We start from the raw sequence: 115,343 nt of genomic DNA, 5'->3' as shown, positions 1-115,343 counted from the left end.
CCTATTTTCGAATCTATTGTTATGGTTCCTTCCAATAAATCTACTCTTTCTTTCATGCCCAGCAAGCCGAATGATTTATTTTTCTTCTCTTTCGCTTCCTTCAGGTCAAACCCTTTGCCGTTATCTTTTATCATTAAAATCACAAAATCCTTTGTGACCTCAACTTTGACAGTAATTTCTTCAGATTCGGAATGCTTTAGCGCATTAGACACAGCTTCCTGTGCGAGCCTGAAGAGCGCCACTTCAAACTGGGGCGCAAGCCGCCTATCCTCTGTGTCACCGATACACTGAAAATGTATTTTGACATTACCGTTATATTCCTCTGTTGTATATAGATATTTTCTCAAAGTTGGAATCAGGCCTAGGTCATCAAGGGCCATCGGTCTTAAATCATATATAATCCTTCTCACTTCGTAAAGGGCATTCCGCACATTTTGACGGAGATTTTTAATTTCTTGGAAACCGTCCTCAGTGCCGCGGTCACGGAAAATCCGCTCGATTAATTCCGATCTCATCATCACATTTGCCAGCATTTGAGCGGGTCCGTCATGAATTTCTCTGGAGACCCTTTTTCTTTCTTCTTCCTGCGCCTCAATAATTCTTAAGCCAAAATCCTGTTTTGCCTGAGCATCAGCAAGAAGCATTCCGACTTCGCGCAAATCCTGATTCAGGTAATTAAGAACAACTGTAATTTGGCTTACTAATGATTCAGACCGTTCAATGATTTCCTGAAGGCCTAACAATCTGCGCTCTAAATCATCCCGGCGTTCGCGCAGCTGCTTCTCACGCTGCTGGATCATCGTCAATTCTACCTGCAGCTTATGGGCTTTTTCGTAAGCATTGCGAATTTCTTCTTCACTGAATCTATGAAAATTGCGGCTGACCTCCGATAAACGGTTTCTCGCATGACGGGTTTGCACTTCAAGTTTATCGCCAAGCTCGATGACTTCATAAACCTGCTGTTTAATTTGTTTCAGTTCTTCAACCAGCTGTTCATACTGCTGGCGTGACTGCTCCCCGATTTGAAAAACCTCATCCTTGCTCCCGTCAACGGTTTTCAGCATCTTCATCAAAATAGAATCCAGAACTTTGGAATCCATCTTTGTTTTATTCATAATTTCCCTCCGTCACGGCGTTGTTATATATTTTTATTATAAATGTAATTGATCTGCAATTTATGTCGAATTATAATGAAAGAATGCGTATATTCTAGAAAAAAACAATTTTATATACCTTCTATTCTTTATGATACCAAATTACGCACAAAAATTCTAAAGACTGTACGAATTTGTATAGGCAGTCTTTTATGCTTAGCAGGAGGGTCAGCAAGCATGCTGCACAGCTATTTTACTGTGAAAGAAACAGGAGAACACGAGATTGTTATAGAAAAATCGCGTTTTATCTGTCATTTAAGCCGTGCTTCTACCGAACAAGAGGCACAGGAATTTATACAGAAAATAAAGAAACAGCACTGGAATGCGACTCATAATTGCTCGGCTTACGTCATTGGCGAGAACGATCATATCCAAAAAGCCAATGATGATGGAGAACCAAGCGGTACAGCGGGAGTGCCGATGCTTGAGGTATTAAAAAAACGCGGCCTTAAGGATACTTGCGCCGTCGTTACACGATATTTCGGAGGCATTAAACTTGGGGCCGGCGGATTAATTCGCGCTTATGGAAAATCAGTGTCTGAAGGATTAAATCATATAGGTGTTGTAGAACGAAAGCTTATGCGCGTCATGCACACTTCCGCGGATTACACGTGGCTTGGCAAGATTGAAAATGAACTAAGAGAATCACAATTTCTGTTAAAGGAAATCCATTATGCCGAAAATGTTGAATTCGAAACATACGTCGAAGAAAAAGAAACAAACGCATTTTCTGGGTGGATGACAGAACTGACAAATGGAAAGAGTGATATTAAAGAGGGAGAGTTGACGTATCTTGAAAAAGCCGTCAATCACATAAAGGAGACTTAATAATGGCTGAACGCGTTAGAGTACGTGTGCGAAAAAAGAAAAAGAGCAAACGCACGAAAATTTTAAAAAGAATGATGTTATTGTTCGCCCTTGCAATATTGGTAGTCGTAGGGCTTGGAGGATATAAACTTTATAAAACCATTAGCGCTGCGGATGATTCATATGATGCTCTTTCCCGCGGAAATAAATCAAATCTTCGCAGCGAAGTTGTAGATATGAAGAAAAAACCGTTTTCTATTTTATTTATGGGAATAGAGGATTACGCGACCAAAGGACAAAAAGGGAGATCAGACTCTCTTATTGTCGTTACCCTGGATCCCAAAAATAAAACCATGAAAATGCTGAGTATTCCGCGTGATACACGAGTGCAATTAGCCAGTAACACAACCGGAAGCAAAACAAAGATTAATGCCGCTTACAGCAAAGGCGGAAAAGATGAGACAGTTGAAACTGTTGAAAACTTCTTGCAAATCCCGATCGATAAATATGTAACAGTCGATTTTGACGGCTTTAAAGATGTGATTAATGAAGTTGGCGGCATTGATGTAGATGTACCTTTCGATTTTGATGAAAAAAGTGATGTAAATGAAAGCAAACGGATTTACTTCAAAAAAGGCGAGATGCATTTAAACGGCGAAGAAGCCTTGGCGTATGCCCGTATGAGAAAACAGGATAAACGCGGAGACTTTGGCCGTAATGACAGACAGAAACAAATCTTAAATGCGCTGATTGACCAAATGTCAAGTGCAAGCAACATTGCTAAGATTGATAAAATCGCAGAAAAAGCAAGCGAAAACGTTGAAACCAATATTCGCATTACTGAAGGTTTAGCCCTGCAACAGATTTACAGCGGCTTTACCAGCAAGAAAATCGACACGTTGAGCATTACAGGATCTGATTTATATTTAGGGGCGAACAACACGTATTATTTTGAACCAGATGCCACAAATCTGGAGACTGTCCGAAAAACGCTCCAAGAGCATTTAGATTATTCTTCAGATACAAGCAGCACTCGCACAGATGAAAGCACAACAACTGATGATACAACGTATTCGAATGACAGCAGCACAAGCTCAAACAGTACAACGAATTCAACAACCGATTCATCATATTAAAAAAATGCCCGGTCCTATAAAGATCGGGCATTTTTGCGCAGAAAAAAACTCCAGCGTCTTCAGCCGGAGTTTTTAATTTCTCTTCACCAGCCGTTTATAAAATTTCGTAAACGGCTTAAATTTTTCATTCACGAGTCCTGTCACTTCTGCTATGATTTGCATAAAAATAATTAAAACGAAGATAATAAACAAAGAGAGCCAAATTGTGGCACTTTTAAGCACGATTGCACTGATGCTGAAAATGAATCCAATGAGATAAATCACAATGACCGACATCCGGTGTGATAGGCCAAAGGCCATCAGTCTGTGATGGATGTGGGACTTATCGGGTGCCGAAATCGGCTGTTTGTTTAAAATTCTTCTGACGATAGCAAATGTTGTGTCAAAAATCGGCACACCTAATATAATAACCGGGATAACGATACTGAACAATGTTACGCTTTTATACAGGCCTAATAATGAAAGAATCGAAATACAATACCCTAAAAAAAGTGATCCTGTATCACCCATAAAGATTTTGGCCGGATGAAAGTTATGGAACAAAAATCCAAGCGTACTGGCGATAACCACCAGTGATAGTGACAGAATAAGTACTTTTCCGCCGGATAGCGCCATAACAGCGATCGTTGACAGGCCGATAACAGAGAGACCGGCAGCAAGGCCATCCAATCCGTCAATTAGGTTAATCGCGTTTGTGATGCCGACAATCCATAATACTGTCAGCGGATAAGCCAGCCACCCTAACTCAAATCGTTCTGCTAAAAAAGGCACTGAGAAAAAGTCCATTTTTAAGCCGGTGCTTACAATCATAATGGCTACACCTAATTGAATCAAAAACTTAACTTTTGCACTTAATTGATATTTATCGTCAAGAATACCTAACACAATAATGATGAATGCTCCGACTGTAATAGCCGTCATTTTTGTTTCTGTGTAAATACCGGATGCAAGCACGCCTGCAACCACTCCGATAAATATGGCCAGCCCGCCCATCCGGGGCATGATTTTGTCATGTACTTTTCGATTGCTGGGCTGGTCAACTGCACCTATTTTAATCGCAATCCTTTTTACGATTGGGGTTATGATTAAAACTGTCAGCAGCGAGACAATAAACGCAACAACAATGCGAATCATGCGTTCGTCAAGCATAAAGAAGTCTCCTTTGGGATTAAATAAAGTCTTTATTTATATAGAGAACCGTTCCTTCCATTATACCTTCTCCCTAGTTATTATAACAAGCTTCATCAAAAAGAAACACGTATAATCAAAAAACGCGCATCCCAATTTATAGGACTACGCATGTTTTTGAATCCCTGTATATTTCATGATTTGTTTAAATAAGCAATTCCAATCTTTTTCGCGGGCGATGTTTCGGCGCATTTCTTTATACGTTTCGTCCCCGTGTTGGCCAAGCACTTTTTCGCACGCGGCGATAAAATCAAGCGGATGATCGCCTTCTACATATTCGTATACATACGGCTTCTGCATTTTTGAAGTCGATGGAAGATTACAGCCGACGACAGGCTTTCCAGCGGCTAAAAATTCAAATAGTTTTAACGGAAAAACGGCTTGATTATACGATGAGTTTTTATATGGCATGATGCCGATATCGATAAGCTCCATATATTGAGGAACTTCTTTTGGCTCCGCCGGACCGGTCCATATCACATTGGGAAGCCTCAGCAGCTCTTGAAACGAGACATCGCCATTAGTGGCATCAGGACCAACCCATAAAAATGTCCAATCAGGCTTTTGGAGCGCTGCTTCTTCAATCATTTTAAAATCGAGTTTAGGCTTAATTCCGCCGATAAAACCTAATACGATTCCTTCTCTTCCCTGCAATATGCTGCGATCGGGAGCCGCTTTATTTGCAGAAAACAGCTCATATTCCACACCGTTTTCGACAGTATGCACCTTTTCTCGTCCCGCAGTCAGTTTTTTGTCTACTTCTTGGTGGAGATAATCCGATGAACAGGTTATGGAATCTGCACGATGTATAATTCTCAGCTCTGCCGATTTAATGACTTTTCGCCGGAGTTCAGACAGAAGATTTGAACGTCCGCTGATCGGCGCCGCCCATAAGTCACTGCAATCATAAATCACTTGATCCCAAGAATACAGCGAAGACAGCAGCGGGAATCCGGGAAACGTATACCATAAACAGCAGCGTTCACCGTTTGCAGAAGCAGAAGTCAGCTTATCAAGTAATGGTGATAGCTTATGTCTGTAAAAAACATCTGTATATCGTCCGAAACGAAACATTTTTTTCTGGAGCAAGTCTTTAACAGCGAATTGCCTGATGCCTGAATGAACTTGCTGACATTCATTCCCTTGGGTTCGCGGAGCCGGACAAACCCAAATGACTTCCTTCGTTTCCTCCTGAGCAGCTAAAAATTCCGCCAGCCGGTGCCGCCTGTATCTCAATTGGTCTTTTCCCCATTCAGCAGTGGCAACGATGACATGAATGATTGCTTCTTTTGTTTCCACCTTCATCACCTTTTCTCTCTGTTTGCGGTTATAATCTTTTTTTCACCGCGTTTTTTGCATATTGAACAAAACACCATGTTGCTTTGATGAAATGAAGCCGTTCGATCTCTCTATAGACAAACCACGTTTTTTTCGCAGCCTTCCATTTGTTGCTGGATATCGAGTTATTGACAAGCCGATATTCAGCCAGGCATTCATTCATCCCATAAGCGGTAAACCCTTTTTTTAAAAGAGACAGCCATGTGGCCAAGTCCTGCCGCGTTCTGATATTCGGCATTTGGATCTGTCCCGTTTGTTCCCTGTCAATCATTACTGTCAAGCAGCCGATAATCGTATTTTTCAAGGCATCATCGTACGTCAGGCTTTCCGGGGCATCAATATATTTATCGAGCGGGGTTCCGTCCTGCGCCATTAAGCTGTAGCCTGTGAAAGAAAACGCACAGGAGCGCTCCATCATAAAATCAAGCTGCTTTTCGAGTTTGTCTTTTTTCCATGTGTCATCACTGTCCAAAAATGCTACAAATCGTCCTTGAGCACGCTCCAATGCTTTGTTGCGGGCAACCGCAGCTCCGCTATTCTCTTCCAGATACACCACATGAATTCTTTCATCTCTTTCTTCATACTGCTTCAAAATGCCGCGTGTCCCATCCGTTGAGCAATCATCCACGATAATCATTTCCCAATGGGAGTGGCTCTGATCTAACACTGAATGAATCGTGTCTTCAATATAGTCACGCGCATTATAAGAAGGTGTAATGACAGATACAAGAGGTTTCCAATTGGTCATGATCACATCTCCATCGGTATGATTTTAAAAGGACTCTCTAAAAAATTCAGGAATGACAACGAACATAAAGGCAAGTGTGAGGCCGATCATAACGCCAAGAACCGCTTTCTTTTTCGGGGACATTCCGCCGCCAGCCGCCTCACTTACGGTTTCAGAATCAGTGATACTGGCTGCTTTCAGATTAAGCTTTGTGTTTTGCAGCTCATACAAAAATCTTTCTTTATCCACTTTGGAATCCTCACTCACCGTCTCGCCTTCGAGCGCGTCTATACTGCGGCGGATGACGGCTTCTCTTTCTGCGTACAGTTTTTGATCGTTTTTGAGAAAGGTGGAGGAAATGGCGTTTAAGACGGATTCCGTTTTACCCTTATCCTCGTCGCTATAGCCCAAGGTCAGTAAAGATTTGGATTCCGCTTTGATGGTAAGCTTCTCCTTGATCTCAGCCAGATCTTCAGCCTTTTCATCAGGAAGGGCCTCCTTCAAAAAAGAGTCGCTCTTGAGCAAAAGGGGAATCTCCTCTATGTTGTTATAAATCGGATGATCATATCTCCCCACAGCTAAAGTGTCTTCAGCTGTATAGCGCTTTTGGTCAGCGATCTGGGACGGCAGGATATACCCCGCCGCACCTAATATAATTGGCACCGCTATGATCCAAATGATATTTTTTTTCATGCGACGGGCTATTTTTATCAATATATCGTTCATATAAGTCTCCCTGCTTTTTGTAGTCTGTTTATCTGTACACCGGTTCAGGCATCTGTCTGGATCGCCTTAACACATTCACAGCGGCGATGACGAGGGCCAGAAACACCCAATGAAAAAATAAATTTGAAACAGAGCTTGGGCTGATACTTGATGCCAAGAAACTGACCAGAGCAGTAATAAGCCCTTCTGTGATCAGTTTTGACTGCTTTTCTAATTTTCTTTCATAAAATTTATAAAGCACCCATATAAGGTAGGCATAAACGGCGAGATATCCCAGCATAATGAACAAGCCAAAGTTAGCAAGGATTTCAACAAGCCAGTTGTGCACCTCTGTCACATCGTCAGTATCATATAAAGCATAGTGCTCAAGATAATAGGATACATTCCCTGCTCCGACTCCGAATCCGTATGAATCAAGGAAAAAATGCCACGCGTTTTTCAGCAGATTGGCCCGGCCCACATTGGATGGAAGCCTGTCATGAAATGAATGCAGCGTCTGCGGAGCCATAAACAGCTCCCAAAACTTTGAATAAATCCGGCTGGCGAATAGAACTGCAAAAATGGCAACCCCTGCCGCTGACACCCATATGGCCATTTTCTTGAGAACAGGCGGCAAAACAATGAAAATGTAGACAGCAATGCCTGCAAAAATGCCGAGAAGGCTGGCCCTTGAACCGGTAGCAAAAATTAAATACAGCGCACAGAGCGAGAGCACAAGGCCAATCGCCTTGAGGTATCCATTCTTTATGTTTTTCATCATCGTGATGTAAAAAAAGAAACTGATCGATAAAAAGGTCGCAAAGTCATTTTGATTAAAAAAGACAGATGTCGGATAATGCTGCTTATATTCCGGTCCGCTGTACAGTGTTGAACTCGGGAGATGGTGATGGGTCATGTGATTGTAAAAACCGATGATCATCAGAAACACTGTCATGACAAGCCAAATCGAATAAACCATCATCAGCTGCTCCATTTTTTGCACGTACATGACAATGATGTAAATGAAGAAGATACCCATAGCCAATAAAGCCAAATATTTGATGCCGGCTGTCACCGACTTGGCCCACAGCAGAGAAACAAGGCCGTATATAAACCAAAAGGCGAAAAAGAGCAAGATCCCTTTCACTTGCAGTCCGTTCCATCTTTCAATATGTGTTCGATTCCGAATCATACCGATCACATGGAGGCATCCCGCTGAAAGGAGCAGAAGCCTGTAAAGGAACAAACTGAAAAAACCAAGATGAATGGCGAAAAATGCATTATTTAAAAAAGTGCAGGCGATCAAAATATAGATAACAGCCATAAAGAGCCGTTCTTTTGTTGTAAATGCGGTTGCAAGCGCTAGCGCAAACAGCCCGATTACCAATACCGCGAGCACGGCAGCCATCTGCATGAAACCTGTATGTGTGCGATTGGCTCCCAGCAATAGGATGATCCCAAATATAGCAGCGGCCAATAATGCAAGCATATGGACCGCTGAACGTTTGATACTCACATGTTTAACCCCTTTCCTGATGTTTCAGGAGCCGGCGGCCGAGCCTAAGCAGCCGACAGTTTCAACCCAAGTAACACTTTTTCTTTTTATAAATTGACACTCCCAAAGTCTTTAGCCAATTCCTCGAGCGGCAAGCCCGGAAAATACCTGTCAGAAGGTTCCGTTCCCCGAACAGCGGGACGGCCGATGGAGTGGTAAATGTATCCGGCTGCCTGCATCTCCTCAAGTGAGAATAAATTTCTCCCATCGATGATGATTGGCTGTTTTAAGATAGTTTTCACTTTTACAAGCTCCATTTCTTTTACTTCCGGCCAATCCGTTAAAACCAGGCATGCATCTGTGTCCTCAATCGCATCATACACATCTGTGTAATACTCGACCTGTTCGCCAAGGATTGCTGAAGCTTCAGGAATCGCAATCGGATCGTATGCTTTTACATGTGCGCCCAGCTGCTGCAGCATCGGGATAATATCTAGAGCAGGAGCGGATCTCACATCGTTTGTATTCGGCTTGAAGGCCAATCCGAGGACGGAAATGGTTCTTCCTTTGATGCTTCCCATAACAGTTAAGAGTTTATCTACAATATGAACGCGCTGCTTTTCGTTCGTTTCAATGACAGCTTCAATGAGCTTGAATGGATAGCCGGCCGATTTTGCGATTTGAAGCAGTGCGGTTGTATCCTTTGGAAAACACGAGCCGCCAAATCCAATACCTGCTTTTAGGAACTTCTTGCCGATACGGCTGTCAAGCCCTACGCCATCAGCAACTTTCGAAACATCTGCGCCGACTCGCTCACAAATGTTTGCGATATCGTTGATAAAGGAAATCTTTGTCGCCAGAAACGCATTTGCGGCGTATTTAATCATTTCTGCACTTTCTAAGTTTGTTTTAATGACAGGAGTGTAGAAAGGCTTGTGCAGATCCTCAATGATGGCAGCGGCTTTATGGCTTGTTGAGCCAATCACGGCACGCTCCATATTCATCGTGTCATGAATCGCTGAGCCCTCCCGAAGGAATTCAGGGTTAGATACAACATCAAAGGAGTATCTTCCTTTTGAAGCTTTTTGAACGATAGATTGAACCAGTTTTCCTGTTCCAACCGGGACTGTGCTTTTATTTACGATAACTTTATAGCCGTTCAGTTGCTCACCGATCGTTTTCGCCGCCGCTTTGACGTACGTTAGATCAGCTTCACCTGTTTTGGACATCGGGGTTCCGACTGCAATATAAATAATGTCAGATGCCCGAATGGCGGACGGGATATCGTTAGTAAAGGACAGACGCTGATCCAGCACATTTTTTTCAACTAAGTCTGCAAGCCCTGGCTCATAGATCGGGATTACCCCATTTTTCAGACTTCTAATTTTTGATTCATCGATATCACAGCAAGCAACTTTATTGCCGATCTCCGCAAAGCAAGTGCCTGATACGAGTCCTACATAACCTGTTCCAATGACAGCTATTCTTTTCACAGCGATCATCCCTCTCCTGTAAAATGATTGTCCTATTTATATTGGTCGCAGTTTCTTACGATTAAACGGACGTTTTCACGACCGTCTGATACTGATGATGCAAGGCCTTGGCATTTTTTCCGGCGTCAAATTGCGCCTGCACGATTTCATACAAATCATCTGCTATTTCCGGTTTCCACATTTGCTCATGTTCATACAGAGCGATCGCTTCCGCCAAGGCTTGAGCAGACCTCGGTTTAATCAGCAGATGCCGATGCTTACCGAATAACGATGCCACTCCGCCAACATCCGTACAGATGACAGGAACCCTTAGCGCGAGCGCCTCAATCACGACAGTCGGCATCCCCTCACTGTAAGAAGGAAGCACGAACATGTCTGCCGCAAGCAAATAGTCTCTCACCTTATGATTGGGCACTTGGCCTGTGACGATATGGCCCTTTTGCATCAACATGGACTTTGCAGGACCGTCCCCGACAAAGACTGCCTTAGGAGGTTGCTTCAATGACTCTATGGCGTCAGACAGTTCAAAAATGCCTTTCTCCCTGACGAGCCGGCCCACATAGACGGCCAGACGCTGATCGAGCGGGAGCCCGAGTTTTTTTCTGGTTTCTTCTTTTGTCTGCTCATTCTCCTGAAAGCGGCTGAGCTGTATGCCGATCGGCAGAACCGAGCTGTCCAAGCCGGAAAGCTTTTTGGTTTCTTCCTGAAGCTTGTGGCTGACTGCTAAAACAGCTGACGCGGAACCTACCGCACGATTGAAGGCTTTAAACGCCCCTTTGCTGTAATGCGGATAGACATTCACATCACTGCCGTGCAAGGTCAGGACATATGGAATTCGCTCTGACTCCGACACGACTGCCGCAGCCCCGCCCGATGGCATGGCAAAGTGCGCATGAATCAGATCCGGATGTAAGTCGCGCTGTTTCATCATTTTTAAAACGGCTGTTGCGATCCTCCGATGAGGCTGCGCCCACTTCAGCTGGCCGGGAACCGCTCGATAGAAAGGCCGGTAAACCGGTATCCCCTTCCTAATCTCATACTCCGGTCTGGTATCCTTTTTTCGATATGTCTTTTTCAACATGCGGACAGGCGCGGAATGAAAAGGCCGCGGGCATATCACGGTGATATCAAGCCCAAGTTTTTGCAGCTCTTGGACCTGTGTCTCATGAAACACACCCTCACCGGGTTTCAGACTGCTCGGATATACGCTTGTGATCCACAAAATCTTCATGACAAACGTCCTTTTCTTAGTAGTTTACTTTTCATTTGAGGGTACGCTTTTACCAAAAGAAAAAGATAGCACAGCGCCCCGGCCGCCACTGAAATGGCCAGCCGCATTTCTGCCTGCAGACTGAAGTGTTCCGTACCTAGGCTTACACCAAACGCGATGATAGCCATCACGACTGTGATCAGAAACGGCTTTATAATCGACTGGAAGTAGGCCGAAAGATTAAGCTTGATGACATATGCCAACAGCCAGCGGCCGATCAGGAAATTGAAAACACTGATGATGGCATATACCCATGCGACAGTCAGCAGACTTCCCGTCTGAACGGCTGCAAACAGTGACAATCCGTACAGCAGCAGCACACCGGAATCCCAATAAAATGCTAAGTCCGCTCTTCCTTTAGCAAGCAGCACAGATCCATTTGGATTCATGAGCACTCTTAGTATCCCGACAATGGCCAGAACATTGAGAACCGGTACAGCAGCGAGCCATTTTTCTCCGAAAACCGCTGCGATAAAGGCGTCTGACACAGACACGAGCCCGATTAACAGCGGAAACGAAACAATCGCCAGCATCTTTGTCATATTCAGAAAACCTTCTCTGATCACGCTGTTTTCATATTTGTTTTTTGCGAAAACAGGGAATGCCACCCGTGTCACAATCGGATTGATTTTCAATACCGGAATGGTGACAATCTGGTAAGCAAGGTTATAAATCCCCAACGCTTCAGCACCGATAAACCGTCCGATCAAAATCATATCGATATTCGCTCCCAGCCTGTTCACAAGACGGGATGAAAGCTGAAAAGCTCCAAAGGAAAAGAACGCCTTCATTCCCCTTAAGTCAAAAACAAAAGCGGGGTGCCATTTTTTTCGGTATACGACCCAATACAAAATCCCTTTAATGGACTGCAGCAGCACTTGAGAAATGACGTACGCTAAAATCGCGTCCATCATAAAAACCGCAATTGCTAAATATCCGAAGGACAATGCGTTTGAAAAAATCTCAATTTTGCTTAACGTATTAAAATGCAGCTGCTTTTGCAGCATATACTGGTACTGCTGTCCGATTGGCGCAATCAAAAACATAATCGCTAAAATCCGAATCAGAAACACCAGCTCTTCTCTTTGATAAAATCCCGCAATGGCGGGACTGCTCACATATAAAAGAACAAACAGCAAAACGCCGGTCATAATGTTAAGCCAATACAAGGTTGACAGCTGGCGCTCCGTTGCGTCATCCCTCTGAATTAACGCCGCGCCAAATCCCATATCAAGCACAATCTGGGCGAACACTATAACCGTTGTGATCATGCCGACGAGTCCAAATTCCGTTAAGGTCATCATATTTCCTAGCAGGGCAAACTGAACAATTTGTATGACTGTAATGCATATCGTCGAAATACTTGTCCACTTTGCGCCGCTTATGATCTGTTTTGTAATACTTGGCATCATATTCCCTACTTCGTTTTAAGCTCAGATTGATGGCAAATGCAGATGTTCAGTCTTATCTTGCACCATCACCTGTCCACACTACTTTACAAGTTTTTAACATAATTTTTAATTCTAAAGTGAAAGTCAGATTTCGAATGTAATATAAATCAAATATCAGTTTTTCCTTCGGCGTCATATCATAACCGCCATTCACCTGAGCCCAGCCGCTCAATCCCGGTTTAACAGCCAAACGCTGTGTAAAGTCTGGAATCTCATTCTGGAATTTTTCTGTAAACACTGGACGTTCCGGACGAGGGCCTATCATACTCATATCGCCTTTCAGCACATTAAATAGCTGAGGAAGCTCGTCAATTCTCGTTCTTCTGATAAAAGCTCCGATCCTTGTCACCCGCGGATCTTGCTTCTGCGCCCAAACAGCCCCAGACTTCTCGGCATCTATTTTCATGGAACGAAGCTTATAAAGCTTAAATCGTTTCCCGCCTTTCCCTACGCGTTCCTGCGTATAAATGGCAGGCCCCGGCGTCTCCAAACAAATCAGTATTGAAAATACCGCAATCATTGGCAGCGCAATCGCCAATCCAATGAGCGCAAACCAAATATCCATTACGCGCTTTACTGCTAAATAACGAGCCGCCTTTTCAGATAATGTAAAAGAATGTATTTGCTGAACTGAGAATTCACGACTCACATTCATGCTTTTCTCTGCACTCACTGACACACACCTCACGATTTGTTTGGGATGTTATGATGACCTATGCCAGTCAGTTTAGCAGACGGATGTTAATTGGATGTAAATGGTATGTTAAGAAGTGTGAATTTGTTATTTTTTCTGACAAATTTTTTTTCATATTCTTTTACTATTTTATATACAAGGACTATTTGTTTTAATCATATGATATGAAAAAGAGACAAATCTAGGATTAGATTTGTCTCTTTCGCTTATCTGTAATAAGATACAGTACCTTCGTAAATAGCTTGTGCAGCTTTATCTTTATAAATCGCTTTTTTCAATTTACTTGCATCCGATGCATTTGTGATAAAAGCAGTCTCAACTAAAACACTTGGCATTTTAGAATATTTAATGACATAAAAACCAGCTTGTTTCACTCCACGGTTTCTTGTTCCAAGATAAGTTGCAAGTTTAGGCTGAATTTCACCTGCCAGATGTTTACTTTCTGTTGATTGATATGTTGTATCGTAATACGTCTCACTTCCGTTAGGTGATGAACTTTCATTAGCATTCCCATGTATGCTGATAAATAAATCTGCTTGTACAGAAGCCGCCTTACTCACTCTCTCCTGTAAAGAATAAAAAGTATCATTCGATCTCGACATTACTGTAAGAGCTCCCGAAGCTTTTAGCTTTGTATTCACTCTTTTCGCTATATCAAGGTTAACCTCTTTCTCAAGAAGCCCATTGTCGACAGCGCCTGAATCTTGATCACCATGGCCTGGATCAATAAAAATCGTTTCACCTACAACAGGGTTCTTTAATTGATTAGCAACTTTTGTACTTATAGCAGGAGTGCTACCGATAACGGAAAAGTTAGACATGTTTTTACTGCCAATGACTTTCCGAGCTCCTGTAGACAAATTTTTACCATTTGTAAGGATAATAGCTTTTTTCTTCTTAGCTGCCAAAGTCGCTCCCGCAATGGAGTCAGGATAACTAAATCCATTGCTCACATATACATTACTAGTTGATAAATTAAGTTTTTGGACAACGTTTGCAGCTAGCTCATATCTGTTTGAACCGCTTATTCTTGCGGGAAAAGGCAGTTTATTATATACCCTACTACTTATACTTCCAGTACCGCCTATAACAACAGTACTTTTAATCTTCTTATCTTTTATCACAGACGTTGTCGCACTATTTATTGATGTTTTATTTGTAAAAAGAATCGGATAGCCGTTTTTTGCTGCATAAGGGATTACTGCCGGAGCATCTGCATAAAAGAAACCATTTACAATAACAGCTTTAGAAGTTGCATTCATCGCCCTTGCCACTCTTGCTGCCGTATCATAACGATTGCTTCCCGCAATACGTTTAACACTTATCCCTAAACTTTTAATCTGATTGGCAGTGTGAGAAGATACAGCGGGTGTTCCGCCTACAATAATTACACTTTTAGTCTGCATCTCTTTCAATCTTTTTTTCGTTTCATATGAAAGTTTATTAGTATTTGTGTAGAGCAATGGCGCATTCTTCTGATAAGCAAGAGGTGCTGCTGAAATCGCATCTGCATAGGAACTTCCACCGACAATTACAGCTGTACTTGCTTTTGAGTACATTTGCTTTGATATTTGGACAGCAGTGCCGTATCTATTGCTTCCTCCAACTCTTTTCACCGAGTTATCGGCCAGAGCCGTTGGTACAAAAAGAACGAGTCCCAAGAAACACATTATTAGGACTTTTATATAAGAACGCAATTGGTTTCCTCCTTAAATGGTTAAATACCTAAAATCAATAACTTATAAGATTTGTACCGTAATTTTGAAATTATTATATAAAGCTCTAACTTTTGTTTTTCATTATAGTAACCGTTTCTTTTTTACTGCTACTGAAAAGAATACAGTTTAAAAAGAATCGTTATATTTTTTTACTTAACTGATATCATGATATTTGAATTCAACGGAAGGTTCTTGAAACGACAGTCTATCTTAAAATTTATAATTTTCTCCGAAGGAAGTGATCATCCTACAATGTTTAGATATCTTCTCTAGTTAACACGTTTAATGTCTTTTAATAAAAGCTGACCTTCATTATTTTTTTCATATGAAATTCTGACTTTATCTCCGTTGTTAAAATGATCAATATCACTTGTTGGTGCTTCTGTGATATCAAGACTAACCGCCTCATTATCTACAGTTACTTCTATTGTGTGAGTGTCTGCTAAACCTACATAAATACCTTCTTTTGTTTCAATGTTACTGTCTGTCGATATATCTTCACCTTGACCCTTTTGACTATTAACCCCGCAACCCGAAAGAAGCACTATAAAGAACAGTAGAGCAATCAATTTTTTCATTTTTTTCATTTTTTTCACCTCATTATATATATCGACAATATATTTTATACTTTTGAGAAAAATTAAAAAAACAGTGAAACTTTTTTTTATAAAAAACGACTATTTTAGGATTTCACTCTTATATTAAATAGAGTTGTATTTAATGATATTTTAACTCATAATGAAAATAATTTAACAGACGAGGTGCAAAGGATGAGAAATAAACGAAGAAAAAAGAAAAAAACCTTATTGTTGACAATTATAACAATAATCGGACTGCTTGTGCTCGGAACAGGCGGCTATGCCTACTACTTATGGCATAAAGCTGCTTCAACTGTGGCAAGTATTCATGAAAGTATTGATAAATCTAAAAAAAGGGATAAAGAGGTCAACATCAATAAAAAAGATCCGTTTTCCGTCTTAATTATGGGCGTTGATGAACGCGACGGAGATGTAGGCCGTGCCGATACACTCATTTATATGACCGTTAACCCAAAAACGAATACAACTGACATGGTCAGCATTCCGCGAGACACATATACAAAAATTATCGGAAAAGGCACAATGGATAAAATCAACCATTCATACGCATACGGCGGTACGCAGATGACAGTTGATACGGTTGAAAACTTCCTCGATGTTCCGGTTGATTATTTCATAAAAGTGAACATGGAAAGCTTTAGAGACGTTGTTGACACACTTGGCGGCATAACAGTTAACAGCACATTCGCGTTCAGCTATGACGGTTATTCATTCGGAAAAGGTGAAATCACGCTGAACGGCAAAGAGGCGCTCGCCTATAGCCGGATGAGAAAAGAAGATCCAAGAGGCGATTTTGGCCGTCAGGACCGCCAGCGCCAAGTCATCCAAGGAATCATTAATAAAGGCGCGAATATTTCTTCCATTACGAAATTTGGAGATATGTTCAAAGTGGTTGAAGATAATGTGAAAACAAACTTGACCTTTGATGACATGTGGGATATCCAGTCCGACTACAAGGGCGCGCGTAAAAAAATTGAGCAGCACGAACTGAAAGGTCAAGGCACAAAAATCAACGGAATCTACTACTACCAAGCTGATGAAAGTGCCCTTTCCGATATCACAAAAGAGCTAAAGGAAAATCTGGATAATTAAAACAAAAAGAAGCTTCGCACAGTGTGCAAAGCTTCTTTTTTATTTGCCTATAAATGAATCCGGCTGCTCTTTCCGGTATCCGTAATGAAACAGCAATTCTTCCACAATCCGGCGGGAAGCCTCTCCATCGCCATACGGATTAGAAGCGTAGGACATTTTCTTGTACTCATCATCATCAGTTAACAGCTGTTTTGCCAGCTGATAAATGTTTTCTTCATCCGTCCCTGCAAGTTTCAGCGTTCCTGCTTCCACTCCTTCAGGGCGTTCCGTCGTATCGCGCAGCACAAGCACCGGTTTCCCGAGAGAAGGTGCTTCCTCCTGAACGCCGCCCGAATCTGTCAAAATGAAATGTGATTTTGCCGCAAAGTTATGGAAATCAATGACTTCTAAAGGGTCAATCAGATGTACTCTGTCAGAATCGCCAAAATGCTTCTGAGCCGCTTCCCGGACAACAGGATTCAGGTGCACAGGGTAAACGACTTGTACATCGTTAAATTCCTCAACAATTCTGCGGATAGCCTTGAACATGTTTTCCATTGGCTCGCCCAGATTTTCCCGGCGGTGCGCGGTCAGCAGAATCATTTTATCCTCGCCCGCCTGACTAAGGACAGGATGTGAATAGCCGTCCCTCACCGTTGTGCGGAGTGCGTCGATCGCTGTATTGCCCGTTACAAAAATCGCGTCTGCTTTTTTATTTTCTTTTAATAAATTCTCTTTCGCCCGGCCTGTCGGCGCAAAATGCAAATTAGCAATCGCCCCTGTCATCTGGCGGATGAGCTCTTCCGGAAACGGGGAATACTTATTCCCTGTACGAGCCCTGCTTCCACATGGCCGACAGCAATTTGATGATAAAAAGCGGCAAGGCTTCCGGCAAAGGTCGTTGTCGTATCACCATGGACAAGCACAATATCAGGCTTGATGTCTTTGAACAGTTCATCCAATTTCACAAGCGCGTTGGACGTAATCTCTGCCAGTGTCTGCCGCTCCTTCATGATGTTCAAATCGAAATCAGGCTTGATGTGAAACGCATCTAAAACCTGATCGAACATCTGTCTGTAGGAGTCTATTTCAGGATATTTTCTCAATTCAAGTACAAGCGGTGCCATCTTTATCGCTTCAGGCTGGTCCCGAAGACGGTCATGACTTTTAGTTTTTTCATATTTGTCACCTGATTTTCACTGTAGTAAATAAACTCTTACTACTTATTCTACATGAAAATGTAGTATTTTAAATCATTTCATTTTGATCCAAGTAAAATTATATATGTTTTTAATACTAAGGATAAACCTTGTTTAAAAATGGTTTATCCTATATCATAAAAATGTGTAAACACATAGTTATTAGGGTAAATAGAGAAGAGTTTAACCATAAATTATTTCGATCATAAGGAAGGTGCCTTTAAATGAAAAAAGTACGTAAAGCCATAATCCCTGCCGCAGGTCTCGGAACGAGATTCTTGCCGGCTACGAAAGCAATGCCGAAAGAAATGCTTCCTATCGTTGATAAGCCTACCATTCAATACATAATTGAAGAAGCTGTTGAAGCTGGTATTGAGGATATTATTATCGTAACAGGGAAAAGCAAGCGAGCGATTGAGGATCATTTTGATTACTCTCCTGAGCTTGAAAGAAACTTAGAAGAAAAAGGAAAGATTGAACTCCTTGAAAAAGTAAAAAAAGCTACTAATCTGGCTGATATCCACTATATCCGCCAAAAAGAGCCTAAAGGACTCGGACACGCTGTATGGTGCGCGCGCAACTTTATCGGCGATGAGCCGTTTGCGGTCCTGCTCGGAGACGATATTGTTCAGGCAGAAACACCAGGATTGCGTCAGTTAATGGATGAATACGATAAGACACTTTCTTCTATTATCGGTGTTCAGCAGGTGCCTGAAGAAGAAACACACCGCTACGGCATTATCGACCCGCTGACAAGCGAAGGCCGCCGTTATCAGGTGAAAAACTTCGTTGAGAAGCCGCCTAAAGGCACAGCACCTTCTAACCTTGCCATCTTAGGCCGTTACGTATTCACACCTGAGATTTTCATGTACTTAGAAGAGCAGCAAGTTGGTGCCGGCGGAGAAATCCAGCTGACAGACGCCATTCAAAAACTGAATGAAATTCAAAGAGTGTTTGCTTACGATTTTGAAGGCAAGCGTTATGATGTTGGTGAAAAGCTTGGCTTTATCACAACAACTCTTGAGTTTGCGATGCAGGATAAAGAGCTTCGCGATCAACTCGTTCCATTTATGGAAGGTTTACTAAACAAAGAAGAAATCTAAGCAAAAAGGCTATTGGACATTCATCCAATAGCCTTTTTTTATTTCGACATCAGTGTCAGCGTACGCTCTTCGTTATCAACTGCAAAAACCTGGGCATCTGTATTCACAAGAAAACGATTTTTGCTGCTGTCATACAATACATCACTGTCGCTTAAAGATAGTGACGCCGGAGTAATAGGAGAAATGTTGTGAAAGATAAGCTCAGAGGCTCTATCATTCTCAAGCACGTAACTGATTTTTTCATAATCAAAATCCAGCGTTTTTCTGCCGTCAGCTGTATCTCCTTCAGTATACCCATTCAATTTCGATTGGATGCTGCTACTGCTGTCTCCCAGGAATTTCAGAAAGTATTCATAGGAAGAAGCTGCATTTTGCGGGACATAAGGTGTAAAGGCAGCAGCCCGCAACTCAGCGTGTTTCACGTTTGTTGTCACAGCGCTCTTTTTCACAAAATAAGACTGCCCGTCAAACTTGATTTTCGCTGCTTGTTTGCCTTTTGAAGCTACCGTTACCTCGGTACCGAATGGCAATGTGACGCCGGTCTTCTGCTTTAAATCCAAATCTTTATACACGGACGCTTTTTCATCTGCGATAAACCCTTGCTTATTGACTGCTGTTAAGCGTTCCTCTGTCTTGCCCTTTGCATCGCCATAATGGTTCTTCACTTCGTTTTGCGGAATAGCGCCAAACGAAGCAATAGTACGAAGCGGGGTGTTAAAGAACATGGTTCCCGCAATAAAGACTGTCAGGATAGACAAAATAGCAATTTGAACTGCATTAGCCAATGATTTCGGCTTTTTCTTCTTTTGGCGAAAACGGGCAAACGCTTCGGGATTTTCTTTTTTTCGCTCTTCTGTCTGCTCTTTTTTATATGTTTCTTTTTCTTTTTTCGAAAGTTTATTAAACCAGTCAATAAACGCTTTATACTCTTCTACAACCGTTTTTGTCTCATCAAACATACGAAGCTCGCCGTAGTGCATCCATGCGACACGGTCACACATCTTTTCAATCTGGCCGGTGGAGTGGCTGACAAAGAAAATGGTTTTTCCTTGTTTTTTAAACTCATTGATTCTGTCTACACACTTCTTATAAAACGTTTGATCCCCTACCGAGAGTGCTTCATCGATTATTAAAATGTCGGGGTCCATATGCACGGAAATCGCAAACCCGAGACGCGATTTCATACCGCTGGAATAGTTTTTAACCGGCTGATTAATAAAATCGCCAATCTCGGCAAATTCCACGATACTGTCATACATGTCATCGATCTCTTTATTGGTTAACCCCATCATCAAACACTTGAGCCGGACATTATCCCGGCCCGTTAATTGGTTATTTAAACCGGCTGCAATCGCAATTAGCGACGGCTGACCGTTCATTTCGATTTCACCGCTGGTCGGAGGAATAATTTTAGCCAGCAGATTGGACATGGTCGATTTTCCCGACCCGTTTATCCCTACAAAGCCGATTGTTTCTCCCTCATACACGTCAAAGGAGACATTCCGCACAGCAAAAAAACCATTATCCTTAGCTGGAAAAAACAATCCTTTAATCTTGTCCGATTGTTTTTGATACAAATGATACTGCTTTGAAACATTTCGAAACGAAACTTTTAGTTTCATCGTACAATCTCCTTACGTATTAAAGAAAGTCAACAAACTTGTCTCTGAATTTCATATGCAGGATAGAACCCACTGTCAGTAAAAGCAACGTGATTAACCAAAAATACAACGTGTATTTCATGTCTTGGTAAAACCATTGGCCGTCTAAAAAGCTGTTCCGGAAACCTTCAATAATGTAGAATAGCGGATTAAGCTTTAAAATAGGGACTAATTCGGGATGACTATGACCGAGTCTCTCATTAACATCCCAAAATATTGGTAGCAAGAAAAACAATAATCTAATTACGGCCTGCAACAAAAATTGATAATCCCTAATCAGTACACTGATCGTTGAATTAAACAAACTAAAAGAAAACATAAAAGCAATCATACAAATAAAGTAATAAATATATTGTAACCAATGTAAACTCGGAAAAATACCATTTACCAGTAGTGCAATAATGTAAATCAGCATCATGATAATAAAACTAAATAAATTAGACGCAATAGCCACTGATGGTAAAGAACTAATCGGAAAGTTCATTTTAGACACCATATTAATGCGCCTAAATACACTGTTTGAACCATCAAGTATGGTAGGACTGATAAAAAACCATGGGATTAATCCTGCCAGCATCCAAAGAATAAAGGGCACTTCGCCCACTCCAGTTGTAATGGGACCACCTTTTCTAATCCCTATGCCAAATACAAACCAGTACGCTAGCATTTGGATAAGCGGATTTAAAAACTGCCATAAGACTCCTAGATAATTCATTTGGTATTTAGATTTGGTTTCATAAGCCGCCAATCTTAAAATTAAAGGAAATGACGTTATTTGCTCTCTGAGTATTCGCAACAAATCATTCATTTTTTATCTTCCTTAGACTTAGTTGTTTTTTGGGGAATCTTTCTGTTTTAGATATTGAAAGCACCGCTGATTATTGTAACAGATCCTGCGTTTTTTTTCACTTCTCAACAAGTATCTAAAAAGCTGCCGAAGTATCGACAGCTATTCATGCTACAAAATAACGGAAATTATTTAGCTTTAAATACAGTAGCAACAACCTTTTCCGATGAACGTCCTGACTCTAAATAGCAGAATTTCTCATAAAAAGGATCAAAAGAAACTGGAAGCTTATAGTTTGGTGATGAGATTTTCTTTATAGCCTCAATCGTTTCTTCAGTTGTTTTTACTAATGGACCAGGAGCTTCTTTTTCAAAGTCAAAATAGAAACCACGCAACTTATCTCGGTAAGTTTCAATATCAGGTACAAAGAAAAGCATTGGACGTTTTAGATTTGCGTAATCAAAGAATACTGAAGAATAATCAGTAATTAACATATCAGAAAGCATATATAATTCTCGAATATCTTCATAAGCAGAAAAATCAAACGCAAATCCTTCAAACGGACCTAAATCAAAATTCTCAGCTACCAAATAGTGCATTCTCAAAATCACGATATATTCATTACCTAGCTCCTGTCTAAGCTGATGTAAATCTAAATCGAGATCGAACTTATAACGCCCTTTTGCATAGAATTGATCATCTCTCCATGTAGGAGCATATAGAATGACCTTTTTATCAATAGGGATATTTAATCTTCGCTTAATCAATAATATTGTTTCTTCATTGTTATCATTATGAAGAAAATCATTTCTAGGATATCCGGACTCGATCATTGTTTTGTTAAATTGAAACGCGCGTGCAAAGATTTCAGATGAATATCCATTTGGCGAAATCAAGTAATCCCAATTAGAAGCTTCCTTGATAAAATTCCTTTTGTATTTTTTTGTGTTTGTACCAGGCATATGAACTTCTTCCATATCCATTGCAAGTCTTTTTAACGGCGTGCCATGCCATGTTTGTAAATATGTTGTGTGTTTAGGTTTTGGAATCCATAATGGAAGCCTGCTGTTAACAACCCAGTACTCAGCTCTTGCCATAGCGAATAGCCATTTTATTGAGAGCCGACTAATATAAGGAATTCCCTTTTCATCAAATGGTGTTGAATATTGTTTATTTACACTCCAGTACATTTTATACTCAGGGTGGTTTTCCCTCATATACTCATAAATCGCTCTTGGATTACAGCTGTATTGTTTTCCGTTAAAACTTTCAAAAATGACTGTTTTACTTTTAACTGGCATTCTGCTAGCCATCATGAATAATGATTTGTATGTTTTCGTGATAACCTTGTTTCTCATTTTTGAGATTTTTTTAAATTTTGATAAAAATTGCTTTTTCTTTCCTTTAACAAAATATTTAATTCTTGTATGAAGACTATAGTCATTTACTCTAATACCTAGGGTCTGTTTTTTCTTTCTCTTAAAGACTTCATAACGAACCGGTGCCTTATTAGATTTTATAACACTTACTAAGCCTTTTAATTTGTTTTTTCGATCTCCTAGAACAAGAGCGGTGCTGTTAAACTGAATATCTGTTCTGTCTTTGTCTGTACATATATATTCCATGAAAAGACGGTAAACATAACGTTTTTCATTTGAGAAAGGAATTTCTTCCAGAGGCACTTTCACTTCAAACTCATACAATTCCGGGACAAATCCGTCTGTCCTCATGTTTTCAAGCCCAAGTGTTTTTCTATTAAGCTGGACTGGAAACTTTTCTTCAATAGGTGTTTCTCCGGCCTTTTTTAAAATAAGATTCAAGTCTTTTATCCGGTATTGATTTTCGGAACTTAGGTAACCCGCATAGCCTGTTATGCTTATTTCTTCAGAATTAATTCCAATTTGATTAAACCTTATGATTTTGGCCTCTCTTTTCACTTTAATAGAAAAATTGCCTTTATCAGTTTTGTATGGTAAAATTAAAAGTTCTGTAGTTTGATCAACATGAAAGGCGCGCTCCATTGAATCCACTTCAGAAGAAAGACGCATCAATAGTGGTTCATGCCCCGCAGCTTCATATTTTTTTCGGAATTCAATATAAAAATCATATGTTTGTCCCATTTCAAGAGTCATAGGAAAAACATGAATGTTCACATCAGCTTTATACTCAAATGATCCAGTGTTTTGAAGCGAAAATTCAGACTCTGTTCCTGAACGTCTCTCTTTCAGCTTTAAAAATAGCTGATGATCCTCTAAAAATTGTTGTTCTGAATCAATTGAGATCAACATTTCAAGATTTCCCAAATTGTTTTTCAAGCTCTTCAAAATACAATTAATCACAGTGTTTTCAATCATTGCTTTATTCTGCTCCTCTGTATAAAAGCTCTTTCCTTTTTTGCTTCCTTTTATTAGTGTCAACTACTAAGACATTCCCAGCAAAATATTAACTCTCTTTTATTTCCGTGACCCTCCAAGAGAAATTCCCTTTAACTGTTGTATAAGGCTCTACTCTATATCCATTATCAGTAACTATATTGCATTCTGACAACTTTGTTTCTTCACTCGAAAGTCTGCGCATTGTTTTAATATGGCCATTTGCATTGAAAAGAATATAAAAATCAATGACTTGAGTTTTATTAGCTGCTATCTTTTCAATATTTACATCTTTTTTCAGATCAATTACAAAGAACTGATCATTTTGTAAGTTTGTTGAAAAAATTTCAGCCTTATTCTTTCTGTCCAAGCCCACTAAGCTTACTTCAATACAATCCGCATGATCAAAATTCTCAATGTCAATTTCTATTTTGCTTTTATCAGAATTCTCGTTATAAGAACTAATAGATGGATCTTTTTTCCCAATCTTTTTAGAGAGCTTCTCTCTCTCTACCCGCACCTCAATCATCTGATTAAGAGCAAAAGCCCAATTTTCAATATAGTTGGGTTTTGAATATTTTTCAGCCATTTTAAAGGCTTGTTCTGAAAATTTCCGGTGAGTACTTTCATCTTTCATTAAAGAGATAATGGCTTGTCCCAATTTCTCTATATTATATTGTTCAATGACATATCCGTTTACTCCATCAGTCACTAAACTCCTTGCTCCGTAATCATAATCATACGTTACAACTGGACACCCGTTGCTCAGCGCCTCCATATTTGAAAGACCGAAGCCTTCAAAGTGAGAAGTTGAAATGGTTAGCCAAGCTTTTTGAAACTCTGAGTCAGGATTATCTGTATAACCTTTCAGAAAGACATTTTTTTGCAGTTTGGTATCTTCAATCTCTTTTTTTATTTTTTCAAAATCTTCGCCTGATCCGAATATATCAAGTTTTGCTTCAGGAATTTCTTTTACGACAAGACTAAAAGCCTTTACTGCATGTATCAAATTCTTCATAGATGCAAGTCTTGAAATAATTACAGCTTTGTATTTTTCACTCGGCACATTCAATACATCGGGATTAAGCGGTTTATCAATTGTATGCGGAGTAAAGAAAAACGTCTCTTGTTCCCCTGAAATTAATTTAAAATCTTCTATTTGTTCCTCAGTTATAAAAAAGACAGCATCCAAATTATACATCTGACTAAAAACTTCTTTATAACGTCCCTTAATTTGATATTTATTGTTACCGTAATGTTTATTATGAATGATTGCTCCATAATACGAAGAAGGGGATTTTTTCACTTTAAAAACATGTTTGTCTTGCGGTCTGCTGTCTACTAAGAACAACTTAGGTTTATCATTTTCGTTTTGCAGATGTTCTATCCAATATTGACGCAGTTCAGATTCATCTTTTACTTTTATCTCACCCTCAAGGGAGTACCAAATAGTATGAGATAATTGAACATCTTTTTCTTCATTGTTCCATACATAGAGTTTGTCTAAATATACTTGATTTTTTTCATTAATATATTCCTGCAGATACATCTTATTTAACTGCACATCATAATGAGTAACAAGAACTAAATTTCCGTTCTTCGTATATTCCTCTCTCTTTGTATGTTGATTTTTATCGTTCCAATAGTCGACATAACGGATAGTCTCCTTATCTCCATAGTAAACTACAGAAATTTCATTTTTCTTCTTACCAAACAATCTTGTCACAATTTTTGCAAATTTCCCCATTCCAGCTTGCTTTTTTACCTGATCAAAGCCTATCCATTCGTCGTATGATCTTTTGCCATTTGTTCTTTCACTTAAAAAATCCTCAAATAGATTAATAACACTTGTGAATTTTTTATCAATCTTACCATTGCTGTATAATTCGTCAATCTTCGAGGACAACTCTAGATCAAAACGAAACGTTAAAAAAAATGTATTCTGGTTACACTCTTCCCCAAATAATTTAGAACGCAATAGTAATGATTTTGTCAGACCGCCATAATTACTTGGCAGACCACCAGAGATAAAATAATAATTCATATCAGGAATTTGTTTTATATTAGATTCACTCACAGCATGTAAAGACAATATCTTACTTCCTTTCGGCATTTAGAATATATGATCATTGAATCTAAATCCACCCGGATACATTAGCCACAAAAACCAATGTAAGCATCAAAAAGTACTTCTTATTTCAATAAGAAGTACTTTTATTAGATAATAAACATTGATATCAGGATCCTAAATTATAAACCAGCGATTTCCTCTTTGATCTTTGTTGTAGAGATGCCTTCAGTTCTCGGAAGGTAAACAACCTCACACTGATCTTTGAGAAAGTCAAATTTACCTTCCCAGTCATCCCCCATAACAAAAACATCAATATTATGATCAATAATATCTTGTTTTTTTTGTTCCCAATTTTTCTCAGGGATTACTTCATCCACATATCGAATAGTTTCTAAAATTAATTTACGGTGTTCATAACTGTGATAAGCCTTTTTTTGCTTTTGTAAATTGAATTCATCCGTTGAAATAGCAACAACTAAATAATCGCCAAGCTGTTTTGCACGCTCAAGCAATTTAATGTGACCCCAATGCAATAAATCAAAAGTTCCGTATGTGATGACTTTTTTCATTTAAGAAACGCTCCTTCCTAATGTTAAACACTATTAAAAACACTACTGTCGTTAGCGATTGAATTCTCAAAACCCTGCAATTGTATTCCTTATATCGACATATTTCTCGTATGTCTTCACTGATCATCAATTATAGCATACCGCCTAAAAAAGGTTAAGTACTCACGCGGAGAAAAACATTCCAAAATATGTAATGACATTCAAACTCCATTAGCATCAAGGATTGTTATTCATTCGTTCATTCAATTGTAAAATTGGAAACATATTTAAATTTAATGTAAAGAGAATGTTAATCCTTTGTTGATGATTTATGTTAAAATATAAGCTAGGCTGATTTTAAGTTTAAATCTTTTAATCTATATAAATATAATCTTCTCAGGAAGGAGGAGCCAGACATGCAAACAGAGACAATTCATCATATTCCTTATGTTAACAGCAACTTAACATCATTCATCAATTACCTAGAGAAAGATTATATTGATCAGAAGATGGGTGCTGTTATTTCCACCGTAAACCCTGAAATTGCTTATGCAGCAATTAAAGATCCAGACTACTTTGGTGTACTCTCTTCTTCAGACTTCATTTTGCCTGATGGTATCGGTGTAGTCATGATGTCACGTTTGACTAACAACAGGCTTCAGTCTCGAATCGCAGGTTACGATGTTTTTAAAGAACTTCTCGGTTTAGCTGACAAAAAGAAAAAACGTATATTTCTGTACGGAGCAAAGAAAGATGTTTTAAAAGGTGTTGTATCCAAAATCTCTTCTGAATACCCAAACATTCAAATCGCAGGTTATTCAGACGGTTATGTTCATGATCGCACTATAGTCGCAAAACAAATTGCAAAAGCAAATCCAGATATGGTATTCGTAGCTTTAGGGTATCCTCATCAAGAGAAATTCATTCATAACTATAGACACTTGTTCCCTAAAGCTGTATCTATAGGTTTGGGAGGAAGCTTCGATGTATTTAGCGGCAATGTCAAACGGGCCCCTTCCTGGATGATACGTTTAAATTTAGAATGGTTTTATCGTTTGATTTTGAATCCATGGCGATGGAAGAGAATGCTTAGCATACCACAGTATGCTCTAGCAGTTTTAAAAGAAGAAAAAAGCAAAAAAACCTTTTATCCAAAGCATGAAAAAGATCATACAAAACATATATAAATCGGAAATTTTTATATAAATGGATTGATGAAAATGAAAATAAGATCACTTTTGGCGAATTGCTATATGTACTTTTTATCGGTAATCGCCTTTTTTCTCCAATGGGTGAAACCTAAAAACAATGTAACCCTCCTTATCTCATTTGAAGCAAACGCAAGAGCAATTTTGGAGGAATATGAACAAGGTCAATACTCATATAACCTTAACATCCTATATACTCAGCAGGCATCCTCTATCGCCGAGAGATTCCCTAATGTAAAATCATATTTATTACTGGAGAAAAAACCCACTCACCTCATTAAAGCTATATACCTGATGTTTAACAGCAAAATAGTCATAACAGATAATTATTTTCTATTGACAAGTGTGTTAAATAATCGAGAGCAAACCAAATGTATACAAGTATGGCATGCAAATGGATCACTTAAAAAATTTGGTTTAGAAGACATTACAAACATGCAACGGACTAAAACTGATATTAAAAGATTCAAAAAAGTATACAGCTCGTTTGATTATTTAACTGTTGGCTCAGAAGAAATGGCAAATATCTTCAAAAAATCATTCGGAATTGAGAATCATCAACTATTAAAAATAGGTGTGCCTTTAACAGACCCTTATTACAGGGAATATAAAAAGGACATTTCAGAAACTCTAAAAGCACAAAACAAAAAAATAATTTTGTATGCACCAACGTTTAGAGATTATGATATGTACTCAATTCAATTGCCTTTTACAGAAAAACAATTAATTCATGAGTTAAAAGAAGAATATGTTTTATTTGTTAAACTCCATCCTGCAATTCAAAACAATATCACTAATAAATTTTCTAGTGATTATATTAAAGATGTTTCTAATTATGCCTTATATGATTTACTCATGGCTGCAGACATATTAGTCACTGACTATTCTTCTGTTCCATTTGAATTTTCTATTTTAAATAAACCCATTCTTTTCTATACTTATGATTTACCACTTTATCAAGAGAAACGTGGATTGATCGATAATTACCTTTCTATAATACCTGGGAGAGCCTGTTATGACAGTAAATCATTAATTAATGAAATAAAAAACTCATTTAATAATTGTAAGATAAAAACTTTTTCTAATAACTGGAATAAGTACTCCAAAGGGTATTCAAGTGAAAATTTGTTAAAATTCATAGAAAATTTAACAAGCTAAGTAGTAAATACACTTGTTCAAAAAGGAACAAGTGTTCTTTTTTACCTTGACAACCGAACATACGTTTGCTTTAATGTATTTAGTTGCTGATTGCAACAAATAAAATAGAGGTGGTAGATTTATGAGAAAAAAAGAACTGTTTGATTTCACCAGCATCACTCCAAAATTATTTACTGAACTTCGTGTAGCAGACAAAACTGTACTTCAATCATTCAACTTCGATGAGAAAAACCATCAAATTTATACAACCCAAGTGGCAACTGGAATGGGAAAAGACAACACCCAAAGCTATCGCATAACTCGTCTATCTTTTGAAGGTTTACAGTTAGACAGCATGCTGCTAAAACATGGAGGTCACGGAACAAATATTGGCATCGAAAACCGTAATGGTACTATTTATATTTGGTCACTATACGATAGACCAAATGAAACAGGCAAAAGTGATTTAGTTTGTTTCCCTTACAAAGCAGGTGCGACTTTAGATGAAAATTCTAAAGAACTTCAGCGATTCACAAATCTTCCTTTAAATTATAGGGTCACACCTGCTCTTGATTTGAAGAATAGACAGTTAGCACTTAGACAGTACAATACAGATAATAATAAACAGTGGGTAACAATCTTTGATCTGGACGATGCAATAGCGAATAAAAACAATCCTCTTTATACTATTGATATTCCTGACCAACTGCATTATTTACAGGGCTTCTTTTTAGATGACGGTTATTTGTATTGGTATACAGGTGATACAAATAGCAAAGGCTATCCAAATCTCATTACTGTATTCGATTCGGCTAATAAAATAGTGTTACAAAAAGAAATTACTGTTGGCAAAGACTTGTCCACTAGATATGAGAATAATTTCCGTGAACCGGAAGGCATCTGTATGTACACTAATCCTGAAACAGGAGCAAAATCATTAATGGTGGGTATTACAAGCGGGAAAGAAGGAAGTCGTATAAGCAGAATTTATGCATATCATTCCTACGAAAACTTTATGAATCATGTACCAATTCTTCGATCCCCTTTATTAAAAACAGTGGGTCACCAAGATACACCTCCAGAAAGATTTCAACCATATATTCAAACCTTCATTTTAGAGTATAATGCGTCAAACAAAAAATGGATGGTTCCGACTTCAGGTTATTTACCATCTTACACATCAAATTTAGTTCGGAATATTACAATCAACACAGAAGAAAACTTGCAAATTACATTAAATGAACGTTATATTAGTTTACTGCATCAATCGATTGAAGGAGATTTCCGATTAAAACAAAAGGATATCCGTATGGGATCTTGGTATTTTGCTGGCGGAGAAAAATCAAATGTACTTGAAATAGGTTTTATTAAAGGAAGTACAAAAATCAGACCTGATGATGCAGCCATCTCAAATGCTTCAAGGATGAGTATTTTTATGATTGTTGCAGACAAGATTGAGATGTGATATGCAAATAGGCTGAAGCTATTAAATAGCTTCAGCCTATTAATATGATTATAGCAACTTTCTATTTTACTGGTATTCCGGAACATCAAAGTAAAGCGTATAACCGTCCAGCAATGAATACAGGCTGTACATGCGGTTTACTTGTTTGTACGCCCAGCCGATGTCGGTTGCGTATTGGTGTGCCGCTGTGGCTGACCATCTCATTTTGTATAGTGTGTCCTGGTTGTAGGCTGTGTTGTGAATATATGAAGAGCCTATGAATTTGGCCCCGCCGATAATGGCCGCTTCTGGTGTGAACCAGCCCTGCTCGTACGCATACTTGGCACCGTAGTAATTCGGATTTCTGTCGTATGCGCCTATTCCGTACATGTTATATACAGTTTTTCCGTTATAGGTTAAGCCGTTGGCTAAATCGGATGTTCCGTTTCCTGTTTCAAGAAGAGCGTGTGAGATTAAATAGAGCTCGTTGATGCCGTATTGTTTGGCGGCATCGATAAATGCCTTTGCTTTCCCTGTCAGAACGCCTTTGCCCGCAAGCACTTTCTGATTGACTTCAGTGATGCTGAGCCCGGCTGCCTGTGACAGCTTGAGAAATTGGAAATAGTATTTGCTGTCTCTGGAAAATTTATTCGGATCCACGTATTGAACCACTTCATCACTGCTTGCGTTTCGCCATCCCAAATTGATTTTGGCCCAGCCGTTTGTCTGGCCGATGATTTTCACCTTATCGCCTTTTTTAAATTGGCCGATTACGTTCGTCGGGATGACTGCCGGCGTTGACCGGATATTCAGTACGTCAGCTGTGACTGTTGAAGTTGCTGTATGAATATAAGTGAGCGATACGTAAGCCGCCCCGTCTGTTTGCGGGCTTACTGTCATTTGTTTTTGGACCATATCACGAAGCGAGAGATTGTAATTTGTTTTCATGATTTGCGGCCCGTTTTTGATTTTTACGATAGATGATGTCCATCCGTATAATTCTTTCAGCTTCGCTGCTGCCGCAGCAGCTGCATCGTTACCTGTGAACTGTTCGTTTAAGCTGATTTTATAAAGGCGATTGATCTTGGTTGTGTAACTCGGGCTTAAGCTTTGGGCTTTCAGATAGGTTACCCCATTGTTCAATGCTATTTTGCTGCTGATCTGGGCTGTTACGATTTTGTATTGTGTATATGCCGTCTTGCCTGTTTTTGCTGTTGTGCCGGCGGCATTATTTTGTTTGAAAAACGCTAAAACACGGTCAATATCTTCTTGGCTGATGATGGCTTCAGTTATCATTTGATAGCTGCTCGCTGTGGTCTGACCGGTTTTCTGGCTTGTTGCTGATATGTGATTCGATTGAAAGAATGTAAGTGCTTGATTGGCTTTGGCTGTACCAAGCAGAGATTCAGTTGTGATTGTAAACGTGTTAGCGATTTGTTTTTTGACTGTTTTCGCAGAAGCACTCAGCTGATGTTTTTTTAATATGTTCAAGCCCTTTGTCACTTTTGCTTGATCTGATGTTTTTTCTGAGATGAGCTGATATTGGTTTTCTGCTGTTGTTCCAGTTGCTTTTTTCGCTGCCTTTACTTTTTTCTGAACAAAAAAGGCTGCGGCTTTGTTTGCCTGCTTCTCGCCTAAAATTTTTGCTGTCGTTATTTGATAGGCTGTAGATGTTGTCGTTTTTTTGATGCTGGATGATGTACAGCGCCACTTTTTCTTTTTAAAGAAGGTGTCCACTTTTTGCAGCTGCTGTTTCGTTAAACCCTTCATATTCACAATATATGATGTGCTTTTGCCAACCTTTTGATAACTGCCGGATACGCCGGTGTTTTTCTTGATTTGGCTGATGGCGTCCTTGACTGTATTCAGCCCTTTGAAATAAGCTGATTGGACATTGTATGTCTCAGCAGTTGTTTTTTGATTGATTGGCTTGTAGCTTCCTGTAATACCGGTGGTTTGTTTCAATTGAGTTAATAGATTCTTGGCATTCGCTTCGCCTGATACGGCGGCTGTAGTGAATGTATAATAGGCTTGTCCTTTCACCGTTTCTTTTAATGAAGCCTTAAGCCCCGATTCCTTTTGGAAGGCATTTTTGATCTGCTCTGCTTTGCTGTCTCCAACGATTGCGCCTGACTGAATGGTTGTGACAGACACAGTATGTGAGACGGGCTGATACGAGCTTTTAATTCCCGTTTGCTTAGCCAGGCTCTGGATAAGCGCCTTCACTTTTGTCTCATCAGGGATTTCTGATGTTATGACGTTCACATAGGGCTGGGCTGTTCCGGATGCTTTTACAGTGCCAGAAACTCCCGTCTCTTGTTTAAGCTTGGCCAGCAATGTGTTTGCCTGCTTTTCACCCGAAATGGCGCCTGAGGTGATGGTGACATACGGCTGCTTGCTTCCGACAGGACTTGACTTGCCTGAAATCGCTGTCTGTTTGGCGAGTCCGCTCAGTATTGCTTTCGCTTCTGCTTCGCTATGAATGCCAGCAGCGGAAATTTGGTAAGTCGTTGTAGTGCCTGCAGCTTGATAAGAAGCATCCCAGCCAGTGTCTTTTTCCAGCTTGGCGGCTGCCTGTGCGGCTTGGCTTTCTGTACTGAACGTTTTAGCCGGTTCTATCTCATATATCGAGTAGTCCTTATAGGCTGCAGCCTGTGCGGCAGAACCGGATATGGAAAAAAAGGCAAGGGACGCGGCGGACAGAAGCATCGGTGCGATTAATCTCTTTTTCATTCCTTCTCCTCTTTCATATTCAATGAGTATATAAAACTAGTTTATTTATCGGCACGCGTACACTTCATTTACAGGTGAATCCCTTCCATTTTTTCATAAAAAAAACTTAATCTCGAAGTGAGATTAAGTTTACATATGAGACACGATCAGTGTACAGGTTCCTTTAATCGTAAAATCGGGCATTTGAGCGGGCAAGATCAAGTGATTGCCTTTTTTGAGCGGACATGTTTTGTCTTCATACATCAGTGAACCGCTTCCTTCAATCACGCTGCAAAGCAAGAAGGCTTCATCCTGAGACAGCTCAGCCTCGCCATTTATGTCCCATTTATATACCGAAAAATATTCCCCTTGGACAAACGTTTTAATGGTAATTCCTTTTCTTGATTCGGTCGATTCATCTATATACCCGTCCACATGAGGAACTGTGGCCGCATTGACCGCTTTGGCAAAATGAAGCTCTCTCGGACTCCCGTTGTGATCAAGCCGGTCATAGTCGTACACCCGGTATGTGGCATCTGAATTTTGCTGTGTTTCTAACACCAGTGCCCCTTTACACAATGCGTGCAGCGTTCCGCTCGGCACATAATAGAAATCACCAGGTTTAATTTTGATTCTTCGCAGCAGGCCTTCCCAGTCACCGCTGTTGATCATTGTGACAAGTTCTGTTTTTGAGCGGGCCGTATGCCCATAAATAATCTCCGCGTTTTCTTTACAGTCAATGATGTACCAGCATTCCGTCTTGCCGAGTTCTCCCTCTTCGTTTTCTCCGGCATAATAATCATCAGGGTGAACTTTTATCGACATATCTTCCTTCACGTCCAGAAGTTTTGTCAGAAGCGGAAATCGGTCCCCCTCCACGCCGCCGAATATTTCACGGTGCTCTTCCCAAAGCTCGATCAATGTCTTTCCTCTATACGGGCCATTCGCTACAGTGCTCGGTCCTTTTGGATGACCGGAAATGGCCCAGCATTCCCCCGTCGTTTCGGAAGGAATACCGTATCCAAATATATCTCGTAAAGCGGTGCCGCCCCAGATTTTTTCTTCAAAAACAGGCGTTAGAAAAATCGGTGATTGCGTCATGATCCGTACCCCTCCCCTGTAAATAGCTGATCATTATTTTCCCGGTGCGCCCCCCTTACAAACGCCCGTATAAGCTGTCTTATTCCTAAGACAACATATGTATAAAGCATCATCTTTTGACAACCCCTTTAAGAAAACGCTTCCTTTATATTATATCACGTCGAAAAGAAGCGTTGTTTCAGCCTTTTCCTTGAGAAGAATAATTCTCCTTTTTTGATACAAATTAATAAAAACCGTCAATCTGTTTACGAAGGAGAAAAACTATGCACATCGACTCTGATCTCCAGAACAACTTAGATGCACTGAAAAAAAAATGGGGACAAAACGACGATATGATGTTTTATTCATTTGCTTTTGGAGACAGCAGACGGAAGGCGTGTTTACTGTATATTGACGGTCTGACAGAGAATAAAATGCTGGCGCAATACGTCATTTCTCCTTTACAAAGAGAGGCGTTAGCCCATAAGGAAGGCTCGATTGAAGACCTATCCGCCTTTTTTTTCGGTTTTCACCATAGCGTTGTCTCTGAAATGAAAGAAATAGAACAGCTCGTTTTTACAGGGCATGCCGTTTTGCTCGCTGATGGCTATCGCGGAGGATTAGCTTTTGACACGAAAACATTAAAAACACGCAGTCTTGAAGAGCCCTCCTCCGAAATCGTGGAACGCGGTGCCAAAATAGGATTTATTGAAAAGCTGCGGACAAACACAGCGCTTTTGCGTGAACGGACAAGTGATCCTAACCTCGTCATAAAGGAAATGATACTCGGAAAAAGGACGAAAAAGAAAATCGCTGTCGCTTATATTCAAGATATTGCTCCTGATTATGTCGTCAAGGAAGTGTTTAAAAGGCTGAACTCAGTCAAAATCGATGATCTGCCGGAATCGGGCACACTTGAACAGCTGATTGAAGATGAACCGTTTTCGATCTTTCCCACAATATTAAGCACTGAACGGCCTGATCGGACAGAAGCTTCTCTATTAGAAGGACGGGTAGCCATATTGGTAGATGGCACCCCGTTCGCTTTGATTGTGCCGGCTACGGTTGATGAATTCATTCATTCGCCCGATGATTACAGCCAGCGCTGGATTCCGATGTCACTTATACGCCTTCTTCGGTATTCCAGTGTTCTGATCACCATTTATTTGCCCGGTCTGTATATTTCTCTCGTTTCTTTCCACACTGGGCTGTTGCCGACTCGAATGGCGATCTCCATTGCAGGTAGCAGGCTTAATGTGCCATTCCCGCCTTTTGTAGAAGCTTTTTTTATGATCTTTACGATCGAGCTGATCAGAGAAGCCGGGTTGAGACTGCCAAAGCCGATCGGTCAGACAATTGGCCTTATCGGCGGAGTTGTCATCGGACAGGCGGCTGTTCAGGCGCAAATCGTCAGCGCCCTTATGGTCATTGTCGTTTCTGTCACAGCACTGGCATCTTTTACCGTTCCTTCATACGCCTATAACTTTCCCCTGCGGCTGATACGCATTGCTGCAATGATAAGTGCAGCAGTACTTGGCATGTATGGCGTCGTTATGGTTTTCCTGTTTGTGATCGGCCACTTGATGCGCCTGAAAAGCTTCGGGCAAGATTACATCATTCCGATCATGGCACAGCCCGGACAGGATTTGAAGGACACCGTCATCCGTATTCCCATGAAGTTTTTTAAAAGAAGACCGACACGAAACGATCCCGAAGATAACATCAGACAAAGGTGATGGCTATGAAAAAATCAGAGCATAAACTGACTTTTATGCAGACGCTTATTATGATAAGCAGCACACTGATCGGTGCCGGGGTCCTAACCCTTCCCCGCTCAGCTGCTGAAACCGGCAGTCCAAGCGGATGGATTATGATCCTGCTGCAGGGCGTTATTTTTATTATGATCGCTCTGCTTTTTTTACCTTTCCTTCAAAAAAACAGCGGAAAAACTCTTTTCAAGCTCAACAGCATCACGGCTGGAAAATTCATCGGCCCACTATTGAATTTGTTTATCTGTCTATATTTCATTGGGATTGTTTGCTATCAAGCACGGATTTTGGGAGAGGTCGTCGGATTCTTTCTGTTGAAAAATACGCCAATGTCAGTTGTCGTTTTTATATTTCTCGCAGTTGCCATCTATCATGTGGGCGGAGGCGTTTATCCCATTGCAAAGGTATACGCTTATATTTTTCCTATGACTCTTATTATTTTTATGATGCTCCTGTTGTTCAGCTTTCGCTTATTTCAGCTTGATTTTATCCGGCCTGTTTTTGAAGGAGGCTATCAAAGCTTTTTCTCTTTATTCCCAAAGACGCTTTTATATTTCTCAGGATTTGAAATCATATTTTATCTCGTCCCGTTTATGAGAGATCCGAAGCAAGTGAAAAAGGCTGTTGCTTTGGGCATCGCGACTTCCACAGTGTTCTACAGCATTACGTTGTTCATTGTGATTGGCTGTATGACTGTGGCAGAGGCAAAAACAGTGACTTGGCCGACCATTTCCCTCATTCACGCATTAGAGGTTCCGGGTATTTTTATTGAACGATTCGATCTGTTTTTACAGCTGACCTGGACAGCCCAGCAATTTGCCTGTATGCTCGGCTCCTTCAAAGGCGCCCATATTGGATTAACAGAAATTTTTCATCTGAAAAATAAAAACAATCCATGGCTCTTGGCTGCAATGCTGGCTGGGACGTTTTTCGTAACGATGTATCCCAAGGACCTGAACGAGGTATTTTATTATGGGACACTTCTCGGATATATTTTTTTATTTGTGATTACAATCCCATTCTTCACCTGGTTTTTAAGCTGGGTACAGAAAAAACTGGGGAGGGGGCAGCTTGGATGAAGATCATAACAAAACTCGCAGTCATGTTTCTGATGCTGCAGGTTCTCTCGGGATGCTGGGATGTCAAAAATATTGAGAAATTATCCTTCGCAAGAGGACTGGCAATCGATGAGACAGATGATCATCAGTATAAATTAACATACCAAAACCTTCTTCCCCAAAGTGAAGACAGCCAAGCATCCGGAAAACCCGAATTTGTTCATGTGACATCCCAAGGGAAAACCATTCTGGAAGCAGTCAGTGATGTATCTGTCAAGGACCCTCCTATTTATAGCGATCATTTAAAAGTGATTCTTTTGGGAGAAAAACTGATGAGGAACCAAAACATAGATCAAGTCTTTAACCATTTTATTCGGGATGACGAGCTGCGGCGAAGCAGCTATTTGATGGCAGCCAGAGGGAAAGCGGCTGATATCTTTACAAAAGGAAGCCCCAGCCAGCAGCAGCCGATGCCCACTGAAAAACTGATTGATTTGACAACTCATAGAGGATATAACGGTAAGATTATGAGACCGCTTCGCATCGGCAGGGCTTCTGTCTATAGCCAAAATGGCTACAGTTTTCTCATTCAAGCCGTGAAAAACCAAAAGGGAAAAGCAACGTATGACGGGGCGGGCATTATCAAAAGCGGCAGCAATAAACTCGTTGGATTTCTTTCACCAAATGAAACACAAACGCTGACGTGGGTCGTGGGGACGATTCAAGGCGGCGTGATGCCGACGACAGTTAAAGGACATCCGATTACGTTTGAGATTAAAAAGTCAAAAACGAAAATTAAACCGTCCGTTGAAAACGGCAAGCCAGTCTTTCGAATTTCTGTCAAAACAAAGGGCATCCTGACAGAAGACCAAAGCCCGAATGAAAACTCCTTTAGTAAGAACTATTTGAGCAGGCTGGAGAACATTTTTGAGAAAAAGCTTGAACGCGATATAAAGAAGGTTATGGATAAACTGCAGCATGAGTATAAAACCGATCCGGTCTTTTTATCCGAACACATTCGGGTTCAATACCCAGAATACTGGCATAAAGTAAAAGGACATTGGGATGACCTATTTTCAGAGGCTGATTTCACATACGATATTTCTTTCAAAATCATTAACTTCGGCACAGTAGGAAAGTGAGCAATCAAAAGGGTGCGCATGATCGCGCACCCTTTTTTATGTTTCGGCCGTCTGCTGTTTTCCAGCCGATCCCCCCTGTCCGTTTTTGTCCCGTAAATCCTGCTCAATTTCTTCAAGGCTTTTCCCCTTCGTCTCTGTCACTTTAAACCAGACAAACAAGAACGCCATGATACCGATCGCGGCATAGATCAGAAATAAATAACTGATGCCGATTGCCTCCATTAATATTGGATAGGTTAGTGAAACAATCAGTGTCCCAACGTGCAGCATCAAGGTCGAAACCCCAGTGCCGATTCCTCTGACATGGAGCGGAAACAATTCAGGAAGCATCACCCAGACAACCGGTCCCCAGCTGACCGCAAAAACAACGATAAACACGCCTAAGCAAATGACTGTCGTCCATGAGGCAGCCGCGGTGTTATCGAAAAAGAGATTCACCAGAGCGAGAACGATCAAGCTGATCACCATCCCGGCATTCCCGAATAGCAATAGCGGCTTTCTTCCGATCTTGTCGATGATTTTTATCGCTACTAATGTCATGAGCACATTGACTGTGCCGATTCCGACCGTTCCTAAAATCGAAGCGGAGTTTCCAAATCCAACGTTTGTAAAGGTCTTAGGCGCATAATAGATGATCGTATTCGTTCCGATAAATTGCTGCAAAAACGCCAGTCCCAAGCCGGCAATCAGGGCGGGGCGAACCCATGGATCGAACAGCTCCTTCAGACCGCCTTCATCCTGCTTTTCCGCCTCTTGAATATCATGTATTTCCTGATCAATATCTTTTGTGCCACGCAATTTTTCAAGAATCTTTTTCGCTTTGCCTTCTTCGCCATTCGTAAACAGCCAGCGCGGGCTCTCCGGCATGAACAAAATGCCAATAAGCAGGAGCAGAGACGGCACAGCAGCCAATCCAAGCATCCAGCGCCACGCTTCGGCATCGGCAAATATGTAATTGACAATGTAAGAAAGCAGAATGCCGACCGTGATCATCAGCTGATTCAGCGATGACAGCGCCCCGCGCTTATGCTTTGGCGCCAGTTCAGATAAATAGAGCGGCACGATCGTCGTCGAAGTCCCCACTGCAAGTCCTAATATAATGCGAAACAGCACCATGACTCCCGTATTCGGGGCGAGTGCCACACCCAGACCGCCTATACAAAACAGCAGCGCGGCCGCCATAATCGCTTTTTTTCTTCCGAAACGGTCAGTCAGCTTACCAGCCGTTCCTGAACCTAATATCGCCCCAACCAATAAAGAGCTGACAACAAGCCCTTCTGTAAAGGCATTCAATCCTAAATCCTTTTTCATAAATAAAATAGCGCCGGAAATCACTCCGGTGTCATAACCGTATAACGCGCCTCCAAGAGCGCCGAAAAAATAAAGCCATATATTCGACTGCTTTTTCATAACAATGACTCCCTTTCTCCATTCAGCTTCAATGACATTGTTGCGAAGTTTATTAGAAATCTTTTAGCCTCTTTTTCCGGCCATTAAACCTTTTCGTTCTTGCAGCCCCTAAGTTTCCAATCATTTACTTGCATTTTTTTCAACGTCATCGAAACATTTTATCTGCTAGAGCGTCCAATATAAGGTGATTCATCACATTTAAAATATCAACTTTTAAGAACAGGAACTTATAAATATAGGAATATTTATCGAAAAATGTCTTTTGAAGAGTTGTCCCATGGCAAAATAAATGGTACTCTTCAAATATTAAAGAAACGAGAGGGTATTGATATGGAAGAACGAACGCACCGCAGAAAGAAAAAGAGACGACTTAGAAAATGGGTGAAAGTCGTTGCCGGTTTGATGGCTTTTCTAGTTATTGCGGCAGGATCTGTCGGCACCTATGCTTATGTCAAGCTGAACAATGCTTCTAAAGAAGCTCATGTCAGCCTTGCGCGCGGAGAACAATCAGTAAAACGGATTAAAGAATTTGATCCCGGAAAAGATTCTTTCTCTGTATTGCTCTTGGGAATTGATGCCAGAGAAGAAAACGGCGAGACTGTCGACCAGGCAAGAAGTGACGCGAATGTTCTGGTTACATTTAACCGGAAAGAAAAAACAGCTAAAATGCTGAGCATTCCGCGTGACGCCTATGTAAATATCCCAGGCCATGGCTATGATAAGTTTACACATGCTCATGCTTACGGCGGCGTTGACCTCACTGTGAAAACAGTTGAGGAGATGCTGGATATTCCCGTTGATTATGTCGTCGAAAGTAATTTCACAGCTTTTGAAGACGTCGTGAACCAGCTGAATGGCGTCAAAGTAACAGTAAAAAGCGATAAAGTCATTAAGCAAATCAAAAAAGATACAAAGGGAAAAGTCGTTCTTCAAGAGGGAACTCATATGCTTGATGGAGAAGAAGCACTCGCTTACGTAAGAACACGTAAAGCGGACAGTGACCTTTTGCGGGGACAAAGACAAATGGAAGTGCTGAGCGCTATTTTGGAAAAGTCAAAATCACTGAGCTCAATCCCGGCTTATGATGACATTGTGGATACGATGGGGAAAAATCTGAAAATGAACTTATCACTTAAAGATGCCATCGGCCTGTTCCCGTTTCTCACTTCATTGAAATCGGTTGATTCTATTCAGCTGACGGGTTATGATTACAAACCTGCCGGAGTATATTATTTAAAATTGAATCAGCAAAAACTGCAGGAAGTCAAAGAAGAGCTGCAAAACGATTTAGGTGTATAAAAAACGGGATGGCGTAATTGCCATCCCGTTTTTTACATATTTCCTTGTTGAAAATTTTCAAAGTAACGTTTAGCCTGATAGATATGGTTAATGTTTCGCAGGAAAGCTGAACATACTAGTCGAAGCAGCTTCATTTTTAAGGAGGTACCCTACATATGAAATGTATTGCGATTGATTTAGACGGAACATTACTGAATAAGGAAAGCGTCATTTCTGCTGAAAACAGAGCGGCGATCAAGCGGGCCATGGATGCCGGCATCCTCGTCACCATTTGCACGGGAAGAGCAACGTTTGATGTAAAAACGCTGCTGGAAGATCTGGATATCCCTATCATTGCGGCAAATGGCGGTACGGTTCATGACATAGGCTACCGCCTGATCAGCAGGACATTAATGGATCAGGAGGCCAGCAAGGCTATCGCTGATTACTTACTGTCAAAAAACATTTACTTTGAGGTATATACAGATGACCATCTGCTTTCTCCTTTTGACGGCGAGGATAAGCTGCATGCGGAGTTTGATATTCTAAAGAGCGCAAATCCAAGCGAAAAGACCGATGAATTGTGGCAAGGAGCCATGACTCAGTTCAAGCAGTTTGGCATTAAACGCATCCCTCATATCGAATCGGTTTTTGACGGCAGCGAAAACATTTATAAGCTTCTTTGCTTCTCCTTTGATATGGACAAGCTGAAACAAGCGAAGGAAGAGCTGAAGCATCATAATAAACTGGCACAAACCTCTTCTGGAAAACATATTATCGAAATCCTGCCGGCCTCTTCAGGAAAAGGACGCGCGCTGACAGAGCTGACTGAAATATACGGAATTGAAACACAGGATATCTATGCGATCGGCGACAGTCCGAACGATTTGTCCATGTTTGAAGTCGCCGGACACCGTATCGCTATGGAAAACGCGATCGATGAATTAAAAGAAAAAAGCACCTTCGTCACAAAAAGCAATGACGAAAATGGTGTGGCTTACTTTATTGACCAGCTTCTTTCCGGCCAATATGCATAAAGAAAAGACTCCAGAGATTCTGGAGTCTTTGTCCTTTTATTGCACCCGTATGCTTCCCGCATATTTATCTCTCCAATACGTGCTCGTGTTCATATTGGTGATGGTCACGCCGTTTGATAATGTGACATGAACAACTTGTCCGTTTCCGATATAGATGGCGGGATTTAAGCTTGTTGATTGGAAGAACACAATGTCTCCCGGTTTCAGATCCGCCTTCTCAATCATACTTCCGGCTTTGAACTGGCTTGTTGCGTATCGAGGCAGGGAAATACCGGCTGCTTTCTGGTATACATACTGGACAAATCCGGCTGTATCAAATCCTGTCTCTGGAGAAACTCCGCCCTTTTTGTAGGGAACTTCTCCGACATAAAGCGTTGCCTCGGACACAATCGGATTTTCTTTCGTGATTGCGAGATTGTCAAATCGGCGAATGCCTGTCATCTTCGATATCCAATAATCCTCTGACAAGTAGGAAATGGTTACTTTTTCTGACCGGCTTGCCTGAATAAATCTTCCTCTGCCAGCATAAATGCCTGCATGTGAAATTCCCGTTTTATACGTATTGCTGAAATAGACGACATCACCCGGCTGTATGTTCTGAGGGGCTACCTTCTCGCCCACTGCCCACTGCTGTTCGGCTGATCGCGGCAGATAAATGCCGAGTGCCTGTTGAAACACATATTGCACGAGTCCTGAGCAATCAAAGCCCTCTGACGGTGTGCTTCCGCCAAATACATATGGAATGCCGATATATTTCTCGGCCTCCTGAACGACAGGGACATCAGCAGTTGCCGGATCGGCTGCGCTTCGTTTCGCCCCGATATAAGACCCGCTCCAATAGCTGCTCGTTTTGTAATTGGTGATGATAACCCCTTTTGATTGCGTACTGTGAATCATTTGGCCGTCTCCAATGTAAAGAGCAACGTGTGTCGGAGCAGTTCCGCTGCTTCCCTCTTTCTTGAAAAACAAAACATCGCCCGGCTGCAGATTTTCCGGTTTTACGGCCGTTCCGACTTTATACTGGTCGTTCACAGATCTCGGCAGATGAATATCAGCCTTACTGAAAACATATTGAATCAATCCCGAAGGATCGAATCCCTCTTCCGGCGTTTCCCCGCCGTATTTATACTGATATCCAAGCAGTTTTTTCGCTTCGCTGATCATCAGTTCAGATGACGTATCAGCCTCCGCAATCTCCGCTTTTGTGATAATTGAACCCAAAAAACAAATGATAACCGCCACAAGCAAAAACTTCTTCCAGTTTGCCAGTGTGTTCACTTTTATTATCTCCTCCTCTATTTGCAGTTTTAACATCGGTATTTTTTTGAATATGTTAAGAGACTTTTTGATATTTTTACAGAATGAATATGCTGGGCAAATAAAAAGAGAATGCCTCATGAGACACTCTCTTTTTTGAATTATTTAGTGGCGTTTGCCGGTTCTTCCTGCTGTTGGATTTTGTGCATTTCCGTATCAATTTTCTGCTTTTCCTGATCTGTCAGATGATCATTGAATTTAAAAGCTGACATAAACATGAATACGATAGCTACGGCAACAAACGGCCAGATAACTTTGACAAATTTCATTTTTATCACTCCTATTATTTAGATTTTAGTTTGTCGCTATGATCAACATCAAACGTCAATTTTCCGTCTTCTACTTTCCATGCGAAATTAGAATCTTTCGTGAGTTCGCGAATAATCGTTTTTTGTTTAAGGCTTCCTTTTTTCACCGGTGCAGGCGTCGCTTCATGGATATCAATCGGCATCACTTCAAAGCGGCCTGTTCCGTTTTTCTTCAGGTGATACTGAACCAGTGCACTGTCTCTCGTTCTCGTCCAACCCTGATCAAAGACAAAGTTTCCGAGGCTGTAGAAAATCACGGTTCCGTTATAAACTTCAATCGGTTCTAAGACGTGCGGGTGATGGCCTACAATGATATCAGCTCCCGCATCAGACATAGCTCGTGCAAGCTGGCGCTGACGGTCGTTTGGATCGTTGTCATACTCTTGTCCCCAGTGTGACTGCACAACGACAATGTCTGCATGTTTTTTCGCTTCTGAAATCATAGGGATAAAGATTTCAGGATCTGCGGGCAGTACGCCCGGCGTATTCTTTTTAGCCGCGAAGCCTTTTCCAGACACGTCGGTAAAGCCGAGCGTCGCAATGGTTACTCCATTGACTTCCTGGTACGAGATATTCTTCTTCGCATCGCTTAAGCTGTATCCTGCTCCAACGATATCAAGGTTTTGCTTCGCAAATTCTCCTAGTGTATCTTTCATGCCCTGAGCGCCGTAATCCATTGCGTGGTTGTTTGCGCTGTTGAGAACCGTAAAGTTCATATCCTTCAAGACTTTCACTGATTCCTTATTCGTCTGCAAATGAATTTCTTTTTCTGCTTGTTTGTAATTCTTTTTATAGGTTACCGGATTTTCAAAGTTTCCGGCTACATAATCAGAGGCTTTAAAGAGCGGTTCAACATACTGAAAAATACTGTCTGCCCCTTTTTGATCCGTTACTTTTTCAACATAGCGCCCCATCATAATATCCCCGACAAATGAGGCTGAGAGAACGTCGTCAGAATACGTTTTGACTTTCGGCGTTTCTGCTTTTCCCGCCCACATAAACGCGAACATAAGTACAAAAACGATCGGAATGGCAATAAATACGTGCTTATTGGTTTTCTTTTTTTGCTGTTTTGTCAGCTTCAGCAGCTTTTCATGAAAGCTCAGTTCTTTTTTCATCGTTTGACACACCTTACATTAAATTAAGTAGTAAACAAACATGATAGCAAAGGTCGCTCCGCTCAATAGCAGCGTGCTTCCGAACGTAATCGTTAATCCTTGTTTCTGAATGGTATTGGCAATTAAACCTGGCACGATGATGCCGATTCCTCGAAATTCCGCGATTTCAAATGGTACAATCGGGTATAGAAAATCAAACGCGATTTTCAGGACGATCCCTGTTATCAGCATGGCAGCGAATTTTCTGCGTCCGTACAAAATCATAAATTTCGATAAACCGTATTTCACAATCACATAAGTGAGCAGGCTCACTAGCAAAACGAGTAATATAAAGACCGGCTGATTAAACACAAGTCCTAAATATCCCGGTACAACAAGTCCTGCCGGCACAATCCCTGTTTTTTCCGCAAAAATTAAACTGAGTAGTACACCTAAAATGAGTGCGATGTATAAATCTGATCCGAACATGTCTGCATTTCCTCCTAGCTTACGAGCTGCTTAACCTTGTATTCGTGGATTTTTTCAATTAAAGGCTCTGCGGCGCCATGAATATTGCCGACGCCATATATGACACGGTTGTGCATTCTTTTCTTTAACAATTCCATAATTTCTTCTGTAGACTTGTACTCTAAATCATGCAATTTGTCTGCAGGAATTTTGCCTTCTTCATAGGCTTTTACGATTGGCTCTGTTGTTTCACCGATTAAGATCAGTTCACTTGCTTCAATATAAGGCAATACGTCATTTGCGAATTGCTGTGTCCGATCGACACGGTCTGCCCGGCAGTTCATAATAATGATTGGATCATCAGTTGGGTAACCGATTTCTTTTACACGTTTCCATATATTCAAAGTAGAAGAAGCATCGTTTGCGGCAAACCCATTAACAAAGTGCCCAGGCTTGCTCGGACTGATCAGCGGGAGAATTCTCATTGCTCCCGGATCTGGCGGCGCATTCAACATTCCTTTAAACGCTGTTTCTTCGTCAATGCCGAGTGCTTGAGCCACACCCAGTGCCAGTGAAGCATTATCAGGGAATACCATGTATTCAAATTTACGCAAATATTCATCTGTAATTTTTGAGTTATCAGCAATGATGACTTTTGTGTTTCGTTCTTTTGCTTTTTGTTTAAAGAATTCGGTATATTCACTATCTGTAATGACAAGATGGCCATTATAAGGAATAGTAGCAGTAAACGCTTCCGCAATTTCATCGAGCGTCGGCCCCATGACATCCATATGGTCTTCTAAAACATTGACAATCACGCCGATATTGGCTTGCAGCAGTTCGTCCTGAAAGATAATCTGATAATCCGGGTTAACCGCCATGCATTCACTTACAATAGCGTTGGCCCCTCTTTCTACTGTTTCTTTCATGACTTCTTTTTGTTCACCGATATTCGGCCCCTGAGGTTTCCGTTTGATCGGCTTTTCCTCCGGAGTATCCCAGTAAATCATTCTTGCGTCCGTTCCTGTCGTTTTCCCGACAGTTTTGTAACCGGCTTCTATTAATATTCCGGTTGTCAGCCTTGTCACAGTGGACTTTCCTCTGATGCCGTTAATATTCACTCGAACAGGGAGGGCATCAATGTTTTTCTGATGTCGTCGTTTTTCTAATATTCCGATGACCAGTATGACAGCACAGGCTATAATGAGTAACCACATTGCTTTTCGACATCTCCTTCTATATTGTTGTAAATTCATTCATCAGTATATAGAATCACTATGAATTCTCAATCGGCATTATGTAGCATAATCTTCCCTAACCCACTAAGCCAAACTTCTCTTTTGAAAGAGATTTTGTACCTACAAACTGCTTTCTAAATTTGGAAAATGGCAGGACTTACATCTTAGCTTTTCTTAAAAAAAGCAAAAGAAATGCGCTTTTATTTCTCTTCTCATATCCTTCTGGACGTATAGTCTCACCTTGGTATTTGTATTTAATATGCATTTCAAATCAATCTTTTTTTTAACGCGTGATATCAAGCTTTTCCCGCTATCATGCGTGTTTCCGGTTCTTATGAACACAAAATACGTTTTCCCTGTTTCTTAAGGACAAGGTCATCATGTCATCCTTTCTGCATGGAAGAGGCAATATGAGGCCTATTTCAAAAAGACTATTGGGGTCATCAATGAAAATGTTAAATATACGAGTCCGAATTCTCTAACATAATTAAACATTTTCTGGGCGGATAGTCTTTTCTATTTCTCCTCATGTACAGGCCTAAACGCACGACTTTGAAACAATTTTAATAAAACTTAATATTTGTTCATGAAATCTTCATCCAGAATTGCGAAGATTTTGTCAAAAAAAGAGTAAAAAACTTAAATTTCTCATTTATATATAAGTTACAATAGATTTTCTTTCGATATTTTTATTGCCAACCTCGGATGGCTCATGATAATCTATCTATGTAAACGGTTACACAAGGAGGAGCTGTTTTGGCTACAATTAAAGATGTTGCCGGAGCGGCGGGCGTTTCTGTTGCGACGGTTTCCCGCGTCCTAAATGACAGCGGCTATGTACACGAAGAAACGCGAACGCGCGTCATAGCGGCGATGGAGCGGCTGAACTATTACCCAAATGAAGTCGCCCGATCTCTTTACAAAAGAGAATCCCGGCTGATCGGGCTTTTGCTCCCGGATATCACAAACCCTTTCTTCCCCCAGCTTGCCCGCGGTGCTGAGGATGAATTGAACAGGGAAGGCTATCGCCTTATTTTCGGTAACAGTGACGAGGAATTGAAAAAAGAACTTGAGTACCTTCAAACCTTTAAGCAAAATCATGTCGCAGGCATTATTGCCGCAACGAATTACCCGGATCTTGAGGAATACAACGGCATGAATCACCCAGTCGTTTTTCTGGACAGAACACCTGAAGGCGCTCCTTCTGTGTCCAGTGACGGCCGCACCGGGGGAAAATTAGCGGCCGAAGCCATCATTCACGGAAAAAGCCAGCGCATTACGCTCTTGAGAGGCCCCGCTCACCTGCCGACCGCTCAAGATCGCTTTCACGGCGCTTTAGAGATCTTAAAGCAGGCTGAAGTTGATTTTCAGGTCATCGAGACGGCTTCATTTTCTTTCAAGGATGCGCAATCGATGGCGAAGGAGCTGTTTGCCGCTTATCCAGAGACAGACGGTGTGATAGCGAGTAATGATATTCAAGCCGCTGCGGTATTACATGAAGCTTTGCGGCGCGGAAGAAAGGTGCCGGAGGATATTCAAATTATCGGCTATGATGACATTCCACAAAGCGAGCTGCTGTTCCCGCCATTGTCTACAATTAAACAGCCCGCATATGATATGGGAAAAGAAGCGGCCAAACTGCTTTTGCGTATCATCAAAAAACAGCCCCTGACAGAAACGGCAATTCAAATGTCCGTCACCTATATAAGAAGAAAGACGACAAGAAAGGAAGATCACGATGCATAATATTTGTGTAATTGGTAGCTGTTCTATGGATTTAGTTGTCACCTCGGACAAACGCCCAAAAGCCGGTGAAACAGTACTTGGCACGTCGTTTCAGACTGTGCCGGGCGGTAAAGGAGCCAATCAGGCCGTTGCTGCTGCCAGACTTGGGGCTCACGTGTTTATGGTCGGTAAGATCGGAGATGATCATTATGGCACAGCCATTTTGGATAATTTAAAAGCAAACGGCGTTCGCACCGACTATATGGAACCGGTTACACACAAAGATAGCGGTACCGCCCACATAGTGCTTGCCGAAGGTGATAACAGTATTGTTGTCGTCAAAGGTGCGAATGATGATATCACTCCATCGTATGCGATAGACGCGCTTGAACAAATTGAAGTTGATATGGTCCTGATTCAGCAGGAAATCCCCGAGGAAACGGTTGATGAAGTGTGCAGATACTGCCATTCTCTCGATATCCCGATTATGCTCAACCCGGCACCGGCCCGACCGCTGAGACAGGAAACAATTGACCATGCCACCTATCTCACGCCGAATGAACACGAGGCGTCAATATTGTTCCCCGGGCTTACCGTTTCTGAAGCCTTGGCGCTGTATCCGGCAAAGCTCTTTATTACGGAAGGAAAACAGGGCGTCCGTTATTCAGCCGGAAGCAAAGAGCGGCTTATCCCTTCCTTCCCCGTTGAGCCCGTTGATACAACCGGAGCCGGTGATACGTTTAACGCAGCCTTCGCCGTGGCTCTGGCAGAGGGAAAAGACATTGAAGCCGCATTGCGATTTGCCAATCGCGCCGCTTCCCTTTCTGTCTGTTCCTTCGGTGCCCAAGGCGGAATGCCGACAAGAAAGGAAGTAGAGGAGCTGTTGTCATGAAAAAACACGGAATACTGAACAGCCACCTTGCCAAGCTTTTAGCCGACCTTGGCCACACTGATAAAATTGTCATCGCAGATGCGGGGTTGCCTGTTCCTGACGGCGTTTTGAAAATTGACCTTTCACTGAAGCCGGGACTTCCGGCTTTTCAAGATACCGCGGCGGTGCTCGCAGAAGAAATGGCTGTCGAAAAAGTCATTGCTGCATCTGAAATAAAAACTGCTAATCAGGAGAATGCCAGATTTCTAGAGAACCTTTTTTCTGAACAGGAGATTGAATACCTTTCTCACGAGGAGTTTAAGCAGCTGACAAAAGAAGCAAAAGCCATTATAAGAACAGGCGAATTCACACCATATGCCAACTGCATCCTGCAGGCGGGTGTGCTTTTCTAGAAGGGAGGATGGAACATGCAGATTGAAATGAAAGACATTCATAAAGCATTCGGAAAAAATCAAGTACTATCAGGCGTTTCCTTTCAGCTCGTGCCTGGCGAGGTTCACGCATTAATGGGAGAGAACGGCGCCGGCAAGTCCACGCTTATGAACATTCTGACAGGCCTGCATAAATCGGATCAAGGGCAAATCCGCATAAACGGAAACGAAATGTATTTTTCCAATCCGAAAGAAGCGGAACAGCATGGAATAGCCTTTATCCATCAGGAATTGAATATCTGGCCGGAAATGACCGTTCTTGAGAATCTATTTATCGGGAAAGAGATAGCCTCCAAGCTGGGCGTTTTACAAACAAGAAAAATGAAAGCGCTAGCAAAAGAGCAATTTGACAAACTGTCTGTCTCTCTTTCTCTTGATCAAGAAGCTGGCGAGTGTTCCGTCGGACAGCAGCAAATGGTCGAAATTGCAAAAGCGCTCATGACAAATGCCGAGGTGATCATTATGGATGAGCCTACCGCTGCTTTGACGGAACGGGAAATCAGCAAACTCTTTGAGGTCATTACAGCGTTAAAAAAGAACGGCGTATCAATCGTATACATTTCGCATCGCATGGAAGAAATCTTTGCGATTTGCGACAGAATCACCATCATGCGTGACGGAAAAACGGTAGATACAACAAACATCTCTGAAACCGATTTCGATGAAGTCGTCAAAAAAATGGTTGGACGCGAGCTGACTGAACGATATCCAAAACGGGCTCCTTCACTCGGTGACAATATATTCGAGGTGAAAAACGCCTCCGTAAAAGGACGTTTTGAAGATGTCAGCTTTTCTGTTCGTTCCGGTGAGATCGTCGGTATTTCCGGATTGATGGGGGCCGGCCGGACAGAAATCATGAGAGCGCTATTCGGCGTTGACAGGCTGGACTCGGGTGAGATATGGATCGCTGGAAAAAAGACGGTCATTAAGAACCCGCAGGATGCGGTGAAAAAAGGGCTCGGCTTTATTACAGAGAACCGCAAAGATGAAGGGCTGCTGCTCGACACTTCAATTCGCGAGAATATCGCCCTGCCCAATCTGTCCAGTTTTTCTCCTAAAGGCCTCATTGATCACAAGCGGGAAGCTGAATTTGTCGATCTTTTAATCAAACGCCTGACCATCAAAACGGCATCACAGGAAACGCACGCACGCCATTTATCAGGAGGCAACCAGCAAAAAGTTGTGATTGCCAAGTGGATCGGGATCGGACCGAAAGTGCTCATCTTGGATGAGCCGACCAGAGGTGTGGATGTTGGCGCGAAACGGGAGATTTACTCGCTGATGAATGAGCTGACTGAGCGTGGCGTCGCCATCATTATGGTGTCATCAGAGCTGCCGGAAATTCTCGGGATGAGCGATCGTGTTATCGTTGTCCATGAAGGCAGAATAAGCGGAGAAATCCACGCGCAGGAAGCAACACAAGAACGAATTATGACACTTGCCACGGGAGGGCGGTAATATGAAAATGGAACAGCTGCAAACAGAACAAAAACGGATTCACTTCGACGGAGTCATGCAAAAACTCGGCCCGTTTCTCGGTTTATTTATTCTCGTTATCATTGTATCTATTTTAAATCCCAGCTTTCTTGAACCGCTGAATATTTTAAACCTGCTTCGCCAGGTCGCTATTAACGGATTAATTGCGTTCGGCATGACTTTTGTGATTTTAACAGGCGGCATTGATCTTTCTGTTGGCGCTATTCTTGCCCTGTCCAGCGCTTTAGTCGCGGGGATGATTGTATCCGGTGTCGATCCAGTTCTTGCGATCATTCTCGGCTGTATCATTGGTGCCGTACTCGGCATGATCAACGGACTATTGATCACAAAAGGAAAAATGGCGCCCTTTATCGCCACGCTTGCGACCATGACTGTGTTTCGCGGGCTGACGCTTGTGTATACAGACGGAAACCCGATTACCGGACTTGGCACAAACTACGCTTTTCAACTGTTCGGACGCGGTTATTTTTTAGGCATCCCTGTACCGGCCATTACAATGGTTCTCGCCTTTGTCATCCTTTGGGTTCTTCTTCATAAAACACCGTTCGGACGCCGAACGTACGCAATTGGAGGCAATGAAAAAGCCGCGCTCATTTCGGGCATTAAAGTAACACGCGTGAAAGTAATGATCTATTCATTAGCCGGGCTTTTATCCGCCCTTGCCGGCGCCATATTGACCTCCCGTCTGCATTCAGCACAGCCGACTGCCGGAGAATCGTATGAACTGGATGCAATCGCGGCGGTCGTCTTAGGCGGGACCAGCCTCTCCGGCGGCCGCGGGCGCATTATCGGCACATTCATCGGAGTGCTGATTATCGGCACACTGAATAACGGGCTCAACCTGCTTGGTGTCTCATCGTTTTATCAGCTGGTTGTCAAAGGGATTGTCATCTTAATTGCGGTATTATTAGACCGCAAAAAGTCAGCATAGGAGGGTTTTTATATGAAAAAGGCTGTATCCGTCATTTTAACGTTATCATTGTTTTTATTAACTGCCTGTTCGCTTGAACCTCCCCATTGGGCAAAGCCGGCAAACTCGGGGAACAAAAAGGAATTCACCATCGGTTTATCCGTCTCGACACTTAATAATCCCTTTTTTGTCTCATTAAAAAAGGGCATCGAAAAAGAAGCTGAAAAACGGGGAATGAAAATCATCATTGTCGATGCGCAAAATGATTCATCGAAACAGACGAGTGATGTGGAAGATTTAATTCAGCAAGATGTCGATGCATTGTTAATCAATCCGACTGATTCTTCGGCGATCTCAACGGCAGTAGAATATGCAAATTCAGTCGATGTACCCGTCGTCACAATCGATCGTTCCGCGGAACAAGGAAAAGTAGAAACCCTCGTTGCTTCCGATAATGTAAAAGGTGGTGAAATGGCCGCGGAATTTATCGCCGACAAGCTTGGAAAAGATGCAAAGGTGGCAGAACTTGAAGGCGTGCCCGGCGCTTCTGCCACACGGGAACGCGGTTCAGGATTTCATAACATTGCAGATCAGAAGCTCGACATTGTCACAAAACAATCAGCTGACTTTGACCGCACCAAAGGCCTGACTGTTATGGAAAACCTGCTGGAGGGACATCCGGAAATCCAAGCTGTTTTTGCTCACAATGATGAAATGGCGCTCGGGGCTCTCGAGGCAATTAACAGCTCGGGAAAAGATATTGTAGTGATCGGTTTTGACGGCAATAAAGATGCACTCGCTTCGATTAAAGATGGAAAGCTCTCAGCCACTGTCGCTCAGCAGCCTGACTTGATCGGTAAACTGGCTACAGAAGCGGCAGATGATATTTTACACGGAAAAAAGGTGAAAAAAATGATATCCGCGCCTCTCAAACTTGAAACACAAAAATAATTGCCGCGGACCAGATCTTTATCTGGTCCTTTTTCATGTTTAGGAATCTGTGAAAACGTGAATAGCGAATATAGATTGAATTATTTCTCTACGTGAGGAGAGGAAGAAATGAACAAAACGACAAAAGTATTATCAACTCTCGCACTTGCAGCTGGAATGACTGCGGCTTCTGCAGGGGGCGCAAGCACGATCCATGCACAACAGCCAGAAACAACTGTAAGCATTGATGATTTATACAGCTATCCGATTGATTCTTATTTGGTGTCAACAGAGGCTCTAAATGTCAGAACGAAGCCTTCCGCATCAAGCCATAAATCAGCCATACTGCACTTGGGCGACAGCTTAAAGCTGATTTCCTTCGCAAACGCTGACTGGGCAAAGGTTCATTATAAAAACGGCAAAACAGGCTTTGTTTCCACTCATTACATTGTAAAAGCAGCTACAACAGTAAAAACGAAAACAAAAACGAAAGTTTATACATCCGCTGAAGGAAAAAGCATCAAGAATCTTCCGGCAGACACAAGCGTTTCTTTTTTAGGCTGGAGTAAAACGAAAAAAGGCGGTTTTGATTTTAATTGGGTATTCGTTGATTACGGCGGTGCGACAGGCTATATGAAAACAAAGGACTTACACATGACAAAATAACTGAAAGGGATTCCGTTTTTCATGCGGAATCCCTTTTTTCTTCGCAGATCAAGGATTGATTTGTCACATTCCCAAGATATTTCTCAGGAAATATTGTCGTATGCCGTATGGAAATCATACATGATCATCGGTATTTTTGTTCACGCTAAAAGATGGAGGTGTAAGTATGGATCAATTTGAAGCAGCATATGAAACGTATAAAGACCGGCAAACAACCGCGGAGCAGCAAGCTGTTCCATCTGGAAAAGAAGAAATTATTGCAGTCAGAAGAAATGAGGAAGACAATATAATTGCAGTAAAAACGAACACAGGAAGAGAGCTCGACTATCCCTCTGCGCTGTCAGAAGCAAAAGCGGGAAAACTCGCTCATGTTGATGTCTTCCATAAATATGGACGAGACATATTGCGAAGTGAACCGGATGGTATAAGAGAAAACAACCTGTCCGAGCTGCCGGATTTTTAATTTTAAAAGAGCCCTGTCGCACGCTGGACAGGGCTTTCTTTTAAGCAAAAGGCTGTTGGATGTATTCGGCTAACCGTTTTGCACTGAGGGAAATATCCTCTCCGTTTGCATATTTCACGCCATAGAACACATATGGCGGCAGATATTTCATGCCGATTAGATTGCTTGTGGCCTGAAACGGTTTCAATAGCTCACTGATTGAGTAATGATTTGCTCCGCCCGCTTGATATTTTTCCGCTTCGCTCCCCGTTGATACAGCTAGCATCAGCTCTTTGCCATGCAGGGCTTTTCCTTCTGAACCAAAGGCCCAGCCGAAAGTCAGCACAAGATCCTGCCATTTTTTTAAGAGCGGCGGAGAGCTGTACCAATAAAGCGGAAATTGGAAAACAATCCGGTCGTATTCCTCGCACATCTGCTGCTCCTTCGCAACATCTATCGCTTCATCCGGATATTCCTTATAAAGCTCCCGTACTGTGATATTGTCATGTTTACTCAATTCCTCTGCCCATGCCTTATTAACAACCGAGGTTTCCATATGAGGATGAACTGCCAAAACCAATATTTTCATTAGACCACACCTTTACCGTTTTGACGTTATTTTATCTAAAATCAGGAAAAGAGCCAAATAAAAAGAAAGCCCTGTACAAAGAGGCTTTCTTTTTTCTGTTATTCGGGGCTTCCTTCAGTTGTTTCAATATCTTTAGCAAAATCAGGGTTATCCAGATTCGCATTAAAGAAATCCGCTGTATTCGGAAGTCTCAGGTTCATGTTCATTTTTTGTGAAATCGTAACCGTGCAATCCTCAAGCACATAGTCAAAAACGTGTCCGCCTGAATTTCGTCCTTCGTCAATGAAGTGCAGGTGATAGCCAGAAACGGCGATTCCATTTGCATAAGCTGGTGTCAGGAAACCTACGATTGTTCCTCTCACATTGTCGAAGTTGAAAATCGGCTGCGTTTTGACCGCTTCAACCATCGGCACGTAAGGTTTTTCTTGCAATTCTACCGTTCTTGTCTGCACTTTTTTAAACAATCCGTCAATGCGGATCGCGTAAAATAAGTTTTTGCTTGGCAGAATGCTGTTGATCTCTTTTTCAAATTCTTCACGTGTCATTTTCGCATCAATTTTGTGCGTTATGTCCGGTGTAAAGAACGTAAATGAACAGAACGGAGAACGGTCCCCGTTTTGGACCGGTGTCGCAGTTCCGTCTGAACGGAGACGGTAAAATTCGCCGTCAAACCCAATCAGCTCTCCGTCAAGCTTGTTAAAGGTTCCGATACCGAAGTCTCCGTATTTTGGGATCTCTGACAGTTCAAAATCCCCGTCATATACCCCGTCTAATAGAGAAGTCATTGTTGATACTTGATAAATCTGGCTCACAGGCTGCTCTTTTTGGCCGCGGCTGAGCACTTGTATGTTGCTTTCGCGTTTCATAATTCCCTTCACTCCTTTTGTTTAGTGCTGTATCAAACAGTGTCGTGATGCGCAGAGTGCTAGAGAGCTTTCATTTTCAAGAGTTCCCCGAATTCTTTCGGAAGCTTGTCACTTGCTAAATTAATGTTATCACTGTAGTCAACCGGGACATCAATGATGACAGGACCCTCTGCGTTCATACCTTGACGCAGAACATCTGCCAGCTGGTCTGGTGATTCTACGCGCAAGCCAGTTGCTCCGAAGCTTTCCGCATATTTCACGATATCGATATTTCCGAAATCGACCGCAGATGTACGGTTATATTTTTTCAATTGCTGGAATGCAACCATGTCATATGTGCTGTCGTTCCATACAATGTGTACAATTGGCGCTTTTAAACGAACTGCTGTCTCCAATTCCATCGCTGAGAATAAGAAACCGCCGTCACCAGAGACGGATACCACTTTTTCTCCCGGTTTCACCAATGAGGCGCCGATTGCCCAAGGAAGTGCAACGCCGAGTGTTTGCATACCGTTACTGATCATTAATGTTAACGGCTCGTAGCTGCGGAAATAACGTGACATCCAAATCGCGTGTGAACCAATATCGCAAGTCACTGTCACATGATCATCGACTGCGTTTCGCAATTCTTTTACGATTTCAAGAGGATGCACTCTGTCTGATTTCCAATCTGCAGGAACCTGCTCACCCTCATGCATATATTGTTTTAAATCAGACAGGATTTTCTGCTCACGTTCAGCAAACTCCACTTTCACAGCATCGTGTTCGATGTGATTGATTGTAGATGGAATATCTCCGATCAATTCAAGCTCCGGCTGGTAAGCATGATCAATGTCAGCCAGTATTTCATCTAAATGGATAATCGTCCGGTCACCATTGACATTCCAGAATTTCGGATCGTATTCAATTGGGTCATAACCGATTGTCAGAACAACATCAGCCTGTTCAATCAGTAAATCGCCAGGCTGGTTGTGGAACAAGCCGATACGGCCAAAATACTGATCCTCTAAGTCTCTTGTAAGAGTCCCTGCTGCTTGATATGTTTCGACGAATGGAAGCTGAACTTTTTTCAAAAGCTTGCGGACTGCTTTAATCGCTTCCGGTCTTCCGCCCTTCATGCCGACTAAAACGACAGGAAGTTTCGCTGTTTGTATTTTAGCAATGGCCGCACTGATTGCATCATCTGCTGCAGGACCAAGTTTTGGCGCTGCGACAGCACGCACGCTTTTTGTGTTTGTGACTTCATTCACAACATCTTGCGGAAAGCTCACAAAAGCGGCTCCAGCCTGACCTGCTGACGCTATCCTAAATGCATTTGTAACAGCTTCCGGTATATTTTTCACATCTTGTACTTCTACACTGTATTTTGTAATCGGCTGAAACAGCGCCGCATTATCCAAAGATTGATGTGTCCGTTTTAAACGATCGGCACGGATCACGTTCCCAGCAAGCGCAACGACAGGGTCACCTTCAGTGTTGGCTGTCAGCAGTCCTGTTGCCAAGTTAGAAGCGCCTGGTCCCGATGTGACTAACACAACTCCCGGTTTTCCAGTTAAACGGCCGACTGCTTGCGCCATAAATGCTGCATTTTGTTCGTGCCGCGCAACGATAATTTCTGGCCCTTTATCTTGTAAAGCGTCAAATACCGCATCAATTTTTGCACCTGGAATGCCAAATACATGTGTGACACCTTGCTCCGCTAAGCAATCAACAACAAGCTCCGCCCCTCTGTTTTTCACAAGGGATTTTTGTTCTTTTGTTGCTTTTGTCAACACCCTCACTCCTTATTATGCATTTTAAACATTAAATTTTAAATATTTCTTGTGATACGTTTCACTATACACTCTTTGGAAATTGACCTCCAATATCGATTCGCCTTATGATTAATATGTATTGCGAATTATTAACCTAAGGAAAGGAATGCATATGAATGGAGCTTCGCCATCTTCAATACTTTATCGCAGTAGCCGAAGAGCTTCATTTCGGAAAAGCTGCGCTTCGGCTGAACATGACACAGCCTCCTCTCAGCCAGCAGATCAAACAGCTGGAAAAAGAAGTCGGGGTGACGCTTCTCAAGAGGACAAAAAGATTTGTGGAGCTTACCGCAGCAGGAGAAATATTTTTAAATCACTGTCGTACTGCATTGATGCAAATTGATCAAGCGATTGAACTGGCCCAGCGAACGGCTCGCGGCGAGCACGGCCATCTCGTCATTGGTTTTGTCGGATCAGCTACATATGAATTTTTGCCGCCGATCATCCGGGAATACCGTAAAAAATTCCCCTCTGTGAAAATTGAACTGAAAGAGATCGCTTCTTACAGGCAGCAGGAGGAATTGCTCAAGGGACATATCGACATCGGGATTCTCCATCCGCCGTTAGAGCATCCGGAGCTGCAAATTGAGACAACCCAGAGCAGTCCATGCATCCTCGCATTGCCAAAACAGCATCCGCTTGCATTAAAAGAATCAATCGACATTACAGATTTGGAAAACGAACCGATCATCACCCTTTCCAAAGAAGCGTGGCCAACGTTATATACCGACTTTATTCAGCTCTGTGAAAACGCGGGTTTTGTGCCGAATATCGTTCAGGAAGCGACAGAATATCAAATGGTGATCGGACTGGTGACAGCGGGCATCGGCATTACCATTGTCCCATCCTCGGCCAGACGGCTGTTTAACCTTGACGTCACATATCGAAGCGTTGATCATTTTCAGCTTAAAGCAGAATGGATCATCGCATATCGCAAAGACAGTCAAAACCCTGTACTGGGACAATTTGTGGATATATGCAAATCAATAAATGAATGGAAATAAAAAAAGGCGCTCCGTTCTCCGGAATCCGCCCGTTTATCGTCAGGATAAAAAATCAAGCTCACTTTTGAGGTAATCAGCTCGTTTTATAATATATTCACATATCACATTTGGCTCTCGGTCAAAACGTTCAATATCGTTCTTTTTATATGGGTCCATCAGGACAAACGGCCTAATCTGTTCATGCATCTCCATTATTTTCGGTTTCATATACTCTATTGTAAAAAGAGAGTGAAGCGTTTTTTCTAACAAGTGCTTGTAGGACCTGCGAAAATCGGGTTCATCCAAAATCCGGGCGGTTAGTGTATTAAATCCTTGAATTCTTACGTAATCGGCAGCCATCCGCTCTCCATGGATATCCCTGCCCCAGGTCGCATCATAATCCCAAGGAATCACCTCAAATAATCCGGTTTCACTGTTTCTGTACAACGAGTAGTTGTGGACAAACCCGTCATAGTTTGAGGTGAATACAATGCCGGCGAGCCAGCGCAAATACTTATCGATATCCACATGCCTTGTCACTTCTGATTTAAATTGAGCTTTAGGGACAGTATTAATTTTAAAGATCATATCCTGCAAATAAAAGTCGTCTTCCTCAGTCCCTGTCTTCTTTTCATATCCAAGCTCAAGTGACGTCTTCGTCTCCCTTTCCAAATCGCTCATCAACGAGAAATTAGCGTCATCATCAACCGCGTAAAAAACCGCCCCGTCCGCCAGCTTCCTTTTCTCTAAATAATATTCATCAACGGATTCAAGTTCAAGATAAACTCCTTCATTCTTCCCATTTACCTTTAAGAACACAAACTCTGCTTTTGGAGACAGCGTCCCAAGCTCGGAGAAAAAATCCAGCGACAATTTGTTTCTCATCATGGAAGGATCTTTATACTCCGCATTTAAATGAATCTCTCGTGCGCCGCGGAATGTTTTCGGCTGATAAAAAGAAACATGGTATGACTTCTTTTTGAAGTCTCTGATATGTGATCCCCGGTAAGCAATGTCAATATCCAGCCTTTTTTGATTTACTTTCATTACAGCCGGCACCGGTTCATCGTCCCATATATCTTTTTTTAATTCACGCAAATCTTTTGGATGAACAAACAGCTGATAAAGCGGTAAATGAGATTGGTTCTTCATCCATAAACCCCCTTACAAATTTTAGGCTTTTATTTTTGTGAGATCTCAGCGGAACACTTATACACTTTTTAAATCCGTGCGTACTATGTGGGTAGTAAGGATCTTCATCCTTAACATCATTTTTAAAAAGGAGGATTTCGAATTGGGCCACTATTCCCATTCTGACATCAAAGAAGCGGTGAAATCCGCAAAAAAAGAAGGTTTAAAAGACTATTTGTACCAAGAGCCTCATGGAAAAAAGCGCAGCCATAAAAAGTCGTGCCGCTCTCACAAAAAATCTCGCAGCCACAAAAAATCGTACTGCTCTCACAAGAAATCTCGCAGCCACAAAAAATCGTATTGCTCTCACAAGAAATCTCGCAGCCACAAAAAATCGTATTGCTCTCACAAGAAATCTCGCAGCCACAAAAAATCGTATTGTTCTCACAAGAAATCTCGCAGCCACAAAAAATCGTACTGCTCTCACAAGAGATCACGCAGCCATAAAAAATCGTACTGCTCTCACAAGAGATCACGCAGCTACAAAAAGTCATACGGTTCTCACAAGAGAAAATCTCGCAGCTACAAAAAGTCACATCGGACACACAAAAAACCATATTGTTCCCATAAGAAAAAATCTCACAAAAAACACTACAAAAAACCGCATCACCACCATCGCCACAAAAAAGACGATGATTATCACAGCAAAAAAGAATTCTGGAAAGACGGCAATTGCTGGGTAGTCAAAAAGAAATACAAATAAATTTAAAATTTTATCAATCCATAGGCTGCCGGCAGACGTACGGAGCCTATTTTTCGATTTCCCCTGTATTAGATATATGTCATGACATAAGATATGCAACCCTCATCATTTGGTTTCCTTGAAACCATTTCGTTATAATCAAAGTATCCTAACGATAAAGGAAGTTGTTGCTATGTACATATTTCAAGCTGATCAGCTTAGTGCCAAAGACACATACAAGCTATTGTCAGGTACCGTCATCCCCCGCCCCATTGCCTTTGTAACCACACTTTCTTCAAGCGGAGCGATAAATGCCGCGCCTTTTAGTTTTTATAACGTTGTCAGCTCAGATCCTCCGCTTCTCAGTATTTCTGTTAACCGAGCGGGAGGACGCCAAAAAGATACAGCCCGAAACGCGGTGGAGAACGGAGAATTTGTCGTACATGTCAGTGATGAAGCCATCATTGAAGACATCAATGAAACGGCGGCAAGCTTAGGGCCGGACGAAAGCGAACTCACCCGCACCTCGCTTCATCCTGTCGAAAGCAAAGCTGTTTCGGTTCCAGGCATTAAAGAAGCCCGCATTCGCTTTGAATGCACATTAGAGCAGCATATGATGTTCGACAATGATCAAGGCGTGACCACAGCTGATCTGCTCATCGGCAGAGTCGTCTGCTTCCACCTCGATGAAAAGGTGTATGATGCAGAAAAGGGATATGTTTTGACAGATGAATTAAAGCCTGCCTCAAGATTGGCGGGCAACCACTATGCGAAGCTCGGCGAAGAATTTACGCTGGTTCGTCCCAGTTGAACAAAAGGACTATTTAAATAGAAGAAACTAGTCAAAAAGACCTCGTGATCACAAAGTGTTTCCTATGAAAAGAACACCCGGAGAAAACCGAGTGTTCTTTTGTGGAACATTTTTCCTTCCCCTTCGTATAAAAGGTTGATTAGGAGGAATTTATATGTCAGGCACTCATTTTTTGATTGTGATACTGGTCGCAGCTTTTATCAATACTGTTTTTTATGTCTATGCCCGAAAAAAACTAGGCATCTCTAAACCGCCTTGGTGGTATAAACCTGTAAATAGCACACAAGGGCTGGTGGAAGTCGTCTTGCTCATTTTATTAGGGTTTTCTTTATTACGCTTTCCTCCAGAGATTATGCTTATTTTCTATCTATTCGTGATAAATGGTTTCCGTACATTTATGGAATGGAAATATGAGCGTGAAAATAAACAATACGTACACTACTTATTTAGTACTTTCCTTTCTCTAGTCATTTTTATTTATATTTGTATTTTCATCTAATACCTCAAACCCCCACAGCCGCCCCATCCCCCCGCGGGTCGGCTCCGCCTTGGAGGAAGCCTTCCTCATCCACTTTGATTGCTGCCGCATGCCCCATCAGCGGATCATAGTCACCGACAACCTCCACGAGATGCCCGCTGTCTTTCAGCTTTTCGATGGTTTCCTCTGAGAATCTGCCCTCGACTCTGAGACCTTCATATTCCTCTCCCCACGTTCTGCCCCATACCCAGCGCGGTTCGCTGATTGCCTGCTGCGGATGCATTCCGTAGTCCAGCATTCGGGTAATCATGGCCGTCTGGGTTTGTGGCTGGCCCTCGCCGCCTTGTGTGCCGTATAGGATTTTCGGTTTACCGTCTTTGCAGGCCATAGCCGGCATCAGGGTATGGAAGCTGCGCTTTCTCGGTTCAAGCGTATTGACATGATCTTGATCCAATGAGAAAAATGACCCGCGGTTTTGCAGTAATATGCCTGTATCACCAGCAGTGACAGCCGAGCCAAATTCAAAGTACAGGCTTTGAATGAATGACACTGCATTGCCATCCGCATCGATGACGGCCGCATATGCCGTGTCACTTCCCACTGGCCTGCTTTCTGCCGGTTCTGCCAGATAACCGATTTCTTCCGCCAATTGTTTTGCATACTTTTTGTCCAAAAGCTTTTCAAGCGGAATGTCAGCAAACGCCGGATCAGTCAGGACGGCATTTCGATCTAGGAAACTCTTTTTCAGCGCCTCCACTAACACATGATAATACTCAAAAGAGCCGTGCTCAATTTTGTGGAAATCATAGTTTTCCAAAATGTTCAGCGTCAATAAACCGGTAAATCCCTGAGAATTCGGCGGCGCCTGGTACATGCTGTACCCTCGGTAATCACTTGATACAGGCTCCGTCCACTCGCCCCGGTGCGCTTTAAAATCATCAAGTGTCATGCAGCTGCCGTTTTGCTGTAAATACGAGACAATCCGTTGAGCGATATCTCCTTCATAAAATACGCTTCTTCCTTTTTCGGCAAGCATGTTCAAACTGTCTGCAAGTTCTACTTGCACAAACCGCTCTCCCGGGACAGGCGCTTTGCCGCTTCTTGTGAAGATGTCGGCCGTGTAAGGCGCGGAGGCCAGCAGTTTAAGATTTGTTTCTGTGTGACGGCACTGATCAGCTGATACTGGAAACCCATTTTGGGCATAGTCTCGTGCGGGTTCCAGCACATCCGCAAGAGACCTATGTCCGTACTCCTTCAGTATCGCATCCCAGCTATCAACCATCCCCGGAACGGTAATGGCACTTTCGATCCCCCGCAGCGGAATCGCGCTTTTTCCCTTATAAACATCTCTCGTCACATTTTTCCCTGAACGGCCGCTGCCATTGTAGACTCTTACCGCCTTTGTTTCCTGGTGAAAGGTCAGCCAAAAGGAATCCCCGCCAAGCCCTGTCATATGCGGATACACAACTGCCAGACAAGCACTTACAGCCACAGCGGCATCAAACGCGTTACCTCCCTTGTCCAGTATGCGATTTCCAGCTTGAGAAGCAAGATAATGCGGGCTGACGACCATTTGCTTTGTACCGATGACAGATTTGTTCATCACAAGTCCCCTTTTTAAGAGATTTTCTTTAGTATATGGAGCCTGATTTTCCACATCTACTGATGCGGCAGAAAAACTGACGAACTTTATCCCTTTCGAAAACAATAAAACATTATTTTATTCATTTTGAAAACAAATATAAAAATTACCTTTCGAAAAGTAACTTTTATGATAAAATGAAGTCTAAAAGGCAACGAAAGCAGGTGGAGCAATTGAGTCATGAATATCAAATCCCCAACCTTGTTCTTGATGAGATCGACAAACAAATTCTCACCATTTTACACGAGGAAGGCAGGATATCTTATACGGATCTTGGCAAAAGAGTTGATTTATCAAGGGTCGCCGTACAGGCTCGTATCAACCAATTAATCGAAGCCGGTGTTATTGAAAAATTCACCGCTGTCATCAATCCCGCTAAAATCGGCATTCATGTATCCGTGTTTTTCAATGTCGAGGTCGAGCCGCAGTTTTTAGAAGAGGTCGCTCTTAAGCTTGAGGAAGAGCCTGCGGTCACCAGTCTTTATCACATGACAGGCCCGAGCAAGCTGCATATGCACGGGATCTTTGCCAACGATCAAGAAATGGAAGAGTTTTTAACAAAACGGCTGTATCCGCTGCGAGGCGTCGTCAGCGTTGATTGCCAGATGCTGATCAAACGATACAAAAGCCGTATGGGAATGAAGCTGTAAAAGGAGAGAAACGAATGAAAAACCATCCTTATCGGGATATGACAGCCGCAATGGTGCGTACCGGAATTTTAGGGTTCGGGGGCGGACCTTCCGTGATTCCGCTGATCCGCCATGAAGCGGTCAATAAATATAAATGGATTGACGATGATGAGTTCGGAGAAATATTAGCGATCGCTAATGCGCTTCCCGGACCGATTGCCACAAAAATGGCTGCGTATTTGGGCTTCAAGCTAAAAGGCACATTAGGCGCGATTGTCGCAACCCTGGCCCATATTCTGCCTACTTGTCTTGCTATGGTGGGCTTGTTTGCCGCTGTAAATGTCTTAAGCCATTCAGCAGTTGTTGCCGGCATGATTGGTGCTGTAACACCGGTCATTGCGGTAATGCTCGGTATCATGGCATACGAGTTTGGCCAAAAAGCGCTTAAAGGTTTCGGCTGGGTTACAGGCATCACGTTTTTTATCATTGCTTTTATCGGCCTGCAAACGCTACAGATCAATCCGGGCCTTGTCATTATCATTTTCCTAGCGTACGGAGCGTTTCATTTTAAATTAAAAGACAAAATCACAAATAAACATTCAAAAGATAAAGGAATGTCGGCCTCATGATTATGATTTATTTATTTATGGCGTTTTTTATCGCAAACGTACTCGGGTATGGCGGCGGACCTGCGTCTATCCCGCTGATGTTTGAAGAAGTTGTCAACAGATACAGCTGGCTTTCAAACGACCAATTCTCAAATATGCTCGCGCTTGCGAACGCATTGCCGGGACCGATCGCAACCAAAATCGCCGCCTATGTTGGGTACAGTGCCGGCGGGTGGTCCGGCTTTCTGGTTGCGCTGATCGCAACCATCGTACCGTCGGCGCTCGCATTGATCGTCCTGTTGCGCATTATTCAGCGCTTCCGCCAATCACCCGTCATCAAGGGCATGACGCTATCCGTTCAGCCTGTCATCGCGGTCATGATGCTCATTCTTACCTGGCAAATTGCCGCCGATGGCATCAAAGCGATCGGCTGGATCCAATCTATCGTGATTGCGGGGATTTCCCTCCTTGCCATGACAAAATTCAAGATGCATCCGGCATTTCTGATTATCACGGCGTTTTTGTATGGCGGTCTTGTGATTCCTCATTTGTAGAAAAAAGCACCCGGACAGGTGCTTTTTTATTTTGGTCCCGAAATGCCGTTCGATATGACAATTTGTTCTTCGCCTGCATCATTCTTCTTAATGTGCTTGATTTGCAGCGTGGTCCCTGCCATTCTCACAGATTGCTTAATCTGATGCGAATTGGTTTCAATCTGAATCCAATCAGCAGGCGGCGCCTTCCAAATGAAAAAGAATGCCAGCATCAGCATGCCAGCAATGACCGACAGCAGAAATTTCATATCGCATCATGTCTTTTCAATAATCGGCTCGCAGTGGACAGCGCCTGATGATCATCAAGAATATCGCCGGGACGATTGCCTTCTCCCAATACATAGCCTTTAAAAGGCATCCTCATGAATGCAAAAATATGCTCAAATTGCTGAATCAACGGCAGCCCCTTTATTTTAGGGTTGTCTCCGCCCACTGCTGCCACATATGCCTGCTTCATCGACATTTGCTGTTGAAAATCAGGAAATCGGGGATCTCTCAATGTCTGAGACCAGCGATCAATAAACAGCTTTAACGTTCCTGACATGCCGAACCAATAAATTGGGGTAGCGAATATGAGAATATCGCATGGCAATGTCCGTTCAATGATTGAATCGTAGTCATCTTGAACCGGGCCAAAGCCGCCTTCAGCATGGCGCAAATCTTCAATTGGCTGGATATGATATTTACGCAAATGAATGTGTTCCGTATCGAATCCTTGAACAGTTTTCTCCGCAAGAATATCCGTATTTCCGCCAGACCGCGTGCCGCCATTAATAACCGCAATTTTCATGATGCATCTGCTCCTTTGTTTACGAATGATTTTCTTCATCATATAATGGATTCATTAATCAATACAGATGATTATTTCGATTAATACAATCGATAAAATCGATTTAGAAAGGAAGAGAACAGGTGGAATTGAAGCAGCTGATAACGTTTATTACGGCGGCAGAACAGGTGAATTTCACCCTAACCGCCAAGATGCTTAATTATGCACAATCAAGTGTTACCTCTCAGATCAAATCACTTGAAGAAGAAATCGGGACGCCTTTATTTGAGCGGCTCGGCAAGCGGCTCATCCTGACAGAAGCCGGCAAAACGTTCAAAGCCTATGCAGAGAAGATCATTACTTTAACAGAAGAGGCAAAAATGGCCGCAAATCAAGTTAGAGAAACAACAGGAACCTTAAAAATCGGGGCGACGGAAAGCCAGTGCACATACCGTCTTCCGCCTATCATAAAAGCATTTAAACAGGCTTTTCCCCAAGTAAAGCTCATCTTCAAACCGTATATTTCCAATGAGCAAGCGAAAGAACAGCTCTTACAGGGCCAGCTTGATATCACCTTTATTTTGGATGTAAGCCGGGCGGACGACGCACTGCACGTTGAATCTCTGGTTCAGGATGAGATTAAAATAGTAGCTGCCAACGATCATCCTTTCCCTGCACATTCACCAGTAACATTGAAGGATCTTCAAAACGAAACCCTTCTGCTGACAGAAGACGGCTGCTCTTACCGCACGCTCTTTGAAAACACTTTACATGACGCCGCTGTCTACCCTGACAAATTAGAATTTGTCAGCATAGAAGCCATCAAACAATGCGTGATGGCGGGACTTGGAATTGGACTATTGCCTGAAATGACAGTAAAAGATGAGATCGCAGCAGGCCGGATGAAAGAACTCAATTGGCAGAACGATTGCCCCGTTTTTACTCAATTAGCATGGCACAAGGACAAATGGATGTCTGCGCCATTAAAGGCTTTTATCGATTTGACGAGGAAAACATTCAAATAAAAAACTTGCGGCCCATGTGCCGCAAGTTTTTGAATGAACAAGCAATTCATATCGCTAGGCATTCATTGTAAAACCATTTTCTCATTTATCATCCTTACCCCAAACACTCCGCCCGCTGCTGTTCCCTCTTTGGATTTGAACGTGACAGTTACTCTCTCTTTTCCTTTCGTCCATGCAACTGGAATGTCATAACATACATCAAAAAGTTTTCCCGGATGATTTGCCTTCAGCTGCTGTCTGGCGAGTAGTTGATCATCTATCATAATTTCAAAATGTCTTTCGTAAGTTTGTTCTTCTGCTTGAAAGGTATCATCACTTCCAAAATATGTGACCAGCAAATACATGGGTTGACTCGGCTCTGTTTTCATCTCATAACTGAAAAAACCATCTCCTCTGCTGTCTCGCCAGCCTCTGTGAACAATATCCGCGTAACCGGAGTAAGAGTTTTCTTTCTTTAGGTGATGTTCGATCTCCTGCTGCTGCTCATGCGGCTGAACGGCATCAACTGTTATGCGTCTGATGATCTCCTTCTTTTCTTTTTCTTCATCTGTATAATCAAGATATTCTTTCTCAGTCATCACATCCCAATAAACGGAATACCGCTGATGATGCACATTGTAGAACGGCATTAATGTGATTTCTTTATTACCCGGCTGGCCAATCGGTTTCGTCTGAAAAACGAGTGATGTTTTATTTATCCGCTTCACCCATTGCTCCAATTGACGATGATCCGCAACCAACACAGGGACATCAATTAAAGGATGGTTATTGAGGGCGAGATGATCAGCAAGTATATCTGTTTCAGGGAAGTCCTCTCTCCCCAGTGCTCCAGCCAACACAACCGGTCCATACATCAGAACGCTTTTTTTAGGGTCGTCCTTCGCTTGATAGATGTGGAGTTTCATCGGCAAATCAATCTCAATACAATCTCCTGTGTTCCAATGTTTATGGATAACGAGATACCCCTTTTTCTCAACGGACTGAATTCGTCTCCCATTGACCGCAGCTTTAAGACCGCCATTTGTCCAATAAGGTATGCGGATATGAAGCGCCATAGGTACGCCGTCAGCTTTTTTCACAATCAGCCTGTTTTTTTCCGACGCTGGAAAAGAGGTTTCCTGTGAGATGATCAGTTGTTTTTCTTGCATGTTTATTTGTGAAGGAATAAATAAATTCACATACAGATCGTCTTGGTCTATATGATAAATATGCTGCGTATAGCGAGCGGGGTTTTCCATTCCCGTGCCGGTACAGCACCAAAAAGAATCTTCCGGTGAACAATACACCTTAAAATGGCCCGGCTGTGTGGAAACAAAATAGGTTTTCATGCCCGAATGGGGATCTTGGGAAGCTAGAATGTGATTATAAAGCGCGTTTTCATAGTAATCTATAAATCTCGCTTCGTGAAACCACCGGAACAAATGCTTCGTCAATTTCAGCATGTTATACGTATTGCACGTTTCTGCGGTCATCACACCTAACTCCTCGCTGCCTTCCGCTCCGAAATGCTCTCCGATACTGTTGCCGCCAATTGCGTAGGAACGCTGATAGACTACCTGTTCCCAAAAGAAGAGTGCGGCTTTTCTATATGCTTCTTTACCCGTTATATCGTACAGCTTAGCGGCTCCAATCACCTTTGGAATTTGGGTATTGGCATGCTTTCCTTCAAGCTCATCCTTTCCCTCTGCCAGAGGCTGAAGAATAGCTCGATGACAAAAACGTTCTGCAAGTTCAAGGTACGCTTTGTTTTTCGTCAGCATATATAGATCCGCCATCGCCTCATTCATTCCGCCATGTTCACATATCAGCATACGCTGAAATTGCTCGTCGGTCAGGCGATCCAGTCCCTTTTTTGCCCAATCAGCCAGCTTGGCGACGACACGTAAAGCCATCTGATTACCAGTTAGCCGATACGTATCTATCAATCCCGCAAACAGTTTATGAAGGCTGTACCACGGCACCCAAGAACCTCCCAAACTAAAGTGGTCTACCCGAAAATCACCGCTGAACACCTCATCAAAACACGCTCTGGGGAAACCGCTTACATATCCTTCTTTATCAAACTGCTGGATATGATTCAACTCATTCACTGCGTACTCTGCTTTCCTTTTCAGCTCTTCATCTCCGGAAGCCTGGTACATGGCTGATGCGGCGGAAAGCCAATGACCGATTGAATGTCCGGCAATTTCCTTTGCCTCCCACCCGCCGTAGCGCGGTTTTTTAGGCGTCTGTGATACAGCCTCATAACACGGAGCCAAAAGACGGTCTACATCCAAAAAAAGCAAATATTCTTTCCCTTTCATCTGAGAATCAAAAAACATCCCTTTTAATAATGTTACATTTTCCATCTTGATCTCCCCCTATCAAGTTTCATCAATTCATGGTGATGCTTTTATTATCTAAATGATCATAAGGGATGTGAATTCAATATTTATCAAAAACATATCCTTTTTTTAGATTGAACCGTTACACTGGAGATAAGAAGAAAGATGGTGAAGCCATGTATAAAGTAAAACTCCAAGCCAATCATTTGCCTAAGATCCGTGAGGCCGGACATATGAAGGATATAGAAGGGACTTTACGGCACCCTGACAGGACGATGGATGGAATCAGTGTATTTTTTTACGTAAAACAAGGCGCGATCCATGTATTTGAGAACGAAAACGAGTACCGCATTCAAGCGGGGGGATATCTTTTTCTTAAGAACAATACACCGCATTGGGGAGGCGATTTTTATACACCCGGAACCGAATGGTACTACATTCATTTTTATGCCGAACCTTCCTTGGATCAGGAGGAAGAGTTTTCTCCATTTCACAATTCACCAATCCTTCTCGACAACATCTATTCATCGCAATTAACCTTACCGAAAAGCGGTTCTGTCTCTCATCGTAAGTACACAGAAAAACAGCTGAGCAGCATTGTTCATGCCTTTGAATCATCAAGTGCTTTCAGAGCGCTCCAAGCGTGTTCGCTCACCTATCAATTCTTCATTGACCTGTATAGCAATGCGATACATAGTCAGGCCGGCACCCGCTCTTCAAGGATCATCAGCCGAATTATTGAATTTCTTCACCAAAACAAGCATGCAAAGCTGGTTAGCAGAGATTTTGAGGATGCTTTAGAAATGAATTATGCCTATCTTTCTTCCCTCTTCAAAAAGCAAACTGGGAAAAGCATCACAGCTTATAAAAATGAACTGCTGATCGCACAGGCAATTGATCTATTCAAAACAAGCAACTTAAACGTAACCGAAGTCAGCAGCACATTAGGCTTTTCTAATCCTTATTACTTCAGCAGAGTGTTCAAACGGGTCACAGGAGTAGCCCCGTCTGTATATATAAGCGAGGTATACAGGAACCAATAAAAAACACTTGCAGTTCTCGGTCTGCAAGTGTTACACGTGATTTTTTTGATAAAATGTTCGCAAGACGTGTGTTTCAAGGTCAGCAAGGCGGACAGGGATCGGCAGCCGACTTTCTTGATTGATCAGGCTCATCGCGATGTGATAGCTGCTTTCTAAATCAATATGATTTCCGCAAGACAAGAAAATAGGCTTCACGTCCCGCCGCGTCCGCAGCGCCCGTCCATATACCTCGCCGTCAATGATAATATCGGTATATGCACCAACTTCATTTTCAGGCATCACGAAATCACAGCCTTTAATTTTGAGATAGGTTTTCGCAATCCCAATTGTCGGCTTCCCCAGAAAAAAAGCCGCATGGGTGGCAACCCCCATATGGTTGTAATGCAGATACCCGTTGCCATCAAACAAAAACACATCCGGCTCCGTTTCCAGCTTTTTGGCCGCCTCGATGATCAGCGGCAGCTCGCGGAACGCAAGAAAACCGGAAACATACGGCACGCTGATTTTCCCCACGCTGTGCACTTTTTCAATGACTTCTTTTGTATCAGCGTCAATCACGATAATGCTGCACACCCCGTAAGGTTCGCCATCCTGCTCCCAATAAGCGAGGTCGACGCCCGCGTAAGTGTTGATGGAGTTTGGATGGATAGTGGGGGATAAGTTGATTTTATGTATAAGGGATTGTTGTGTTTGGACAAAATCCGATTCATCTTTTAGATGAAAATCGTGAATTTGATGTATTTTCATTTCACTAGTTTTCCTCTTTTTACTTCTTAAATTAGCCGTCTCTGTTCAGATGCTTTCAAGGCTATAAAACTTCCATAAGGATAATCCCCATTCCATCCATTAAACATTAATACTTAAACCTACTTCCACCAAGTAGTTGTTACTTGTTTTAAATGATGTTCAATAAATAAAATCACTTTATTATAGTCATCAGATGAAAATTCTTTAATAGGATTTTCCCAATCATTATTTTTGACTATTAAAACCAGATAACTACCTTTAGGAGAAATGTCAGGAACCCAGCCTAAATCAAGCGTTATTGAGGATTGTTCATGATAAAGCTGCAACAAACTGTCTGTGAATAAAAACCAGGAATCATCATTCTGTTCTAAAGTTCTTGGGTCTATTTCAATAAAATAATTATAATTCACTTTCCAACCTTGTGTTATTCTCAGAGGATGTATATTTGCTTTTGGGACATCTAATTTAACATGTTTTCTCACAATCATAACCTCTATAGTAACTAGTTTACTTCTATCTGATGATATTCTAATCTCTGACTTGCGAAGACTCCAGTCAATAGTCTAATTAGACAAATGATGCTTCATAGAAAAAAGCAGGTAGTACAACCTGCTTTTTTATTAGTATTCATTTTTAATTTCTTTCATAAAAATATGATCTAATTGTTTAATTAATTCTTTAAGTTCAGTGCACATAATATCCTCTACAGGATTTTCCCAATCTCCGTTTTTTATCAGTTCAATCCCATAGCTACCGGTTGGATCCCCTTCTGGGTACCACCCTACATCAAGCAACAAATTTTTTGTCTTATGAGAAATTTGCAGAAGATCTTGATTAAAGTCAAATAACCAAGCATCATCATTTGCCTCTAGGGTCTTAGGATCAGTATCTTTTAATGTAATATAATCAACAGTCCAACCAGCCGGTATCTTTAGCCTTAAGAAATTGGGAATCTGTTGGCTTAGTGGCTGCAAACCCTCTAAAACCCCACTTCCCACACTCCAGATTTGATATTCTAACTCTTCTAATAATTGTTCTATCTCATCAAAAGATTCATCTTTATAAATCTTATCTGTATTTAAGCCAGCTACTTTGATATGGTACTGATTATTTTCAAAAATTGCCTTAATAACAGCATTACGTTTTTCATTTTGTAGTTTTAACAGTTCATATTTTTCTTTTTTTTCTGAGTTTAAATTATTCACTACCACAGTCCATCCATCTAGGAACTTTAATGGTTGTATTCTTGAAAAATCATCATTTCTCAAAGTGCATTCACTTCCTATTTTGAATATACTCTTCTCTTGACATCATTTTGTTTAAATAATTTTTTATTCTCTCATCATTCATTGGATGTCCGTGATATTTTCCTCCACTTGTTAATTCTGCTCTTACCCAGTTACAAGGTTTCCCTAAGTCATAACCGACAGGCTGATCAAAGCGGTGAAAAAAGTAAATAGTTCCTTTTCCTTCATCAACAATTTTACCTTGTTGTAAAACTAACTTCTCTAAAGTCTTATTATCTACAGACGCTAAATACTGAGCTTGTTTCCTTCCAGTCTCACTGAATTGTTTTGCCTGCTCATCAGTCTTAGCTTTTATGTGTTTTTTTCCATGATCAAAGTATTCTGCTTCGTTTATTTTTCTTCTAAATTCTTTAGAGCTATAATAATTATTATGAGCGACATAATCATGAATTTTGGAAAAATTAGGAGTTTTACCACTCGCCATCTTCACAATCCCAAGATCCTTCACAGCCGTCTTTTCCACATCTACACGGACTGTTGGGATTCCGAACGTGGAGCCATCCGGAGTTACAGGGCGTTCTGCGTATACGCGTACGTTGGTTGGGACTTTGAATTGTTTTACTTTTTCTAGTGTTTTGTTAGCTTTTTGGACTTTTGAATGAGTTGCAAGCGGTATGCCTTTATCTACATGTTTCGCCAGCGCCCCTGCACCAACTAAACTCAAAGCCGCTTCCAGCGCACCCTGCTTCCGCTTCTCCTCAGACACTTCGTTACCAAACATATCCCGTCCAGTAACTGCTTCTGAGAATCCGTTTGACGCAACAAGGCCGTATGCGCCCATTTCTGACATTTTGAGAATGTCTAAGGATTTGCCTGTTTTGTAGGCGTCTAATGCGTGTTCTGTGGCAATAGCCGCTTTTCCGGTTTTGTAGATGGCTTTTCCGCCTTTGAAGGCGCGGCCTGCCCAGCCGACGACCGGGATGTACCCTGCGGCTGCCATGGCGCCGGCTGTGACGCGTTCGGCTGTGGAGAGTTTTTCTCCTGTGACAGGGTCGTAGCCTTCGGTTGCTCTTATCGTATCATAATAGCCAGTGACTTCGCCTGTGAAGGTGCAGATGCCATCCCATGTTTTTTCATACCATGGTTTATTTGCTTCTTCTTCCGCTTTTTCTTGAAGGCGTCTTGCTTCTGCTTGCTGTTCTTTCGCCTCAATATAAGAAGTCGCTTGCTTTTCCGCTTCTACCGCACCTTTATAAACTTCGCTTGAGGTGAATGCTTTTTTGTTGTAGTGAATGGGAGAGGCGCTTTTTCCTTTGCTTGTCGCTTGCATTAAAGCGGTGTATTTAGCAAGCACAGCATTATCGAGCGACTGCAGGTTTTGATATTCTGTGGTCAGCGACTCGTCCAGCTCATCAATCGCTGTAATGGTATCGAGCCGGATTTTCTGTGCGTCGTACATCTTGTCGGCGTAATCATTAAGAGAATAAGAGGATAAATCCAAAATGCCGACAAGATCGGCGAGAATGTTGTCAATCTCCAATTTGTGCGCGGAGACGATTTCAGACGCTTTCAAACTCCCGTTTGGCAGCTCGTTTTCCAGATATGACGTTTCCACATAATGATCTTTCAGTTCTTTTTCTTTGATATCTCCTGAGATTCCTTTAAAAAAAGCGATTTGTGCCGAGACAAGCTTCAGCCACGTGTCTACAATATCAGCCTGTCCTTGAAAAAAATCTTTGATGTTGTCTGCGCCTTTCCCTGTAAAATCTTGGCCTAGATCGGCTACAGCCTGAAACGCTTTTTTTAGGGTTTCTAACTGCTCTTCAAGCGTTTCATATTGCTTTTTCCTGCTCTTCGCTTCTTCGATTAAAGTCTTTGATTCAAATACTTTACTCATTGCACAGCCCTTTCTATGCTATTTTGCGCCAATTGCCTCGTCCTGCTCCTTCAGTGAATCAACATTGTCTTTCGTGTCTTCTATGTTTTTTTGGACGGCTTTTTTATAATCGCCCAGCATGGTTTTAATGCTTGCCTCGCGCTCATGGTACTTTTTTGTATATTCCAGGTTGTTCTTGCCATTAGATCCGGCGGCGCCGATTGATACACCAGCCAGCGCATCTTTGACAGAATCCAATGTTTTGATAACAGTGTCGTATTTCAGCTTAATTTCTGACATAAAAAAAGATCACCACCATTTTAGTTGTCTAATTGTATTTCCGACTTCTTCCGCGAATTCTTCTCCCTTTTTAAGAAGATCTGCTGCACCATTTGCTATGAACAATTCCGACGCATAAGTGGCTTTATATAATTCTAGACTAATAATTTCACCACTAATCGAAGCCATATACTCGTTATACTTATCATTCACAATCTTGGAAGCTTCCGATTTCGCCTCTTCTCTGCCCTTGTCGAAATCATCCGCTTTTGTTCCCGTCCAGTGCTTGCCCAGTTCCGGTTTCACAATGTCTTTGATTTCTGTAATGGCCTCTTCTTGCAGTGTGTCTATGTCCTTTTTTGCTTTTTTCAGCTTTTCGATCTTGTCTTCGATATCGGAAATTTTTCCGTTGAGCGAACTTTTGATATCCGCCAGCTTACTTTCATAACCCATCTGAATCACCTCTTAATACTCAAAAAGTCGTATGGAAGAGCTGATGAAGATAGACTTTCCCATACTTTATTTCCATATATTATATTTTAAAATAGCCAGAAGGCGGCATAAATAGGGTAAACGGCTTAATTTAGGCATATAACACTCTCTATGTGTAGGTCTATGATCTTGTTTTCGTTCGTTATACAGCTAATGAAAGCGCTTTATGATATTAGAGCACCTAAAGTCATAGTTATAAAGGCACTTGAAAGAGACAGATATTGATGATCTGTCTCTTGTTGTAAGAGTACATTCTGCTTTTGTTATTTTTCGTTTTAGACCTTAGCAGAAAAGAAAAAAACCGGCTCCCAGCCAGTTTTCTCTTTTCCAACTATTGAATTGCACCTGCTGGAACAACCGCCTTCCGTCCCACAGAATAATATTCCACCCCTGCAGCGGCTGCTTCATCCAATGTGTAGCAGTTTCTGCCGTCAAAGATGAGCGGCGTTTCCATCAAGTTCTGATAGGCCGCTAACGGGAATTGTTTAATGTCGGCCCAGTCGGTTAAAATCATGACGGCGTCAGAGCCTTTGACAGCTTCCTCGATTGTCTCTTTATATTCAACGGCTTCTGGCAGAACACGCTTTGCATGGTCCGCGGCAATCGGATCATAGGCTTTAATATGGGCGTCGAGCGCAGCGAGGCGGTCTGCGATGACAATCGACGGCGCTTCCCTCAAATCATCTGTATTCGGTTTAAATGACAGTCCCAAAAGGGCAATCGTTTTTCCCGTCACCCCGCCGAGCCTGTTCAGCGCTTTATCTACCAGGATCGCCTGCTGATTGTTGTTGACTTTGATGACCGATTTCAGCAGCTCAAAATCATGTTCGACATTGCCGGCAATTTGCACGAGGGCGTTTGTGTCCTTCGGAAAACAAGAGCCGCCGTAACCTATGCCCGCTTTTAAAAACTGGCTCCCGATCCGCTTATCCTGTCCCATGCCGTACGCGACTGCTTCAATATCGGCGCCGACCTTTTCACATATATTTGAAATTTCATTTATAAAACTGATTTTAGTGGCCAGAAAAGCATTTGAGGCATATTTGATCATCTCGGCGCTTCTGATATCCGTTTGATAAATCGGAATTTGGAACGGGCGGAAAAGCTCCTCAAGCGTCTTGGCTGTTGTCTGATCCGCTGTTCCGATCACGATCCTATCGCCATGAAACGTGTCAGAGATCGCTGACCCTTCACGTAAAAATTCCGGATTGGACGCGACCGAAATGCTGACAGGCGCCGCAAGATGTTCAGTGATCAGCCCCTTAATCAAATCGTTTGTCCCGACGGGCACTGTGCTTTTCGTTACCACGATGGCATCCTGTTTGACATGCCGGGCGATGCGTTTGGCCGCATCTGTAATATGCTCCAGATTCGCGTGTCCGTCGCTTTTCTGCGGTGTACCGACCGCTATAAAAATAATGTCTGCCTGTGCCAAGCCTTTCTCATAGCTCATTTCAAAGTTCAGCCGTCCATCAGCTGTATTTTTCCTCATCAGCTCTTCAAGACCCGGTTCAAATATGGGGGAAATGCCCTTTCTCATTTCATCAATCTTGTGAGCGTCAATATCAATGCAGGTTACATGACATCCAATCTCAGAAAGAGAAACACCTGTCACAAGACCGACATAGCCTGTTCCGATGACTGTTATATTCATTGTTTCCCTCCAACAGTTAAATTGCTGCTTTGCAGCTTCCATAATATCGTATGAGAACATCCTATCATGAATGCGGATGATCTCCCGCATAGCCTGTCGGGTTCAGCCTGTACAGATTTCTGAAATGTGATTCAATCATACAATATACTATTATATCGCGCACAGAAAGGAAGTGGTGAAATGAGAACCGGCTGTTTAAAAGAGCCCAAATAATTTTCTTCTCTTGACCGGCCGCGGAGGCTGTCTGAAGATCGTCTGATTCTGCAGGAGAAGCTCAGCGTTTTCCGTCAGTATATAAGGAAATTCCCGACCGAATTCTTTCTCAAGAACATCAAGGGCTTCCCGGCAGCGAAAGTCTCTTGTTTTCAGATTATGAGCATCTGAGGCTACGAAATGAATCAAATTGGCTTCAGCCAGCCGGAGAGAAAATGCTTTCATCTGTTTTCCGAAAGTCCCCGCAAGACTTCCTGAAGTAATCTGAGATACCGCTCCTTTCTCCACAAGATGATACAGCAAGGACGGGTTTTCGCGAATTTCCCTGTTGCGTTCAGGATGGGCGATAACCGGAATATATCCTTTCAGCTGCAACTCATAAAAGAGCCGCTCCGCATAGCGGGGAACCTGATCAAACGGAAACTCAATCAGGATGTATTTTGTATCATTCAGCGAGAGCAGCTGCCGTTCAGCAAGGTCCCGCTCTAAATCGCCATAGATTCTGATTTCCTGCCCCGGAAGCACGGTTAAAGGGATATTTTCTTTGATTAAACGTTTGTTTAACTGATCTGCTGCTTCTCTGACTGCCGCCGGCTCATTTTCATACACACCGTTCTTATGATGCGGTGTCGCTAGAATGGTCCGGATTCCCTGATGAACAGCAGCTCTTGCCATTTCTATGCTGTCGGCTGAAACGCTTGCCCCGTCATCCATTCCAGGAAGAATGTGACAGTGGATATCTATCATGTCTTAGCCCCCTTTTTCCGCAAAAATAAATAACGGGCAAGATGCACGTTATTTATTTTGTATGAAGTTATCCTTGTTTCCGTAGTATCCATATGCAGAATCCCTCGAAAACTTTTTGCCGTTCATAACCGCCCCAAGGAGCTTGCTATTGCACGATTCAAGTGCCTCTTTCGCTTTTGCGGCTTGTTCTTTTTCTGTTTTCCCGCTTGAAATAACCAAAATAGAACCGTCTGCCACGCTCCCTAAAATCTGTGCATCCGCTACAGCGAGAATAGGCGGCGTATCAAAAATGACCATGTCATATGCCGTACACGCCTCGTCGGCGAGCTCTTTCATCCACTTTGAGGAGAGAAGCTCGGCCGGGTTTGGCGGGATAGGACCGCTCGTCAGCACGTCAAGCTGTTTTTCATTAGATGTTTGCACAGCCTGTTCCAGTGAACTTTTCTTTAATAAAACAGATGTTAAACCTATTATATTTTCAAGATGAAAGGCTGTATGTACTGTTGGTCTTCGCAAATCAGCGTCAATCAGCAGCACTTTTTTTCCCTGCTGGGCAAATACGACAGCAAGATTAGCGGCCGTTGTTGATTTTCCTTCTCCGGGACAGGCCGATGTAATCATCACTGATTTCATTTGGCGGTCCACTGAAGCAAATTCTATATTCGTACGAATCGTCCTATATTGTTCAGAGTTCAAGGATTTCGGCTCTGTCATTGCAATGACATTCCTGCGCATCCAAGAGCCTCTGCTTTTTTTAAGCGCCAAAATGCCCACTCCCCGCTTTTTCAGATTGGATACCGTGTAAGCTTGCCGCTTTTTTCTGCTCATTTGCAATGGTGGAAACCGTCCCTAAAACAGGTATGTCCAGCAAGGATTCGAGCTGTTCTTCCGATTTGATCGTATTGTCCAAATACTCAAGCAGGAACGCCAGTCCGATGCTTCCCGCCAATCCCGCCGCGAACGCGATAGCAATGTTTAGGAGCGGCTTTGGCGATACAGGTGACGGATGTCCTGAAACCTCGGCTTTTGACAAAATACTGACATTGTCAACATTCATAATGGTTGTGATTTTGTCTTGAAAGACAGATGCGATGGTATTGGCAATATGAGCCGCTGTTTCCGCATTTACATCCTTGACTGATATGTTGACCACTTGGGAGTCCTGCTCGCTGGATACGGTAATTTTGTCATTCAGCTCTTGAGATGTCATCGACAGGCCCATCTCTTTAATGACTTCGTCTAAGATGGCAGGGCTCTTAATGATGACGTTATACGTATTGATTAACTGAAGATTGGTTTGGACATCATTAAATTGGACTTCTTTTCGGTCGTTTTTCGATTGATTGACCAGAATCTGAGTTGATTTTTCATAGATGGGTGTAAGTGCGAAGAAACTGATAAGTCCGCCGGCAGCAGTGGCAGCTGCGGTTACAATCATAATCAAAAGCATGCGTTTTCTTAACGTTGATAATATCTCTTTTAAACTAGTAGATTCTCCCATGATACCTCCAAATCTCTTATAGCATCCTTTTCCATATACGATTATACAACGTAGAAACCGCATTTCTCCAGCTTTTCACATGACATTATTCGACATTTTTTTACAAAACCTTATGTTGCGATCATTTATGAAAGCGCTCTATTTTCTATCTTGACAAAACTGTCCCTTTTTTATCGATTCAGGCATTCACGTCATCTCGCATAAAAAAAATCCCGCATCAAGCGTGCGGGATTCTTATGTTGCATATCCATTTTTAATATGAGAAATCAAATTTTCAAGCATTTCCTTCGTCGTCATCTCAGATGACCGTTCACCAATCTCATGTGCATGCATCAAAATTTTCAGAAATTCCTCTTGATTCAATTTCTTTTCACTCATCTTCTTGTTCCTTTCAGCTTCCATTAAGTTGAAAACACGATTATTATATGATGCCGGTTCTCAATTTGCAATCTCTAATACATCATTCGACACATCCCATTTTTTATGTCCTTTTTTAGGAAAAACTTTTTCATGCCGATGTGTTGCGATATAATAGAGAAATTGGATCTTTTTATTACGTGACTCGGTTAGGAGCGATAATCATGCTTCAGAATATGATTTCCAAAGACGATGTGCTGGCATCCGCTGAACAGTTGAAAGAACTGCTTCCCTACAACGAGGAAAATGTTCAGCTGATTAAAAAAGCCCTTATTTTATATCGGCAGGATTCAGTCTATCGTTTACAAGCAGTGAGTCCGACGGAAGTTACGGCTTACGTGCAGGATGTTGTGCCTGTGCGGGTCACATTGAACTTGTTTGTCATAGCCAAAAGCGGCTGTTCATGTCCGTCCGGAAGAATCTGCCGCCATATGCTGGCTGTTTTTTTATATGTATATGCAATGTTCGAGCGAGTGGGTACCTTTACAGAGCATTGGCTGGAGAGGGAAAAGCTCGAGGAAAGCAAAGAGCTCGTCCGCCGGCAATTTCAGGAAAAAGTGCTTCCTAATGAAGAATCGCTTTCAAGCTGGCTTGCTTTTTTTGATTCAGAGTTCTCTCTCTGGCAGGCGCGCACGCCGGAAGGCAGCCAAAATATGCAGGGCCTCTATTACGGCTACCTGTCCGCTTTAAAAAAGCACACGCCAAACAAGCCGGAGCTAAAAAACCTGTACCAGATTCATTCCGCGATTGCGGTGTGGCTTCGCATGTTTACATTGATTGAAGCGGGCAAACTGAACCCCGATCAAGACTTTTATTCCCTCAATCCGTATGTTGAACAGCTGATGGATACGATCTACAGCTCTATTGATAAATTAAAAACATACGCGCTGTCATTTGCGCTTGATCCGTTTTTGGAGAAAACACCCGATGTTATCCGGCATTTGCTCTTGAAAGAAGATATTTTCCAATATGAACGCATCCGCATTTCCGGTGAAATTTGGAGCGCGTTGCTGTCGCGGCCAAAATGGGTGGCGCGCGAACAGGACATTTTGAAAAAAGAGGCCGGACGGCGCTTTTCTCCTGAATTGCAATTCGGGCGCCTGCATTTGGAATTTCTGCAAAAGAATGATGATGTTATTTTTGCAGAAGCTGGTCAATTCCCGCCGGATGCGCTGCCATATACGTTTCAATGGCTGAGTGAAATCACTGCCAAAAAAGATTGGAAAAGGCTGAAAACATGGTATCAGCGAATTGAACCGATTGCGATGGGTTATACGAAACTCGATAAGCCGTTTAAAGAAATTCGCGACGTGATCGGCGAGCTGTTTCTTCTGCTGAATGCCTATGTGAAGCAAACCAATGACCAAGCGCTGTTTGAACGCTATGCTGCAGGCTGCCTGCCGTATACGTTCACAGAATACAGCCATCATTTATATGAGAAAAAACGGTATGCCGAGTGGATCGAAATTCACAGCCTTGTCGGCTTTTCCATCTATGAAATGGATAAAATGATGCTGAAAGAAGTTGCAGCGGGCGACCCGGAGGCGCTTATCCCGGCTTACCACAGAGAAGTGGCCTTTTTTATCGATCAGAAAAACCGCAGCTCGTACAAGGAAGCCGCCCGGCATTTAAAAAAACTGCGCACCCTGTACAGAAAAGCGAAGAAATTGAAGGTGTGGGAGCGGTATATTCAGCAGCTGAGCTCGCATTATAAGCGCCTGCGCGCGCTTCAAGAAGAACTGCAGAAAGGAAAGTTGATTGATGGCGAGTCTTAAAGAAATACTCATTCACGTCGAACAAATGGAAGATGGGTCATTTACGCTCTCAGCCTTTGATGAGAATGAGCAGCCCCTTCCCTACAGCCATATGAAGAGGCATTTGTTCCAATGGCATGAATCCTCATTTTACGGAACCTTTCTTGAGGATGTCAGCTTCATCGGGACAACCGCTGTTTTGCTTTCTCCATGGATGACTGTAGAGCTTCTCGGCAAAAACTCGTTCAACTCATTCAGCTCCGTGCAGCTTACAGAAGAAACGGAGCCGCTGATTGAGGCGGCATCAACCATCTATGAATTTATCGCAGACGGTGATTTTCTGCCTGACTATGAAGCATGGACAAACGGTGTTTTTCGCTGGAAGGACCGCGATAATATGCTGGATGGCTTTACGGCGGATTGGTTTTCCGCCGCAGTGCAGGATTACATCCAATACGACGATGACCTGCAGGAGAAATGGGAGCACATCAAGGAGAAATCGCCTGCGGTCACGTCATTCCGCGGACATTTTCTTGATGAAGAGGATTTTCTTGAAGGCATCGGCTGGATTGACGATCAATCTCCATTTACAGTCGGCCTGCGCTTAAATGAGCCAGATTTTGACGGAGACGATTGGAAAATCGAACTGTTTTTACGCGATAAAAAGAACGGCGCTGTTGAATTCTTTGACGGGTTGAAAAGCCTCAAAAAATCATGGCAGGCGCACAGCGATAAAATCGCGCGTGAGCAAGACCGCTTTCACAGAACGGTTCCGTGGCTGTCATTTGATTCCGGGACCACTCTGATCTCGGAGGAAGAAGCCTGGATCTTTCTGTCAGAAGCGAGTGAAACGCTTGTCGATATGGGCGTTGAAATTCTCCTGCCGTCCTGGTGGCAAATTGTCAGAGACAGCAACATGATGCTGAAGGCAAAGGTGTCATCCGCCCCGCGCGGCGAGTCATTTGTCGGCATGAATGCGCTGCTTGATTTCAACTGGCGGTTTGCAACAAATGGAATTGAGCTGACTGAGGCCGAATTTAATGAGCTTGTCGCCAGCAACAGGCGCCTTGTTAATATCCGCGGGCAATGGGTCAAAATCGATCCGCAGTTTATCAAACAGATGAAACGCCTGATGGAAAAAGCGGAATCAGAAGGACTCCACATGTCTGATATTCTGTCGCGCGAACTAATGGATCAAGAGGAAGGCGGGCTTGAGGATTCAGATCTGATTGATACATCCGCTTTTGCCGGCATTCAATTCGATCTGTCTAAACAGCTCCGGTCACTGATTCGGAAGCTTACTTCCGCTGAAAACCTGCCGGATCACGAAGTCAGTCCTTCTTTCAAAGGCACGCTCCGCCCCTATCAGAAATACGGCATGAACTGGCTGCTGTTTCTGCGGGAAAGCGGTTTTGGCTCCTGTCTGGCTGACGACATGGGCCTTGGAAAAACGATTCAAATGATCGCCTATTTCCTTCACGTGAAGGAAAGCGGCCGGCAAAAAACGCCGAATTTGATTATCGCGCCGACATCCGTACTCGGCAACTGGCAGCGGGAGCTTCAAACCTTTGCTCCTGACCTGTCTGTCGCGCTCCATTATGGGCCGCGCCGGCCAAAAGGTGATGATTTCGACGCGCATTACGAAAACGCAGATGTGGTACTCACTTCATACGGGCTGTCTCATGCCGATTCGGAAGAGCTGTCTTCTGTGACATGGAACACAATCTGTCTTGATGAAGCGCAAAATATTAAAAACGCGCATACGAAGCAATCACGCGCAATCAGAAAGCTTAAAGGGCTTCACCATATCGCGCTGAGCGGCACGCCAATGGAAAACCGTTTGACCGAGCTGTGGTCCATTTTTGACTTCATGAATAAAGGCTACCTCGGCAGTCTGACAGGCTTCCATAAACGCTATGTGCTGCCGATCGAAAAAGACCGGGACGAAAAAAGAATCGGACAGCTACAGCAATTAATCCGGCCATTCCTTCTCAGGCGGACGAAACGGGATGAAGAGGTCGCGCTTAATCTTCCTGAAAAGCTGGAAGAAAAAGAATTTATCCCGCTGTCAGCCGAACAGGCGTCACTTTATGAGCAGCTTGTCAAAGACACATTTGACCATATGACATCACTGACCGGCATGCAGCGAAAAGCGCTGATCCTCAGCATGCTCGGACGGCTTAAACAAATATGCGATCATCCCGCGCTTTATTTAAAGGAAGAGCAGACCGAATTGCTGGCCGGCAGATCAGTTAAGCTCGAAAAATTGCTGGAACTCATGACGGCGATCCGCGCCCAAAACGAAAGCTGCCTCATTTTCACGCAATACATTCAGATGGGGAACATGATGAAACGGCTGCTTGAAAAAACGTTCGGCGAACCCGTGCAATTTTTAAACGGGAGTCTCTCCAAGCAGGAGCGGGACACACTCGTTGAGAAATTCCAGAAGAAAGAATACCCGACACTGATTCTTTCATTAAAAGCTGGAGGCACCGGGCTCAATTTGACCGCCGCCAATCACGTCATCCATTATGACAGATGGTGGAACCCGGCGGTTGAAAACCAGGCCACTGACCGGGCATACCGCATTGGCCAGGAGCGCTTTGTCCACGTTCATAAAATGATTACGACGGGAACAATCGAAGAAAAAATTGATGTCATGCTCGAATCGAAACAAACCCTGAACGACCAAATTATCCAAAGTGAAAACTGGATTACCGAGCTTTCCACACAGGCACTCGAAGAATTGTTTACATTAAGCGCCTCAGCGCGATGATCATGACTATAAAAAAGCTGGCTCTTTGAAAGAGCCAGCTTTTTTCCGTTCGTAGCCGTCACGCCGGAATGTCCAGAGAATCCGTTACGCCGGTTATTAACAGGATGCACTTTTGATGCAGCATATAAACCTACAGTAAATGTTTAATCATATGTGCGACGCCGTGTTCGTCATTGGTCAAGGTTACAGCGTCGGCCATCGCTTTGATATCTTCCCGCGCATTGCCCATCGCTATACCTTTTCCCGCAGCCTCCAGCATCGATTTGTCGTTTAAGCTGTCACCGACAGCCGCTGTTTCTTCGATCGGAATATTCAGCCGTTCCGCAAGCCGCGCCAGCGCCTGCCCCTTGGAAGCTTTGCGGGAAGAAAGCTCAAAGTTATGCTCAGCCGAACTGACAAGTGTTAAATCTTCAGCATGTTCATATCTTTTCCAGCCTGCCTCAAGCTTCTCTTTGAAGAAAGAAAAACCGAGAATATTATAAAAGTCGATCTGCTGATCAGTTTCAAACAGCTCTTGAAACGAGCCAATGTAAGCGAAGCCCGATTGGCTGTATTGCACTTCGGCCGCCTGCATAAGGACAGAAAGATCCACTTCCGGATTTGCGCTTCTGAATCGGTCCAGTTCAACTTCAAGAAGCTCTCTGCCGTTTTGCGGCGTATAAATGGCTGAATCTGTAAATACCTCGTAATAATAGTTTTCCGACGCAAGCCATGAGAGAATGTCATACGCCCGTTGTTTCTCAATGGTTTCCTGATGATAAAGCCTGCCGTCAGGATCGTGAATGACGGCGCCGTTCGCGCTGATGATCCACGTTTTGATCCCGAGCGGCTCAAAAATCGACATGACGTCAAAATGAGCGCGCCCAGTTGACACTACCACTTCAATGCCGTCCCGCTGCGCCTGCCGCAGCGCGTTTTCATTTACCAAGCTTACTTGATGCTTGCTGTTGAGTAAGGTTCCATCTAGGTCAATCGCAATTAATTTCACGTTTGTCAGCCCTTTCCTTCATCCTGCTCTGTTACGAGAAGTTCCACCCCGTTACGGTCAAGCAAATCACAAAATGCCTGATTCGGCAGCCTGTCTGTGACCAAGAGATCGATTTCGCTCAGCTCCGCATACTGATAAAAACTGGTACTTCCCAGTTTCGAATGATCTGCAAGCGCGATCACCTGCTTTGCCTGCTGAATCATTTTTCGCTTCACCATGCCATCTTCTTCATGTGCAATTGTAATGCCATGCTCAGAAATGCCAACCACACCGATCAGCGCTTTATCGACATGATAGCTTGAGAGCTTTTCAATCACAGAGGCACCGTACAGAAAGCGGTGCTCCTTTTCCAGTTTGCCCCCCAACAGGTAGATTTCAATTCCTTCTTTATCGGACAGCACTTCGGCCAGATTAATCGAGTTGGTAATCACCGTGCAATCATCCGCATTCATATGCTCTGCACATGCCTGAACGGTTGTAGAGGCATCTAAAATCACCCGGTCACCATTATGAATGAGCGATGCGGCAAGCCTGCCGATCTCGCTTTTTTCCTCGGACACTGTATTCAGGCGGCCGGAATAACTTTGAATTTTCTGATGCACAGTCGGCAAAATAGCACCGCCCCTTGTGCGGATGATGGCATTCTGTTCCTCCAGCTTCACAAGATCCCGTCTGGCTGTATCTCTTGAGACTTGAAGAAGCGTACAGATCTGCTCCGTTGTAATTCGGTTATGCTGTTTTAAAAAATCCAAAATCGCTACTAATCTTTCTTCTTGGTACACGCCCTCATTCCTTTTCTGATCTATCATCTTTAAGTAATTATAAGTTCTTTAGAAAGTACAATCAATTATTTTAAGTGTTTTTAAGCAAAAATGCATCATAAGAACCAATTTATCCTAAATATCATAAAAAGATAGACCAGCCTGGTCGACTGGTCAATTTTGAGGGGATGATGCGGAGATTCGAATAATCGTGAAAGGATAGAAAACGGGAGGATCAGGGGTTTGTCAATCGGCAGCTTTTTCACGGGGTTTAGGGTCCATAAAACGAACAGTGTCAGCCAACACTTCTGTTACATACACGTTAACGCCTTCTGCGTTTTCATAGCTCCTTGTCTGAATCCGTCCGCTAACGCCGACGAGAGAACCTTTTTGGCAATATAACGCTGTGTTTTCAGCGGTTTTTCTCCAAAGCGTGCAATTGACGTAATCGGCCTCGATTTCACCTGAAGCATTCTTGAAGCTGCGGTTTACCGCGAGCGTAACGTGTGCGACTGCCGCACCGGCGGAAGTGTAGCGAAGCTCAGGATCTTTTGTAAGACGTCCGACAAGCATAACCTGATTGAACATGCGATTCCTCCTCTCCTTGCGCTTATATGTATTGTAGATGATGCAATGAGAAAAGAAAAACGCTTAAAAATGACTTTCAGCCTCTGTTTTTATCTTTTGTTTTCATTTTTCCTTCAGCTAAAAACATCTTTTGTTTTTTCCCTTTAAAGAAATATGTACTTTTTAAAAACCGGAAAAATATTTGCTTTGTCAGCCAATTTTGCGTATTCATACACACATAGGAAGAGCCATCCCATGCAAACCACTGAAAGCTCAGTTTTTTTTCCGGCATTGACAGCTCGATTTTATATTGCTCCATGCCGTCTTGCGTTTCGTATAAAAAGCTTATCCTTCTTTTTTTGTTCAGATGGACCTCAAAAACTTCTTTACGGCTTAACATATATGTTACTTCCTTTTGAATTAAACGGTTTTCAGAAGGAGTGCCGTCAATATAAATTTCTTTTAAGCGAAATTGATTCATACACATCTCTCCGTAATCCATAGTCAGTTACAGTATAATGAAAAAATTGAAATTATTAAATGTTTCGCCAATACAAAGTTCTTTAGTCCCGGCATTGCACGTTTTTTCCTCTAAAACGTTTATGTTATAATGGAAGGCAAGAAATCTTTGGAAGTAATCGGGGTGAGAATAGAAATGAAAACCTTTAAACTGGTTGACCTGAATGTGGAACGAGTGGACAAGGAAGAGAAATCAATTGAACAGTTTCCCCTTATTGACGGACTGATTATAAATAAAGAAGACGGTGAAAATCACTGGCTGATTGAAGCGCTTGTAGCGAAAGAGCACCTGTCTTTTTTTGAACAGCTTCAAAACAGCCAAACTGAAGCCACAGTATTTGTAACGATCACGAAAAAAAGCAATCGCCCCGCCCAGCTGACAGCGGCAGTGAAAAATATTGTCAAGCTGGAGGAAAGCATACAGGTTTTAATCTACGGACAAATGGTCACAAGAAAACAGCAGGGCACTGAAACCCTTCTGGAATCCCTTGTAAAAGAGGGCTATACAGGAACAAAACTGATTGAAGCGTTTAAGCAAAAAATATAAATGAGAGGGACATGTCCCCTCTTCAGGTGCAGAGGTGAAAATATGAGTAAGCGAAAGATGCAAGCAATCTTTTTATCACTTATCGGTGCGGCTCTCCTCATGACATCAAGTCTACAGACACCTACAGAAGCAAAAGCTGCTGAGAAAAACACAAATTCGAAAAAGCTGAAGGTTGATGAATTCTTCACAGATCACGACGGCACTTTTATATTGCGGGATCTAAAAAACGAAAAAACCTTTGTCTACAACGATCAGCGCGCAAAACAAAGATTTGCGCCGCAGTCGACGTTTAAAGTTCCTCATGCGCTTATCGGATTACAAACAGGCGCTGTTAAAGATGAATATGACATCAAATACTGGGACGGCGTTAAACGGGAACTTGACGTTTGGAACCAAGACCATACGCTTGGCTCCGCTATGAGATATTCAGTTGTTTGGTATTACCAAGCAATGGCCCGGGACATCGGAAAAAAGCGAATGAAAGAATGGGTTGAAAAAATAAGTTACGGCAACCAAGACATCAGCGGCGGAATTGACCAATTCTGGCTAAGCAGCACTCTCAAAATCTCTCCTTTAGAACAAACAGATTTTATGGAATCGTTATACGAAGAAAAACTCCCATTTGACAAAAACGTCATGAAGACGGTAAAACGGATGATGATTCAAGAAGATGAAGATCACTATACGCTTTATGGAAAAACAGGCTCTGGCTCAGGCATCGGCTGGTATACAGGCTTTGTCAAAACCGAGCACGGGGCGTACAGTTTCGTGACGAACATTGACGGAACCGGAACAGAAGCAAAAAGCACCACTATGGACATTTTGAAGAAGTATGTTCTTCATTAAAAAAGACTGCCGTTTCAGAACAGCAGTCGAGGCTGTCAGGAAAATCCTGCAGCTTTTATTATTGTTATAGATTTCACTTATCCGTATTTAATTTTGTATGGCCAAAAGAATCAACCAATTTTCCCTTAACGACGAGGCGCCCTTCGGTTTTGACCGCCTTGTCACATGTGATTAACGTAATCTCCTTTTCGTTTGTGTCCTCAATCACATCTATATCCATTTCCGATATGATTTTTTTGAATGTCACAGAATAAATATAGTCTTTTGTAAAGTCAGTAATGACTATTTGAGCACCTGTTTTTATGTTTTCAAGAGGTCCAAACAGAAGACTCTTTTGCTTTAAATGATGGCCAGCCAACGGATAATTTCCCTCGCCCATTCTCTGATCCGGCCGCATTGTTGCGGTCCCGATCAAAAGATTTTCGTTGGTAGTGCCTTTTAGGATCGGAAGCTCCAGATCGACACTTTTAATCGTTATGCGTCCGATGATCGCTTTCTGATCGTGATCAAAGCCAGCCTTTATGGTATCCATCAAATCAGGCGGCTCGATTGAGTCAAATTCAAAAGCAGCTTCTTTCTCATTATTTTTTTTCAGCTGCTCCACAGTTAAGGCCGACGCATTCTGGCTTTTGCTAAGGCAGGCTATGATTCCTCCTTTCAAAAAAGGAGAACAGATAAGCAGCAGTCCTAATAGAGTGAACATCGTAATGATCATTTTCTTATGCATGCAAAAAAATTCCTTTCTTATGCTTCATTCTAAAATCAACTGTGTCACTTTTAAAAAAGCACCTGATCATTTCTTCAATGATCAGGTGCTTTCATATTTATCCCTTTCTTTGCTTCTTTCTTGAGGCAACAGCTAAGCCTCCGCCTGCCATAAGCAGCAGCATACCGATCATTACTGTCAGCGTGCTGTCCGCATCTCCGGTTTTTGGAAGGGATTTGTCTGTTTTCGAATCACCATCTGTACCATTGGTTTTCGAATGATGTCCATCTCCCTTCACATTTCCACCCGGTGTAGGTTTATCAGGGTTATCAGATTTGTCAGGCGTTGGTGTTTTCACTTTTTGGTTAGAAACAACGATCTCTACAGCTTCTGACTGTCCTTTTTCAATTGTGAATTCAATCGGTGTTTCATCCAGTTTGTAACCTTCGGGTGCCTTCGTTTCAATAAACTGATAGCTTCCCGGGGCAAGGCCTTTTACTGTGAACTGCCCCTTTTTATCCGTTTTCCAGAGTTCAGGCAGCTCTTTTCCATAGCCGTCAGTTTTTACAGGCTTGCCGCTTGCGTCCAATAACTTGAATTCAGCGCCCTTCAAAACTGTCGTTTTATCGTCTTGATCCACTTTCGTCATATTCACGTCACCTGGTGTCAATATGTTTTCAGCAGTGATTTCAACTGGTTTCGTATCTGTATTTTTGATCTTGAACGATATAGGTGTCTGGTCTAAATGATAATCTTTAGGCGCTTTTGTTTCGACAAACTGATATTCGCCAGCTTTGAGGCCATGAATCGTGATCTGTCCTTTGTCATCAGTTGTCAAGCCAGATTTCAGTACTTTGCCATTGGCGTCTGTCAGATTGAACTCCGCGCCTTGGAGAATTTTGTTTTTATCATGCTGATCCACTTTTATGAGAGCAACAAGATTCTTGGTATTAACCGCTGTTACTTTCACTTGTTCAGGTTTGCCGCCGTATTCACCCTTAATGGTGAATGACACTGGGCTTTCGGATAAAAGATATCCATCGGGCGCCTGTTTTTCAACAAATTGATAGCTTCCCGGAGCTAAACCGTCAACTTCAATGTTGCCGCCTTCTTTTGAAACTAGATCGTCTCTCACTGTTTTCCCATTGCTGTCAGTGATTTTAAATACTGCGCCGGCTAAGCCTTTTCCATCTTGATCTTGCTTCGTCAGCTGAACCGACCCTTTATAGTTCACGACGATCCCGGCCTCCGCTGGTTCCGGCTTTCCTGCTGCTGATTCAGAAATGGTAAACTCTTTTTTCTCCGTGTTTAACACATAGCCGGATGGCGCTTTCGTTTCAACAAAGGCATAGCGTCCCGGTGCAAGGCCCGAAGCCTTAACTTTTCCGTCTTTATCCGAAGTCAGCTCTTCTTGAACCGTGTTTCCTTCCTGGTCGACAATGTTGAACACTGCACCTTCAAGTTTCTGGCCTTCAGCATTTTCCTTCGTCAACTCAACAGAGCCTTTATCGTTTATGGCGATCCCGGCCTCCGCTGGGTCCGGCTTTCCTGCTGCGGAATCAGAAATCGTAAACTCTATTTTCTTGGTGTTTAACACATAGCCGGATGGCGCTTTCGTTTCGACAAAAGCATAGTGTCCCGGTGCAAGGCCTGAAGCTGTGACTTTCCCGTTTTCATCTGAGGTCAGCCCTTCTTGAACCGTATTTCCTTCCTTGTCAATAATCCTAAAGACGGCACCTTCAAGCTTCTGGCCATCGGCATCTTCCTTCGTCAACTCAACAGAGCCTTTATCGTTAACGGCAATTCCGGCATCTGCGGCTTCAGGCTTTCCTGCTGCAGATTCTGAGATGGTAAATTCTTTTTTCTTTGTGTTCAGCACATAGCCGGTTGGCGCTTTTGTTTCCACAAAGGCGTAACGGCCCGGCGCAAGGCCCGAAGCTTCAACTTTTCCGCCTTTATCCGAAGTCAGCTTTTCTTTGACGATATTTCCATCTTGATCGACAATGTTGAATACTGCGCCTTCAAGTTTCTGGCCTTCAGCATTTTCCTTCGTTAGAGAGACTTTCCCTTGGTAATTGGTCATCGCTCCTAAATTGACATCAGACACTTGATTCTTTTCATTCTTTGCGATTGAAAAGTGAATCGCTTTTGTATTCACGATAAAGCCTGCTGGAGCATGTGTTTCTGCCAAGCGGTAGTAGCCCGCCGGCAAACCATTTATTTCTACTTTGCCGTTTTTATCGGATTTGATATCTGTTCGTATGAGAGTATAGGTGCCGTCATTTGATTTTTTCTCTAGCTTGAAAACAGCACCCGCCAAAGGATTGTTGTGTTCGTCTTGTTTGATAAGCGTCACCTTGTTCTGTTGATTTACGACTTTGTACAGCGCTCCTGTCTTGGAGGAATTGCTGTCTATCTTGACAGAGACTCCTTTTGCATAAGCATCACTGATGGTATATCCGTCAGGCGCTTTTATCTCTTTTAATACGTAGGAACCGTAGCGAATATTTCCGAATGTAAGCTTCCCGCCGGAACCTATCGTACCTGTACGCAGAAGCTGCTTGGCGTCTTCAGACCATAATTGAAAGTCTGCGCCTTCTAGAGCATTATCGTCCTCACCTGTTTTAAAGATCGTCAGGCTTCCTTTTTCTCCGGATCCCGAACCGTCGCCGCTTGAAATGGAAACAAAGATCGAGCTGCTGGTTTCTTGAGTCTGCTCCTTCACATTTGTTCCAGAAATGGATACTTTATTTTTAACGTGGCCATTCGTACCGGCTATGTTAATCAGAGACCGGTATTTGATCACATAGGCACGGTCAATTTGCTTATAGCTGCCTATGAATGTCAGGACAAACGATTGTTCACCTGTTGTATTGTTGGTTTTGATGTCTAACGTGTAATCTTTGTCTTTTTGAAGCTCGACATCGCCCGCGGTCAGATTCCCGCTGCTGTCTTTGACCACACCGTTTTCATCATATTTTGCTTGATATACTTTAAAAGAATCTGCATCTAGTATTTGATTTTCGTCCGGCGTGTCAGTAACTTTTACGTCATCCAGCGTTGATTGGCTGGAGTTGACATTAATGTTCCAATCGATATAGCTTCCATTTTGTTTGCCGCCTTTGAAAACCAGGTTTCCTCCGTTCGTAACTGAAACAGAGCCCGTCAACGTGCGGTCTGCATAGCCGGCATTATAGTAGGTTGCCTTGTTTGTGTACTGGTTCTGATCTATGACCTGCCCCTTGAGTGATGTCTTAAACTTAATCAGATATGGTACAGAATCACCTGTTTTAAGGTGTACCGTCAGTGTGTGTTCATTTTTCTCTGAAGGCTCTTCGACATCATACTTGGAAGGGTCAAGTGCGTCTCCTTCTGTGATGGAGCCGTTTTTATTGATCGTATAACTCTTAACGACAACGGAACCCGGCACAAATTGCTGAGGATCTGTTATGGCATCTTTGATATAAGGATTTTTCGTCGGCTCGCCGTTATAGTTGACGCCGATTTTCCACGTGATTTCCTTTGAAACCGCGTTATATGAACCGTTTTTAAATCCATTATTTGAAGTCTGATGATTCGGCGTAAAACCGCTTGATACCTTATTCGTGCGCTCATTGCCGTTTTGATCAGTCCATGTCGACTGAGCTGTATTCTTGACGCTTTCGTTAGAATAATCGGCATTGAATGTTGTCGTATACGTGATCTTAAATTGACTGTCTGTTTTTGCATAATCCCCGATCAATGCCAAAGTAAAGCCTTTATGATCCGGTTTTTTTGTTAACGTGTAGTCTTTGTCTTTCTGCAATGTTTTGTTGTTCGTTATGTCTTGAAGCTTGAACGATTCATCAAGAAGAACCATTCCGCCGCTTTCAAATTGATCATCCAAAGTCCAATTATTCATCAAGTATTTATTTTTATTAACTGTAATCGTCCAATCAACCGTCTTCTTCTCATAATCTACGTTTGAATATCCTTTGATGAGATTCTGCTGAATGGCTATTCCGGAAGCTTCTTTTGAATCCCCTGTTCCGGTCACCACGCTGTTGGTGTATGTTGTCGATTTATCAATGATCACTCCGCTGTTGACCTTTGTTTGATATGTGATTTTGTAAGCGCTAGTAATGGTTTTATTAAATTTGACTTCAAATCCGCTTCCATTATCGATCAGCGTATAGTCCTCGCCTTCCTTTAAAGGCGTTCCCGCTTGCTCACCGCCGTTCTGCCCAAAGGCAATAGGTATAACCTTTAAAGAGTCTTTCACAAGGTGCAAATCGCCAGTTCCAAAAGAATCTTTAATGCTGGCCTTGGATTTGTCGATCTGTTTCTCACCGTAGTTGTATGAAAGAGCCCAGCTGAATGTTTGAGATTCTCCATCATAGCCGATCGATGATTTTGCGATCATTTTTCCATATTTGGCTGCAACAGTGGCTTCGGCAGAAATAGGTTCCAGGTTGTCTCCGCTGAATGCTGCCTTGTTCGTCAACGTCACATTTCCGCCCTCGCTTGGCTTTGCACTATTGTCTATGTCGGTTTCGTATACAAGGCGGTAGGCTGAATCAATTGTCCCATCAAATGTGACATTTCCTTTTGAATCAACGCTGTAGCCGGAAGAAACTTCATTTCCTTTGCTTACAGAACCATCAATGTTCACATTGAGTTCATACACTTTAACTGAACGGTAGGTTAAGCCCTCCGGAAGGCTTTCCGTGAGTTTGGCATTTTTGACTTGATCCAATTTTTTATTGACATCGACCGTCCATGTTACTTTGCCAGGGTTAATGCCTTTATCCAGAACACCTGATTTATCAATGGTTTTACTCACATTTGGCTTAAAATAAACCGTTGTTTCAGGCGTATCGGAATTCACAGGGAATGGAATCTTTTGTGTTGTCGATCCCGTTATTTTTTTCTCATTGAACTGCGTATTGATAACCAATGTGCCTTTGACATTAGAACTTTCTTTTACCTCGCCGTTAAATGTCATCACCACATGTCCGTTCGTATCAATAGAAAATGTCCCATAGGTGGTGTCTCCGGCGCTTAACGGCAGGTTCAAAATGTCATTATGCATAATAAATTCTTTAGGCAAATCAAATTCATATTTATCGCCAGCATTGATTGTTTTTCCCAAATCGTCAGGAATGGCCCAATCAATTGAAATTTTCACCGGAGAATTCGTATTGGCGCGATTGCCCTTGTCATATGGCTTTCCGTTTTCGTCCGTCAATGTCACGCCGGTTAAAATATGTTGCGTGATTTGTTTTTCTTCAGTTTGCAAGCTTTTGAAAGCTGATTGACTTGAGGATGACACTTTTTTTGAATCACCGCTCTTAGGAGCATCACTGCTCTTAGAGTCTGCTGATGGTTTTGGTTCCTCTTCTTTTTGATCCTTGCTGACTGAAGGTGCAGATTTGTCGACTGTCCCTTTCTGATCACCCGCAGTATCAGAAGAGTCGTTTTTTGGCTTTTCTGCCTCGTTATCTGATGTCTCATCTTTCTTGACAGGGATGATTACCTGCTGGGTTTTGTTCCCCCCTAGTTGAAAAAGGGCTTCTGCTGTATCTTCATTGTCTTTCACATCGGCGGTAAACGCGGCTGACAGTGTAATAGTCCCCTTGACATCAAGAGAATCCCCGGATGCAGTTGTTAATTTTACCGTCATGGTGCTGCTGCCCGCTGGCACTTGATAACTGCCGATGACCTGATCAGCAGATTTGATCTCACCTTCTGCACCTTTATCAAATGTAAAGCTTTTAGGTATCTCCACATGGATGTCCTGTTCGCTTACTGCTTCTTTATCATGTTTTAATGACCATTCATATGTCAGTGTCACTTCATCCCCCGGCGATAATGCCGGTTCGTTTCCTTTTGACCCGTCAACAACCTGCTGATTGCTGTCTTTGACTGTCACTGAATCGAAGAATTGGCTGTCGCTTGACGATACGCCCACAGCCTCCGCTGTAAGAGTATAGCTGGCAATCTGGCTGAAAAAGAATAAGATGGCCAGACTGATGATCATAACGATCCGCCCGCTTTTTTTCAGCCCTGAGGGAAAGCTCCTCTTTCTCAACTTTTCATTCCTCCCTTTTCATATCTATTTTTCACTTGCCGATTGATCCGCGAGACCATAATTCATGTCTCATCCCAAAAAATAACTGTTCATGCCGAATGAGTTTAAAAACGAAGCCGAACCAAACTACATTGTATGAAATGGAACTATACAAATTCTGTACAACTAAAAACTGAATGAATTGGAGATTTAAAGTTTCAATGGAGACGTATGGCGAGGGTTTTCGATGAAGATGACATGTACAAAAAGAAAACCAGTGTGCTTCGATAGGGCAATCGACACACACTGGCTGGATATGGATTTTTGCTATATTTATACTTTAATTAATTTGATCCTTCATTTGTTTGTAGCGCTGATATTCTTTTATCGCCTCTTCTACCTTCCCGCTTTTGTTAAATAGCTGCAGCTTATATTGCATAATTTTATGATCAAAAGGCTCCATTTTCTCGGCCTGCAGGCAAATGTCCATCGCTTGATGATCTTTCATTTCACGAATGAGAAAATCGATCAGTTCATAAGCCTTTCCTAGCCAAAGCTGGACTAGACGCGTCTTTTCCGGTTCTGCCCACAGATAGCCATGCTCCATCAGATAATGATTTTGATAAGACATGAAAAGATCCATGTGCAGATGTAATGTAGCTGTATTGAGCGGGGGCGTCTCTTTTAGTGACTGTTCCCATTCCACAACATCGATTTTTGCGCCTGAAAGTCGAAGAATATATCCTGTGTCGGTCTTCTCGATTGTTTGGCTGAAAGGGATCTGGCTGAGCAATTTCCTTATCTGATAAATGGTAGAGTAGAGTTGGGTGCTTGCTTTTGAGACATCATAATTAGGCCAAAAAAGATCGATTAGCGTGTCTTTACTGACAACACGCCCTTGATTATGAAGTAAAAAGGTGTATATTTCGCGTGCTTTTGATGTTCTCCACTTGACGGGAATGTTTGTTTTGACTTCCTTTAAGATCTGATGAAACTGCAGGTTCCCAAAACATTGGATCAAATAATGCGCCTCGGTATTTTCCATAGATGCTCTAAGCTTGTTATTCGTTCTGATTCGTTCAACAGTTGTCTCGATCCGCTTGAAATTTACAGGCTTCAACAAATAATCAATAGCATTCAGCTCAAACGCTTTGATAGCGAATTCATTATAGGCCGTGATGAAAACGACTTGGATGTTTTCATTCATCGATTGAATCGCTTCAGCAAGTTCAATGCCGTTAGCCCCCGGCATTTCAATATCAAGAAACACTGCATCTACAGCAGCAACCTCAGGATGCTCCAGAGCTTCAATCGGATCTTGATACGCCATAATAGATTGAAAGGCGTTTGTCCGTTCAAGCATATTTTTAAAGTGAAGCAATGCCAGGTGCTCATCATCAACAATTAACGCTTTCACAAAACATCACACCCTATATGTAAAATCGAGATATCAGTAAATAACTTCTATTATATCATGCCAAATTGCCCCTTTATCTGGATTCTTTTTCTTTCTATTGTAGTTTTTGAAAGTTTACATTTAAAATATTTATAAAAAATGGGAATTAAGAATGATCCTATTGGGATAAAGGAGCACTGATATGAAAGAAAAGTTCATTTTTATATCGATTATTTTTGGTTATGCCGCTTTCTTTATGATTTTTATTGGCATTGACCATTTTTCGGGATCAACACTTCCTGCGGCAAGGCATGGGGTCATGAATCTGGAAAACTGGGATTTTCAGAAGGATGGAAATGTACAGCTGAATGGAAAGTGGACATTATATCCCAATCAGCTGCTGTCGCCAAAAGAGATTTCTTCAGCAAAAGGAAAAGATCCCGTCTTCGTTGATGTCCCCAGCAATGTGAAGGTGACCAAACAGGGCATCAATGTGGATTACGGAACGTACAAGCTGATTATCAGATCAAATCAAGATAATCAGCTTTTTGGGATCAGCACGTCGTTTATTTACAGTGCAAATCGCATCTATTTCAATGGACAATTCATCGGACAGAGCGGCAGCCCTTCAAATAAACCTGATTTCACGGCGCAAAACAGACCGTATACGAGCTTTTTTACGCTTCACAAGGGTGACAATGAACTCGTCGTACAATTTTCGAACTTCGGAAAAACGCCGGGGTGGGGAATCGCAAAGCCGATTACCTTTGGAACGCAGGACCAAATATTGCGGGAAAACAAAATTTCCTTTCTGAATGATTCAATCATGATTACAGCTTTTTTCATTACCGGATTATATTTTCTGGGCTTTTTCCTGCAAAGAAAAAAGGATAAACATTTGTTGTTTTTTTCTGTTATGTGTCTTCTTTTTTCATTCATTATTCTGATGATCGGAAAAGAGCGGATTATATTTCTCCTCTATCCGTCAATTTCATTTTCATTGCTAAATTCAATGAGGGCAATCTCAACCGTATTTGTCAGTATAGCGGTTTTTCTCTATCTCTATTTTGCTTACCGGCAGATTGTATCAAAACGTTTTATTCTCATAGCCACTGTTTCTTCCGGGCTGGTCTTGATCACAGATTTTTTAACCGTGGGTTTTATCGGCCATGGCTCATACATATTACATTCTGTGCTAGCCGTTTCGACCCTGGTTTATATCACATATGTTTTTACAATTGCAGCGATTCGCAAAATGGAAGGAAGCCTGTATCTGACAATCGCTTCTATTTCAATGAGTGCTTTTGTCATTTTAACGACCATCTCCGCTTACAGCGGAAAAACAGCCTTTTCATTTAATTCGATTTATTCATTGCCAACCGTCATTGCGTTGCTGGCGATTGTTCTTCTGATGGCACAGCAATTTGCCGGCGCTTTCCGCGAAAATGAAGTGCTGTCGTGGAAATTACTCAGGATTGACCGGCTGAAGGATGAGTTTATTGCCAAAACATCACATGAATTCAGAACGCCGCTGAACAGCATTATTAATATATGCCAAACGCTGCTGGCCGGCAAAGGAAAAAGAACGATAGAAGAAGAGAAAGAAAACATGCAGCTTGTCATCCGCATGGGCTACAGGCTGTCCAATCTGGTGAATGACATTCTGGATTTAGAAAAAATAAAGCAAAGCATGCTTCAGATTCATCCGGTTCCTGTTGATATTTATACTTTAATCTGTTCGGAAATGAATTTCTACAATCTCTTGTCCAGACATAAAAACTTGAACATTATAAATCATATTCCAGCCGGCCTTCCTTTGGTACTCACGGATGAAAACCGCTTTCGGCAAATTGTAACCAATCTAGTAGACAATGCAATCAAGTATACAGCAGAGGGCCAAATTACACTTTCTGCTTCAAGACTGAACGATAACATGATCAAGGTGACAGTAACGGATACCGGAAGCGGCATTTCAGAAGCCGATTGCCAAACCATATTTGAGTCTTTTCAGCAAGCCGAAACTAATAAAGACGACGGAGCCGGTCTTGGCCTAAGCATCGTCAAACAGCTGGTTCAGCTACAAAACGGAAACATTTGGGTCGAATCGGAAGAGGGAAAAGGTTCGTCATTCCATTTCACATTGCCGATTGCTCAAAATGAACCTGTACCTGAAACAAAGAAGGGTCTTCCTGATCTACAATCCGGGATAGGTATGTCAGATATCTCTATGAGCACGCCTTATTACTCTGAGAAAATTGACGCTCCAACGATTTTGATTGTCGATGATAACATCGACGGTTTAAAAATCTTAATCGATATGCTGGAAGGCGTTCCCTACAATGTGATCGCAGTGAAAAACGGAAAGGAAGCATTAGAAGTCATCTCTTGCATGAAGCTTGATTTGGTTATTTTGGACTTAATGATGCCGGATATGACTGGTTTTGAAGTCTGCACGAAAATTCGTGAACGATTCAGCATGGTTGATCTCCCCGTTCTGATGATTACAGCAGCCATTATCGGCCATGACAAATACAAGGCTTTTCATGCCGGAGCGAATGACATTTTGCAAAAACCTTATCATTACTCTGAATTTATGGCGCGTATCAAAAACCTGATTATGATGAAACATACAGCAAATCAAGCCACAAGAATGGAAATGGCATTTCTCCAATCGCAAATAAAGCCTCATTTTCTTTACAATGTATTAAACACGATCATATCTCTGAGTCATTTGGATATTGAAAAAGCGCGGGAGGTAACAGAGGAATTTACTAACTATTTAAGAATGAGTTTTGATTTCCAAAATACATCTGCCATCAGTACATTCAAACATGAGCTTTCTATTATCAGCTCCTATCTTTCAATAGAAAAGACGCGCTTCGGCGATCGGCTTGAGGTTCTTTTCGATATAGACAAAGACATGGACTTTATCCTTCCGCCTTTAATGATTCAGCCCTTGGTAGAAAATGCCGTTCTTCATGGCGTCAGCAAGAAAAGACGGGGAGGATGGATCAAGCTGACAGCTAAAAAACAAAGCGAAAACGAGTATTACATCAAAGTAGAAGATAACGGAGCAGGCATGGCTCCCGAAAAACGAAAAGATCTCTTATCTTCGGATTTCGATCGCAGTGTCGGATTGAAAAATATCAACCAGCGGCTGAAACATTTTTGCGGAAGCGAATTGAAGATCAGCAGTACTCCAGATGCCGGCACCTCTGTTTCAATGCTCATTCATCTCGCTGAAACAACGGAAAGCCCCGCAGCATTAAGTGAAAGAAATTGAAAATAAAAAAGACTGCCGTTTCAAAACGGCAGTCTTTTTTATTCCGGCGACCTTGTTTGCTGCTTCAGCAGGTCCCTGATTTCTTTCAGCAGCTCCTCTTGAGCATCCGGCGCTTCCGCCGCCGCTTCTTCTTCTGCTTCTTTTTTGCGCCTTAATCCATTTAAAATCCGAATCACAATAAAAATGGAAAACGATATGATTAAGAAATTCACAATCGTCTGTATAAAGCTGCCGTACTTCACTACAGCATCGCCAAATGTAAACGAAAGGTTTGAAAAATCAAGCCCTCCCAGCAGCAAGCCCACCAAAGGCATGATGATATCATTGACTAGAGATGTGACGATCTTCCCGAATGCGCCGCCTATTACAACACCAATCGCGAGGTCAACGATGTTTCCGCGCATGGCAAAGGCCTTAAATTCATTCCACATACAATCACCTGCTTTTCTCATGTTTTGAAAGAAAAAAAGACAAATGTGCGTGCCGCTGCCCATCTGCCTTTTTTCATTTACTCTCCGAGAGCAAAAGTCAGTTCGACTTCGCAAACGACTTCGCCATCGACTGTAGCAACGCCTTTTCCGCGCCCGATTGTTCCGCGCGCACGAGTGATTTCCACTTCGAGATGAAGCTGATCACCAGGCTTGACTTGTTTTTTAAACCGGCAATTATCAATGCCTGCAAAGAATGCCAGTCTGCCGCGGTTTTCTTCTTTAATCAGCATCGCAACAGCTCCGACTTGAGCAAGCGCTTCTACGATTAACACGCCGGGCATGACCGGATACTGAGGAAAATGTCCGTTAAAGAACTCTTCATTTGCGGTTACATTTTTATAGCCTTTTGCCCGTTTGCCCTCTTCAACTTCCGTAATCCGGTCTACAAGCAAAAACGGATAACGGTGAGGAATAATTTCTTTAATTTGCTGAGTATCAAGCATTCTCTTGACATCTCCTTCATCTGCATTAGTATGTATAGCAATCATCAAAGATCCATTCTGTACATTTGAAAAGTATATTATGAATTAAACTCTTTTTCAACAGGCGCTAAGATGTAACCAACTGTCAATGAGAGCCGTCAATAGTTATGATATGATAATTATAGATTTTACCAATAGCAAAGAGGTAGGAAAATGATTTCGAAGTTTATTGAAAAAAGGATGCAAAACATGTTAGACGAGTGGTATTCCGCAATAAGCAAACGCAAAATGAATCACGTTTGCTCAGTGAAAGAAAAAATTGACCAGCACCTTCCGAAGTTCAAAAAGAACACAAAACTTTGGATGCGTTATCAATTGTTTCAGGCCCGCCATCAGCTGCTTTTTGAAAACCAGAACGGACTTGATGCATTGTTCGATGATCTATACCGTCTGGAAGACAAAATGGATGATGAATTGAAATATTATCTGTATTTTTTCTCAGGATTATACGAAATGGTCAAAACAGCTCCGAAACATGCAGTGAATCATTTTAAAAAAGCTGAACAGTACCTGGCCGCCATCCAAAACACGTTTGAAGCCGCTGATTTATATTATCAAACTGCCGGCGCCTACTACTTGATGAAATCACCGCCGCTTTCCATCCAATACGTCAAAAAAGCATTAGACATCTATTTACAACAATTCGGCTATATCAAAAAGGTGATCACCTGCAAACTTTTGCTTGCCGTTAATTATATTGATCAAGAACGGTATGAAAAAGCGGAGCAGCTTTTCGAAGAAATCATTAGGAAAACCCGGCAATTACATGACGAAAACCTGCTATGCCATGCTTATTATAATCTTGGCTTTTTAAAAGCGACCGAAAAAAAAGACCAGGAAGCGCTTCTTTACTTTACAAAAGTATTAAAGAATCAAGCATTTGAAACGAATTCTCCAGTCTCGTATCTGCACTGTGTGTACGAATCTGTCAGAGCGCTTTTTAAAACAGGACAGATCACAGAAGCGAAAGCCATCCTGCAAAAAGGGAAAGAATTATCTGAAAAGGTAGACATTCAAACCATTTATTTAAAATTAAAAACGCTTGAGGCGCTCTATACATCAGTTGAAGACCCCTATGATCTGCTGCTCGAATATGTGCTTGAGTTAGAAAAAATTGAAGCTTGGGTGGATTTAGAAGTGCTTTTAGAAGACATCACGGAATACTACAAAAAAAAGGACGATTTCGAAAAAGCCGCTTTTTTTATCATGCGCGGCTGATTGAAAACGCCCATTTCTTATTATCTGACTGAATTAATTAAACCGAGCATTTGATCTCCCATTGTAATCGTTCTGCTGTTCAGCTGATAGGAACGCTGGGACGTGATCAAATCTGTCATTTGTTCTGAAATATCAACATTGGACATCTCAAGCGAGCCCTGCTGCATGCCGATGTCCTGTCTATTAGCGCCATTCAGCTCTTCAAAAGCTGCCGCATTATCAATAGAGAAAAGGTTATTCCCTTCCGATTTCAGCTCTTGAGGGTTATTCACTTGGACAACTCCGAGATTAAACCGCTGGACCGCGTTTCCGTCAGATGCGGTTAAGGTGCCGGTTTCATTGATGGTGATATTTTTCATTGAGCTGTCGATGTTCACTGTATTGCCGTTTTCATCAAGCACCGGATGCCCATTTCCAGTAACGAGCTGAAGCTGGTTGGCATTCGCAGCTGAAGGCGTTACATACAGCGCTCCGTCCCTCGTGTACTGGCGGTTTCCATTTACGTTCACCTGAAGATATTGGTATGGAGACGTAAACGCGATATCCAGGTCGCGATCCGTCTTCTGAATGCTTCCCTGATCAGACACAAGGCGTGAATTCATCATCGCCCCAACGCCAAGGCGCAAGCCGGGCGGTGTTTTTCGGGCTTTTGCCACGTCCTCATTTTTTTCATCAACCTGATCGAATTGCTGTCTGACAAGCTCAGAAAAATTCGTATCTTTTGCCTTATAGCCGGTTGTGTTGCTGTTTGAAAGGTTGCTGCTGATTGTGTCAATTTGCTGCTGTAGCTGGTTTAAGGTTGTTGATGCCGTTAGCATTGACCTGAGCATAGTTGATGTCCCCCGTTTTTTCTTCCGTTATCTTAGATTTTTCCGATTTCATTGGCTGCTTTATCCATACTTCTATCGTAAGCCTGAATCACCTTCTGATTGGCCTCAAACGATCTGTACGCTTCAGTCATTTCTGTATAGGCGCTTGTCACATCCACGTTTGAAAGCTCAGAGACGCCTTGGTTTAATGAATAGGATACCTGGTTATTTCCAGCTGCGCTTGGCAGATCATTGCCGTCCGCCGTGCTGTACAAATCATTTCCGTCCCGTTTCAGATCGCGGACATCCTCCGCCATTCTGACATCAATCTGGCCGGCTGTCCGCCCGTTTGTTGTGACAGTACCGTTTTCAGACACAGTGAAATTCTCATTATCAACAGTGATTGGCTGGCCATCCGTTGATAATATAAGATTTCCATTGATCGTCAGCTGATTATTCTCATTTAGTGAAAATGTGCTGCTTTTTGAATAACGGATTCCGTCCGCTGTCTGAACCGGATAAAAAAGTGCCGCGTTTTCATTGGTTTCCGCATGAACCGGCACTTGATTTTCGACCAATGTGATGTCTGTAGGCTGATCTGTGGACTTAAGGCTTCCCTGTGTGAAAAGAGGCTTAAGTTCCTGCATATACACACCGGTATTCACAGAACCGATTTCTGTCTTCGATGTTCCGGCCGGAGATTTTGATTCTATTCTGCTGAGCAGCATTTCAGGAAAGGCGCGCATGGAGCCTTGTTCTGCTTTATATCCTGATGTATTGGCATTTGCGATATTATTTGAAAGCATTTCCGTTCTGCGCTGCTGGGCAATCATTGCGGATGTTGCTGTATATAATCCTTTTAACAAATTTCCCACCTCTAAAATGGCATTTTTTCCAGTTGTCATATAGGAACGTTCGTTCTATAATAAAAATCAGTATTTTATCCTATTATCGTCATTTATTATCCATTCGTGAAGGCTTTTTCATAAAAAAACCTCATTCTTTTTCAGAATGAGGTTTGTGAAATCAGCTTAGTTTGCGTTTAGGAAGCTTGTCCATATTATCAAGCATGACACCTGTGCCGATGGCTACGCAATCCATGGGATTTTCAGCGACGAGGACCGGTACCTTCAGCTCTTCTGCAAGCAGCTGGTCAAGGCCGTTTAAGAGCGCGCCTCCGCCGGTAATGATAACACCGCGGTCAATAATATCAGCGGAAAGTTCAGGCGGTGTTCTTTCAAGCACTTGTTTCGCAGCCTGCACAATAACAGCGACAGATTCACGAAGGGCTTCTTCAACTTCTTTACTGTTTACTGTAATTGTTCTTGGAAGACCGGAAACCATGTCCCGCCCGCGAATGGAAATTTCCTCGTGACGTGCGTCTGGGAAAACCGTTGCGACTTTAACCTTAATATCTTCCGCAGTACGTTCGCCGATCAGCAGCTTGTACTCGCGTTTGATGTAATTTAAGATTTCCATGTCAAACTTGTCCCCAGCCATTTTAATAGAAGAGGAGGTGACAATATCGCCCATTGAAATAACCGCGATATCCGTCGTCCCGCCTCCGATGTCTACAACCATGTTACCGCTTGGCTGGAATATTTCCATACCCGCGCCGATAGCGGCAACTTTAGGTTCTTCTTCAAGGTACACATGTTTACCGCCGCTTTTTTCTGCAGCTTCTTTGATTGCTTTTTGCTCAACGGATGTAATATTCGTCGGGCAGCAAATGAGCATGCGCGGTTTTGAGAACAGGCCTTTTACATTCAGCTTGTTAATAAAATGCTTGAGCATTGCTTCTGTTACTTCAAAATCAGCGATAACTCCGTCTTTCAGCGGGCGAATCGCAACAATATTCCCAGGTGTACGTCCAACCATTCGTCTTGCCTCTTCGCCAACCGCCAGCACTTTGCCGCTGTTTTTATCAAGTGCAACTACGGAAGGTTCATTCAAAACAATTCCTTTACCTTTAACATGGATCAGTACATTTGCAGTACCGAGGTCAATACCAATATCCCTTGCAAACATCTATTTATATCCTCCTTGAAAATCTGTTTCACAGTAAATATCCACATTGTGCCCTAATTATATATATTATCATAAAATATAGAAAAAAAGTTGGAAGCACATTAAGTTCTTTACAAATTTTTGCGGATGTTTTATGAACGATTTCAGGGAAGACACTGCTGGCTGATGACAGCCGGTGATTACGATTGCTGAACAGGTTCTCCTTCGAGAATATCGTCTTTTTTATATTTCAGTTTTGTCGCTTCTCCTCCTCTTAAATGCCTGATGGATTTATGATAATCGAGTATTTCTTTCACTTCGTTTGCCAAGTCAGGATTAATTTCAGGCAGACGCTCTGTTAAATCCTTGTGTACTGTACTTTTGGAAACACCAAATTCCTTCGCAATGACACGAACGGTTTTCTTTGTCTCCACGATGTACTTTCCTATCTTGATTGTTCGCTCTTTGATGTAATCGTGCACACCACTCGACCTCCCTAAAATGGATGTGAGAAGTGTGAAATGAGATCCGTATTCTGTAAAGAGTCATTCAGTATGCCGCTTCTTCGTTGTATGGTTTTAAAAGTAAGTTTGTGAAATATGCCCACGATCCCTCACCTCAAACACTCTCTTTGTTAGGTTTGTAACAGTGTATTAGCATTCCTTTGGGAATATGCTAAAAACTCAATAAGGACAAGGGGTGAAACAAACTTTTTCAGCTTCAGCAAACTATTTCGTGTCACTACATTTTTATCTTTACATCCCTTCACCGCTCCTGTAGAATTAAAAAAGCGATTAGTTACTTAGGTAAGTTTTTTAGAAGGAGACCGAAATGACCTACGTCAACAGACACCTCATTCATCAAATCAACCAAAGCGCCCGCCTGATTGCCAAGAAAGCCAATGAACAGCTGGAGCCATTCGGCCTTTATTCCTCTCAATGGTCAGTTTTATATTGTTTGCGTACGATCGGACCAATGACTCAAAAAGAGATTTGGTCCTATTTAAATGTGGAAGCGCCGACTGTGACACGGACGATCAAACGTCTGGAAGAAAACGGCTGGGTACAGAGACGGCAAGGTGAAGACAAACGGGAGAAACTTGTTGTTCTCACAAAAGAAGCTGAGAAAAAATACGAAGAAATCAATGTGAAAATGCTGAAATTCGAGGAAGAGCTGCTTGCGGATTTCCCGGATGAAGAAAAGGAAGCTTTTTCTCATTTATTTCGCATGTTTTTACAACAATGAAAATAAGGAAGTGACATACATTTGAAAAAAGCGGATGCGATATGGACCAAGGATTTTATTATGGTCCTGCTTGTCAATTTATTTGTGTTTGTGTTCTTTTATACATTTTTAACTGTCCTGCCGATTTATACGATTCAAGAGCTTGGCGGCACAGAATCACAGGGCGGGCTTTTAATCAGCCTGTTCCTTCTGTCTGCGATCATTACACGGCCTTTCTCCGGAGCCATTGTTGAGCGTTTCGGGAAGAAAAGAATGGCGATCGTCTCTATGGCGTTATTCGCCCTTTCGTCTTTTCTGTATATGCCGATTCATAACTTTTACCTGCTGCTCGGATTGCGCTTCTTCCAAGGGATTTGGTTCAGCATTTTAACGACTGTTACAGGTGCAATTGCAGCCGACATTATCCCGGCCAAACGCCGCGGTGAAGGGCTTGGATACTTTGCCATGTCTATGAACCTCGCCATGGCAATCGGGCCTTTCCTTGGGCTGAACTTGATGAAGGTCGTAAACTTTTCTGTATTCTTTACAGCCTTTGCGCTGTTTATGGTTGCAGGCTTGCTTGTTTCGTTCTTGATAAAGGTGCCTCAAAACCAAGACAGCGGCACGACTGTATTCCGTTTTTCCTTCGCGGATATGTTCGAAAAAGGCGCACTTAAGATCGCAACGGTCGGTTTATTTATTTCTTTCTGTTATTCAACTGTCACAGCGTATTTGTCTGTATTCGCCAAATCAGTTGATCTTTCGAATGTCAGCGGATATTTCTTTGTTTGCTTCGCGGTGACAATGATGATTGCACGCCCGTTCACAGGGAAATTGTTCGACAAAGTCGGACCGGGCATTGTCATTTATCCATCAATCATGATTTTCTCAGTAGGGCTCTGCATGCTGTCCTTTACACATAGCGGCATGATGCTTCTGCTTTCAGGAGCGGTTATCGGTCTCGGATACGGTTCAATTGTTCCTTGCATGCAAACATTGGCGATCCAGAAATCTCCGGCTCACCGCTCTGGTTTTGCGACGGCAACGTTCTTTACCTTCTTTGACAGCGGAATTGCTGTAGGTTCGTATGTGTTCGGATTGTTTGTAGCGTCTGCCGGCTTCTCTGCCATTTATTTATCAGCGGGGCTGTTCGTTCTGATTGCTTTGCTTCTCTACGCGTGGAGCCAGAAACCTGCTGAGGCTGAAGGGAAAGTGTCTATTGCGGAATAACTCTCAGACTGCCGAAAAACCCGGCAGTCTTTTTTCATATAAAAATCGGCGTCCTGCTCCGTTGAATGGCAGAGGACGCCGATGATTGTATGTTATTCAATGACCGGCCGCGCAGGTGAATCAGGATCTAACGTAAAGTCATAGGACTCTTCATCACGATACATCGGATCGGCATAAATGGATTGCTGATCGTTATTTGTCGCTTTTCGATACGCTGCAAACGAATCGTATTCATTCTTTTTCCACATCCATATACCGTCTTGATCCGTTTCCTTATGGTACACGTTATGATTGACCGTATTGCCTTCATTTGCCGTAAAATCGTTTCCGATAAATAATCTTGAATCGCTGGCCGTCAATATATTCTTTTCGATTGTGTTGTTTTTTGTTTCGTACTGCAGCAGCAGCTGGCCGCCATACAGCCCCTTAGTGTCATTCCGGTACATAATGTTGCGGGCAATCAGAGAATTGCTGGTGCCGCCCCGCTTTTTGTCATACCCTCCGACTGAAATACCGGTGTACGCATTGTTGTACACTTTGTTGTCTGTTATCTGAATAGCTGTTGCGTATTTCCCTTTGTGTTCAGACGTTGCTTCAATCCCAATATCATTATTGTAAACTGTGTTTTTCTTAATCTCGATACTGTGCCCTCCATCGACATATATCCCGCCCGCTGAGTAATCATCTCCATAAGCAGGATTTCCGTAAGTTGAGTTTTGATAAACCGTATTGTTTTCTACGACTCCGTTTCGCACGTAATCGTTATTGGCCGCGATTCCCTCATACCCGATAAGGTCGATCCCGATGTTGTTATTGTTGCGGACCACATTGCCCGCAACGGTGAAGCCGTCAATATTTCCGTTCAGCACAACCGCTTCACTTGCTCCAAGCGTCAGATTCTCTACAGTATTGTCCTCGATTTGAATGTCTTTCATGCTGCCAGTCCCATAGACTGCGATTCCGTGGGCATTTCCTTCATCCGCTGTTGTCTTAATGTCCCGGACATGAGTGTTCTGAATCGCAATATGACTGCTGGAGCCCGATACATAAATCCCCATAGCAGTTGCTTCCTCAGATGAAACAGAAAGATCTTGAATCGTTAAACCGCTGATGGCAATGTCGTGTTTATCGTGAATATGAATGAGCGGTGTTTCATATTCTGCGTCCGCAATGGATTCTCCGCTGATCACGACTTTTTCATTTTCATAGTTTCGGAACGTGATCGGTTTTCCGTCTGTACCGCTGTGCTTTACCTCAAGGGTTTCATGATACGTGCCTCCCCGAATCATGACGGTTGTGCCGGCGGCAGCCTCCTCGGAAGCATGTGCCAGTGTACGAAACGGCTTGTCTTTTGTTCCTTCATTTTGATCACTGCCATTTGGCGAAACATAGATGCAGTTCCCTTGCTCCTCCCCATTCGCTTTTGTCTTATCAAAAACAAAGGCAAGGATGACGGACGTTAACACACCTGCCAAAAGAATAAAATACCATTTTCTCATATTCGATTCCCATTTCATTTTAGAATAGATTTCTAAAACAATTATAAATGTTCTATTTATGGAAAACCATTTCAAAAATATGAATATATACCGTGAGATAGATCTTATTCAGCCCGACGAACCTGCCCAGATTCAAACGTCTCAATCGACGACGAAGCCGGCGGGTGAACACGCATCAGAACAATATAGAAAAGAAATGAAATCAGCACACCTACAAACCAGGAAATATCGTATAAGCTCTTCAACGCAGGAACATACATACCAATCAGAGAAATCAGCGCACCCAAAATCGTGGCTGCAAACGCACGGTAATTGTAGCCTTTAAAATACACATAACGCCCTGTTTCGGAATACAAGTCATCTACCGAGAGATCCCGTTTGCGAATAATAAAGTAATCAGCCATCATCACGCCTGCCACCGGACCAAGCATGCCGCCTATTAAGCCCAGAAACGCATATACGCTTGTCGCACTCTCCATCAGCTTCCACGGAACCGTAAATAAAGCGAGCAACGCAGTGATAAAACTGCCGCGTTTGAAATTAATATATTTCGGCAGGGCATTCGCTATATCATAAGCGGGTGATACGATGTTCGCGGCGACGTTTACAGAGATCGTGGCAATGCAGAGCGTAATCACGGACAATACGATGACATAAGGGTTATCAAACCTCGCCAAAATATCGACAACGTCCCAAATCGGCTCACCGAAAGCAACCTGCGAACCGGAGGTCACTGTAATACTGGCAAACGCAAACAGCGCGAAGGTTCCCGGCAAACCGTAAAATTGCCCTTTGATTTGCTCTTTTTGCGTTTCAGCAAATCTTGTGAAATCAGGTATATTTAAGATCAATGTCGCCCAGATGCCGATGATGCCGGTAACCCCGGCAGCAAACGGCCAAAATGTTTCTGAAAACGTATGGAACTTTCCCGGCTGGGAATAGATCGGCCCCAATCCTCCGGCAATATCAACGGCCCACCATACCATGCCGCCAAATACCAGATACACTAAAGGACCAGCCCATACCTCAAAGCGTTTAATCGATTCCATGCCGTGATGCAACACGAGTAAATGAATGGCCCAAAAGAATACAAATGAAAGCAAACCAGATAAGTGAATGCCGAGAAGGTTCCACTCGCCGCCAATTTCTCCCCAGCCCGGCCACATATTTAAAAGCAAAATGTTCAGCGCCGTGCTTCCAGCAAAGGTCTGAATGCCGAGCCACATGATCGCTGTAAACGCCCTTAGAAGCGCCGGAATATTCGCGCCGTATATTCCGTAAGAAGCCCGGATGATCACCGGAAACGGCAGCCCATATTTTGTCCCCGCATGACCGTTTAATGCCAAAGCGCCAAACAAGATAAGCGATGCCGTAATAATGATTGCCAGCACCTGCCAAGGCGAGAGGCCGATCGCAATTAATCCGCCCACCGTCGCGTAGGTCGGTATATTATGTATACATCCCATCCAAATGGAGGCAAAGTTCATTGCTTTCCACGTTCGTTTTTCCTGTCCCAAAGGCAGCAGATCTTCATTGCTCAGTCTGTTGGATTGATGCTGGCTCTCTTTTAATGTCATAGCCGGCTCCCCTTTCAATATTGTCTGTTTTTCGTTACATGTTCAGTTTTCTGACATTTGATGTCACTTAATATAACTGAAAAGTCAGACAATAACATTGGCTATGATATACAATTTTCCTGTTTCTATTTGAACAGCTTAAACAAGAAAAAGAGACAGACCCCGCGCCTGTCTCTTTTCTCACGATGCAGTTTTCATTCACGGCGCAAATTCCCCAGCTATAAACAGGCTCGCTCCGCTCGCAATGATCATGATAATGCCCATCCTATCAAAATGGGCTGCCATAATTTCTTTTCCAAAAAAGAAGACCAAGGATCACCGAAGACAAAATCGACTCTAAATAACCTCTGGCTTGAAACAGCCCTGAAGTCGCCCCCGCCATGTTGGAAGGACTTGTTTCCAGCATTGCCGCTTGAAGCGCGACACTTCCAAGTCTGCAACCTATACCCAAATTCCCAGAATGTCGAGCTGCCGGATAATCATTTTGATTCCTATCCCTGTTTTCTGATCTTCCGGGGAACATATACATGCCCAATAAGATGCTTGTGAAATACCCAGAAGGAGCGATTTCTCATGATTTTTCTTTTATGTAAAAGTAGCAGGTCGTGCATACGAACAGACCGGCAAGCACTGTCATCATAAAGGGTGTCATCGCTTCATCACCTGCCCGCCGTTTAACGGTTCCTGCCTGAAAATGCCCATGAATTTACTGCGGTCCACCCAAAGCAGGACGAGACACATCACCATTAATATCGTGCTAAGATCCTGCACGCCAATGTCAAAACAATAGTTAATCAAGACGATGTTCATAATAATCGGCATAAATACAACCGCCCCTAATGCAGCTGTTCGCGGGATCAGCAATAAAACAGCTGCAATGATTTCACCGAAACCTATGAACAGTTCATAAACATGAGAATACCCGAAAAATGTCCACGCAATAGTAAATCCTTTCCCAGCAGCTGCCTCGATTCCAGGCGTTACCTCACCAAACTGGCCGATCACTACTTTCGCCAGGCCGTATACGAAAAAATTAAAGGCTAAAAACAATCGGAACGTCGCTGGAATCGATTTACTTATCGCTCTCCTGAACCTGCCGCCTTTGTTCATAACGAACCCTCCTCTTAGTGTATTAATTAAGTTAGTACACTTAATACACTATAAAACATTCTAATTATTGTCAATTCCCTTTTCCGCTCATATAGACAGCATCTTTTATAGATACAAAGTCTTATAATCGTAAAAAATGCCATTTCCCATTCTTTACACCCTCGATAACATTCCCTAAAAAACCATGTAAGGAAATCTTACATGAAAATGTTTTATCATTCTTTTTTCTCTATAATGAGGAAATATAATAATTCTTTTATTCTGAAAAATACGGAGGAATGAGACATGCAAATGGGCGATACAGTTTTTATGTTCTTTTGCGCTTTACTCGTGTGGCTGATGACCCCGGGATTAGCGTTATTTTATGGAGGAATGGTAAAAAGCAAAAATGTGCTGAGCACCGCTATGCACAGTTTCTCTTCCATTGCCATCGTTTCCATCGTTTGGGTGCTGTTCGGATATACACTCGCCTTCGCACCAGGCAATTCAATCATTGGCGGGCTGGAGTGGGCCGGTCTGAAAGGGGTTGGATTTGATCCGGGAGATTACAGTGATACCATTCCCCATTCATTATTTATGATGTTCCAAATGACGTTCGCTGTTCTGACAACAGCCATTATTTCCGGCGCTTTCGCAGAGCGGATGCGATTCGGCGCTTTTCTTTTATTCTCTGTTTTATGGGTTTCCTTAGTTTACACGCCGGTTGCGCACTGGGTATGGGGCGGCGGCTGGATCGGCCAGCTTGGCGCGCTCGATTTCGCCGGCGGCAACGTTGTTCATATTTCCTCCGGTGTGGCAGGCCTTGTTCTTGCTATTGTGCTCGGAAAACGGAAAGAAGGCACAGCGCCTTCTCCGCACAATCTTATTTACACCTTCTTAGGCGGGGCTTTAATTTGGTTCGGATGGTTCGGTTTTAACGTCGGCAGCGCCCTGACCTTAGATGATGTGGCCATGTACGCCTTCATCAACACAAACACTGCAGCGGCAGCCGGGATTGCCGGCTGGATCTTAGTAGAATGGATCATTAACAAGAAACCGACGATGCTCGGAGCGGTATCCGGCGCAATCGCCGGGCTTGTGGCGATTACACCGGCAGCTGGATTTGTCACTCCGTTCGCTTCTATTATTATCGGCATCATAGGCGGTGCGGTTTGTTTCTGGGGGGTTTTCTCGCTCAAAAAGAAATTCGGATATGATGATGCGCTCGACGCCTTTGGGCTGCATGGCATCGGCGGCACATGGGGCGGAATCGCAACAGGATTATTCGCGACTACCTCTGTTAACTCGGCGGGTGCGGACGGATTATTCTACGGTGATGCCAGCTTAATCTGGAAACAAATTGTAGCCATCGCCGCCACTTATGTTTTTGTATTCATTATCACTTTCGTTATTATTAAAATTGTAGGCCTCTTCCTTCCCCTTCGCGCAACCGAAGAAGAAGAGTCACTTGGGCTTGACTTAACGATGCACGGGGAAAAAGCATATCAAGATACTATGTGAGGAGTGACGCTATGAGCGGTCAAATGTTCAAGGTAGAAATTGTAACGCGTCCGGCAAATTTTGAAAAGCTGAAACAGGAACTCGGAAAAATTGGAGTAACCTCTCTGACCTTCTCCAATGTTCACGGCTGTGGCCTTCAAAAAGCACATACGGAGCTCTATCGAGGGGTCAAAATAGAAAGCAATGTATATGAGCGTTTAAAAATTGAGATCGTGGTCAGCAAGGTTCCTGTTAATCAAGTGACTGAGATCGCTAAAAGGGTCCTGAAAACGGGATCACCCGGCGACGGAAAAATATTTATCTATGAAATCAGCAATACGATCAACATCCGCACCGGCGAGGAAGGACCTGAAGCACTGTAATCGTTGTGAAGAGATTCGGAATTCCGGATCTCTTTTTTTGCACATAGAATCCCCCCAGAAAGACTGTCTCCCCTTCGAATTCTCTTCAAGCATCACGCTTTCCGGCAAACTTTTTTTGATTTGAAACTTTTTACGAGTATAATGAGTCTACTATTAAAAATGCAAAAGGTGATTATTTGAATTACGAACTATTTAAAGCCATCCATGGACTATCTCATCACAATTCGGTTCTCGATTCCATTATGGTCTTCATAACGGAATATGCCATTGGCGCTTACGCCCTTATCCTGCTGACAATCTGGGTGTTCGGGAACACGCAAAGCAGAAAAAATGTGCTTTACGCAGGCCTTACAGGGATTGCGGGTCTTATCATCAACTATTTGATTTCGCAAGTTCATTTCGAACCGCGCCCGTTCGTCGCACACACAGTGCATACGCTGATTCCGCATGATGCGGATGCATCATTTCCGAGTGACCACACGACAGGCGCGTTAGCGATTTCTATTGCGATGCTTTTCAGAAATCGCAAAATCGGCTGGCCGCTTGTCATTTTCGGGCTTTTGACAGGCTTTTCGAGAATTTGGGTAGGGCATCACTATCCGGCAGATGTATTAGGCAGCCTCGTTGTCTCTATCATTATCGGGTTCCTATTCTTTAGGTTTTCAGATCTGCTTCGCCCATTCGTCAATTTGATTGTAAGAATCTATGAAGCCATCATTAATAAGCTGACGAAAAAACCAACCGATCAAAATTTCTAAACACGATAAAAGCCGGCGTCTGAATCCAAGACAGCCGGCTTTAATATTTTTCATACATCTCATGTTTTCTCCGCTTCGCCAACACATATAAACCATAAAACAATACAATTCCAACAGTATCAATGAGCACATCCCGAATACATCCGTTTCTGCTGAAGAAGAGCTGAAGAACTTCTGTGAAAAACGCAAACGCGAAAGTGCCGGCTGCAGCTGCTTTTATGCTGCCCCGCTGTTTCCACAGCAAATAGGTCAGCACAAAGAAGGAAAACGCGTGCCCAATTTTTTGAATAAACGCTTCAGGTACAGCAAGCTCAGCAAAATCCATCACTAAGAATTGAGACAGATCGGGATGCGGCTGAAAATGAAAAGCTACCGTTTGCGATACGACCATGCCGCTGAAGCTTTCCGTACAGACAGAAAGCAGAATAAAAAGGGTCCAGCCTCCGAGAAATAGACGGTTCATGACATAACCTCCTATATAGCGTACGTGTCAATGTGTAACGACATAGACGGTGAAACAAAGCAAAAAGTAACAGAAAAAAACGCCCATCACACGGATAGACGTTTTCTTCATTAAGACTGCTCAGTGTCTTCTGTTGTGCTGCTTTCTTTAGAACCAGATTTGTCAGTTGAATCATCCGTTTTTTCACCGGATTTTTCTTCTGTTCCTTTATCAGTTGATCCGTCCTTTTTCTCGGAAGATTGCTGAATAGATTCTTCTGTTTCTTCAGTGGCAGCTTTTTCTTCAGCTGCTGCTGCTTTTTCAATAGAAGAAACTGGCTTGTCCATAAAGTTCAACGGGTTCATTGCGACTCCGTCTTTACGGATTTCAAAATGCACGTGGTTTCCGCTGTCTTCACTGTAAAGGTTCTTGCCAGACTTTCCAATCACTTGGTTTTGTTTTACCTTGTCACCTTGCTCAACACTTACTTCAGAAAGAGATTGATACACAGTTGATAAGCCGTCTGCATGTTCAACTTCAATCACGTATCCCAGCACTGGATCTTTTTCAGCTTTGACAACCGTACCGCTCAGAGAAGCAGAAACATCGAAATCTTTTCCGGCTTTCTCAGCTAAGTCAATTCCTTTGCTTAGGCTGTACGTGTTATTATAGGTAACGAGTGCTGCTTCTTTCTCTTCTTTTGCGGCATCGGTTTCATAGAACTTTTTCACAACAGATACGTTTTCAGAATCAACAACCGGCATAGCGACATTTTCCATTGACTTTCCTACTTCAACTGCATCGTCGTTGTTGTCATATGCGGAGTTTCCGCCGTTATCAGCCAACTGATCCTTTACATCATCATTTGATACAGATTGATACCAAAGGACAGCTGTTAAAATGACGGCCGCACTGACTAAGTAAATTGCAGGGAACACCCAGCGTTTACGAAAAAACTGCTGAAGTTTTTTGACTTGAGAAGTTTTCTTTTCTTCCTCTCTCATTGTTTCATCACCTCAGCAACATTCTGAACACTTTTCTGAAAATATATACACCTATACAAAAAAACTTTTTTTAAATGTAGTTTGCGCAGGCTGATACGAAAATATGTGATTTTTTTGAGAGGAGTGCCAAATACGTATGAACATGACATTGCGTCTTGCTGAACATAAAGATCTGGAGGCTGTTGTCGCGATTTATAATTCAACGATTGCTTCGCGAATGGTAACAGCCGATACTGAACCGGTAACACTTGAAGACCGGATGGAGTGGTTTATGGGTCATACAGAGTCACGGCCGCTCTATGTTGCCGAAGACGGAAGCGGGAACGTTGCCGCCTGGATCAGCTTTGAAACATTTTACGGAAGGCCCGCCTATAATAAAACAGCGGAGGTCAGCATATACATTGACGAAGCATGCCGCGGCAAAGGCGCCGGATCATATTTGCTCCAGGAAGCGCTTCGCATTGCGCCGGAACT

At 42.6% G+C, this 115,343-nt stretch carries 103 protein-coding genes and 4 pseudogenes (2 of these 107 only partly in view); 42 read left to right on the top strand and 65 right to left on the bottom strand.

Going from position 1 to position 115,343, the window contains the following annotated elements:
- On the bottom strand, positions 1–1,115 hold the 5' portion of the coding sequence (degS, locus tag V6D41_RS09640) for a two-component sensor histidine kinase DegS (RefSeq protein ID WP_148962624.1). The gene continues 43 nt to the left of window position 1, outside the view; the window shows 1,115 of its 1,158 coding nt (coding positions 1–1,115); its start codon is at positions 1,113–1,115; its stop codon lies beyond the left edge, outside the window.
- 216 nt (positions 1,116–1,331) lie between these two features.
- Here degS and V6D41_RS09635 point away from each other — a divergent pair, with 216 nt between their 5' ends.
- Positions 1,332–1,982: a YigZ family protein gene (locus V6D41_RS09635; RefSeq protein WP_333518046.1), complete on the top strand. Its 651-nt coding sequence runs from the start codon at positions 1,332–1,334 to the stop codon at positions 1,980–1,982.
- Between the two features lie 2 nt (positions 1,983–1,984).
- Positions 1,985–3,097, top strand: coding sequence for an LCP family protein (locus tag V6D41_RS09630; protein ID WP_333518045.1), 1,113 nt, complete (start codon positions 1,985–1,987; stop codon positions 3,095–3,097).
- Between the two features lie 72 nt (positions 3,098–3,169).
- Here the strand turns inward: V6D41_RS09630 and V6D41_RS09625 are convergent, their stop codons facing one another.
- The 11 genes from V6D41_RS09625 to V6D41_RS09575 all read right to left on the bottom strand — a co-directional run bounded on the left by V6D41_RS09625 (position 3,170) and on the right by V6D41_RS09575 (position 15,754).
- Positions 3,170–4,246, bottom strand: a complete 1,077-nt coding sequence (locus tag V6D41_RS09625) for an MraY family glycosyltransferase (RefSeq protein ID WP_087991564.1) — start codon at positions 4,244–4,246, stop codon at positions 3,170–3,172.
- Between the two features lie 144 nt (positions 4,247–4,390).
- On the bottom strand, positions 4,391–5,584 hold the full coding sequence (tuaH, locus tag V6D41_RS09620; protein WP_333518170.1) for a teichuronic acid biosynthesis protein TuaH: 1,194 nt from the start codon (positions 5,582–5,584) through the stop codon (positions 4,391–4,393).
- 28 nt (positions 5,585–5,612) lie between these two features.
- Complete coding sequence (gene tuaG, locus V6D41_RS09615; RefSeq protein WP_148962621.1) at positions 5,613–6,371, bottom strand: teichuronic acid biosynthesis protein TuaG; 759 nt, start codon at positions 6,369–6,371, stop codon at positions 5,613–5,615.
- 24 nt (positions 6,372–6,395) lie between these two features.
- The gene (gene tuaF, locus V6D41_RS09610) at positions 6,396–7,076 is read right to left on the bottom strand and encodes a teichuronic acid biosynthesis protein TuaF (protein WP_333518044.1); all 681 of its coding nucleotides are present in this window, start codon (positions 7,074–7,076) and stop codon (positions 6,396–6,398) included.
- 28 nt (positions 7,077–7,104) lie between these two features.
- Complete coding sequence (gene tuaE, locus V6D41_RS09605; protein WP_333518043.1) at positions 7,105–8,571, bottom strand: teichuronic acid biosynthesis protein TuaE; 1,467 nt, start codon at positions 8,569–8,571, stop codon at positions 7,105–7,107.
- Between the two features lie 86 nt (positions 8,572–8,657).
- Positions 8,658–10,043: a UDP-glucose 6-dehydrogenase TuaD gene (gene tuaD, locus V6D41_RS09600; RefSeq protein WP_333518042.1), complete on the bottom strand. Its 1,386-nt coding sequence runs from the start codon at positions 10,041–10,043 to the stop codon at positions 8,658–8,660.
- A 61-nt stretch (positions 10,044–10,104) separates the two neighbouring features.
- Positions 10,105–11,274, bottom strand: coding sequence for a teichuronic acid biosynthesis protein TuaC (gene tuaC, locus V6D41_RS09595; protein ID WP_333518041.1), 1,170 nt, complete (start codon positions 11,272–11,274; stop codon positions 10,105–10,107).
- Entirely contained in the window at positions 11,271–12,722 is a 1,452-nt protein-coding gene (tuaB, locus tag V6D41_RS09590; RefSeq protein ID WP_333518040.1) for a teichuronic acid biosynthesis protein TuaB, read from the bottom strand. Before tuaB ends, tuaC begins: the two co-directional genes overlap by 4 nt.
- Before the next feature lie 55 nt (positions 12,723–12,777).
- Positions 12,778–13,437 carry an exopolysaccharide biosynthesis polyprenyl glycosylphosphotransferase gene (locus tag V6D41_RS09585; RefSeq protein WP_333518039.1) on the bottom strand — a complete coding sequence of 220 codons (660 nt, stop codon included), beginning with the start codon at positions 13,435–13,437 and terminating at the stop codon, positions 12,778–12,780.
- Between the two features lie 227 nt (positions 13,438–13,664).
- The gene (locus V6D41_RS09580; RefSeq protein WP_333518038.1) at positions 13,665–15,155 is read right to left on the bottom strand and encodes an N-acetylmuramoyl-L-alanine amidase; all 1,491 of its coding nucleotides are present in this window, start codon (positions 15,153–15,155) and stop codon (positions 13,665–13,667) included.
- A gap of 290 nt (positions 15,156–15,445) precedes the next feature.
- Complete coding sequence (locus tag V6D41_RS09575) at positions 15,446–15,754, bottom strand: hypothetical protein (RefSeq protein ID WP_333518169.1); 309 nt, start codon at positions 15,752–15,754, stop codon at positions 15,446–15,448.
- 192 nt (positions 15,755–15,946) lie between these two features.
- Here V6D41_RS09575 and tagU point away from each other — a divergent pair, with 192 nt between their 5' ends.
- Entirely contained in the window at positions 15,947–16,867 is a 921-nt protein-coding gene (gene tagU, locus V6D41_RS09570; RefSeq protein WP_148962612.1) for a polyisoprenyl-teichoic acid--peptidoglycan teichoic acid transferase TagU, read from the top strand.
- A gap of 39 nt (positions 16,868–16,906) precedes the next feature.
- On the opposite strand, the pseudogene wecB reads toward tagU, so the two are convergent.
- A pseudogene (gene wecB / locus V6D41_RS09565) lies at positions 16,907–18,026 on the bottom strand (non-hydrolyzing UDP-N-acetylglucosamine 2-epimerase).
- Between the two features lie 243 nt (positions 18,027–18,269).
- Between wecB and galU the strand changes: the two are divergent.
- Positions 18,270–19,148 (top strand): UTP--glucose-1-phosphate uridylyltransferase GalU, encoded by an 879-nt coding sequence (gene galU, locus V6D41_RS09560; protein ID WP_148962611.1) that lies wholly within the window; start codon positions 18,270–18,272, stop codon positions 19,146–19,148.
- Between the two features lie 38 nt (positions 19,149–19,186).
- Here galU and tagH read toward each other — a convergent pair whose 3' ends face one another.
- From tagH to tagD, 5 genes and pseudogenes are all read right to left on the bottom strand, one after another.
- Positions 19,187–20,770, bottom strand: coding sequence for a teichoic acids export ABC transporter ATP-binding subunit TagH (tagH, locus tag V6D41_RS09555; RefSeq protein ID WP_333518037.1), 1,584 nt, complete (start codon positions 20,768–20,770; stop codon positions 19,187–19,189).
- Positions 20,771–20,789: 19 nt separating this feature from the next.
- The gene (gene tagG, locus V6D41_RS09550; protein WP_148962609.1) at positions 20,790–21,617 is read right to left on the bottom strand and encodes a teichoic acids export ABC transporter permease subunit TagG; all 828 of its coding nucleotides are present in this window, start codon (positions 21,615–21,617) and stop codon (positions 20,790–20,792) included.
- A gap of 167 nt (positions 21,618–21,784) precedes the next feature.
- Positions 21,785–24,020: pseudogene (locus V6D41_RS09545) on the bottom strand (CDP-glycerol glycerophosphotransferase family protein); the annotation flags it as partial.
- Positions 24,021–24,038: 18 nt separating this feature from the next.
- Positions 24,039–26,060: an alpha-glucosyltransferase N-terminal domain-containing protein gene (locus tag V6D41_RS09540; protein WP_333518036.1), complete on the bottom strand. Its 2,022-nt coding sequence runs from the start codon at positions 26,058–26,060 to the stop codon at positions 24,039–24,041.
- Between the two features lie 158 nt (positions 26,061–26,218).
- Complete coding sequence (gene tagD, locus V6D41_RS09535) at positions 26,219–26,608, bottom strand: glycerol-3-phosphate cytidylyltransferase (protein WP_003227921.1); 390 nt, start codon at positions 26,606–26,608, stop codon at positions 26,219–26,221.
- Between the two features lie 395 nt (positions 26,609–27,003).
- Between tagD and V6D41_RS09530 the strand changes: the two genes are divergently transcribed.
- The 3 genes from V6D41_RS09530 to V6D41_RS09520 all read left to right on the top strand — a co-directional run bounded on the left by V6D41_RS09530 (position 27,004) and on the right by V6D41_RS09520 (position 30,397).
- Complete coding sequence (locus V6D41_RS09530; RefSeq protein WP_289348416.1) at positions 27,004–27,774, top strand: WecB/TagA/CpsF family glycosyltransferase; 771 nt, start codon at positions 27,004–27,006, stop codon at positions 27,772–27,774.
- Positions 27,775–27,807: 33 nt separating this feature from the next.
- Positions 27,808–28,953, top strand: a complete 1,146-nt coding sequence (locus V6D41_RS09525; RefSeq protein WP_333518035.1) for a CDP-glycerol glycerophosphotransferase family protein — start codon at positions 27,808–27,810, stop codon at positions 28,951–28,953.
- A 121-nt stretch (positions 28,954–29,074) separates the two neighbouring features.
- Positions 29,075–30,397: a phage baseplate protein gene (locus V6D41_RS09520; RefSeq protein ID WP_333518034.1), complete on the top strand. Its 1,323-nt coding sequence runs from the start codon at positions 29,075–29,077 to the stop codon at positions 30,395–30,397.
- 66 nt (positions 30,398–30,463) lie between these two features.
- On the opposite strand, the gene V6D41_RS09515 is transcribed toward V6D41_RS09520, so the two are convergent.
- Positions 30,464–33,109 carry an N-acetylglucosaminidase gene (locus V6D41_RS09515; protein WP_333518033.1) on the bottom strand — a complete coding sequence of 882 codons (2,646 nt, stop codon included), beginning with the start codon at positions 33,107–33,109 and terminating at the stop codon, positions 30,464–30,466.
- Between the two features lie 129 nt (positions 33,110–33,238).
- Entirely contained in the window at positions 33,239–34,189 is a 951-nt protein-coding gene (gene manA, locus V6D41_RS09510; protein ID WP_333518032.1) for a mannose-6-phosphate isomerase, class I, read from the bottom strand.
- Positions 34,190–34,452: 263 nt separating this feature from the next.
- Between manA and V6D41_RS09505 the strand changes: the two genes are divergently transcribed.
- Genes V6D41_RS09505 through V6D41_RS09495 form a run of 3 tightly spaced genes read left to right on the top strand, consistent with a single transcriptional unit; the run spans position 34,453 to position 38,137 of the window.
- Positions 34,453–35,904: a spore germination protein gene (locus V6D41_RS09505; RefSeq protein ID WP_333518031.1), complete on the top strand. Its 1,452-nt coding sequence runs from the start codon at positions 34,453–34,455 to the stop codon at positions 35,902–35,904.
- Between the two features lie 5 nt (positions 35,905–35,909).
- The gene (locus V6D41_RS09500) at positions 35,910–37,016 is read left to right on the top strand and encodes a spore germination protein (protein ID WP_333518030.1); all 1,107 of its coding nucleotides are present in this window, start codon (positions 35,910–35,912) and stop codon (positions 37,014–37,016) included.
- Positions 37,013–38,137, top strand: coding sequence for a Ger(x)C family spore germination protein (locus V6D41_RS09495; RefSeq protein ID WP_333518029.1), 1,125 nt, complete (start codon positions 37,013–37,015; stop codon positions 38,135–38,137). Before V6D41_RS09500 ends, V6D41_RS09495 begins: the two co-directional genes overlap by 4 nt.
- A gap of 36 nt (positions 38,138–38,173) precedes the next feature.
- Here V6D41_RS09495 and V6D41_RS09490 read toward each other — a convergent pair whose 3' ends face one another.
- Complete coding sequence (locus V6D41_RS09490; protein ID WP_333518168.1) at positions 38,174–39,553, bottom strand: sugar porter family MFS transporter; 1,380 nt, start codon at positions 39,551–39,553, stop codon at positions 38,174–38,176.
- 324 nt (positions 39,554–39,877) lie between these two features.
- On the opposite strand from V6D41_RS09490, the gene tagT reads away from it, so the two are divergent.
- Both tagT and V6D41_RS09480 read left to right on the top strand, forming a co-directional pair.
- Entirely contained in the window at positions 39,878–40,846 is a 969-nt protein-coding gene (gene tagT, locus V6D41_RS09485) for a polyisoprenyl-teichoic acid--peptidoglycan teichoic acid transferase TagT (RefSeq protein ID WP_333518028.1), read from the top strand.
- A 155-nt stretch (positions 40,847–41,001) separates the two neighbouring features.
- The gene (locus V6D41_RS09480) at positions 41,002–41,862 is read left to right on the top strand and encodes a Cof-type HAD-IIB family hydrolase (RefSeq protein WP_333518027.1); all 861 of its coding nucleotides are present in this window, start codon (positions 41,002–41,004) and stop codon (positions 41,860–41,862) included.
- A 36-nt stretch (positions 41,863–41,898) separates the two neighbouring features.
- On the opposite strand, the gene V6D41_RS09475 is transcribed toward V6D41_RS09480, so the two are convergent.
- The 5 genes from V6D41_RS09475 to pgsB form a co-directional block, all read right to left on the bottom strand.
- Entirely contained in the window at positions 41,899–43,140 is a 1,242-nt protein-coding gene (locus tag V6D41_RS09475) for a C40 family peptidase (RefSeq protein WP_333518026.1), read from the bottom strand.
- Positions 43,141–43,280: 140 nt separating this feature from the next.
- Positions 43,281–43,448, bottom strand: a complete 168-nt coding sequence (gene edmS / locus V6D41_RS09470; protein WP_148962595.1) for an extrachromosomal elements maintenance protein EdmS — start codon at positions 43,446–43,448, stop codon at positions 43,281–43,283.
- A gap of 14 nt (positions 43,449–43,462) precedes the next feature.
- A complete protein-coding gene (gene pgsA, locus V6D41_RS09465; protein ID WP_333518025.1) occupies positions 43,463–44,605 on the bottom strand; it encodes a capsular polyglutamate synthetase PgsA in 1,143 nt (380 codons plus the stop codon).
- 18 nt (positions 44,606–44,623) lie between these two features.
- Positions 44,624–45,073, bottom strand: a complete 450-nt coding sequence (gene pgsC / locus V6D41_RS09460; RefSeq protein ID WP_003227889.1) for a poly-gamma-glutamate biosynthesis protein PgsC — start codon at positions 45,071–45,073, stop codon at positions 44,624–44,626.
- Positions 45,074–45,087: 14 nt separating this feature from the next.
- Positions 45,088–46,269 (bottom strand): poly-gamma-glutamate synthase PgsB, encoded by a 1,182-nt coding sequence (gene pgsB / locus V6D41_RS09455; RefSeq protein ID WP_087991735.1) that lies wholly within the window; start codon positions 46,267–46,269, stop codon positions 45,088–45,090.
- Between the two features lie 777 nt (positions 46,270–47,046).
- On the opposite strand from pgsB, the gene V6D41_RS09450 reads away from it, so the two are divergent.
- The 8 genes from V6D41_RS09450 (at position 47,047) to V6D41_RS09415 (ending at position 53,804) form a co-directional block, all read left to right on the top strand.
- Positions 47,047–48,036, top strand: a complete 990-nt coding sequence (locus V6D41_RS09450; RefSeq protein ID WP_333518024.1) for a LacI family DNA-binding transcriptional regulator — start codon at positions 47,047–47,049, stop codon at positions 48,034–48,036.
- The gene (gene rbsK, locus V6D41_RS09445) at positions 48,029–48,907 is read left to right on the top strand and encodes a ribokinase (protein WP_333518023.1); all 879 of its coding nucleotides are present in this window, start codon (positions 48,029–48,031) and stop codon (positions 48,905–48,907) included. The genes V6D41_RS09450 and rbsK overlap by 8 nt, the downstream gene beginning before the upstream one ends.
- The gene (rbsD, locus tag V6D41_RS09440; protein ID WP_289348436.1) at positions 48,904–49,299 is read left to right on the top strand and encodes a D-ribose pyranase; all 396 of its coding nucleotides are present in this window, start codon (positions 48,904–48,906) and stop codon (positions 49,297–49,299) included. Before rbsK ends, rbsD begins: the two co-directional genes overlap by 4 nt.
- Before the next feature lie 15 nt (positions 49,300–49,314).
- The gene (gene rbsA, locus V6D41_RS09435; RefSeq protein WP_333518022.1) at positions 49,315–50,796 is read left to right on the top strand and encodes a ribose ABC transporter ATP-binding protein RbsA; all 1,482 of its coding nucleotides are present in this window, start codon (positions 49,315–49,317) and stop codon (positions 50,794–50,796) included.
- Position 50,797: 1 nt separating this feature from the next.
- On the top strand, positions 50,798–51,766 hold the full coding sequence (gene rbsC, locus V6D41_RS09430) for a ribose ABC transporter permease RbsC (protein WP_333518021.1): 969 nt from the start codon (positions 50,798–50,800) through the stop codon (positions 51,764–51,766).
- 12 nt (positions 51,767–51,778) lie between these two features.
- Positions 51,779–52,696: a ribose ABC transporter substrate-binding protein RbsB gene (rbsB, locus tag V6D41_RS09425; protein ID WP_333518020.1), complete on the top strand. Its 918-nt coding sequence runs from the start codon at positions 51,779–51,781 to the stop codon at positions 52,694–52,696.
- 108 nt (positions 52,697–52,804) lie between these two features.
- Complete coding sequence (locus V6D41_RS09420; protein ID WP_333518019.1) at positions 52,805–53,341, top strand: SH3 domain-containing protein; 537 nt, start codon at positions 52,805–52,807, stop codon at positions 53,339–53,341.
- A 166-nt stretch (positions 53,342–53,507) separates the two neighbouring features.
- Positions 53,508–53,804, top strand: coding sequence for a DUF3892 domain-containing protein (locus V6D41_RS09415; protein WP_333518018.1), 297 nt, complete (start codon positions 53,508–53,510; stop codon positions 53,802–53,804).
- A 40-nt stretch (positions 53,805–53,844) separates the two neighbouring features.
- Here V6D41_RS09415 and V6D41_RS09410 read toward each other — a convergent pair whose 3' ends face one another.
- From V6D41_RS09410 to alsS, 3 genes are all read right to left on the bottom strand, one after another.
- The gene (locus V6D41_RS09410) at positions 53,845–54,372 is read right to left on the bottom strand and encodes an NAD(P)H-dependent oxidoreductase (protein WP_148962585.1); all 528 of its coding nucleotides are present in this window, start codon (positions 54,370–54,372) and stop codon (positions 53,845–53,847) included.
- A 98-nt stretch (positions 54,373–54,470) separates the two neighbouring features.
- The gene (gene budA, locus V6D41_RS09405) at positions 54,471–55,238 is read right to left on the bottom strand and encodes an acetolactate decarboxylase (RefSeq protein WP_202327938.1); all 768 of its coding nucleotides are present in this window, start codon (positions 55,236–55,238) and stop codon (positions 54,471–54,473) included.
- A 59-nt stretch (positions 55,239–55,297) separates the two neighbouring features.
- The gene (alsS, locus tag V6D41_RS09400; protein ID WP_087991746.1) at positions 55,298–57,010 is read right to left on the bottom strand and encodes an acetolactate synthase AlsS; all 1,713 of its coding nucleotides are present in this window, start codon (positions 57,008–57,010) and stop codon (positions 55,298–55,300) included.
- A gap of 158 nt (positions 57,011–57,168) precedes the next feature.
- Here alsS and alsR point away from each other — a divergent pair, with 158 nt between their 5' ends.
- Entirely contained in the window at positions 57,169–58,056 is an 888-nt protein-coding gene (gene alsR / locus V6D41_RS09395) for an acetoin biosynthesis transcriptional regulator AlsR (RefSeq protein ID WP_333518017.1), read from the top strand.
- A gap of 39 nt (positions 58,057–58,095) precedes the next feature.
- On the opposite strand, the gene cotH is transcribed toward alsR, so the two are convergent.
- Positions 58,096–59,187 carry a spore coat protein CotH gene (cotH, locus tag V6D41_RS09390; RefSeq protein WP_333518016.1) on the bottom strand — a complete coding sequence of 364 codons (1,092 nt, stop codon included), beginning with the start codon at positions 59,185–59,187 and terminating at the stop codon, positions 58,096–58,098.
- Between the two features lie 142 nt (positions 59,188–59,329).
- Here cotH and cotG point away from each other — a divergent pair, with 142 nt between their 5' ends.
- The 3 genes from cotG (at position 59,330) to V6D41_RS09375 (ending at position 61,218) form a co-directional block, all read left to right on the top strand.
- Positions 59,330–59,929, top strand: coding sequence for a spore coat protein CotG (gene cotG, locus V6D41_RS09385; protein ID WP_333518167.1), 600 nt, complete (start codon positions 59,330–59,332; stop codon positions 59,927–59,929).
- 172 nt (positions 59,930–60,101) lie between these two features.
- On the top strand, positions 60,102–60,719 hold the full coding sequence (locus tag V6D41_RS09380) for a flavin reductase family protein (RefSeq protein WP_333518015.1): 618 nt from the start codon (positions 60,102–60,104) through the stop codon (positions 60,717–60,719).
- A 154-nt stretch (positions 60,720–60,873) separates the two neighbouring features.
- Complete coding sequence (locus V6D41_RS09375) at positions 60,874–61,218, top strand: DUF4181 domain-containing protein (protein ID WP_087991751.1); 345 nt, start codon at positions 60,874–60,876, stop codon at positions 61,216–61,218.
- Positions 61,219–61,222: 4 nt separating this feature from the next.
- Here the strand turns inward: V6D41_RS09375 and ggt are convergent, their stop codons facing one another.
- Positions 61,223–62,800, bottom strand: coding sequence for a gamma-glutamyltransferase (gene ggt / locus V6D41_RS09370; protein ID WP_333518014.1), 1,578 nt, complete (start codon positions 62,798–62,800; stop codon positions 61,223–61,225).
- Between the two features lie 212 nt (positions 62,801–63,012).
- On the opposite strand from ggt, the gene chrS reads away from it, so the two are divergent.
- From chrS to chrA, 3 genes are read left to right on the top strand one after another with little or no spacing between them, the layout of a single operon-like run.
- Positions 63,013–63,489 carry a chromate efflux transcriptional regulator ChrS gene (gene chrS / locus V6D41_RS09365; protein ID WP_003235604.1) on the top strand — a complete coding sequence of 159 codons (477 nt, stop codon included), beginning with the start codon at positions 63,013–63,015 and terminating at the stop codon, positions 63,487–63,489.
- A gap of 14 nt (positions 63,490–63,503) precedes the next feature.
- Complete coding sequence (chrB, locus tag V6D41_RS09360; protein ID WP_333518013.1) at positions 63,504–64,097, top strand: chromate efflux transporter subunit ChrB; 594 nt, start codon at positions 63,504–63,506, stop codon at positions 64,095–64,097.
- Positions 64,094–64,630 carry a chromate resistance efflux protein ChrA gene (gene chrA, locus V6D41_RS09355; protein WP_333518012.1) on the top strand — a complete coding sequence of 179 codons (537 nt, stop codon included), beginning with the start codon at positions 64,094–64,096 and terminating at the stop codon, positions 64,628–64,630. The genes chrB and chrA overlap by 4 nt, the downstream gene beginning before the upstream one ends.
- A 26-nt stretch (positions 64,631–64,656) precedes the next feature.
- Here the strand turns inward: chrA and V6D41_RS09350 are convergent, their stop codons facing one another.
- The gene (locus tag V6D41_RS09350; protein ID WP_333518011.1) at positions 64,657–64,878 is read right to left on the bottom strand and encodes a hypothetical protein; all 222 of its coding nucleotides are present in this window, start codon (positions 64,876–64,878) and stop codon (positions 64,657–64,659) included.
- On the bottom strand, positions 64,875–65,420 hold the full coding sequence (locus tag V6D41_RS09345) for a flavodoxin family protein (protein WP_333518010.1): 546 nt from the start codon (positions 65,418–65,420) through the stop codon (positions 64,875–64,877). Before V6D41_RS09345 ends, V6D41_RS09350 begins: the two co-directional genes overlap by 4 nt.
- Before the next feature lie 122 nt (positions 65,421–65,542).
- On the opposite strand from V6D41_RS09345, the gene V6D41_RS09340 reads away from it, so the two are divergent.
- The gene (locus V6D41_RS09340) at positions 65,543–66,424 is read left to right on the top strand and encodes a LysR family transcriptional regulator (RefSeq protein ID WP_333518009.1); all 882 of its coding nucleotides are present in this window, start codon (positions 65,543–65,545) and stop codon (positions 66,422–66,424) included.
- A gap of 62 nt (positions 66,425–66,486) precedes the next feature.
- On the opposite strand, the gene V6D41_RS09335 is transcribed toward V6D41_RS09340, so the two are convergent.
- Positions 66,487–68,772 (bottom strand): beta-L-arabinofuranosidase domain-containing protein, encoded by a 2,286-nt coding sequence (locus tag V6D41_RS09335; RefSeq protein ID WP_333518008.1) that lies wholly within the window; start codon positions 68,770–68,772, stop codon positions 66,487–66,489.
- A 152-nt stretch (positions 68,773–68,924) separates the two neighbouring features.
- On the opposite strand from V6D41_RS09335, the gene V6D41_RS09330 reads away from it, so the two are divergent.
- Entirely contained in the window at positions 68,925–69,791 is an 867-nt protein-coding gene (locus V6D41_RS09330; protein ID WP_333518007.1) for an AraC family transcriptional regulator, read from the top strand.
- Between the two features lie 30 nt (positions 69,792–69,821).
- Here the strand turns inward: V6D41_RS09330 and V6D41_RS09325 are convergent, their stop codons facing one another.
- The 11 genes from V6D41_RS09325 to V6D41_RS09275 all read right to left on the bottom strand — a co-directional run bounded on the left by V6D41_RS09325 (position 69,822) and on the right by V6D41_RS09275 (position 78,925).
- Positions 69,822–70,538, bottom strand: coding sequence for an endonuclease V (locus V6D41_RS09325; RefSeq protein WP_333518006.1), 717 nt, complete (start codon positions 70,536–70,538; stop codon positions 69,822–69,824).
- 119 nt (positions 70,539–70,657) lie between these two features.
- On the bottom strand, positions 70,658–71,026 hold the full coding sequence (locus V6D41_RS09320; RefSeq protein ID WP_333518005.1) for a hypothetical protein: 369 nt from the start codon (positions 71,024–71,026) through the stop codon (positions 70,658–70,660).
- Between the two features lie 132 nt (positions 71,027–71,158).
- Positions 71,159–71,806 carry a hypothetical protein gene (locus V6D41_RS09315; RefSeq protein WP_333518004.1) on the bottom strand — a complete coding sequence of 216 codons (648 nt, stop codon included), beginning with the start codon at positions 71,804–71,806 and terminating at the stop codon, positions 71,159–71,161.
- Positions 71,807–71,813: 7 nt separating this feature from the next.
- Complete coding sequence (locus tag V6D41_RS09310) at positions 71,814–73,682, bottom strand: ribonuclease YeeF family protein (protein ID WP_333518003.1); 1,869 nt, start codon at positions 73,680–73,682, stop codon at positions 71,814–71,816.
- Between the two features lie 18 nt (positions 73,683–73,700).
- Positions 73,701–73,961, bottom strand: a complete 261-nt coding sequence (locus V6D41_RS09305; protein WP_087992642.1) for a YwqI/YxiC family protein — start codon at positions 73,959–73,961, stop codon at positions 73,701–73,703.
- Between the two features lie 9 nt (positions 73,962–73,970).
- Positions 73,971–74,393 (bottom strand): YwqH-like family protein, encoded by a 423-nt coding sequence (locus V6D41_RS09300; RefSeq protein ID WP_333518002.1) that lies wholly within the window; start codon positions 74,391–74,393, stop codon positions 73,971–73,973.
- Between the two features lie 370 nt (positions 74,394–74,763).
- Complete coding sequence (gene uglF / locus V6D41_RS09295) at positions 74,764–76,086, bottom strand: UDP-glucose 6-dehydrogenase UglF (protein WP_333518001.1); 1,323 nt, start codon at positions 76,084–76,086, stop codon at positions 74,764–74,766.
- 195 nt (positions 76,087–76,281) lie between these two features.
- Entirely contained in the window at positions 76,282–77,046 is a 765-nt protein-coding gene (locus V6D41_RS09290) for a tyrosine-protein phosphatase (protein ID WP_333518000.1), read from the bottom strand.
- A gap of 48 nt (positions 77,047–77,094) precedes the next feature.
- Positions 77,095–77,811 (bottom strand): CpsD/CapB family tyrosine-protein kinase, encoded by a 717-nt coding sequence (locus tag V6D41_RS09285; protein ID WP_333517999.1) that lies wholly within the window; start codon positions 77,809–77,811, stop codon positions 77,095–77,097.
- Positions 77,801–78,547, bottom strand: a complete 747-nt coding sequence (locus V6D41_RS09280; protein WP_087992647.1) for a YveK family protein — start codon at positions 78,545–78,547, stop codon at positions 77,801–77,803. The genes V6D41_RS09285 and V6D41_RS09280 overlap by 11 nt, the downstream gene beginning before the upstream one ends.
- Positions 78,548–78,781: 234 nt before the next feature.
- Positions 78,782–78,925, bottom strand: coding sequence for a hypothetical protein (locus V6D41_RS09275; protein ID WP_003221769.1), 144 nt, complete (start codon positions 78,923–78,925; stop codon positions 78,782–78,784).
- A gap of 203 nt (positions 78,926–79,128) precedes the next feature.
- On the opposite strand from V6D41_RS09275, the gene V6D41_RS09270 reads away from it, so the two are divergent.
- A complete protein-coding gene (locus V6D41_RS09270) occupies positions 79,129–80,739 on the top strand; it encodes an SWIM zinc finger family protein (protein ID WP_333517998.1) in 1,611 nt (536 codons plus the stop codon).
- On the top strand, positions 80,726–83,494 hold the full coding sequence (locus V6D41_RS09265; protein WP_333517997.1) for a DEAD/DEAH box helicase: 2,769 nt from the start codon (positions 80,726–80,728) through the stop codon (positions 83,492–83,494). Before V6D41_RS09270 ends, V6D41_RS09265 begins: the two co-directional genes overlap by 14 nt.
- A 130-nt stretch (positions 83,495–83,624) precedes the next feature.
- On the opposite strand, the gene V6D41_RS09260 is transcribed toward V6D41_RS09265, so the two are convergent.
- The 4 genes from V6D41_RS09260 to ywpG all read right to left on the bottom strand — a co-directional run bounded on the left by V6D41_RS09260 (position 83,625) and on the right by ywpG (position 86,291).
- Complete coding sequence (locus tag V6D41_RS09260) at positions 83,625–84,482, bottom strand: Cof-type HAD-IIB family hydrolase (RefSeq protein WP_333517996.1); 858 nt, start codon at positions 84,480–84,482, stop codon at positions 83,625–83,627.
- A 5-nt stretch (positions 84,483–84,487) separates the two neighbouring features.
- Positions 84,488–85,264: a transcriptional regulator GlcR gene (gene glcR, locus V6D41_RS09255; RefSeq protein ID WP_333517995.1), complete on the bottom strand. Its 777-nt coding sequence runs from the start codon at positions 85,262–85,264 to the stop codon at positions 84,488–84,490.
- A 225-nt stretch (positions 85,265–85,489) separates the two neighbouring features.
- Positions 85,490–85,831, bottom strand: a complete 342-nt coding sequence (gene ssbB, locus V6D41_RS09250) for a single-stranded DNA-binding protein SsbB (protein ID WP_014665657.1) — start codon at positions 85,829–85,831, stop codon at positions 85,490–85,492.
- Between the two features lie 76 nt (positions 85,832–85,907).
- Positions 85,908–86,291 (bottom strand): DynA interaction protein YwpG, encoded by a 384-nt coding sequence (gene ywpG, locus V6D41_RS09245; protein WP_148962559.1) that lies wholly within the window; start codon positions 86,289–86,291, stop codon positions 85,908–85,910.
- Positions 86,292–86,465: 174 nt separating this feature from the next.
- Here ywpG and V6D41_RS09240 point away from each other — a divergent pair, with 174 nt between their 5' ends.
- Both V6D41_RS09240 and blaOXA read left to right on the top strand, forming a co-directional pair.
- A complete protein-coding gene (locus V6D41_RS09240; RefSeq protein WP_148962558.1) occupies positions 86,466–86,876 on the top strand; it encodes a YwpF-like family protein in 411 nt (136 codons plus the stop codon).
- Between the two features lie 42 nt (positions 86,877–86,918).
- The gene (gene blaOXA / locus V6D41_RS09235) at positions 86,919–87,722 is read left to right on the top strand and encodes a class D beta-lactamase (RefSeq protein ID WP_333517994.1); all 804 of its coding nucleotides are present in this window, start codon (positions 86,919–86,921) and stop codon (positions 87,720–87,722) included.
- A 73-nt stretch (positions 87,723–87,795) separates the two neighbouring features.
- On the opposite strand, the gene V6D41_RS09230 is transcribed toward blaOXA, so the two are convergent.
- From V6D41_RS09230 to V6D41_RS09220, 3 genes are all read right to left on the bottom strand, one after another.
- The gene (locus V6D41_RS09230; RefSeq protein WP_333517993.1) at positions 87,796–88,449 is read right to left on the bottom strand and encodes a class A sortase; all 654 of its coding nucleotides are present in this window, start codon (positions 88,447–88,449) and stop codon (positions 87,796–87,798) included.
- Positions 88,450–88,546: 97 nt separating this feature from the next.
- On the bottom strand, positions 88,547–94,498 hold the full coding sequence (locus tag V6D41_RS09225; protein WP_333517992.1) for a SpaA isopeptide-forming pilin-related protein: 5,952 nt from the start codon (positions 94,496–94,498) through the stop codon (positions 88,547–88,549).
- A gap of 319 nt (positions 94,499–94,817) precedes the next feature.
- Complete coding sequence (locus V6D41_RS09220; protein WP_333517991.1) at positions 94,818–95,894, bottom strand: response regulator; 1,077 nt, start codon at positions 95,892–95,894, stop codon at positions 94,818–94,820.
- A gap of 181 nt (positions 95,895–96,075) precedes the next feature.
- On the opposite strand from V6D41_RS09220, the pseudogene V6D41_RS09215 reads away from it, so the two are divergent.
- Together V6D41_RS09215 and V6D41_RS09210 are read left to right on the top strand one after the other, a co-directional pair.
- Positions 96,076–98,013: pseudogene (locus V6D41_RS09215) on the top strand (sensor histidine kinase); the annotation flags it as partial.
- A 72-nt stretch (positions 98,014–98,085) separates the two neighbouring features.
- Entirely contained in the window at positions 98,086–99,156 is a 1,071-nt protein-coding gene (locus V6D41_RS09210) for a response regulator (protein ID WP_333518166.1), read from the top strand.
- A gap of 38 nt (positions 99,157–99,194) precedes the next feature.
- Here the strand turns inward: V6D41_RS09210 and mscL are convergent, their stop codons facing one another.
- Positions 99,195–99,587 carry a large conductance mechanosensitive channel protein MscL gene (mscL, locus tag V6D41_RS09205; RefSeq protein WP_333517990.1) on the bottom strand — a complete coding sequence of 131 codons (393 nt, stop codon included), beginning with the start codon at positions 99,585–99,587 and terminating at the stop codon, positions 99,195–99,197.
- A 77-nt stretch (positions 99,588–99,664) separates the two neighbouring features.
- Complete coding sequence (gene fabZ, locus V6D41_RS09200; protein WP_003235662.1) at positions 99,665–100,090, bottom strand: 3-hydroxyacyl-ACP dehydratase FabZ; 426 nt, start codon at positions 100,088–100,090, stop codon at positions 99,665–99,667.
- 192 nt (positions 100,091–100,282) lie between these two features.
- On the opposite strand from fabZ, the gene V6D41_RS09195 reads away from it, so the two are divergent.
- Entirely contained in the window at positions 100,283–101,347 is a 1,065-nt protein-coding gene (locus tag V6D41_RS09195) for a response regulator aspartate phosphatase (RefSeq protein ID WP_333517989.1), read from the top strand.
- A 20-nt stretch (positions 101,348–101,367) separates the two neighbouring features.
- Here the strand turns inward: V6D41_RS09195 and flhP are convergent, their stop codons facing one another.
- From flhP to V6D41_RS09170, 5 genes are all read right to left on the bottom strand, one after another.
- Positions 101,368–102,177, bottom strand: a complete 810-nt coding sequence (flhP, locus tag V6D41_RS09190; RefSeq protein ID WP_289348491.1) for a flagellar hook-basal body complex protein FlhP — start codon at positions 102,175–102,177, stop codon at positions 101,368–101,370.
- 32 nt (positions 102,178–102,209) lie between these two features.
- The gene (gene flhO, locus V6D41_RS09185; protein ID WP_333517988.1) at positions 102,210–103,022 is read right to left on the bottom strand and encodes a flagellar hook-basal body complex protein FlhO; all 813 of its coding nucleotides are present in this window, start codon (positions 103,020–103,022) and stop codon (positions 102,210–102,212) included.
- Between the two features lie 160 nt (positions 103,023–103,182).
- Positions 103,183–104,184, bottom strand: coding sequence for a cell shape-determining protein Mbl (gene mbl / locus V6D41_RS09180; RefSeq protein ID WP_003221803.1), 1,002 nt, complete (start codon positions 104,182–104,184; stop codon positions 103,183–103,185).
- Positions 104,185–104,363: 179 nt separating this feature from the next.
- Positions 104,364–104,645 (bottom strand): sporulation transcriptional regulator SpoIIID, encoded by a 282-nt coding sequence (gene spoIIID / locus V6D41_RS09175; protein WP_019715977.1) that lies wholly within the window; start codon positions 104,643–104,645, stop codon positions 104,364–104,366.
- Between the two features lie 14 nt (positions 104,646–104,659).
- A complete protein-coding gene (locus V6D41_RS09170) occupies positions 104,660–104,770 on the bottom strand; it encodes a protein usd (RefSeq protein ID WP_087992655.1) in 111 nt (36 codons plus the stop codon).
- Positions 104,771–104,994: 224 nt separating this feature from the next.
- On the opposite strand from V6D41_RS09170, the gene V6D41_RS09165 reads away from it, so the two are divergent.
- Both V6D41_RS09165 and V6D41_RS09160 read left to right on the top strand, forming a co-directional pair.
- Positions 104,995–105,408, top strand: a complete 414-nt coding sequence (locus V6D41_RS09165; RefSeq protein ID WP_333517987.1) for a MarR family winged helix-turn-helix transcriptional regulator — start codon at positions 104,995–104,997, stop codon at positions 105,406–105,408.
- A gap of 21 nt (positions 105,409–105,429) precedes the next feature.
- Positions 105,430–106,617, top strand: a complete 1,188-nt coding sequence (locus V6D41_RS09160) for an MFS transporter (RefSeq protein WP_087992657.1) — start codon at positions 105,430–105,432, stop codon at positions 106,615–106,617.
- A 92-nt stretch (positions 106,618–106,709) separates the two neighbouring features.
- Here V6D41_RS09160 and V6D41_RS09155 read toward each other — a convergent pair whose 3' ends face one another.
- The 4 genes and pseudogenes from V6D41_RS09155 to V6D41_RS09140 form a co-directional block, all read right to left on the bottom strand.
- Complete coding sequence (locus V6D41_RS09155) at positions 106,710–108,116, bottom strand: right-handed parallel beta-helix repeat-containing protein (RefSeq protein ID WP_333517986.1); 1,407 nt, start codon at positions 108,114–108,116, stop codon at positions 106,710–106,712.
- Positions 108,117–108,220: 104 nt separating this feature from the next.
- The gene (pucI, locus tag V6D41_RS09150; protein ID WP_333517985.1) at positions 108,221–109,693 is read right to left on the bottom strand and encodes an allantoin permease; all 1,473 of its coding nucleotides are present in this window, start codon (positions 109,691–109,693) and stop codon (positions 108,221–108,223) included.
- A gap of 198 nt (positions 109,694–109,891) precedes the next feature.
- Positions 109,892–110,144 (bottom strand): annotated as a pseudogene (locus V6D41_RS09145) (MFS transporter); the annotation flags it as partial.
- A 197-nt stretch (positions 110,145–110,341) separates the two neighbouring features.
- Entirely contained in the window at positions 110,342–110,803 is a 462-nt protein-coding gene (locus V6D41_RS09140; protein WP_333517984.1) for a hypothetical protein, read from the bottom strand.
- 285 nt (positions 110,804–111,088) lie between these two features.
- Between V6D41_RS09140 and amtB the strand changes: the two genes are divergently transcribed.
- From amtB to V6D41_RS09125, 3 genes are all read left to right on the top strand, one after another.
- A complete protein-coding gene (amtB, locus tag V6D41_RS09135; RefSeq protein WP_148962544.1) occupies positions 111,089–112,303 on the top strand; it encodes an ammonium transporter AmtB in 1,215 nt (404 codons plus the stop codon).
- 11 nt (positions 112,304–112,314) lie between these two features.
- Entirely contained in the window at positions 112,315–112,665 is a 351-nt protein-coding gene (locus V6D41_RS09130; protein ID WP_333517983.1) for a P-II family nitrogen regulator, read from the top strand.
- A 176-nt stretch (positions 112,666–112,841) separates the two neighbouring features.
- Positions 112,842–113,423 carry an undecaprenyl-diphosphatase gene (locus V6D41_RS09125; RefSeq protein ID WP_333517982.1) on the top strand — a complete coding sequence of 194 codons (582 nt, stop codon included), beginning with the start codon at positions 112,842–112,844 and terminating at the stop codon, positions 113,421–113,423.
- 40 nt (positions 113,424–113,463) lie between these two features.
- Here the strand turns inward: V6D41_RS09125 and V6D41_RS09120 are convergent, their stop codons facing one another.
- Both V6D41_RS09120 and spoIIQ read right to left on the bottom strand, forming a co-directional pair.
- A complete protein-coding gene (locus V6D41_RS09120) occupies positions 113,464–113,886 on the bottom strand; it encodes a VanZ family protein (RefSeq protein ID WP_333517981.1) in 423 nt (140 codons plus the stop codon).
- Positions 113,887–113,996: 110 nt separating this feature from the next.
- Positions 113,997–114,869: a stage II sporulation protein spoIIQ gene (gene spoIIQ / locus V6D41_RS09115; protein ID WP_148962541.1), complete on the bottom strand. Its 873-nt coding sequence runs from the start codon at positions 114,867–114,869 to the stop codon at positions 113,997–113,999.
- Positions 114,870–115,011: 142 nt separating this feature from the next.
- Here spoIIQ and V6D41_RS09110 point away from each other — a divergent pair, with 142 nt between their 5' ends.
- Positions 115,012–115,343 carry the 5' portion of a GNAT family N-acetyltransferase gene (locus V6D41_RS09110; RefSeq protein WP_333518165.1) on the top strand. The gene runs 160 nt beyond the window's last position, so the window shows 332 of its 492 coding nt (coding positions 1–332); the start codon lies at positions 115,012–115,014; its stop codon lies off the right edge, out of view.

Source organism: Bacillus sp. 0102A, from assembly GCF_036765155.1.
GTDB classification, from domain to species: Bacteria; Bacillota; Bacilli; order Bacillales; family Bacillaceae; genus Bacillus; species Bacillus subtilis_G.
This window is presented reverse-complemented; position numbering and strand designations above follow the sequence as displayed.

What these genes read in the sequence shown, in the direction of transcription:
- V6D41_RS09635 (WP_333518046.1), top strand. Translation starts at nt 1,332, where the DNA reads ATGCTGCACAGCTATTTTACTGTGAAAGAAACAGGAGAACACGAGATT.
- V6D41_RS09630 (WP_333518045.1), top strand. Translation starts at nt 1,985, where the DNA reads ATGGCTGAACGCGTTAGAGTACGTGTGCGAAAAAAGAAAAAGAGCAAA.
- V6D41_RS09625 (WP_087991564.1), bottom strand. Translation starts at nt 4,246, where the DNA reads ATGCTTGACGAACGCATGATTCGCATTGTTGTTGCGTTTATTGTCTCG.
- tuaG (WP_148962621.1), bottom strand. Translation starts at nt 6,371, where the DNA reads ATGACCAATTGGAAACCTCTTGTATCTGTCATTACACCTTCTTATAAT.
- tuaF (WP_333518044.1), bottom strand. Translation starts at nt 7,076, where the DNA reads ATGAACGATATATTGATAAAAATAGCCCGTCGCATGAAAAAAAATATC.
- tuaC (WP_333518041.1), bottom strand. Translation starts at nt 11,274, where the DNA reads ATGAAGATTTTGTGGATCACAAGCGTATATCCGAGCAGTCTGAAACCC.
- tuaB (WP_333518040.1), bottom strand. Translation starts at nt 12,722, where the DNA reads ATGCCAAGTATTACAAAACAGATCATAAGCGGCGCAAAGTGGACAAGT.
- V6D41_RS09575 (WP_333518169.1), bottom strand. Translation starts at nt 15,754, where the DNA reads ATGAAAAAATTGATTGCTCTACTGTTCTTTATAGTGCTTCTTTCGGGT.
- tagU (WP_148962612.1), top strand. Translation starts at nt 15,947, where the DNA reads ATGAGAAATAAACGAAGAAAAAAGAAAAAAACCTTATTGTTGACAATT.
- galU (WP_148962611.1), top strand. Translation starts at nt 18,270, where the DNA reads ATGAAAAAAGTACGTAAAGCCATAATCCCTGCCGCAGGTCTCGGAACG.
- tagH (WP_333518037.1), bottom strand. Translation starts at nt 20,770, where the DNA reads ATGAAACTAAAAGTTTCGTTTCGAAATGTTTCAAAGCAGTATCATTTG.
- tagG (WP_148962609.1), bottom strand. Translation starts at nt 21,617, where the DNA reads ATGAATGATTTGTTGCGAATACTCAGAGAGCAAATAACGTCATTTCCT.
- tagD (WP_003227921.1), bottom strand. Translation starts at nt 26,608, where the DNA reads ATGAAAAAAGTCATCACATACGGAACTTTTGATTTATTGCATTGGGGT.
- V6D41_RS09530 (WP_289348416.1), top strand. Translation starts at nt 27,004, where the DNA reads ATGCAAACAGAGACAATTCATCATATTCCTTATGTTAACAGCAACTTA.
- V6D41_RS09525 (WP_333518035.1), top strand. Translation starts at nt 27,808, where the DNA reads ATGAAAATAAGATCACTTTTGGCGAATTGCTATATGTACTTTTTATCG.
- V6D41_RS09520 (WP_333518034.1), top strand. Translation starts at nt 29,075, where the DNA reads ATGAGAAAAAAAGAACTGTTTGATTTCACCAGCATCACTCCAAAATTA.
- V6D41_RS09515 (WP_333518033.1), bottom strand. Translation starts at nt 33,109, where the DNA reads ATGAAAAAGAGATTAATCGCACCGATGCTTCTGTCCGCCGCGTCCCTT.
- manA (WP_333518032.1), bottom strand. Translation starts at nt 34,189, where the DNA reads ATGACGCAATCACCGATTTTTCTAACGCCTGTTTTTGAAGAAAAAATC.
- V6D41_RS09505 (WP_333518031.1), top strand. Translation starts at nt 34,453, where the DNA reads ATGCACATCGACTCTGATCTCCAGAACAACTTAGATGCACTGAAAAAA.
- V6D41_RS09500 (WP_333518030.1), top strand. Translation starts at nt 35,910, where the DNA reads ATGAAAAAATCAGAGCATAAACTGACTTTTATGCAGACGCTTATTATG.
- V6D41_RS09495 (WP_333518029.1), top strand. Translation starts at nt 37,013, where the DNA reads ATGAAGATCATAACAAAACTCGCAGTCATGTTTCTGATGCTGCAGGTT.
- tagT (WP_333518028.1), top strand. Translation starts at nt 39,878, where the DNA reads ATGGAAGAACGAACGCACCGCAGAAAGAAAAAGAGACGACTTAGAAAA.
- V6D41_RS09480 (WP_333518027.1), top strand. Translation starts at nt 41,002, where the DNA reads ATGAAATGTATTGCGATTGATTTAGACGGAACATTACTGAATAAGGAA.
- edmS (WP_148962595.1), bottom strand. Translation starts at nt 43,448, where the DNA reads ATGAAATTTGTCAAAGTTATCTGGCCGTTTGTTGCCGTAGCTATCGTA.
- pgsA (WP_333518025.1), bottom strand. Translation starts at nt 44,605, where the DNA reads ATGAAAAAAGAACTGAGCTTTCATGAAAAGCTGCTGAAGCTGACAAAA.
- pgsC (WP_003227889.1), bottom strand. Translation starts at nt 45,073, where the DNA reads ATGTTCGGATCAGATTTATACATCGCACTCATTTTAGGTGTACTACTC.
- pgsB (WP_087991735.1), bottom strand. Translation starts at nt 46,269, where the DNA reads ATGTGGTTACTCATTATAGCCTGTGCTGTCATACTGGTCATCGGAATA.
- rbsK (WP_333518023.1), top strand. Translation starts at nt 48,029, where the DNA reads ATGCATAATATTTGTGTAATTGGTAGCTGTTCTATGGATTTAGTTGTC.
- rbsD (WP_289348436.1), top strand. Translation starts at nt 48,904, where the DNA reads ATGAAAAAACACGGAATACTGAACAGCCACCTTGCCAAGCTTTTAGCC.
- rbsA (WP_333518022.1), top strand. Translation starts at nt 49,315, where the DNA reads ATGCAGATTGAAATGAAAGACATTCATAAAGCATTCGGAAAAAATCAA.
- rbsC (WP_333518021.1), top strand. Translation starts at nt 50,798, where the DNA reads ATGAAAATGGAACAGCTGCAAACAGAACAAAAACGGATTCACTTCGAC.
- rbsB (WP_333518020.1), top strand. Translation starts at nt 51,779, where the DNA reads ATGAAAAAGGCTGTATCCGTCATTTTAACGTTATCATTGTTTTTATTA.
- V6D41_RS09420 (WP_333518019.1), top strand. Translation starts at nt 52,805, where the DNA reads ATGAACAAAACGACAAAAGTATTATCAACTCTCGCACTTGCAGCTGGA.
- V6D41_RS09415 (WP_333518018.1), top strand. Translation starts at nt 53,508, where the DNA reads ATGGATCAATTTGAAGCAGCATATGAAACGTATAAAGACCGGCAAACA.
- V6D41_RS09410 (WP_148962585.1), bottom strand. Translation starts at nt 54,372, where the DNA reads ATGAAAATATTGGTTTTGGCAGTTCATCCTCATATGGAAACCTCGGTT.
- budA (WP_202327938.1), bottom strand. Translation starts at nt 55,238, where the DNA reads ATGAAACGCGAAAGCAACATACAAGTGCTCAGCCGCGGCCAAAAAGAG.
- alsR (WP_333518017.1), top strand. Translation starts at nt 57,169, where the DNA reads ATGGAGCTTCGCCATCTTCAATACTTTATCGCAGTAGCCGAAGAGCTT.
- cotH (WP_333518016.1), bottom strand. Translation starts at nt 59,187, where the DNA reads ATGAAGAACCAATCTCATTTACCGCTTTATCAGCTGTTTGTTCATCCA.
- V6D41_RS09380 (WP_333518015.1), top strand. Translation starts at nt 60,102, where the DNA reads ATGTACATATTTCAAGCTGATCAGCTTAGTGCCAAAGACACATACAAG.
- V6D41_RS09375 (WP_087991751.1), top strand. Translation starts at nt 60,874, where the DNA reads ATGTCAGGCACTCATTTTTTGATTGTGATACTGGTCGCAGCTTTTATC.
- ggt (WP_333518014.1), bottom strand. Translation starts at nt 62,800, where the DNA reads ATGAACAAATCTGTCATCGGTACAAAGCAAATGGTCGTCAGCCCGCAT.
- chrB (WP_333518013.1), top strand. Translation starts at nt 63,504, where the DNA reads ATGAAAAACCATCCTTATCGGGATATGACAGCCGCAATGGTGCGTACC.
- chrA (WP_333518012.1), top strand. Translation starts at nt 64,094, where the DNA reads ATGATTATGATTTATTTATTTATGGCGTTTTTTATCGCAAACGTACTC.
- V6D41_RS09350 (WP_333518011.1), bottom strand. Translation starts at nt 64,878, where the DNA reads ATGAAATTTCTGCTGTCGGTCATTGCTGGCATGCTGATGCTGGCATTC.
- V6D41_RS09345 (WP_333518010.1), bottom strand. Translation starts at nt 65,420, where the DNA reads ATGAAAATTGCGGTTATTAATGGCGGCACGCGGTCTGGCGGAAATACG.
- V6D41_RS09335 (WP_333518008.1), bottom strand. Translation starts at nt 68,772, where the DNA reads ATGGAAAATGTAACATTATTAAAAGGGATGTTTTTTGATTCTCAGATG.
- V6D41_RS09330 (WP_333518007.1), top strand. Translation starts at nt 68,925, where the DNA reads ATGTATAAAGTAAAACTCCAAGCCAATCATTTGCCTAAGATCCGTGAG.
- V6D41_RS09325 (WP_333518006.1), bottom strand. Translation starts at nt 70,538, where the DNA reads ATGAAAATACATCAAATTCACGATTTTCATCTAAAAGATGAATCGGAT.
- V6D41_RS09320 (WP_333518005.1), bottom strand. Translation starts at nt 71,026, where the DNA reads ATGATTGTGAGAAAACATGTTAAATTAGATGTCCCAAAAGCAAATATA.
- V6D41_RS09310 (WP_333518003.1), bottom strand. Translation starts at nt 73,682, where the DNA reads ATGAGTAAAGTATTTGAATCAAAGACTTTAATCGAAGAAGCGAAGAGC.
- V6D41_RS09305 (WP_087992642.1), bottom strand. Translation starts at nt 73,961, where the DNA reads ATGTCAGAAATTAAGCTGAAATACGACACTGTTATCAAAACATTGGAT.
- V6D41_RS09300 (WP_333518002.1), bottom strand. Translation starts at nt 74,393, where the DNA reads ATGGGTTATGAAAGTAAGCTGGCGGATATCAAAAGTTCGCTCAACGGA.
- uglF (WP_333518001.1), bottom strand. Translation starts at nt 76,086, where the DNA reads ATGAATATAACAGTCATCGGAACAGGCTATGTCGGTCTTGTGACAGGT.
- V6D41_RS09290 (WP_333518000.1), bottom strand. Translation starts at nt 77,046, where the DNA reads ATGATAGATATCCACTGTCACATTCTTCCTGGAATGGATGACGGGGCA.
- V6D41_RS09280 (WP_087992647.1), bottom strand. Translation starts at nt 78,547, where the DNA reads ATGGGAGAATCTACTAGTTTAAAAGAGATATTATCAACGTTAAGAAAA.
- V6D41_RS09275 (WP_003221769.1), bottom strand. Translation starts at nt 78,925, where the DNA reads ATGAGTGAAAAGAAATTGAATCAAGAGGAATTTCTGAAAATTTTGATG.
- V6D41_RS09270 (WP_333517998.1), top strand. Translation starts at nt 79,129, where the DNA reads ATGCTTCAGAATATGATTTCCAAAGACGATGTGCTGGCATCCGCTGAA.
- V6D41_RS09265 (WP_333517997.1), top strand. Translation starts at nt 80,726, where the DNA reads ATGGCGAGTCTTAAAGAAATACTCATTCACGTCGAACAAATGGAAGAT.
- ssbB (WP_014665657.1), bottom strand. Translation starts at nt 85,831, where the DNA reads ATGTTCAATCAGGTTATGCTTGTCGGACGTCTTACAAAAGATCCTGAG.
- ywpG (WP_148962559.1), bottom strand. Translation starts at nt 86,291, where the DNA reads ATGAATCAATTTCGCTTAAAAGAAATTTATATTGACGGCACTCCTTCT.
- V6D41_RS09240 (WP_148962558.1), top strand. Translation starts at nt 86,466, where the DNA reads ATGAAAACCTTTAAACTGGTTGACCTGAATGTGGAACGAGTGGACAAG.
- blaOXA (WP_333517994.1), top strand. Translation starts at nt 86,919, where the DNA reads ATGAGTAAGCGAAAGATGCAAGCAATCTTTTTATCACTTATCGGTGCG.
- V6D41_RS09230 (WP_333517993.1), bottom strand. Translation starts at nt 88,449, where the DNA reads ATGCATAAGAAAATGATCATTACGATGTTCACTCTATTAGGACTGCTG.
- V6D41_RS09210 (WP_333518166.1), top strand. Translation starts at nt 98,086, where the DNA reads ATGTCAGATATCTCTATGAGCACGCCTTATTACTCTGAGAAAATTGAC.
- mscL (WP_333517990.1), bottom strand. Translation starts at nt 99,587, where the DNA reads ATGTGGAATGAATTTAAGGCCTTTGCCATGCGCGGAAACATCGTTGAC.
- fabZ (WP_003235662.1), bottom strand. Translation starts at nt 100,090, where the DNA reads ATGCTTGATACTCAGCAAATTAAAGAAATTATTCCTCACCGTTATCCG.
- V6D41_RS09195 (WP_333517989.1), top strand. Translation starts at nt 100,283, where the DNA reads ATGATTTCGAAGTTTATTGAAAAAAGGATGCAAAACATGTTAGACGAG.
- flhP (WP_289348491.1), bottom strand. Translation starts at nt 102,177, where the DNA reads ATGCTCAGGTCAATGCTAACGGCATCAACAACCTTAAACCAGCTACAG.
- mbl (WP_003221803.1), bottom strand. Translation starts at nt 104,184, where the DNA reads ATGTTTGCAAGGGATATTGGTATTGACCTCGGTACTGCAAATGTACTG.
- V6D41_RS09165 (WP_333517987.1), top strand. Translation starts at nt 104,995, where the DNA reads ATGACCTACGTCAACAGACACCTCATTCATCAAATCAACCAAAGCGCC.
- V6D41_RS09155 (WP_333517986.1), bottom strand. Translation starts at nt 108,116, where the DNA reads ATGAGAAAATGGTATTTTATTCTTTTGGCAGGTGTGTTAACGTCCGTC.
- pucI (WP_333517985.1), bottom strand. Translation starts at nt 109,693, where the DNA reads ATGACATTAAAAGAGAGCCAGCATCAATCCAACAGACTGAGCAATGAA.
- V6D41_RS09140 (WP_333517984.1), bottom strand. Translation starts at nt 110,803, where the DNA reads ATGAACAAAGGCGGCAGGTTCAGGAGAGCGATAAGTAAATCGATTCCA.
- amtB (WP_148962544.1), top strand. Translation starts at nt 111,089, where the DNA reads ATGCAAATGGGCGATACAGTTTTTATGTTCTTTTGCGCTTTACTCGTG.
- V6D41_RS09130 (WP_333517983.1), top strand. Translation starts at nt 112,315, where the DNA reads ATGAGCGGTCAAATGTTCAAGGTAGAAATTGTAACGCGTCCGGCAAAT.
- V6D41_RS09120 (WP_333517981.1), bottom strand. Translation starts at nt 113,886, where the DNA reads ATGAACCGTCTATTTCTCGGAGGCTGGACCCTTTTTATTCTGCTTTCT.
- spoIIQ (WP_148962541.1), bottom strand. Translation starts at nt 114,869, where the DNA reads ATGAGAGAGGAAGAAAAGAAAACTTCTCAAGTCAAAAAACTTCAGCAG.